Below are 114,021 nucleotides of genomic sequence, written 5' to 3'. Positions count from 1 at the left end.
GTCCAGGCGAAGACCGGGGAGCGGAGCCGGCTCATGCTCGACATCGCGGGCTACCGCAAGGGCCGGCGCAAGGAACTGACCGAGATCGCCGAGCAGGCGATCCGAGAGGTGCGTGCTTCCGGCTCGCGCCAGGCTCTGCCGCCGATGAACCCGTTCGAGCGCAAGGTCGTGCACGACGTCGTCGCGAACGCCGGTCTCGTCAGTGACTCAGAAGGGGTGGAGCCCGAGCGCCGCGTGGTTATCCACCCGGCGTGATGCGATGACGAGTTCCGCGGAGGGCGCTGTCGAGGCGCCGTCGGACGAGGTCCGCAAGCTGTTTGGACTCTCGTGGGCCCCGGTCGAGCATTTTGCGCAGATGCTTGTCGAGGAGGGCGAGCTACGAGGCCTGATCGGCCCGCGTGAGCTACCCCGGCTCTGGACCCGGCACATCGTGAACTCTGCTGCGGTCGCGCCGTTCATCCAGGACGACGCGACGGTGGCGGATGTCGGTTCAGGTGCCGGATTCCCAGGGGTGGTTCTTGCCATCATGCGGCCCGACCTCAACATGCACCTGATCGAGCCGATGGAGCGACGGGTCGACTGGTTGACCGATGTCGTCGAGGAACTCGGCATCGACAACGTGACGATCGTCCAGGCGCGCGCCGACGAGCTGCACGGCAAGGCGTCGTACGACGTGGTCACGGCCCGTGCGGTCGCGGCGCTCGACAAGCTCGCTCGGTGGACCCTCCCGCTGGTGATGCCGGACGGTCGGCTGGTCGCGCTCAAGGGTCAGCGCGCTGGCGAGGAGGTCGAGAAGGCCAAGTACGTCCTGCGGAAGCTCGGGGCGCGCGACACCCGGGTCGAAGAGGTACGGCCCGTTCCCGGAGGGGAAAGCACGATGGTCGTTATTATCGACAAGCGTCGATAAGTAGCGCGGTCATCGGTGGGTAGCTGATCGAACTATTCGGTACTGAAGACGTGGTGGGTCGGTTGGCACGCCATCCAGAGGATGAGCCGCTTCCATGATCGGCGTCCGACCGTCGGCTCTGCTGGGGCATGAACCGGTATCCTGCCCAGGCGTTCCTGAGAATGTTTCTCAGGCTTCCTGCCGTAGCGCTCAACGCTTGGTGCAGTGGAAGTCGTCAAAGCTGCATGAAACGCCAGACGAGTCCATGGGGGCGTCGCAGAAATCCGGACGCGTTCATCGTCGCGCCGAGGCATCGCTTTGGAGGGACGCCATCATTCCGATGGCCAAAACCCGACGCCGGGGGGCGCATCACCCGTATCGCGGGCTGACCTGCGGGAACGTCGGGTTTCACGTGAAACTTCGCAGTGACGAGAAGTGCGTCCACTCTAGCCGGCCGCAAACTGCTGAACCGAACCATGGGTGACGGCGTGCCAAGTTCGGATACCTCTCTCGCGGTGTACGAACGTCAGAGAATCTCGCACGCCGTTGACTAAGGCCTCTCCTGACGGCAGCGCGGAGTTGCGTGGCGTTCCCACAAGCTTCCCCGCCTGTTTGGCGTCCCGTGAAAACTCGTTCTTGGGGAGCAACCACATCGGGAGATCAGTGCGGCCGCCTCCGTCCGTGGTGACGGGCAGCATCCCGCCCGTATAGCTGGAGTGCGCAGGTTCGCCACCTGCCTCGGGGCGATTCCGGTCCGACCGTCTCGGTCCGAGCGATCCCGGGGATTACACAGGGAGGGCGGCCACTGTGGTGGTACGAGGTCGTAAGCAAGCTGGCGTACCGAGAGCAACTCTGCGGTTCGGTCGAGCTCAGGCGGTGTTCGTGCGTCACACCACAGAGGCGAGCGGTCCCACCTGCCGCGGCACGATCTACCTTCAGCCCGTGGTCGGCTGCACGCGAACCGATGGCGAGGACCGTGGGGTCCCCCAGGGCCACCCCCGGTACGGAGAACTGGGTTGGTTTCACGTGGAACGGTGGGAGTACGCGAGGGCGCGTCGGCTTCCTCGAATCGTGCGCCAGCCTCCGCGAAACCGCAGCCGGACCGCTCAGTCCTAGCCCAGCGCCAGCCAGGATGGGAACTGAGTCAGTACGCCGCGGGAAGTGGTCCGAGCGCAGAGCCAGACCGGATCGGAACTGAGTCAGCACGCTACGGGAAGCGGGTCCGAACGCGGCGCCCACGCGGCATTCGGGGCAAGGGCTCTGCATATTGCCCCCCAGGTCCTAAGTCGCGCCAATGCCCAGTCCCGGCGCGAGGCGGAAATGGGGGGTCTTCGCGGTTTCACGTGAAACTCCGCAGCAGCGCCGAGCGCCGAGCGCCGAGCGCCGGGGGCTGCAGGGGCAGTCGGGGGTAGGTATGGCGGCCGTGCGCGTAACAATGGGCGGCTGGAGATGCCGAGACAGCGCTGGTCGAGAACCGCTGATGCCGGCGACCCAGCGAGCTGGCGCCTCGCCCGTCTTTGTTGACGCGGCACCACGGTCTTGGTACCCCAGACCGGCTGCCTTCGCCGTCTATTCGGCCCGGTCGGCGCACGGGGTGGATCGAAGCGAAGACTCAACCGGCGCGGCGTCGGATTCGAGCTGGGTCGGCGACTGTTGCGTTCTCGCATTCTGTTTCACGTGAAACGTGGCGCCGAACAACCTCTCCGAGCGGCCCTGCGAACAGGTGCACACGGGCGTCACAGTCCGAACGGCCATCATCACCTGTGTCCGCTCCTGCTACCTGGCCGGATCGACGGTGACTGCATCCTGACACGACCTGGCGTAACGCCAATCGTATGGGTGCCAGTAGCCGTCTCTCCTTCTCTGCCCGCAGTGCCCGAACCGGTGCTTTCGGTGTTTCACGTGAAACAAGGGCCACACTGCCACGTATTGCGCACGCGCCGCATCAGCAAGGCCGAAGAGGCGGTATCGCGTGCCTTGCTCTTTGCCGCTGCCGGGCTGAGCAACAAGTGGGCCGGTACCGACGGATGCGCCGCGGCGGCTGGGGCGCTCCGCGACTTACACCATTCTCTATGGCCGACAGGGCCAAAGCTGCAACCTTCAGATTCCGGGTCCGTGGCAGCAATCGGAGTTCGCCAGCAGCGGCGGCGGCTGTCCATCGTTTCACGTGAAACGCGGCGTAGAGCCAGAGCGCATCAAAAGCGGCAAGCGCGGAATAGAGTTCGAAACAGGTGTTGTTAGCAACTTCAGTTGAACCTCGTCGGTTCGCGGTCAGCGCTTCGAAGAGTGGCAGCAAGCCTCTTGATTAGGGGATCAGGGACGAACTATGAGGCCAGCAATACGCAGGCGCTGAGAGTCGTGCGCCGGGTTCTTACACTCGGGCGTCTCATCGTGAACGAACGGACCTAAGTTAAAGCGCAACACGCGCGGCCACCGCGGGCGGCAGCCCGAGGGCGGCGACGAACGCGGCCAGCCCGTCCGCGTCCGGCAGCCCCAGCGACGCCACGACGGCGGCCGGGTCGGCGCCGGGGACCGCCGCGGCGAACGCGGCCGCGTCCTCGCCGTCGCCGAGGAGGTCCTCGACCAGCGTGCGGACGGGAGCGGCGACGCCGTCCGGGAGCACGTAGCGGCTGCGCATGGACCAGGAGAAGACCGCCACGCCCTCCCCACCCTCGTCCACGTCGGAACCGGGACCGGGCAGCAGCACGGCCGTGCGGTCCTCCGCGTCCACCTGGAGCCGGAGGACGGGGTAGGCGTCGGCCTCCCAGCCGTGGACCCCGAGCTCGCGGCCGGGTCCGGTGGTCATGACGAGGCGCCGGGGCTCGCCGCCCACCGGCTGCTCGGCCACCGTGACGGACCGGCCCAGCAGCGTGGCGTGCAGCGGCACCTGGTGGACGGGCATCGGGGTGAGCACCACCGTGCGTGCGTCGTGGGCGGTGTCCTCGGCCTCCACGACGCCGGGGACGGCACCGTGCTCGGGCGTCGCCGCAGCCGGGCCCGTCGCGAGGCCGCCCTCGGTGCTCGCCCCGGTCGGCCTCCGTGCCCCGGTGTGGACCCCCGTCCATGAGCACGTCGGCGTCGACGTCGCCTGCAGCTCCTCGACCAGCGCCGCCAGCGCCGGGCCGGCCACGACCTGGCCGCCACCGGCGGTGCCGACCGCTCCGTCGGGGTCGGTCAGGACCGAGAGGGAGAGCAGGTGCTCGGTGCCGGGGTACCACTCGAGCCGGGCGAGGACGCCCGCCGCCGTCAGGTGGGCGGCGACGGCCTCCGGGTCGACCCGGGTGGCCACGAGCACGCCCTCGGCACGGCTCCACGGCCCGGGCACGTCAGCCCTCCCGGCGCCGGCGCGCCACCTCGTACAGCGCGATGCCGGTCGCGACGGCGGCGTTGAGGGACTCGACGGACGCGCCGATCGGGATCGAGGCCACGACGTCGCACGTCTCGCGCACCAGGCGGCTCAGGCCCTTGCCCTCGGAGCCCGTGACCAGCACCAGCGGCTCCGTGGCGATCTCGAGCTCGCTGACGGACACCGGTCCCCCGCCGTCGAGCCCGACGACGAAGCAGCCTGCCTCCTTGAGGTCCTTCAGCGCACGGACGAGGTTCGTCGCCCGTGCCACCGGCACCCGGGCGGCGGCGCCGGCGGAGACCTTCCAGGCCGCCGCGGTCACACCCGCGGAGCGCCGCTCCGGCACGAGGACGCCGTCGGCGCCGAAGGCCCCGGAGCTGCGCAGCACGGCCCCGAGGTTGTGGGGGTCCGTCACGCCGTCGAGGGCGACGATGAGCGGCGGGTGGTTCGCCCGCTCGGCGCGTGCGAGCAGGTCCTCCACGTCGCGGTACGCGTACGGGGGGACCTCGATCGCCACGCCCTGGTGGACGGCCCCGTCCGTGAGGTGGTCGAGGTCGGACCGGGTGACCTCGACGAGCGGGGCGCCCAGGGCCGTGGCCGTGCGCACCACCTCGGCGACGCGGTCGTCGTTCGTCATGCCGCCCGCGAGGAAGACCTTCGCCAGGGGGATGCCGGAGCGCACGGCCTCCGTGACGGGGTTGCGGCCCGCGATCACCTCGTGGTCGCCGCCGACGCCGAGGGCGTCGCGCACCTTCGCCGTCAGCGAGGCGCTGCGGGCGGCCTCGCGCGCCTCACGGCCGCCGTCCCGCCCGGCGACCCGGCCGCCGCCCTGACGGACCTCCTTGCGTTCGGCGGCCGCCTTCTTCTTGGCCGCCGGGTGGTACGGGCGGTCCTCCGCCTTCGGGGTGGGTCCGCGGCCCTCGAGCGCGCGACGGCGCTGCCCGCCCGACCCCGACCGTGCGTTCCTTCTTCGACCCCGGCTTGCGCACGGCGCCGCGGCGCTGGGAGTTGCCTGCCATCAGTTCGTTCCTTTCAGGTGCCAGCGGGCTCCGCCGGCGGAGTCCTCCACGACCACGCCCGCCTCGCCGAGGCGGTCGCGCAGCTCGTCGGCCCGCGGCCAGTCCTTCGCGGCGCGCGCCTCGTCCCGCTCGCCGAGCACCGCGGTGACGAGGGCGTCGAGGGCCGCGTGGTGCGCCGTGTCCTCGGGCTTGCCGCCGCCGCGCCACGGCGCGGCCAGCGGGGTCGAGGCCGAGCACGTCCAGCATGGCCCGCACCTGCAGCTGGGCGGTGCGGGTCGTGACGTCGTCGCGCTCGGCCAGGGCGGTGTTCCCCGCCCGCAGGTGCTCATGCACCACGGCGAGCGCGGCGGAGAGGTTGAGGTCGTCGTCCATCGCCTCGACGAACGCCTCGGGCAGCTGCCCCGGCCCCTGCCGGGCGATCTCCTCGGCGGGCACCTCGCCCACGCGCTCGACCGCGCGGGTGACGAACCCGGTGAAGCGGTCCCAGGTGCCTGCGGCCTCGGCGAGGGTGGCGTCGGAGAACTCCACGGTGGAGCGGTAGTGGACGGTGCCCAGGGCGTAGCGCAGGACGGCGGCGTCGGTGCGGCCGAGCACCTCCGACACCACGAGGGAGTTGCCGAGCGACTTGCTCATCTTCTCCCCGCCGGTGGTGACCCAGGCGTTGTGCACCCAGTGCCGGGCGAAGCCCAGCCCGGCGGCGTGGGACTGCGCCTGCTCGTTCTCGTGGTGGGGGAAGCGCAGGTCGATGCCGCCGCCGTGGATGTCGAAGCTCTCGCCGAGGTACCGGCGCGCCATCGCGGAGCACTCGAGGTGCCAGCCCGGCCGGCCGCGCCCGAAGGGCGTGGGCCACGACGCCGTCACGGGCTCCCCCGGCCTGGGCGCCTTCCACAGGGCGAAGTCGCGCGGGTCGCGCTTGTCGGGCTCGCCGTCGCCGTCGTCGGAGACGGACATGTTCTCCAGGGCCTGCCGGGTCAGCGAGCCGTACTCCGGCAGCGAGCGCACGTCGAAGTAGACGTTGCCCTCCTCGCCCCGGTAGGCGTGCCCGTTCCCGACGATCTGCCCCATGAGCTCGACCATCTCGGTGACGTGGCCGGTGGCCCGCGGCTCGTACGTGGGCCGCGCGACGCCGAGGGCGTCGTAGGCGGCGGTGAACTCCTGCTCGAACCGGTACGCCCACGCCCACCACGGGCAGCCGGCCTCCGCCGACTTCGTGAGGATCTTGTCGTCGATGTCGGTGACGTTGCGGATGAGCGTGACGTCCAGGCCGGAGCGCCGCAGCCACCGCACCAGGACGTCGAAGGCGATCGAGGCGCGCATGTGGCCGACGTGCGGAGACCCCTGAACGGTGGCGCCGCACAGGTAGATGCCGACCTTCCCCGGCTGGAGGGGCTCGAACGGACGCACCGACCGCGTCGCGGAGTCGTACAGTCTCAGGCTCACGCGCCCAGGCTACCGGGGCGGGCCCGTGCGGCCTTTCCGAGAGCCGTCGGCGCCCCTGCCGCACCGCCCGGGTACGGCACCCGTCCGGATCCGTCCGGTTCGTCACGCCGCGGACACCTGCTGGCGCTACGGTTCGCGGTGTGAGCAAGCACGAGTCGTCGATGCCGTCGCCCGCCGGGACGGTGCGCCCCGGCGCCGGCCCGGACGGTGCCGCCGGGACCACCGGCCCGGGCGCCACCGCGCCGGCCCCGCGCCGCACGGTCGCCGCGTGGAGCCTGTGGGACCTGGGGTCCAACGCGTTCAACACGGTGATCCTGTCCTTCGTGTTCTCCGTGTACGTCACCGGCACCGTGGCGGCGGACGCGGAGAACGGCCAGCAGGTGTACTCCAACGCCCAGACCGTGGCCGGGGTGCTCGTGGCCCTCCTCGCGCCGCTGATGGGAGCCTGGGCAGACCGGGTCCGTAACCGGCGCCTGCTGCTGACCGTGTCCACGCTCGCCGTCGTCGCGACGATGGCGGCGATGTGGTTCGTCCGGCCCGAGAACTCCTACCTGCTCGTGGGCGTCGCGCTCATCGCGCTCGCCTCCGTGGTCGCGGAGATCGCCGGGGTGTTCTACAACGGGATGCTGCTGCAGATCTCCACTCCGAGGACGGTCGGCCGGATCTCCGGGACGGCGTGGGCGCTGGGATACGTCGGTGGCGTGCTGGCGCTCGTCATCGCCCTGTTCGGGTTCATCCTGAACGGCGGTCTGCTCGGCATCCCGACGGAGGACGCGCAGAACGCGCGCGCGGTGGCTCTGCTGTGCGCGGCCTGGTTCCTCGTGTTCTCCGTCCCGGTGATGATCTGGGGCCCGCGCGAGGCTCCGGACGTCACGGTCGTGCACCAGCCGTTCCGCCCTCTGCTGGCCTACCGCGACATCCTCGCGCGCGTCGTGCGCATGTGGCGCACGGAGCGCCACATGCTGCACTTCCTCGTCTCGTCCGCGATCTACCGCGACGGCCTCGGAGCCGTGTTCGCGTTCGCCGGGGTCATCGCGGCGGCCTCCTACGGCATGGACACCGTCGACGTCGCGATCTTCGGCATCGCCGCCAACGTCGTCGCGGCGCTGGGCACGTGGGTGCTCGGGAAGGTCGACGACCGTGTCGGTCCCCGGCCGATCATCGTCGGCTCGCTGGGCTCGATGATCGTCTTCGGGCTCGTCATCGTGGCGTTCGACGCCACGATCGTCTTCTGGGTCTTCGGCATGGGGATCGCGTCGCTGGTGGGAGCGGTGCAGTCGGCCTCCCGCACGCTGCTGACACGGATGGTGCCCGCGGACGAGGCGAACGAGACGTTCGGTCTCTACGCGACGGCGGGCCGTGCCGTGAGCTTCATCTCGCCCGCGCTGATCGCGATCTTCACGGCCGTGGCAGGCGCCCGCATGGGAATGCTCGGCATCGTGCTCACGCTGGCGCTCGGGCTCCTCGCGTTCTGGCCGCTGCGTGTCCCGGGGGCGACCTCACCCGCCCCCCGCTGACCCCACCCGCCCCCGTTCGGCCCGCACGACCAGGGCGGTGGCGACGGCGGCCACGCCCTCGCCACGGCCGGTGAACCCGAGCCCGTCGGTGGTGGTCGCCGAGAGGGACACCGGCGCCCCGAGCGCCGCGGACATCGCCTCCTCGGCCTCGCCGCGCCGGCGGCCGATCCGCGGGCGGAGCCCGATCACCTGGACCGCGACGTTGCCGATCTCCCAGCCGGCGTCCGCGAGCCGGCGGGCGGTCTCGGCGAGCATCCTCGTCCCCGAGGCGCCGGACCACTCGGGGTCGGCGGTGCCGTACTGGGTGCCCAGGTCCCCCAGGCCGGCGGCGGAGAACAGCGCGTCGCAGGCGGCGTGGGCGGCGACGTCGGCGTCGGAGTGCCCCTCCAGCCCGCGCTCGCCCGGCCAGTCCAGGCACGCGAGCCTCATCGGGCGGCCGGAGCCCTCGGGGGGCGAACGCGTGGACGTCGGTCCCGATCCCGGTGCGTGGCAGCTGCATGCCGACAGGCTAGCGGCGGCGCCCGGCAGCCTCAGGCCCGGGTCACGGACGCGCCGTCGTGCGTGACGCCGTCGTCGCGGAGCAGCAGCGCCGCGAGCGCCAGGTCGCGCGGCGTGGTGACCTTCATGGCCCGCTCGTCGCCCGGCACCACCCACACGGGCTCCCCGAGGGCCTCGACGAGGCCGGCGTCGTCGGAGACGGCCACCGCCTCGTCACCGGCCCGGTGCGAGCCTGCCGCGTGGGCGGCATCGAGGAGTGAGCGCTCGAAGGCCTGGGGCGTCTGCACGGCACGGAGATCGGCGCGGTCGACCGTCCCCAGCACGGGTGCCGCACCGTCGGGACCGGGGGTCCCCACCCGCTTGACGGTGTCGGTGACCGGCAGGGCGGGGACGACCGCCCGGTGGCCGGCGCGGACTGCGCTCTCCACCGCGCGGACCAGTTCCGGCGGGGCGAGGCACCGCGCGGCGTCGTGGACGAGCACCACATCGACCTCCGGACCGAGCACGGCCAGGCCGGCCGCGACGGAGGCCTGGCGCGTGGGTCCACCGCTGACGACGTGCACCGGCACGCGGGTCCCCGGGACGGTGCGGGCGGGAAAGAGCGCCAGGAACGTGTCACGCTCGGCCGCCGGGACGGTGACGACGACGGCGCTCAGGCAGCCGGCCAGCGCGAGGGACCTGGCGGCGCGGACCACGAGCGGCTCGCCGTCGAGCTCGACGAGCCCCTTGGGCACGGCGTGACCGAGCCGGGTGCCGACCCGGCCGCCGTGAGGACCGCGGCCGAGCTCATGCCCACCCCCGGCAGCCCGCCAGGGAGCGGGCGCCGGACGCAGGAAGGGGGCCCGCGGAAAGCACGACGCGCGTGGCGGCACAGGCCACCACGCGCGTGCGGGTCGGGATCACTCGGGGCTCAGGAGGCGAGGACGTCGTCCAGGATCGCCTCGGCCTTGTCCTCCTCGGTCTTCTCCGCCAGCGCGAGCTCGGAGACGAGGATCTGACGCGCCTTGGCGAGCATGCGCTTCTCGCCGGCGGACAGGCCACGGTCGGTGTCACGACGCGAGAGGTCACGCACGACCTCGGCGACCTTGATGATGTCGCCCGAGGCGATCTTCTCGACGTTCGCCTTGTACCGGCGCGACCAGTTGGTCGGCTCCTCGGTGTAGGGCGCGCGGAGCACGTCGAAGACCTTCTCGAGGCCCTCGGCGCCGACAACGTCACGCACACCGACCAGGTCGACGTTCTCGGCCGGGACCTGGATGGTCAGGTCGCCCTGCGCGACCCGCAGGTGGAGGTACATCTTCTCCTCGCCGCGGATGACGCGGGTGGAGATGTCCTCGATGAGCGCAGCCCCGTGGTGGGGATAGACGACGGTCTCGCCGACAGCGAAGGTCATAGTGTTAAGGCTCCTTCAGTCGCTAAGGGCCCTAGTCTAACACGGAAAAGTGGCGTGATTCCGCGGCTCGTGAGAGACGCGACAGAACCGGGCAGTTGCTCTCGGGTAGCCTCCCCCTGGGAGGGCCCTGCGCGCTGTCCCGACCTGAGACGAAGGAGAACCCTTGGCCCGCACTACCCGCACTCGCCTGGTCGCCACGATCGCCCTGGGCGGCACGCTCACCCTGGCCGGCTGCTCGGTCGCGAGCCCCATCACCACCGCCAAGCCGTACGCGCCCAGCGACGGCATCCGCGTCGCCGTGACCGACGAGGTGTCGGTGGAGAACCTCATGATCCTCACCGACGGCGAGGGCGAGGAGGGCCACCTGCTCGGCGCGGTCGTGAACCGCTCCGGCGAGCGCGTCGAGGTCTCGTTCTCCTTCGAGGGCGGCGGCAGCAGCGTCCCGGTCCGGGTGGGCGCCGGGGAGCACGTCAACTTCACCGAGGCCGGCATCACCGTCCCCGGCGTCGACGCGGCGCCGGGCGCGACCGTCGCCACGACCGTCTCCGAGCCCGCCGCGGGCGGCACCGACGTCCAGGTCCCGGTGCTCGACGGCACCATCCCGCCCTACGACGAGTTCCTCGACGAGGCCTGACCGCCCGGCGGACGCGCGCAGGCTCCTGGCCACGGTCCGCGAGGACCGCACCTCAGGTCCGGCACGACGACGAGCCCCCGTGACGCACCGGCGTCCCGGGGGCTCGCCCGTGTCCGGGTCCCGGTCCGTCCCGGCCGCCTCAGCGCTCCGGCGTGACCAGCTTGTAGCCCAGGCCGCGCACCGTCTGCAGCATGGCCGGCCGCGCGGGGTCGACCTCGATCTTCGCCCGCACACGCTTGACGTGGACGTCGAGCGTCTTGGTGTCGCCCACGTAGTTGGCCCCCCAGATCCGGTCGATCAGCTGACCACGGGTCAGCACCCGGTCGGGGTTGCGCAGGAACAGCTCCAGCAGCTCGAACTCACGCAGCGGCATCGCCACCGGCTCGTCGTCCACCGTGAGCTCGTGGCGGTCGACGTCCATCCGGACCCGGCCGACGCCGAGCACCGACGGCTCCGCGAGGTCGTCCGCGCCGGCGCCCCGCCGCAGCACGGCGTGCACCCGGGCGACGAGCTCCCGGTAGGAGTACGGCTTGGTGACGTAGTCGTCGGCACCGATCTCCAGGCCGACCACCTTGTCGATCTCGCTGTCCTTCGCGGTCAGCATGATGACGGGGACGTTGCCGCGCTGGCGGAGCTGCCGGCACACCTCCGTGCCCGACAGGCCCGGCAGCATGAGGTCGAGAAGGACGAGGTCGACGCCGCCGCGGTCGAACGCGGTGAGCGCGTCGTGGCCGTCCGCGACCGCGACGACCTCGTAGCCGTCACGCTCGAGCTTGAACGTGAGCGGCTCCCGGTAGGACGTCTCGTCCTCCACCAGCAGGATCGTCGTCATCAGTGCGCGTCCTCCATCTCGTCGGTGCCCCGGGCGGCGGTGCGCCGCCGGGGGTTCGTCAGCTGCGTCGCCGTCCGCGTGCGGCGCCTCGTCCGCGTGCGGCGCCTCGTCCGGGGTGCCGGGCCCGTAGGCCTGCGGCAGCACCAGCGTGAACGTCGACCCTTTGCCCTCCGTCGACCACAGCTCCACCCGGCCGCCGTGGTCGTTGGCGATGTGCTTGACGATGCTCAGCCCGAGCCCGGACCCGCCGGTCTCCCGGGAGCGGGCCTCGTCGCCCCGGTAGAACCGCTCGAAGACGCGCTCGCGCTGCTCCGGGGAGATGCCGGCCCCCTGGTCCACGACGGCGATGCGCACGAGGGCGTCGCGGCAGGAGACGCCCACGGAGACCCGGCTCGTGGGGTCCGAGTAGCGGATGGCGTTGTCGAGCAGGTTGCGCACGGCCGTCGTGAGCAGCGCCGCGTCCCCGTAGACCTTCACGCCCTTCGCCCCGCCGAGGACCAGGGCCACCTTGCGCGACATGGCCTCGACGCGGACGCGGTCGACCGCCTCGGCGACCACCTCGTCGAGGTCCACGACCTCGGGGTCGACCAGCGCGTCCGGCTCCTGCAGGCGCGAGAGCTCGATGAGCTCCTGGACGAGGGCGGCGAGGCGCGCCGACTCCTTCTGCATCTGGCCGGCGAAGTGGCGCACCGTGTCCGGCTCGTCGGCCGCGTCGGCGACCGTCTCCGCCAGCAGGCCCAGGGCGCCGACGGGGGGTCTTCAGCTCGTGGGAGACGTTCGCCGTGAAGTCGCGCCGGATCTCCTCCAGCCGGCGCGCGGCCGTGCGGTCCTCCGCGAGCACCAGCACCCGGCCGTGGCGGAGCGCGGCGACGCGGACCTGCATCCGCAGCGTCCCGGCCCCCTCGAGCGGCCCTCGCGCGAGGGTGAGCTCGGCGTCGCGGATGCGCCCGTCGCGGCGTACGCCGGCGACCATCTCGCGCACCTCGTCGTGGGCGAGGGTGTCGTTGCGGACCAGCCCGAAGGCGTACGCGGCGGCGCTGGCTCGCTGCACGTCGTCGTCGGGCTCGAGGACCATCACGGCCTGCGGGAGGACCGCCAGCACGGAGACGACGTCGTCCGGGCCGTCGCCCTCGTCGCGGCGGCGGCCGTGCCGCTCGCGTTCACTCACGAGGAACGCGATGATTCCGGCAGCGACCACGAGCAGAGCCACCAGCACGATGCTGAGGACCTGCGAGAACTCCATGTGCTGAGGGTAGGGTGCGCCCGGCGACTTCACCGAGGCCACCCCCCGGACGACACGCGTCGTTCATCTTGGCGCCACCGGTCGTACACCCGGAGTGGCTTGACTACGGTAGATGGCAGATATCCCGCTCGCGGCGGGGAGCAGAACCTGAAGGAGCCTGCGGTGCGTGAGATCTTCAAGCAAGAGATGGAGCAGCTCGGCGAGGAGCTGCTCACCATGGCGCAGCACATGTCCTCGGCGATCGAGAAGGCGACGCAGGCGCTGGAGACGGCGGACCTCACGCTGGCCGAGGAGGTCATCGACGCCGACCGCCACATCGACGAGATCGAGCGCAGCCTGGACGAGCGGGGCGTCTCGCTCCTCGCCCGCCAGCAGCCGGTGGCCACGGACCTGCGGGTCGTCGTCTCGGCGCTCCGGCTGTCCGCCACGATCGAGCGCATGGGCGACCTCGCCCGTCACGTCGCGTACGTGGCCCGCGGCCGTTACCCGGAGGGCGCCTCGACCGGCCGGATGAGCGAGATCCTGCGGAAGATGGGCGAGCAGGCCGTCAAGGTGGCGCGGCAGGTCGTCGAGCTGCTCGAGACCCGCGACCTGGACCTCGCCGAGAAGATCGAGGCGGACGACGACGTCCTCGACCGGCTCCACCGCGAGTCCTTCCAGGTGGTGCTGGACGACGACGAGCAGCTCACCCGCCAGCAGCTCGTCGACGCCGTGCTGCTCGGCCGCTACCTGGAGCGGTTCGGCGACCACGGCGTCTCGGTGGCCCGCCGCATCTCCTTCCTCGTGACGGGCGACCTCCAGAACGCGGTGGTCAACACCGGGTCGCTGGGGCTGAAGGACGAGGAGACCGGCGGCCGGCAGGCGACCCGCCCGTAACAACCAGCCGTCGTCGGGCGCGCCTGCGCCGCGCCCGACGACGAACGAGTGAGGGAGGGTCCCGCACCGTCGGTGCGGGACCCTCCCTCTTGTCCGCCTGCCCGGCCGGTGCCGGGCCGTGCTGCTACTTCCCCTGGTTCGCCACCGCGGCGATCGCGGCCTCGGCGGCCTTCGGGTCGAGGTACTTGCCGCCCTTGACGGTCGGGTTCAGGTTCTCGTCGAGCTCGTAGACCAGCGGGATGCCGGTGGGCACGTTGAGGCCCGAGATGGTGTCGTCGTCGATGCCGTCGAGGTGCTTGATGATCGCGCGCAGGGAGTTGCCGTGCGCGGCGACCAGCACGGTCCTGCCGGCCTTGAGGTCCGGGACGATCTCGGCGTCCCAGTACGGCAGGGCACGCTCGAGAACGTCCTTGAGGCACTCGCTGCGCGGAATCGGCTCGCCGGCGTAGCGCGACTCGGCGTCCTGGGAGTACTCCGAGCCGAGCTCGATCTCCGGCGGCGGGACGTCGTAGGAGCGGCGCCAGAGCATGAACTGCTCCTCGCCGTACTCGTCGCGGATCTCCTTCTTGTTCTTGCCCTGCAGCGCCCCGTAGTGGCGCTCGTTGAGCCGCCAGCTCCGCTTCACCGGGATCCAGTGCAGGTCCGCGACGTCGAGGGCGTAGTTGGCCGTCGAGATGGCGCGGCGCAGGAGCGAGGTGTGCACCACGTCCGGTGAGACCCCCGCCTCGCGGAGGAGGTCACCACCACGCTTCGCCTCGATGACGCCCTTCTCGGAGAGGGGCACGTCCACCCAGCCGGTGAACAGATTCTTGGCGTTCCAATCGCTCTCGCCGTGACGGAGCAGTACCAGGGTGTAGGTCATGCCCGTCATTGTTCCATCATCGGGGCGGCGTCACCCGGGACGTCTGCCGCGTCCCACGACGACGGCCGGCCACCCCGCGGGGTGACCGGCCGAGGCACGGACGGTGCTGGTCGGCGGATCAGTTGGTCGCCCGCTCGTAGGCCTCGCGGATCTCGGCCGAGATGCGGCCACGCTCGGAGACCTCGTACCCGTTCTCACGGGCCCAGTCGCGGATCTTCCCGGCGTCGGAGGACGCGGGACGGGAGGTTCCGCCACCGCCGCGCTTGGCCGGCGCGCGCCGCCCGCCGGCCCGCCGGGCATGGCCGACCCACTCGGCGAACGACTCGCGCAGAGCCTTGGCGTGCGCGTCGGTCAGGTCGATCTCGTAGGTGATGCCGTCGAGTGCGAAAGTGACGGTCTCGTCGGCCGGAGCACCGTCGATGTCATCGATGAGCTGGACTTGCACCTTCTGCGCCATGGTGAGTTCTTTCTCGTCGTCAATCGTCAAGAAACAGGCATCCCCTGAGGAACGGGCGGACGCGCTGCTGCAGTGATACGAATCGATCACGCGTGTGGTGAGCGTAATTCTCTCGACGAGAATTGTCACGCCAGTGGCGCGAGCATGTGTGGGAAGAAGAAGTAATCAGGCTCCGCGAGTCTCCTGCGACTCTTTACGCAGCGCCTCTTCGTCGAGCTTGCGCAGCGCCTCACGCTCATTACGGTCGGCGTTCACGAAGGCCCGGATCACGAGGTAGAAGAGCAGACCCGTGCCCACGGAGGGGATGAGCGCGACGAGATAATCCACGCCTGGAGTGTACGTCGGACCAGTCACCGGCGGACAGCGGGCGCGAGCGCTCGTCGGCGCCGGGGCGAGACCGCCGGAGTCCCTGCACGGCCGGCCCCGGCCCCCGGAGGCAGGCACGGGGCCCCGGACGCGCTCCCGGACGGCACGACCGACCACCGTGCCCGCGGCCCCCACGGATGAGAAGCAATTCACAGTCGGCGCGCCCGTATTCGTGCCGCCCGGCCGGCGAATCCGGTGACGAAATACCGACGATTCTGGTCGGTGACCTGAAGGCCATACCACCTGCGGCGTTTCCTGTCGCGCCGTCGCGCGGATTCTGTGGATCCCCCGGCAATTGGCCACCTCGCGCAGCCCCGGAGATCCACAAACAATGGCACGGCCGCAGCGTCGGCCGGGCGGGGCGTGATTGGGACGGGCCGGAGGGTCACGGGCCGCGGAATGCGCGGGAGGACGGAACCCTTTCCGAACGCCGGCGGCCCGGTCCGACTGTCCGTCGTGACCGGGCCGCTGGCCTGGAGCCGCCTGTGGGAATCGAACCCACGACCTATTCATTACGAGTGAATCGCTCTGCCGACTGAGCTAAGGCGGCGTGCCCGCCGAGGATCGCCCGGCGCAGCGCAGACCACTGTACCGGGACCGTGTGCGTTGGAACAAAACCGATGCGGCAGGTGTGGGCGGCATCACGCCGCGCCCGGCCGTCGGCCCGCGCGGACACCCGTGGGCGTCAGCAGGTCAGACCGTCCTCAGGGACCACGCCGTCGATGAGGAAGTCGTCGACGGCTCGCACGACGCAGTCGTTGGACCGGCCGTAGGCGGTGTGGCCCTCCCCCTCGTAGGTCACCAGGAACCCGTTCTCGAGCTGGTCGGCGAGGCTGACGCTCCACTCGTACGGCGTGGCGGGGTCGCCGGTGGTGCCCACCACCATGATCGGCGCCGACCCCTCGGCCGTCAGCGGGCCGCGCTCGGCGTCGTCCTTCCCCGGCCAGTCCGCGCACAGCATGTCGCCGAAGCCCATGAGCGGACCGAAGGTGGGGGCGGCCGTCTCCAGCTCCGCCGCCTGCTGCTGCCACAGGGCGGGGTCGCCGGAGCTCGGGAAGTCGAGGCAGTTGACCGCCCAGTTCGCCTCGGTGGAGTTGTCGGGGTACGTGCCGTCGTCCTCCCGGCCGGCCATGAGGTCAGCCAGGAAGAGCAGCTGGGAGCCGTCGTTGGCGTTGATCGCCTGGTCGAGGGCGGAGGTCAGGACGAACCAGCTCGCGCTGTCGTACAGCGGCGTGATGATCCCGGAGAACGCGAGCGACGCCGTGAGCTCACGGTCCGACGAGGTCGGCAGCGGGGTGTCGGCCGCCACGTCGAGGAGCGTCTGCACCTGCCGCACACCGTCGTCGACGGAGCCGGTCAGCGGGCAGTCGGGGCCGCCCTGGCAGTCCTCGACGTAGGCGCGCAGGGCCTCCTCGAACCCGACGGCCTGGGTCAGGGTGGTCTCGTGGCTGCTGAGGGACGGGTCCATCGCCCCGTCCAGGACGAGGTTGCCCGTGTGCTGCGGGAACAGGTCGGCGTAGGTGGCTCCGAGGAAGGTTCCGTAGGAGTAACCGAGGTAGTCGAGCTTCTCCTCGCCCAGCACGGCCCTGAGGATGTCCATGTCGCGGGCGGCCGACTCGGTGTCGACGTGACCGATGAGCTCGCCGGTGTTCTCGGCGCACCCGTCGGCGATCAGCTTCGCGTCGGCGGCGTACGCGGCGACGCCCGCCTGGCTCTCGGTGTCGTACTCCACGCTCCGGAGCCGGTCGAGCTCCGCGTCGCTGACGCAGTCCACGGGCGTGGAGGAGCCGACCCCACGGGGGTCGAAGCCGACGACGTCGTAGGCGGCGCGCAGGTCCTCGCTGAACATCGTGGCCGCCGCGTCGACCAGCTCGATCCCCGGGGTGCCCGGGCCGCCCGGGTTCACCAGCAGCGAGCCGACCCGCGCGTCCGGGGCCGAGCTGGGCAACCGCTTGAGCGCGAGGGTGATGCTCTCGCCGTCGGGCTCGTCGTAGCTGAGGGGCACCGTCGCCTCGGAGCACTCGAAGTCTCCGCAGCTGTCCCAGGTGAGCTGCTGCTCGTAGTACTCCTCCAGGCCGGCGGTCGACGCGGTCGACGGTGCCGTCCCGTCGGCGGTGGCGGAGGGAACGGGCCCGGTGCCGTCGTCGGCGGCGCGCTCGAGCGGCTCGGCGGCGCAGGAGGTCAGCGTCAGGGCGGCGGCGAGCCCGCCGAGGACGGCGGTGCGGAGGGAGCGTGGCACGCCCACACGCTACCTGCCGTCCGGGGGCGCGTACCGTCCGGTGTTCCCACCGGCACAGTGAGTCCCCGGTCACCCCTGGGGACGCAGCGCCACCATCATCGCCTCGACGGCGAGCAGCGGAGCCACGTTCGCCCCGAGCCGCTCCCGGGCCACCCCGACGGCGTCCATGCGCCGCACGGTCTGCTCCGGGGTCGACCCCGCGGCCAGGCGCCGCACCTCGTCGGCCAGGTCGGTGTTGACGAGCTCGACGTCCGCGCCGAGCTGGACGACGAGGACGTCCCGGTAGAGGGAGAGCAGGTCCACCATCGCCCGGTCCAGCACGTCGCGCTGGGCGCGGGTGGCCCGCCGCTTCTGGTCCTCCTCGAGCTGCTTGACCTGCCCCCGCAGGGCGGGGGGCAGCCGGGTCCCGGCCTCGGCGCCCAGGTTGCGCAGCAGCTCCGCCTTCTCCGCCGCGTCGCGCTCCTCGGTGGCGGCCCTGGCGTCCGCCGCCGCGGTGTCGATCAGCTCGGCCGCGGCGAGGACGGCGTCCCCCACCCCCCGGATGCCGGCGGGCACGGCCAGGAGCCGACGACGCCGCTGGCGCGCCTCGGGGTCGCGCGCGAGCCGCCGGGCGAGGCCCACGTGCGACTGGGCGGCACGGGCGGACGCCAGCGCGACGTCGGCGTCGAGCCCGTCGCGCCGCACCAGGAGGTCGGCCACCGCCCGGGGGTCCGGGACACGCAGGTGCACGGCCCGGCAGCGGGAGCGGATGGTGGTGAGCACGTCCTCGGGGCTGGGCGCGCACAGCAGCCACACTGTGCGTGGCGGCGGCTCCTCGACGGCCTTGAGCAGGACGTTGGAGGTGCGCTCGACCATGCGGTCCGCGTCCTCCATGAGCATCACGCGCCACCGGCCCTGGGACGGCGCACGCTGCGCCTGGGAGACCAGCGGACGGATCTCCTCGATGAGGAAGGTCACCTTCTCGGTCGAGACGAGGGTGACGTCGGCGTGCGTCCCGGCCAGTGCGGTGGTGCAGCCGTGGCACCGCCCGCAGCCCGGCTCGTCCGGGTCCGTGCACTGCAGGGCGGCGGCGAACGCGCGGGCGGCCACGGACCGCCCCGAGCCCGGGGGCCCGGTGATGAGCCAGGCGTGCGTCATGGCGCGCGCGGCGTCCTCGCCCTGGCGGGAGGCGAGGACGGCGTCGCGCAGCGTGGCCACGACCTCCTCCTGGCCGACGACCTGGTCCCAGACGCTCATCGCCGCTGCTCCGGCACGGCGGCGGAGCCGCCGACCTCCCGCCGGGCGGGTACCGGCAGCAGCGGGGCGAGGCGCGCGCGCACGGCCGTGTGGATCTCCTCCGGCGAGGCGGTCGCGTCGAGCACGAGAAATCGCCCCCGGCTCGGCCGCGGCGAGGGCGAGGAAGTGCTCACGGACGCGGGTGTGGAACCCCAGCGACTCGCGCTCGAGCCGGTCCGGCGCGTCGGTGCGGCGCCGCGCCCCGACGGCCGGGTCGAGGTCGAGCAGCACCGTGAGGTCCGGCAGGAGACCGCGGGTGGCCCACAGGGACAGGGCACGGATCTCGTCGTCGCCGAGGTCGCGGGCGGCGCCCTGGTAGGCGACGGAGGAGTCGAGGTACCGGTCGGTGACGACGACGGCGCCGCGCTCGAGGGCCGGCCGGACCAGGCGGTGGACGTGGTGGGCGCGGTCGGTGGCGTACAGCAGGGCCTCGGTGCGCGGGTCGACGTCCTCGCCGTGCAGGACCGCGTCGCGCAGCACCTGGCCGAGCGCGGTGCCGCCCGGCTCCCGTGTCAGCACGACGTCGTGCCCCAGCGCGGTGAGCCAGTCGCCGAGCAGGTCCCGCTGCGTGGACTTGCCTGCGCCGTCGCCGCCCTCGAAGGAGACGAAGCACCCGCGGTGGGGGAGGTCGGCGGCGGGCGGGACGGCGACGGGTACCTCGGGGCTCACCGGGCAAGGGTAGCCGCGCGGGCCGACACGCTCCGTCGTCGTCCCCACGTCCGCGACAGAACCCTCGCCAGGCCTCGGCGAGAAGCCGCTCACCGCGGCGGCCAGCCGTGTCGGCCCCGGCGGAGGGTGCCCGGCCGCTCCCCTCGTTGTTCGTGGCCGCCGGGGCGGCCGCCGGCGTCGGCGCCTGGCTCGTCGGGCACCGCCGGTTCTCGCGCGGCACGCGGGTCTCGCGCACGGTCGCCGTAGTGGGCGCGGCCGCGGTGCTCGCCGTCTTCGTGGCCGCGCTCGTGCCGCTGCGCGACCCGTCGGCGACCCCGGAGGTCCCGCCCGGCGCCGGGACGTGGCGGCTCCCGGACGGCGGGACGCTGGCCTACGGCGTCGTCAGGGCCGACGGCGGAGCCGAGGCGACGCCCGTCGTCGTGCTGCACGGCGGGCCGGGGGTCCCCGACACCGCGGGCCTGCTCCGCGCCTTCGGCCCGCTCGCGGCGGACGGGCACGACGTCTGGTCCTACGACCAGCGGGGCACCGGCCGCTCCACGCGGCTGACCGACCCCCGCGGCTACACGACCGCGCTCGGGACGGCGGACCTGGAGCAGGTGCGCCAGCGGATCGGCGCGGAGCGCCTGGTCCTGGCGGGGCACTCCTACGGCGCCTACCTCGCTGCCGCCTACACCGCCGAGCACCCCGGCCGCGTCGAGCGCGTCGTCCTCCTCTCGCCCGGCGCACTGAGCGACCACGGCATGGGCGGCAACCCCCAGGAGCGGCTCACCGGCGAGGAGCGGAGGCGGGTGTACGGGCTCCTGCTCTCGCCGCGCGCCCTGCTCACCTTCGCGCTCGTCCAGGTCGACCCGGTGGCCGCTCACGCCCTCGCCGGCGACCGCGAGGTCGACGCCAGGCAGGACCTGGTCTACGCCGAGACGCTGCCCGGCCTGCACTGCCGGGGCCGCACCGGGCCCGCCCTGCACGGACTGGGCTTCTACGCCGCCACGGTCCCGCAGTCCTGGCGCCGGCCCGCCGAGCCTGACGTCACGGCGCGGCTGGGACGCCCCGAGGTACCGGCGCTCGTGGTCAAGGGCCAGTGCGACTACCTCGACTGGGAGTCCGCCACCGAGTACCTGCGTGCCTTCCCGGACAGCCGCCTGCTGTACCTGCGCCGCGCGGGCCACGACGTCCATGTCGACGAGCCGCGCCGGGTCCGCGACGCGGTCGCGGACTTCGTGGCCGGGCGGCCCGTCGCGGGCACGCTCGACGACCCCACGACGGAGCCCGGCGACTACCAGCCGTGAGGCGCCGCGTTAGCCCCCGTCCGCGGGATGTCCCCGACCCTCGCGCGAGCAGGGCCCGACCCGGCCGTGCTGCCATGCTTGTGGTCATGGCAGCCCCCCAGCCCGCCCTCCTGGCGGTGACGTGGCCCGTCCGCACCGCACGCCTTCTGATCCGCCCGGCCACCCCGGCCGACGCCGAGACCACCTGGCGGCACCGGAGGCTGGAGTCGGTCAACCGCTGGCTGACGAGGGCTCCGGACACGCTGGCGGACTACCGGACGCAGTTCTCGGAACCGGCGGCGCTGGCGAAGACACTGGTGCTGGAGCACGAGGGCGAGGTGATCGGCGACCTCATGGTCGCCGTCGAGGACGCCTGGGCCCAGGCCGAGGTGACCGACCAGGCGCGCGGCGTGCAGGCGGAGCTCGGGTGGGCGCTGCACCCGGACCACGCCGGCCAGGGCTACGCCACGGAAGCCGTGCGCGAGCTGATCCGGCTGTGCTTCGAGGACCTCGGGCTGCGCCGCGTGACGGCGAACTGCTTCGCGGACAACGAGCCGTCGTGGCGGCTCATGGAGCGGGTCGGGATGCGACGCGAGCTCCACACCGTCCGCGAGTCGCTGCACCGGTCGAAGGGGTGGCTCGACGGCATGGGGTACGCGCTGCTCGCGGACGAGTGGACTCAGCGGGACCGCACGCGCCGGGCCAGCCCCTCGTAGTCGAGCACCAGCCCGTGGTCGTCGACGGTCAGCCGGAACGGGCCGTGGTGCGGGTCCCGGTACTCCCACGCCGACCGCCCGAGACGGTGGTAGGTCTGGTCGACCCGGTCGACCGTGAGCGCCGGCACGTCCACCCAGGCGACCGGGACGGTGACGGCCTCACCGACCGGCAGGTCGTGAAGTCGGCGGACCGGGAACGTGTTGGTCAGAGGGGTCGCGGCGACGTCGACGTCGAGGCATCCGTCGAGCTGCGGCGCGCGGACGCCGTCCCGGAACCACCGACGGTCGCCGTCGGCGTGGAGGACCAGCCGTCGTTCGCCGAGGCGGGCGAACGCCAGCACCTCGGCGTTCCTGGTCATCCAGGACTTATCGACCTCGACGCGGACCCAGCACGACGCCGGCCCGGGCCCGGTCAGCACCTCGGCGCCGTGGAACAGCCACCCGTCCGGGGTGGACTCGGCGCGCGCGACGCTCTGCCCGGGCGACTCGTCGGTCCGTTCCCATGCCACCACCCTGACCGTGCGACCCATGCGTCATCCCCCGCCCACGTCGTCGGCGACGGTTCGGAGAACCTCGACCCAGGCCTCCGGGTCGATCCCGTAGCCGGCGCCCAGCCGGACGACCACGACGTCCGTCGCGGGGTCGACGTAGACGAACTGACCGTGGTTGCCGTGGGCGTAGAAGCGGCCCTCCCGCTCGACGTCGACCCACCAGCCGTACTGGTACTGCGGCGCCGGGTCGCTCGTGGTGTCCTTCGCCGTCGCCCGGCGCAGCCACTCCGCCCGGACGACCTGGCGGCCGCCGACCGCACCCTCGTGGGCGACGAGGTAGCCAAAGCGGGCGTAGTCCATGGCGCGGGCGTTGACGCCGCTCTCCATCTTCTCGAAGCCGCTCCCCGCGCTGTCGATGCTCCAGGAGCCGTCCGCCCCGGCACCCATCGGCTGCCAGAGCACCTCGGCCATGTACTGGGCCACGCTGCTCCCCGTGGCACGCTCGAGCACCATCCCGGTCAGCAGCGGGTTGTAGTTGTTGTAGAGGAACCGCTCCCCCCGGCGCCTCATCCACCTCGGCCGACACCGCCACCGCCCGCAGGTCGGGTGCGTAGTAGGTCGTGGCGTCGTCGCTCCAGGGAAGGCCCTGCTCCTCGTACCGCAGGCCGGACGACATCGAGACGAGGTGGCGCAGCGTGATCCCGGAGAACCGATCGTCCCGGTCGGCCAGCTCCGGGACGTAGGTGGTCACCGGATCGTCGAGGCTTCCGACCTCGCCCCGGTCGATCGCGATGCCCACCAGCGTGGAGAGGAAGGACTTCGCCACCGAGAACGACGTCTGGGTCGCGGTTGCCGAGGACCCGTCGAGGTACTCCTCGGCCAGGACGTCGTCGTCGCGCAGGACGACGAACGCCGTCGTCCCGGTCTCCTCCAGCAGCTCCTCGACGCTCCTGCCGCCGACGTCGGAGCCGAGGATCGTCCCGTCCGGCGCGTCCCGCAGCTCCAGTGTGTCGTCGCCCGCCGGCACGGCCCGGGAGTGGAAACGGCGCCAGTCCCCGGTGTCGGCCTCCATCCACACGACGGCACGGGCCACGGCGGAGCGGTCGAGCATGAGCCGCGCCCACAGCTGCACGCCGAGACCGACAAGCAGGAGGACGACGACGGCACCGGCCACGGCGCGAACCCACCGCCGTCGGGTCGCACGGCGCACCACCACCACGCCGGCCCACCCCAGCACGACGACGCCCGCGGCGACGGCCAGCGTCACACCCATATCGACCTCCCGGCGGACGCTAGCACGGTGCTCGCGTCACGCCGGACGGGTCGCCTTCCCGTCGAGCCAGAGCGTGTCCGACTCGTCGCTGTGCGTCGCGCCGGTTCCGACGTGCTTGGTGCTGATCCGCGGGCCGTTCCTGATGACGTGCCACACGGCCATCGCGTGGCCGCGACCGAGGCCGTAGTCCTCCTTGAGCCAGGCGACGACGTCACCGGCCTTGGCGCCCGGCTGGTCGAGACCCTTGCTGCGGGCGATCTCGAGCAGCTCGCGCGGGGTGAGTCCGGTCTTGTCCTCGATCGTGTCGAGGTAGGCCTGGAACGACATGGTGGAGTCCTTTCTACGACCGAGACGTTGCGGGGGGCGGCCGCAGGGTCGCTACGCGCTCGCCTGCGCCGTCGGGACGTCGGAGAGCTCGGCGATCCGGATGTGGTTGCCGAACGGGTCGCGCAGGCCGAAGTCCAGGCCGTACGGGCGACGCTCCGGCTCGTCGGTGATGTCGACGCCGCGCTCGACCAGCTGCTCGTACATCGCCTGTGCGTCGTCGGTGGTGAAGAAGAGGTGGCCGCCGGCGGCGCCCTTGGTCACGAGGTCCCGGACCTGCTCGGCGGTGCGGTCGTCCATCGACGGCGGACCCGGACGCTCCAGCAGGATCTGGTGGCCGTCGGGCGTCCTCACGGTGAGCCACCGCATGAACCCCAGGTCCTGGTCGTCGCCGACCTCGAGACCGAGGGTGCCGACGTAGAAGTCGAGGGCCTGCTGCTGGTCGAGGACGTACACCTGGCTGATGCGAAGCGTGCTGATCATCATCGGTCTCCCGGTTCGGGCCGCCGTCGGTCCGGCGGCTGACAGGGCACGACGCTACTCAGGCCCGCTCGCGCCGGGCTTCTCCGAAACTGCTCGAACCGCCGCACCCGGTACCGACCGGGCTGCCGGCGGACCGTCGTCGTCTCCGACGACCGTCCGGCCGGTGCCTCCGGCCCGTGCCGCGAGCGGTCTACGGAACGGCGCGGGTCGGCCGTACCCTGGAGGTGCCACAGAGCTGTGGCCGGAAGGGAGCATCATGATCCGTCTGCTCGTCCGGGCGCTGATCTTCCTCGTCTCGGCGGCGCTGGGTCTGCTGGCCGCCGCCTGGCTGCTGGAGGACGACTTCGTGCTGTCGGCGTCGGGGTTTATCGTCGCGGTGCTGGTGTTCACCGTCGCGCAGAGCGTGCTCTCGCCGTTCATCGCGAAGACGGCCGCCCGCTTCGCGCCGTCGTTCCTGGGCGGTATCGGGCTGGTCTCGACCCTGGTCGCACTGCTCCTGGCCACGCTCGTCTCGGACGGTCTGAAGATCTCCGGGGCCAAGGGCTGGATCCTGGGGACCGTCGTCGTCTGGTTGGTGACGGCCCTCGGCACGCTCGTGCTGCCGATGGTCTTCCTCAAGGAGAAGGCGTCCGAGCGCGGGCGGACCACAGGCCGCTGAGGGCCCCGCCCCGTCACCAGGAGTCGATCGGCCCCGCTCCGGACGGTGACGTGCCCCGGGGTCCGCTCGCGGCTCCCCCGAGGCTGCTCGGCCGGCTCCACCGCTTGACGAAGCAGGTGGGCACCGGCACGGCCGTCCCGGCGGCGCGGAACTCGCTCGGCGACGTCCCGACGATCTCCCGGAACGTCCGGCTGAACGTGCCCAGGCTGGCGAACCCCACGCTCATGCAGATGTCGGTGACGGAACGGTCGGTCTCGCGCAGGAGGCTCATCGCCCGCTCCACCCGCCGGCGCTGCAGGTAGCGGTGCGGGGTCTCGCCGAAGGCGTCCTTGAAGGTGCGGATGAAGTGCGCGTCCGACACCAGGGCGATGCGGGCCAGCGCCGGAATGTTCAGCGGCTCGGTGTACGCGCGGTCCATCGCGTCGCGGGCGCGCAGCAGCCGGCGGTTGGTCTGCTCCGACTCCCGGCTCACGGCACGATCCTGCTACGGGCGGCCCGGATGCTCCAGCACCTGCGCAGGAACGGGCGCCTCGTCCTCGATCCCGGCCCGGTGGCCCAGCCTCCGCAGCCACCGCACGAGCTGCCGGTGCACGGCGTCGGCCCCCTCGAGCGGCCCGCCACCGTCGAGGTGCCACGCGGCCGGGTGCAGCAGCACGGCCTGGGTCTGCCAGCCGCCGAGGCCGCCGTGGTTGCCGACGAGCTCCTCGTACGCGGCGACCTCCTCGGTGGCCCGGTCGAGCGGGCTGTTGATGACGAGGTCCCCGACGTGCGCGAGGCGGGCGTGCCGGCGCACCTCGCGGGGCGCGCGTTCCCCGAACGGCTCCACGGGGTCGGCTCCCTCCACGCGGTCCTCGTCCAGGTAGCGTGCGCCGCCGCGGCCCAGGGCCACGTGCCCGTGACCCGCGGTGTCGACGACGACGTCGCCGATCCCGGGGTGGGCGACGAGAGCGTCGACGAGCCCGGGGTACGCGGCGTCGATCTCCTCGCGCGTCATCCGTCCGGGGAACCGGGTGAGGTAGACCATCGCGAGGTTCCCCGACGCGATGACCACGGCGTCGGCCTCGGCCGCCTCACGCCCGGGAGCCTGCGCCCCGGCGGCGGGCTCCGGCTCGAGGTGCACCTCCTCCCCCACGGACCGTCCGCGCAGCGTCCGGCGCACCACGGTGCCGGTCGCGCCGCCCTGCTGGCCCACCTGCGAGAGCAGGGTGTTGGCGGGGCCGGCGGTCTCGGTCACGTCCGTGGCGGCGGCGACCGTGCCGCCCTTGACGAGCTCGCGCACGAGCTCCTCGAGGCTCTGGCCGTGACGCTGCCGGAACGTGGCGCCCTGGCTCTGCCCGTGGTCCGAGAGGACGACGAACTCGTACGGCCTCGGCGCCTGCTCCGACGCGCTCTGCAGCACGCCGATCAGGTGGTCGAGCCCCTCCAGCGACGCCATCGACTCCGGACGCGTCGGGCCGGCGTGATGGGCGATCTCGTCGTAGTCGGTGAAGTCGCAGAAGACCGACGGTGCCCCGGCCATCATCTGCTCGACGATGAGCCCGGCGTTGAGGTCGCGCAGCAGCACGTTGGTCACCGCGCGCAGGAGGATGTACGAGCCGTGGCGCTCGATCCGCGGCAGGACGTCGCGCCGGCGCTGCCGGCGGCCCTGGTGACGCTCCTTGAGCATCTCCCCCGCCGACAGCACGAGCGAGCGGGCCAGGCCGTAGGGATTCACGAAGAACGTGGCGTACCCGCGTGACGGGCCCTTCCCGGAGGCCCTGGCCGCGGGCACCTCGCTCATCGTGAGGAAGGCCTTCGGGGCGTCGCCGGTGAAGATGTTCGAGATGCTCACGCCGCCGTCGGCGAGGAGGCCGCGCCCGTCCGACAGGCGCTGCTGGATCACCGCGGCGTCCTGAGGCCGGTTGGCCACCAGCAGCCGGCCAGTCTCCTTCTCGTACCAGCGGAACGCCGGGATCTGGGCGCTGGCGCCGTGCAGGAAGCCAGCCTGGCTGGCCGGGGGTCGTGGACGGCAGCTGCACGTCCCACGGCACGGGGGTGTGGGTGCCGGTCCGCACCCAGCGGCTCATGGTCGGCAGGTTCCCGCTGCGCAACGCCCACCGCAGCAGCGGAGCAGAGAGCCCGTCGACCTGGATGACGACCACCCCGGGCACCGCCGTCGGGTCGGCCTCGGCGCGGGCGTGGCGGGACTGGCGCAGCAGGTGGGTGAGGAACGCCGTGTCGTCCCCGGCCGAGACGAGCCAGTTCACGGCGGTGACGAGCACGGAGAAGACCCAGGACGCCCAGAACGCACTCCAGAAGCCGTCGACGGTGATACCCGGTGAGAGGGCGAGGGCCGCGTAGAACAGCAGCGCCTCGGCGAACACGCCCGCCAGCAGGACCCCCGCCCAACCGACCACCAGCGCCAGCGACGTCATCAGCGGCTGGAACACCGCGGAGAGCACCGAGAGCAGCAGGGCGGCCACGAGAACGTCGAGACTGCCCGTGGCGCTCACCCCCGGCATGAGGGCGATCGTCAGCGAGAGGGCCAGCCAGGCCAGGACCAGCCCGACGGCGAGGCGCCGCAGCTCCGACCACGACCCGAGCCTGCGGCGGCGGAGCAGGCGCCAGCCCAGGCGCGACGCCGACGCCGGTCCGGCGCGGGCGGAGGAGCTGCCGCGGCCCGCCGACGTCGTCGCCCAGCTGCGGACGGCCTACGGGGCGTGACCGACGGCGGCGCCGCGCGCGTGGTGGAGTCCACAGCGCGTCGGCCGCCCTCCGTCCGGGCGTGTCGCGGGAGCGGGTGATAGTTTCTAAGTCCGTGGTCAACCATTCGACCCGGCTCCCCGGGAACCAGGCCAGCATCCCCCGACAGATCTTCGTGACGGGCGGCGTCGCCAGCTCGCTGGGGAAGGGCCTGACGGCCTCCAGCCTCGGCCATCTCCTCCGTGCCCGCGGGCTGCGGGTGGTGATGCAGAAGCTCGACCCCTACATCAACGTCGACCCCGGGACGATGAACCCGTTCCAGCACGGCGAGGTGTTCGTCACCGACGACGGCACCGAGACCGACCTGGACATCGGCCACTACGAGCGCTTCCTCGACGTGGAGCTGTCCGGCAAGGCCAACGCCACCACCGGCCAGGTCTACTCCACCGTCATCGCCAAGGAGCGGCGCGGCGAGTACCTCGGCGACACCGTGCAGGTCATCCCGCACATCACTGACGAGATCAAGGCGCGCATGCGTGCCCAGGCCGAGCCGGCCGACGGCGAGGAGCCGCCGGACGTCATCATCACCGAGATCGGCGGCACGGTCGGCGACATCGAGTCCCTGCCGTTCCTGGAGGCCGCCCGCCAGGTGCGCCAGGACATCGGGCGCGACAACGTGTTCTTCCTGCACGTCTCGCTCGTGCCGTACCTCGCCGCCTCCGGGGAGCTGAAGACCAAGCCCACCCAGCATTCCGTGGCGGAGCTGCGCTCGATCGGTATCCAGCCCGACGCCGTCGTCTGCCGCTCCGACCGGGACCTTCCCGAGGGCGTCAAGGCCAAGATCGCGGCGATGTGCGACGTCGACCGCGAGGCCGTCGTGACGTGCCCGGACGCCCCGAGCATCTACGAGATCCCCGCCGTGCTGCACCGCGAGGGCCTGGACGCGTACGTGGTGCGCCGCCTGGGCATGAGCTTCCGGGACGTCGACTGGACGGTCTGGGACCGGCTCCTCGAGCGGGTGCGACACCCGAAGGACGAGGTGGAGATCGCGCTCGTCGGCAAGTACATCGACCTGCCCGACGCCTACCTCTCCGTCACCGAGGCGCTGCGCGCCGGCGGCTTCCACCACCGGGCACGGGTGAACCTGCGCTGGGTGCCCTCCGACACCTGCGACACCGCGGAGGGGGCCCGGAGGGCGCTCGAGGGCGTCGACGCCGTGCTGGTCCCCGGCGGGTTCGGGGTGCGGGGCATCGAGGGCAAGCTCGGCGCGCTGCGCCACGCCCGTGAGAACCAGATCCCCACGCTCGGCATCTGCCTGGGCCTGCAGTGCATGGTCATCGAGGCCGCCCAGAACCTGCTCGGCCTCACCGGGGCGAGCTCCACCGAGTTCGACCCGGCGACCCCCGACCCCGTCGTCGCCACCATGGAGGAGCAGCTGGCGATCGTGGGCGGCGAGGGCGACCTGGGCGGGACGATGCGCCTGGGCCGCTACGAGGCCGTCCTCGAGCGGGGCTCGCTCGCGGCAGAGGTCTACGGCTCCGAGCGCGTCACCGAGCGCCACCGGCACCGCTACGAGGTCAACAACTCCTACCGCGAGGCGCTCGACGGCGTCGGCCTGAGGATCTCCGGCCGCTCGCCGGACTCCTCCCTGGTGGAGTTCGTCGAGCTCGACCGGTCGCTGCACCCCTACTACATCTCCACCCAGGCGCACCCCGAGTTCAAGTCCCGCCCCACCCGCGCCCACCCGCTGTTCGCGGGACTGGTCGGGGCGGCCCTGGAGCGTCAGCGGTCCACCCGCCTGCTCGAGGTGGACGAGCCGGAGGTGGTCGGCGAGGAGCACGAGCGCGTCGGCGAGGAGGCTCTCGCCGTCGCCGCCGAGCGGGACGAGGCGTGAGCGGCCCCGACGGCGTCACCCCCAGGGCGGGCGACGGGGCGGAGCCGGCCGACGGCGCGGCCCTCGCCGACGTCAAGGACCCGAGTCGCGAGGTCGTCGACCGTACGCGTCTGCACGAGGGCAGGGTCTTCGACCTCGTGGCCGACCACGTCCGGCTGGACCCGGACGACGGCGAGCCCGTCGTGCGCGAGTACCTCGACCACCCCGGGGCGGTGGCCGTCGTCGCGCTGCGCGGCGAGCCCGGCGCGGAGGAGGTCCTGCTCATCCAGCAGTACCGGCACCCGGTGCGGGCGCTGCTGTGGGAGATCCCGGCGGGCCTGCTCGACGTGGAGGGCGAGGACCACGTCGTCGCGGCCGCACGCGAGCTCCACGAGGAGGCCGACCTGAGGGCCGACCGGTGGGACGTGCTGGTGGACTACTTCACCTCACCGGGGGGGCTCCGACGAGTCGCTGCGCGTCTACCTCGCCCGCGGCCTCGCCGAGGTGCACGAGGACGACCGTCACGAGCGCGAGGACGAGGAGCGTGACATGCCGACGCGGTGGGTGCCGCTCGACGAGGCGGTCGCGGCCGTCCATGAGGGCAGGGTGCACAACCCGAGCGCCGTCGTCGGCATCCTCGCGACCGCGAGCGCCCGTGCCCGGGGTTGGGCCCCGCTGCGCGCGGCCGACGTGCCCTGGATGCGCTGAGGACCTCGCGGCCGCCGCCGCAAACCTGAAAGGCGCTGCGACCGCCGCCACCCTCTGGCGGGACGTCAACTCCTCCGCGAGACGTCATGAGTTCATGACGACTCGGGGAGGAGTTGACGTTTCAGGGAGTACTTGACGTCTCAGGGAGAACTTGACGTCTCCGGCGGGAGGGCGCCTCAGGCGACGAGCTCGCGGCGCGCGTACAGCGCGCTGCACGCGAACGTCGTCACCACGACGACGAGCGCGGCGCCGAGCATGTGCAGCCCCACGAGGACCTCCGGCAGCCCGGTGAAGTACTGCGTGTACCCGATGCCCCCCTCGAGCACGGTCACGGCGAGCAGTCCCCACCACGCGCTGCGCGCGCCGTCGAGCTCCGCCCCGGCGCGGCGCCGGACCAGGAACGTCGCGCCGACGACGATGACGGCCACGAAGAGCCACACCGACGCCGAGTGCGCGCGCGTGACCAGCAGGGGGTCGAGGGCGTAGCGGAACGCCTGCTCCTCGTCGCCCGAGTGCGGTCCCGTCCCGGTCACGACCGTGCCGAGGACCACGACCGCCGCCGCGGTCAGCGCGAGGACCCAGGGGAGCGGGCGCCACGGCGAGGGTGTCAGCGCCGTCGCCGGTCCGTCCGCCGACCGCAGCCGCACCAGCAGGTATGCGGACACGGCCACGAGTGCGAGCGAGATGAGCATGTGGGACCCGACGATCGCCGGGTGCAGGTCGTACCAGACGGTGATGCCGCCGACGACGGCCTGCAGCGCGATGCCGGCCAGGGGCACCCAGGCGAGACGCCGGAGCCCGGCAGGGCGGGACGCCGTCGGCCGTCGGCGGTAGACGGCCCACAGCAGCGCCACGGCGATGACGCTCAGCACCCCGGTCAGGGTGCGGTTGCCGAACTCGATGTACGGGTGGATCGACGTCGCCTCGTGGAAGACCGGGGTGAAGGAGCCCGGCTCGCACATCGGCCACGACGAGCAGCCGAGCCCCGAGTCGGTCAGGCGTACCGCGCCGCCCGTGACGATGATGCCGATCTGCGCGACGAGGTTCGCCACCGCCAGACCCCAGGTGAGTCCGTCGACCCGGGCCGTCCGGTCCGCCGTCGGGACGCGGTCGGCCGGTGCGGAGACGTCGCCGGTGCTCCCGGTGCGGCGGGTGGGGTCGGTCGCGGTGCTCACCGGTCCAGGTACGTGGGCGCGGGCCGGGCAACCGGCCTCGGCGGCGTGGTCCCCGCCACGGCCCTCCCGCCTGCCCGGGTGTCGCTCCCGGGGTCACTCCCAGCGGAAGGTCCGCGCGGCCACCCACGTGCACACGGTCGCCCACAGCGCGAGCACGACGGCGGCGCCGACACCTGGACCACGTCGCCGACGCCTACGCGGCCATGGACGAGCGCCGCGCGATCAAGTCCCTGCTCACCGTCAGCCAGCCCTGATCCCGCAGCGGAGACACCCCGAACAGCGCGATGGCCCCGCAGCCGAGGGGTCGCGAACGTCCGCCCCTGGCCTGGGGGGTCATCGCGCTGCGAGACGCACGGCAGCAAGACTGGATCGAACGTCCAACCGACCACCCGACAACGAAGGGAATCAAGTCATGAGCGACGTCGTCGTCATCATCGGGTCCGGCCAGATCGGGCAGGCCATCGGCCGCAGGGTCGCCGCGGGCAAGCACGTGGTGCTCGCCGACCTGCGGCGGGAGAACGCCTGAAGTGGCCGTCCAGACCTTCCTCGAACGCGGGCTTCGAGGCCGAGCCCGCCGGTCGTCGACATCGCCTCACGCGAGTCGGTTCGGCGCTGGTCGCGACCGCGACGGCGCGCGGGCAGGTGACCACCCTCATCCACGCAGCCGGGGTCTCCCCGTCGCAGGCGCCGGTCGTGCCGAGCCGGCGGGCCCGAGGTCGCCGTGGCCGTGGCCGGCGTGCCCGTGCTCCTCGGCGTGCGAGTGCACGTACCCGCCCTGCTCGTCGGCGTGGAAGTGCGGGGCCATCGGGCCGGGATCGACCGGGGTGTGCCGCCCGCCCTGGTGCGCCGCCAGCATCTCGTGCACCCAGCGCACAGGGCGGCCACCGACGCCGGGACCTCGCGGGAGAGCGCGAGCACGGGCCGGCCGTCGCGGGCCGCCTCGCCGTCGGCCACCATGGCCTCGACGTCGACGCCGACGTAGGGGGCGAGGTCGGTCTTGTTGACCACGAGCAGGTCCGCGCGGGCGATGCCCGGGCCGCCCTTGCGGGCCACGTCACCCCCGCCGGCGACGTCGAGGACGAAGATCTGCGCGTCGACCAGCGCCGGGGAGAACGTGGCGGTGAGGTTGTCGCCGCCGGACTCGACGAGGACGACGTCGAGCGGCGCGAAATCCTCCTCGAGGTCCTCCACCGCGAGGAGGTTGGCGGTCACGTCGTCGCGGATGGCGGTGTGCGGGCACGCGCCGGTCTCCACCGCCCGGATCCGCTCCGGGGAGAGCACGCCGGCGGAGCGCAGGAACCGGGCGTCCTCGTCGGTGTAGATGTCGTTCGTGATGACGCCGAGCCGCAGCTCGCCGGACAGCTCGCGGCACAGCAGCGCGATCAGCGAGCTCTTGCCGGTGCCCACCGGGCCGGCAACACCGAGGCGCAACGAGCGGGTGGTCGGGGTGGTGTTCTCAGGCACTGAACAGCCTCTCGGTCGTGGTGGCGTGGATCTCGGCCCACAGCTCGACGAGCGGCGCGCCGCCGGCCGGGATGTCGGACGCGGCGGTCAGGTGGGCCGTGCGGGTGACAAGGTCCTCGACGAGCGCGTGCGCGTCCAGGACCCACCGGGTGGCGGTGACCGGGTCGACCGGGGCGAGCTTGAGGGTGGCCGAGGCGATCGTCTGCGCGTCGTCGTAGCCGACCTGCCGGGCGACGTGCTCGGCGTCGAGCCCGGCGCGGGCGGCGATCATCCCGAGCGCGACGGGGCGCGAGACCTGACGCCGGCGGGCGGACGGCTCGGCGGGGCGCCGACGGTCGCCGTCGTCAGGCCAGAGCCGGTCGAGGAGACGGACGTACCCGCGGCCGAGCATGCGCGAGCTCCTGCGCAGCGCGGCGCTGGGCGTACGGGCCGCCCAGGCGGTCTCGACGGCGGCCAGGTCACCGCCCGTCAGGGCCACGTGCCGGGCGACGACTGCGGTCCCCGCCTCGACGGCGGTCACGGTGCGCAGCCGCGCCGCGATGTACGCCGGCACGTCCGCCGGGTCGAGGCCGGCACGCAGCGCCGGCTCCAGGCCGGCGGACTGGGTGTGCGCGCCGGTGGGCAGGCGTGCGTCCGAGAGCATCGCCAGGAGCAGCGGCTGGGAGGGCGCGGCCATCAGAACAGGGAGTACAGCTGGGCGAGCGGGGAGCCGCTCGGCGGGCGCGGGGGACGATCCGCTCGCCGTCGACGTCGATCTGGAAGGTCTCGGGGTCGATCGTGATGGCGGGCAGGGCGTCGTTGTTCCGCATCTGCGCCTTGCCGACGGCGCGGGTGTCGGCGAGCGGGAGGAGACGACGGCGCAGCCCCAGCCGGCCGGCGAGGCCGTCCTCGATCGCGGCCGGCGAGACGAACGTGGCCGACAGCTCCGGGGCGACGGCGTCGGCCAGGGTGGGCCGCTGCAGGACGGGCTGCGGGGTCGGGATGGAGGCGTTGGGGTCGCCCAGCGCGCCCCGGACGATGGCGCCGCCCTTGAGGACGACGTCGGGGCGGAAGCCGAACAGCTTGGGGTCCCACAGCACCAGGTCGGCCATCTTGCCGACCTCCACCGAGCCGATGTGCCGCTCCACGCCGTGGGCGATCGCCGGGTTGATCGTGTACTTGGCGACGTAGCGGCGGGCGCGCTCGTTGTCCGCCGGCAGGGCGGTGCCGAGCGGGCCGCGCGCCGCCTTCATCACGTGGGCCACCTGCCAGGTGCGGGTGACCACCTCCCCGATGCGCCCCATGGCCTGGGCGTCGGAGGAGGTGATGGACAGGGCGCCGAGGTCGTGCAGCACATCCTCGGCGGCGATGGTGGTGGCCCGGATGCGGGACTCGGCGAACGCGAGGTCCTCGGGCACCTGGGGGTTGAGGTGGTGGCAGACCATGAGCATGTCCAGGTGCTCGGCCACCGTGTTCACGGTGTGCGGCAGCGTCGGGTTGGTGGATCCGGGCAGCACGTACGGCTCCGCCGCCAGGCGCAGGATGTCGGGCGCGTGCCCGCCACCGGCGCCCTCGGTGTGGAACGCGTGGATGGACCGGCCGGCGATGGCGCCGATCGTCGACTCGACGAAGCCGGCCTCGTTGAGGGAGTCCGAGTGCAGGGCCACCTGCAGCCCCCAGTCGGCGGCGGCGCGCAGCGCGGCGTCGATGGCGGCGGGGGTCGATCCCCAGTCCTCGTGCACCTTGTAGCCGCCGGCGCCGGCGAGCGCCTGCTCGGCGAGGCCCTCGGCGCTCACCGTGTTGCCCTTGCCCAGCAGGATGACGTTGACCGGAAGCGGGTCGAGGCTGCGGTGGATCGTCCCCAGGTGCCAGGCGCCGGGCGTGACGGTGGTGGCCTTGGTGCCCTCGGACGGGCCCGTGCCGCCGCCGGCGATGGTCGTGATGCCGGTGGCGAGGGCCTCGTGGACCTGGGACGGCGAGATGAGGTGGACGTGGGAGTCGAAGCCGCCGGCGGTGAGGATCCTGCCCTCGCCGCTGATGACGTCCGTGGAGGGGCCGATGCACAGGCCGGGGTGGACGCCGTCGGCGATGTCGGGGTTGCCCGCGCGGCCCAGGGCCACGATCACGCCGTCGCGGATGCCGACGTCGGCGCGCACGATACCCCACCAGTCGAGGACCACCGCGTTCGTGATGACCGTGTCCGGCGCGCCGTCGGCGCGCGTGGTCGTGCCCTGGGCCATCGACTCCCGGACCGACTTCCCGCCGCCGAAGACGGCCTCCTCGCCTCCGAAGGTGAGGTCCTGCTCGATCTCGATCCACAGGTCGGTGTCGCCGAGGCGGACCTGGTCGCCGACGGTGGGGCCGTACAGGGCGGCGTAACGTTCGCGGGAGATCTCAACCATCGTCGCGCCCTCCCGTTCCGCCGCCGAGGTGCACGGCGGCCGCGCCGTCGTCCCGGGGTGGGCCGTCCAGCCAGCCGCCGTCGTCCTTCGGCCGGACGCCGGGGACGGGTCGTGGCGGCGAAACGGGACTGCAGGCCCGCCGCCGTGCCGGCGCCGGTGCCGAGCATGCCGAGCACCAGCAGCAGGGTGGAACCGGTCTGTGCCGCCGCCACCAGCAGCCCCGTCCCCGCGGCCGCCACCGCCCAGGCGAGGGTCAGCGACCCCACGCGCCCCACCGCGCGGCGAGCGCACCGAGCGGGAACGCCGCCAGCGCCGCGCCCACGGTCGTGGAGGACCGGGCGAGCCCCGCCCACGTCTCCGAGGCGGTCACCTGCTCGGCGAGGAGAACCCCCACCGACGGGGCGGCGCCGATCCCGAGGGTCCCCAGCACCTGGGCCAGGAGCAGGGTGGTCAGCGTGCGCCGCCGCGCGCGGACGACCTCGGGGAGCTCGAGCCAGGTGGTGGGCGGACAAGCGGCGCTCACGCGCGGTCCTCGCCGCGACGGACGCCGGCGAGCAGGAGCTGGGCCACGTCGAGAACCTCGACGTCGTCGCCGTTGGCGGCAGCGCCGTCGGAGAGCATGGTGATGCAGAAGGGGCACCCGGTGGCCACCGCGGACGCCCCCGTCCCCGCCGCCTCACGGGCGCGCTCGACGTTGACGCGGGTGCCGATCTTCTCCTCCATCCACACCCGGGCCCCGCCGCCGCCGCAGCACATGGCGTCGACGCCGGAGCGCGGCATCTCCGTCACCTGCACCCCGTCGAGGGCGCCGAGCAGCTCCCGCGGCGGCGCGTAGACCTGGTTGTGGCGGCCCAGGTAGCACGGGTCGTGGTAGGTCACCGTCCGTGCGCCGTCCTCGTCCGGACCGGGCGGCACCGGGCGCAGCCTGCCCTCGCGCACCAGCCGGTCGAGGAGCTGGGTGTGGTGCAGCACCTCGTAGTGCCCGCCCAGCTGGGGGTACTCGCGGGCGAGGGTGTTGAAGCAGTGCGCGCAGGTGACCACGATCTTCGTCGCGCCCGCCTCGGCGAGGGTCTCGACGTTCTGGGCGGCGAGCATCTGGAACAGCAGCTCGTTGCCCGACCGCCGGGCGGGGTCCCCGGTGCAGGACTCGCCGTCGCCGAGGACGGCGAAGGTGACCCCGGCGGTGTGCAGCAGCTCCGCGACCGCGCGGGTGGTGCGCCGCGCCCGGTCCTCGAAGGCGCCGGCGCACCCGACCCAGAACAGGTAGTCGACCTCGGCGGCGGACTCCACGTCCGCCCCGACCACCGGCACCTCGAAGTCCAGGTCCCTGGCCCAGTCGAGGCGCTTGCGCGGCGCCATGCCCCAGGGGTTGCCCTTGGACTCGAGCTTCCTGAACATCGGCCCCAGCTCCGCCGGGAACGCCGAGGCCATGAGCACCTCGTGCCGGCGCAGGTCGAGGATGTGGTCGACGTGCTCGATGTCCACCGGGCACTGCTGCACGCATGCGCCGCAGGTGGTGCACGCCCACAGCACGTCCGGGTCGACGACGTCCGGGACGAGGGTGTCCGGCACCGCCGCCACGCCGCCCGGGCCGGTGGCCCCGGAGGCGGCGAGCGCCCCGAGCACGTCACCCGTGTGGGGCCGGAACCCGTCCCGCCCCGCCACGGCGGCGGTGACGTCGTCCGCCCGGCCCGCCCCCGCGGCGCCGGGTCCGTCGGCCGCTCTCGCCGCCCGCAGGAACGGGGCGGCCGCCGCGGCGTGGTCGCGCAGCGCGAGGGTGAACAGCTTCGGCGAGAGCGGTTTCCCGGTGTTCCACGCCGGGCACTGCTCCTGGCAGCGGCCGCACTCGGTGCACGTGGAGAAGTCGAGCAGCCCCTTCCAGGTGAAGTCCTCGATGCGCCCGACGCCGAGGGTGGCGTCCTCCGGCAGGTCCTCGAGCGCCTCGACGTCGAGAATCTTCCCGTCGACGGCCACCGGCGGCAGCGGTCCCAGCGCGGGGGCGCCGTCGGGCTCGCGCCGGGCGTAGACGTTGACCAGGGCGAGGAACCGGTGCCAGGCCACACCCATCGTCGGCTGCAGGCCGACGACCACGAGCCACGCCAGCGAGACGAGAATCTTCACCGCGGCGACGGCGGCGATCCCCCCGGCGAGGACGCCCCGGTCAGCGCCGGCGAGCAGCTCGCCGAGCCAGGCGGTGAGGGGGGAAGTGCAGCGGCGTGGCCAGCGCGGCCTGGTCGGCGCTGCCGCCGGAGAGCCACGCGTGCTCGAGGGCGCGCAGCGCGAGCACGCAGAGGAGGACGCCGAGGATCACGCCCTCGACGACGTAGGCCTGCCACCGCGTCGAGCCGAAGAACCGCGAGCGGCGGGCCACGTCGAGGTCCTCGCGGCGGTCCGGCCGGGTGCGCCGGCGGACCAGGATGAGCCACCCGATCCCCGCGAGCCCGAGCCACGCGACCGCCTCCGTCAGCCACTCCCACGGCGCCCAGTGGCCGATCAGGGGCAGTGCGAAGCCCGGGTCGACCAGCTGCCCGTAGCCGGTGACGAGGGTGAGGAAGAGCAGCGGGAACGACGCCATGACCACCCAGTGCGCCAGGCGGACCGCCGGGCGGTGCTGGAACCGCCCGTGGCCGAGGACCTCCTTCAGGAGCGTGAGCGTGCGACGCCCCGCGGGGGCGAGGCGGCCGGCCGGCGCGCGCCCGACACCCACCTGCCGGACGATGGCCACGACGCCGCGGGCGAACACGGCGAGCGCGGCCACGGTCGCGAGCGCGACGGTCACGAGCAGAACGGTCTGCAGCACGGCGATCCTTCCGACCCGGTGCGGTTCGCCACACCGTACCTCCGCCCGCGGACACCGCAGCGGGGCCGCCGGCCCGGGACCGGCGGCACCGACGTGCGCCCGCCCCGGTCCACGCCGCCGCGGGAGCCGTGAAAAGGCGCCACCCGTCCGGTTCCCGGGCGGCGGACGCCGGAGGGCCGGCGCGGGGCCCGGTTGATAAAGTGGCGGCAGATCCCCTGTCCGCGCCTGCTTCGGCGCCTGGGCCCTCTCGTCCGCCGGGTTGTACGGGGCGTACTGACCTGACCGAATATCGAGCTCGCGGAGCCGCCCGTGCTACAGCTGCTGACGATCCATCTGGTGGCGGCCCTGCTCGCGCCCGTGATTGTCGGCCGCTTCGGACGTCGGGCCTTCGTCGGGCTCGCCGCGGTGCCCGCCTCCGCGGCGGTGTGGGCCGCCACGCAGACCTCCGCCGTCCTCGCGGGCGACTACCCGGTCCAGTCCGTCCCGTGGGTCCCGGCGCTGAGCATCGACCTCGTCCTCCGGCTCGACGGCCTGTCCTGGCTGATGGTGCTCGTCGTCGGCGGGATCGGTGCCCTGGTCCTCGTCTACTGCGCCGCCTACTTCTCCGCGACCGCCACCGCCCTGGGCCGTTTCGCCGGCGTCTTCGTCGGGTTCGCGGCGGCGATGCTCGGCCTGGTCGTCACCGACAACTCCCTGATGCTCTACGTCTTCTGGGAGCTGACGACCGTCTTCTCGTACCTGCTGATCGGCCACTACCACGAGCGGCAGTCCTCCCGGCGGGCGGCCATGCAGGCGATCCTCGTGACCACCCTGGGCGGGCTCGCGATGCTCGGCGGGCTGATCGTCCTCGGCGAGGTCGACGGCGGTTCGTACCTGATCAGCGAGCTCGTCGCCTCCGCCGGCGCCGGCCAGCTCGGTGCCGGCGCGCCCCCCCGCGCTGGTCCCGGTCGCCGTCGGCGCCGTCCTTCTCGGTGCGCTGAGCAAGTCCGCCCAGGTCCCGTTCCACTTCTGGCTCCCGGCCGCCATGGCCGCCCCGACGCCGGTCAGCGCGTACCTGCACGCCGCCGCCATGGTCAAGGCGGGCGTGTACCTGGTCGCCCGGTTCGCGCCCGGCATGGCGGAGCTGCAGGTCTGGCGGTGGATGGTGGTCGGCCTCGGCCTGCTCACCCTGCTGGTCGGCGGGTACCGGGCCCTGCGCCAGCACGACCTCAAGCTCGTCCTCGCCTTCGGCACCGTCTCCCAGCTCGGGCTGATCGTCGTCCTGGTCGGGTACGGAGACCGTGCCGTCGCCCTCGCGGGCCTGGCGATGCTGCTCTCCCACGCCCTGTTCAAGGCGTGCCTGTTCCTCCTCGTCGGCGTCATCGACTGGTCGGTCGGCAGCCGTGACCTGCGCCAGCTCTCCGGGCTGGGACGGCGGATGCCGGTGGCGGCGGTCGGGGCCGCCGTCGCCGTCGCCTCGATGGCCGGGGTGCCCCCCACGCTCGGCTACGTGGCCAAGGAGGCGGCGCTGGAGGCCCTGGTGCACCGGGGCACCGGCGCGGACCTCTGGGTGCTGGCGGCGGTGGCCCTCGGCTCGGTCCTGACCATGGCCTACGGGCTGCGCTTCTGGTGGGGCGCGTTCTGGGACAAGCCCGGGGTGACGGAGCCCGAGGCCCAGCGCACCTCCCGCCTCATCATGGCGTCCCCGGTCGTCCTCGCCGTCCTGAGCCTCGCCCTCGGGCTGGTGCCGGGGACCGTCGAACGCTTCCTCGCGCCCTTCGCCGACACCTACCCGGGCGAGGCGGGGGCACCTGACGCTGTGGGGCGGGTTCGGTGTGCCCGTGGCGGTCACCGCCGGCGTGATCGTCCTCGGTGCCGCGATGTTCGCCTGGCGCAGGCCGGTCGAGCGCTTCCAGCGGTCCTTCCGGGACGTCGAGGGCGCCGAGGGCGCCTACCGCCGCACCCTGCGGGCGCTGGACAACGTCTCGGCCGACGTCACCGCCCTGACCCAGCGCGGCTCCCTGCCGGCGTACCTCTCCACCGTCCTCATCACCGTCGTGGTCGTGGTCCTCGGCGCCGCGGCCGTGGGCGGCGTGGCCTGGCCCGAGCGGTTCCACGTCTGGGACAGCCCGGCGCAGCTCGCGACCGCCGCCGTCATCGCCGTGGCCGCCTTCCTCACCGCCCGTGCCCGCCGCCGCCTCAAGGCGGTGCTGCTGCTGGGTGTCGCCGGGTACGGCGTCGCGCTCCTCTACGAGCTGCAGGGCGCCCCGGACCTCGCCCTGACCCAGGTGCTGGTCGAGACCGTCACGCTGGTCGTGTTCGTCCTCGTCCTGCGTCGCCTGCCGGCGTACTTCTCCAACCGGCCCCTCGCCACCTCGCGCTGGTGGCGCGCGATCCTGGGCGCGGCCGTCGGCGTCACGGTGGCGGCCCTCGGCGTCATGGCTGCCGGCGCCCGCGTGCACGAGCCGGTGTCGGTGGCGTACCCGGACGAGGCGTACCAGTACGGCTACGGCAAGAACATCGTCAACGTCACCCTGGTGGACATCCGCGCCTGGGACACCATGGGCGAGATCTCCGTGGTCCTCGTCGCCGCCACCGGCGTCGCCTCCCTCGTCTTCCTCCGCACCCGGATCGGGCACATCGACCGGGCGGCCGACGCGCGCCGGACGCCGCTGTGGGCCCGCGGCAAGGGCGAGAGCCACGGCGGCGCCCGCCTGCGCAGCGGCCTGCTCACGAAGCCGCGGGCCGGCCGGGTCCCGGGCCGCGGCCGGACCTGGCTCACCGCCGGCGCCACCGTGGCCCCGCAGCGCCGCTCCGTCATCTTCGAGGTCGGCACGCGGATGGTGTTCCACACCATGCTCGTGTTCTCGCTGTACCTGCTCTTCGCGGGCCACAACGCCCCCGGCGGCGGGTTCTCCGGCGGGCTGGTGGCCGGCATCGCCCTGACGGTGAGGTACCTGGCCGGCGGGCGCTACGAGCTCGGCGAGGCCGCACCTGTCCACCCGGGGCACCTTCTCGGCACGGGTCTCTTCCTCTCCGCCGGGGCCGGCGCCGTGCCCGTTCTGTTCGGCGGGACGATCCTGCAGTCGACGATCATCGACGTCACGCTGCCCCTCTTCGGCGACGTCCACCTCGCCACGGCGCTGTTCTTCGACATCGGTGTCTACCTCGTGGTCATCGGTCTCGTGCTCGACATCCTGCGCTCGCTCGGCGCCGAGGTGGACCGCCACGGCGAGATCGAGGGCAACCAGGCGCCCGACGTCGCCTTCGACGACCCCGCCCACGTGACCGACGACGCCGTGCCGGCGCCGGACGCCCGGCGCGACGACGAAGCCCTCAGCCGGCGAGGAGGTGCCCGATGAACATCGACATGGCCCCCAACCTGTCCCTGGTCCTCCTCGTCGCCGTGCTCGTCGGCACCGGCGTCTACCTGCTGCTCGAGCGCTCCCTGAGCCGCGTCATCATCGGCATCGCCCTGGTCGGCAACGGCGTCAACGTGCTCATGCTCGTCGCCGGCGGCGACGCCGGCGGTCCTCCGCTGCTCGGCGAGACCGCCCCCGAGGACATGTCCGACCCCCTGCCGCAGGCCATGGTGCTCACCGCCATCGTCATCACCCTCGGCATGACCGCCTTCCTGCTCGCGATGGCGTACCGGTCCTGGCAGCTCAACGGCCACGACGAGGTGCAGGACGACCTCGAGGACCGCCGCATCGCCCGCCGCGCCGCCCGGGACGAGCTCTCCGAGCGTGCCACCGACGACTCCGGGGCCACCCTCGCCGAGGACGCCGCCGACACGAGGGACGAGACCGCCCGCGGCGAGGACGAGCACGCGCGCGCGGGCCACCACCCGGCCGCCATGGGCGCCGACGACGAGGAGGCCAAGCCGTGACCTGGCTCGTCGCCCTTCCCGTGGTCCTGCCGCTCATCGGGGCCGGGCTCGCCCTGGCGCTCGCCCGCCACCCGCGCGTGCAGGGCGTGGTGTCCGTCTCGGTCCTCTCCGTCGTGCTCGGCGTCTCCGTCGCGCTGCTCGTGATGGTCGACTCGGGGCCGATGGTCCTCGACGTCGGCGGCTGGGCCGCACCCGTGGGCATCTCGCTGGTGGTGGACCGGCTCGCCGCGCTCATGCTCGTCGTCTCGGTCACCGTGACGCTGGCCGTCCTCCTGTACTCCCTGGCGCAGGGCGTCGCCGACGGTGACGAGGGCGCCCCGCTCGCGGTGTACCACCCGACGTTCCTGGTCCTGTCCGCCGGTGTCTCCAACACCTTCGTCTCGGGGGACCTGTTCAACCTCTACGTCGGCTTCGAGATCCTGCTGGCGGCGAGCTTCGTGCTCATCACCCTCGGCGGCACCCGCGACCGCATCCGGTCCGGCACGATCTACGTGGTCGTGTCGCTGATCAGCTCGGTCATCTTCCTGGTGGCGATCGCCCTGATCTACGCCGCCACGGGCACGGTGAACATGGCCCAGCTGGCCCTGCGCCTGCCGGAGATCGACCCGGACACCCAGCTGATCCTGCAGCTGATGCTGCTCGTGGCGTTCGGCATCAAGGCGGCCGTCTTCCCGCTCTCCGCCTGGCTGCCCGACTCCTACCCGATCGCCCCCGCGCCGGTCACCGCCGTGTTCGCGGGCCTGCTCACCAAGGTCGGCGTCTACGCGATCATCCGGACGCAGGTCCTCCTCTTCCCGGACGGGCGGGTCGACGACCTGCTCAAGGTAGTCGCCCTCGCCACGATGGTGATCGGCATCCTCGGCGCCGTGGCGCAGGAGGACATCAAGCGTCTGCTGTCCTTCACCCTGGTGAGCCACATCGGGTTCATGGTCTGGGGCGTCTCGCTGTCCTCGGAGGCGGGCCTGTCGGCGGCGATCTTCTACGTCGCCCACCACATCACCGTCCAGACCGCGCTCTTCCTCGTCGCGGGCCTGATCGAACGGCGCGGCGGGACGACGTCGCTCGTCCGGCTCGGGTCGCTCGCGCGCGTCGCGCCGCTCCTGGCGGTGCTGTTCTTCGTCCCGGCCGTGAACCTCGGGGGCATCCCGCCGATGAGCGGCTTCCTCGGCAAGGCCGGCCTGATCGGGGCGGCGGCCCAGGACGGCACAGGCCTGTCCTACGCCCTGATCGCCGGCGGCCTGATGACGTCCCTGCTCACCCTGTACGCGATCGTGAAGACGTGGAACATGGCGTTCTGGCAGGAGGCGCCGGAGCCGCTGCCCGAGACCTCCACGCCGGCCGGGATGGTCGGCCCGGCCGCCGGGCTGGTCGCCTTCTCCCTCCTGCTGGCCGCTCTCGCGGGTCCGCTGTACGGCTACACCGAGCACGCGTCGCGGGACCTGCGGGCGCGCGTGCCCTACATCGTCTCCGTCCTGCCCGAGCAGGGGCGCGGCACCGGCCAGTCGCCCGAGGTCACCGAGCGCGGGCAGCGCGGGGAGCCCGAGAGCGAGCACGGCAGCAGCGACGGAGGGGAGGAGCAGTGAGCGCAACCACGACGGGCGAACCGGTCGCCGACGGCCGACGCCGGCGCTGGCCCCGGACGTCCTGGGGCATGCTCGCCTGGCTGACGGCGGTGTGGGTCCTGCTGTGGGGCGACATCACGCTCGCGAACGTCGTCGCCGGCCTGGGCATCGCCCTCTTCGTCACCACCGTGGCGCCGCTGCCGCGCACCCCGTTCGACGCCCGGTTCCGCCCGTGGGGCCTGGTCCGGCTCGTGGTGAGGTTCGCCTACGACGTCGTCGTCGCGTCCGTCCAGATCGCGTGGATGGCGCTCGCCGGGCGCAAGCCGCAGGGCGCGGTGATCCGAGTGCGCCTGCGCTCGCACTCCGACACCTACCTCACCGCCACCGCCGGGTTCACCTCGCTCGTGCCGGGCTCGATCGTCGTCGAGGCGCACCGCGTCACCGGCACCCTCTACATCCACGTCTTCGACGTCGGCCTGCACGGCGGGCTGGACGCCGCCCACCGCATCGTGCTGGAGCAGGAGGAGCGCATCCTGCGGGCCGTCGCCTCGAAGGAGGAGCTGGTCGACGCCGGGTACGTGCCCGGGTCCTCGCCCCGGGCCGGGCGGATCCCGAGGACGGCGGGGGAGGTGCGGCGATGACCTCGACCATCGTGTTCGCCTACTGCCTCGTGGTCCTCGCCGTCGCGGCGCTGGTGGCCCTGACCCGCATGGAGAAGGGCCCCACCATGCTCGACCGGGTGGTCTCGCTCGACGTCGTCACCGCCGTCGTCCTCGGTGCGGTCGCGCTGGTCAGCGCCCGCACCGCCCGGACCGACCTCGTCCCCGTGCTCGTCGTCCTGTCGATCGTGGGCTTCGTCGGCTCCGTCACCATCGCCCGCTTCGCGGCCGTCGAGGCCCCCGAGGAGGCCCGCATCCTCACCAAGGAGGAGCTCGCCGAGGTGCTCGCGCACCAGCGGGCGCTCACCGACGAGGACGCGCCGGTCCACGACCCGGACGCCGACGACGCCGACGAGGGACGCGAGGGCGAGGACGACGACGCCGCCGACGCGCAGGCGGTGGACGCCCGCCTCGACGCGGAGCCCGAGGGCGGACGCGAGGACAGACCCGCGCCGGCAGGGGAGGACCGATGAGCTGGACCGACGTCGCCGACGTGACCGGCACGATCCTCCTCGCGCTGGGCTCCACGCTCACGCTCGTCGCCGCCGTGGCGATCCTGCGGTTCGACGACCTGCTCTCCCGCATGCACGCCGCCACCAAGCCGCAGGTGCTCGGCCTGGTGCTGATGATGACCGGCGTGGCGCTCATCGTGCGAAACCCGGTGGCCGCCTGGACGCTCGTGCTGGTGGTCGCCTTCCAGCTGATCACCGCCCCGATCTCCGCGCACATGGTGGGCCGCGCCGGGTACCGGACCGGCAAGGTCGACCCCGAGACGCTCGCCGTCGATGAGCTGACGGAGGACCTGCGGGCCTCCGACGAGCTCTCGGACGAGGAGGTGGAGCGCCGGATCGCCGAGCTGAGCAAGGACTTCGAGCGCCCCGACGGCGGGCCGGCACCCGGACGGCGCTGACCCGCCGGTGGACCTGTCATGCAGGTGGCGGCCCGGTCGGGCATGATCGACCTGCACGAGACGAGCCGCCACGGCGCCGCGAGGACGAGGGAGTACGGCATGGACATCGGCTGGAGAGTCGTCAGCACCGGGGCGACGATCGCCGCCACGTTCCTCACCACCAAGGCGGTCACCGCCGGCTGGAAGGCCGTCACCGGGCACGAGCCGCCCGTGGACGAGGACGACCCCGACGTCGAGTGGTGGGAGGTCATCGCCTTCACGGTGGTCTCCGGCGCCCTGCTGGGCCTCGCGCGTCACCTCGCCCTGCGCGGCGCCACCAAGTGGTACGGCGGTCCGGTGGGGAAGCGCATCGACCAGGTGTGACGTCGCGGTGCTAGGGTGCCGGTGAGACGACAGGGGAGCGCCGGACGGCGCTGAGAGTGCGGAGATCCGCAGACCCTCGAACCTGCACCGGTTAGCACCGGCGAAGGAAGTCGGGACACCTCTCCCTGCGGCTGGCGCGCCCGCGCCCGTCGCAGCCCCTCCTGCATCCTGGGAGGACAGAATGAACCGCACCACGCGCCGCCATCTCGCGCGCACCACCACCACCACCGCCGCCACCGCCGTCGCCGCCCTCGCCCTGGCGGGCTGCAGCCTGAGCGGCGGGGACGACGACGGCGGAGCGGCCGCCGACGGCACGGGCACCGGAGGGGAGGGCGGCGGCAAGCTCACCGTCGTCACCCACGACTCCTTCAACCTCAGCCAGGAGCTTCTCGACCAGTTCGAGGCCGACACCGGCTACCAGCTGGAGATGGTCGCCCCCGGCGACGGCGGAGCCCTCGTCAACCAGCTGATCCTCACCGCCGACTCCCCCCCTCGGCGACGTCGTCTACGGCATCGACAACTCCTTCGCCGCCCGCGCGATCGACGCCGGGGTGCTCGAGCCGTACAGCCCCGAGGTACTGCCCGCCTCCGCCGAGCAGTACGCCGCGGACGACTCCGGCTCCCTCACCCCGGTCGACATGGGGGACGTCTGCCTGAACGTCGACCACCAGTGGTTCGCCGAGAAGGGGATCCCGGAGCCCACCACGCTCGAGGACCTCACCGATCCCGCCTACAAGGACCTCCTCGTCGTGACCAACCCCGCGACCTCGTCCCCCCGGTCTGTCCTTCCTGCTCGCCACCGTCGGCGCCTTCGGCGAGGACGGGTGGCAGCAGTACTGGGAGGACCTCGAGGCCAACGGGGCCAAGGTGGTCGAGGGCTGGTCCGACGCGTACTACGTCGACTTCTCCGGCTCGGAGGGCGCCGGGCCGCGCCCGATCGTGCTGTCCTACGCGTCCTCGCCCGCGGCCGAGGTGCCGGAGAACGGCGAACCTCGCACCGGCGCCCTGCTCGACACCTGCTTCCGGCAGGTCGAGTACGCCGGGGTCCTCGCCGGCGCCGAGAACGAGGAGGGGGCGCGCGCGTTCGTCGACTTCCTCCTCTCCCCGGAGGTCCAGGCGGACATCCCCGGCCAGATGTACATGTACCCCGTCGACGACACCGCCCCGCTGCCCGACGCGTGGGCCGAGCACGCTCCCCTCGCCGAGCACCCGTTCGACGTCGACCCCGCGACGATCAGTGCGAACCGTGAGGACTGGATCGCCACCTGGTCGGAGATCGTGACCGGCTGATGGTCCGGCGGCTGGGATGGGCGCTGGCGGGGGCGGTGCCGCTGGTCTTCCTCGGCATCTTCTTCGCCTGGCCCGTCCTCGCCATCGTCGGCGGCGGCTTCTTCGCCGACGGCGCACTCGACCTCAGCGCCTTCGCGGACGTCTTCACCCGCTCGCGGACCTGGCGGATCGTCGGCCTCACCCTCGCCCAGGCCACCATCGGCACGGCCCTCGCGGTGCTGCTCGGCCTGCCCGGCGCGTACGTGCTCTACCGGTGCCGCTTCCGCGGGCGCGCGCTCGTGCGCGCGTTCGTCACGGTGCCGTTCGTGCTGCCGAGCGTCGTCGTCGGCGTCGCGTTCCGCGCGCTGCTCGCCGAGGGCGGTCCGCTCGGGTTCCTCGGCCTCGACGGCACGTTCGCCGCGATCGTCGCCGCCCTCGTGTTCTTCAACTACGCCCTCGTCGTGCGCATCGTCGGCGGGATGTGGCAGCGGCTGGACCCGCGTGCCGAGCAGGCCGCCCGCGCGCTGGGGGCCTCGCCCGCCCGTGCCTTCCGCACCGTGACCCTGCCCGCGCTCGGCCCGGCGATCGCCTCCGCGGCGTCGATGGTGTTCCTGTTCTGCGCCACCGCGTTCGGGGTGGTGCTCGTGCTCGGCGGGATCCGCTTCGGCACCGTCGAGACCGAGATCTGGATCCAGACCACCCAGTTCCTCGACCTGCGCGCCGCCGCGGTCCTCTCCGTGGTCCAGCTCGTGGTCGTCGCCGGCGCCCTGGCCCTGGCCGGGCGCAGCCGCCGCCGGCAGGAGCGGGCCCTGCGGCTGCGCACCGACGCCGACGCCGGGCACAGGCTGACCCTGCTCGCCCGGCGTGCCGGCCGGCTCCGGCCGGGTCCGGACGCGCTGCCCGCCGCGGCGACGGCCGCCGTCGTCGTCGGGCTTCTCGGCCTGCCGCTCGCCGGTCTGGTCATGCGGTCGTTCCGCACGCCCGACGGCGGGTGGGGCCTGGCCAACTACGCCAACCTGGGCACCACGGGCGGGAGCAACGCCCTGACCGTCACGGTGTGGCAGGCGGCGGAGAACTCGCTGCGGATCGCTCTGGACGCGACCGTCATCGCGGTCGTCGTCGGCACCCTGGTGGCACTGGTGGTCTCCCGCCGGCCGCGCCGCCGCGCCGGGCGGCGGGCCGTGAGCCTGCTCGACGCCCTGTTCATGCTGCCGCTCGGGGTGTCGGCCGTGACGGTCGGGTTCGGGTTCCTCATCACTCTCGACCGGCCGCCGCTGGACCTGCGCACGTCCCCGATCCTGGTGCCGATCGCGCAGGCGGTCGTGGCCGTGCCCATGGTGGTGCGCACGGTGCTGCCGGTGCTGCGCGCCATCGACCCGCGCCTGCGCGAGGCCGCCGCGACCCTGCGCGCCTCGCCCGGCCGGGGTGCTCGCCACCGTCGACGGGCCGTTCCTCGTGCGCGCGCTCGGGCTGGCGATCGGCTTCGCGTTCGCCGTCTCCCTCGGGGAGTTCGGGGCGACGTCGTTCCTCGCCCGGCCCGACCGGCCCACCCTTCCGGTGGTCATCTTCCGGCTCATCGGGCGGCCGGGTGCGGAGAACTACGGCATGGCGATGGCGGCGGCCGTGGTGCTGGCCGTCCTGACGGCGACCGTGATGGGCGTGGCCGAACGGCTGCGCACGAAGGAGGCGTCCGAGTGGTGAGCGTGAGCGAGGGGCTCGCCGTGCGCGACCTGGTCGTGCGGTACGAGGGCCCGGGCAAGGAGTCCACGACGGCGGTGGCCGGGGTCGACCTCCACGTCGCGGTCGGCGAGGTTCTCGCCCTGCTGGGTCCCTCGGGGTCCGGGAAGTCCTCCCTCCTGCGTGCCGTCGCCGGACTGGAGCCGGTGGCCGCGGGGTCGGTGAGCTGGGACGGCCGGGAGGTCACCGACGTGCCCGTGCACCGCCGCGGGTTCGGCCTGATGTTCCAGGACGGCCAGCTCTTCCCGCACCGGTCCGTGGCCGGCAACGTCGCGTACGGCCTCGCCATGGCCGGGGTCCCGCGTGCCGAGCGCACGCGGCGCGTGACGGACCTGCTCGAGCTCGTCGGCCTCGGCGGCTACGGGCCCCGCGCCGTCAGCACGCTCTCCGGCGGCCAGGCGCAACGGGTGGCGCTGGCCCGCTCCCTCGCCCCCGAGCCGCGGCTGCTCCTGCTCGACGAGCCGCTCTCGGCGCTGGACCGCGGCCTGCGCGAGCGCCTGACCGCCGAGCTCCACGACATCCTGCGCCGCACGGGCACCACCGCCCTGTACGTCACGCACGACCACGACGAGGCCTTCACCGTCGCCGACCGGGTGGCCGTCATGATCGACGGGCACCTGGCCCAGGTGGACGCGCCCGCCCGGCTGTGGCGCAGTCCGGCCGACCGCCGGGTGGCCGCGTTCCTGGGCTACGGTCCGTTCCTGCCCGCCGAGGTGCGCGGCGACGTCGCCGTGACGGCGCTGGGGGAGGTGCCCCTGCGTGCTGCGGACGCGTCGGCCGAGAGCGGCGACGTCGTCGTGGGACTTGGACCCGGCGCCCTGCACGTGGTGGTCGGCGAGGGGTGGGCCGGTGGTCACGACGCCGAGGTGCCGGCCGGTGCGAGCCGGTTCGTCCGGGGGCGCACGGAGGTCGACGTCGTGCTGCCCGACGGCACCGCGGCGACCGCCGTCGCGCCCGGCGCCGTGGACCTGGCCCCGCAAATCCAGGTCCGGCTCGACCCGGACGCGGCAGTCGTCGTCCCGGCGAGGCAGTCCGCCGGCGGGCGAGCGCCGGCCGGTCCCCGCTCCGGGGCCGGAGCCGCCGGTCAGCCCGCCTGGGCGTAGTTCTCCACCACGGCGACGTCGAGGGCGAACTCGACGGGGAAGTCCCCGAAGAGCAGGCGGCCCGCCCGGGCGGCGGAGTCCCGCACGGCGGCGGCGACGTCGTCGGCGAGCTCGGCCGGGGTGTGGACGATGACCTCGTCGTGGAGGAAGAAGACGAGGTGCGGCCCGGTCGCCGTCCCGTCCGGCGCGCAGGTCCGGCCGCGAGCGGCGCCCGTCGCCCGCAGCCGCAGCCGGAGCTCCGCCATCCAGCACAGCGCCCACTCCGCGGCGGTGCCCTGCACGACGAAGTTGCGGGTGAAGCGGCCCCAGTCACGCGCGAGCTGCCGGGCGCGGCGGGTCTCCTCGCCGGTGGCGTCGGCGTCCGCCGCGCGGCGGCGGGCCTCCCACCATGCCGCCGGCGGCGGCGGTGAGCTGCGACCGAGCCACGTGCTCACCACGCCGCCGCGCTCGCCGGTGCGGGCGGCCTCCTCGCGGCGTGGGAGTGCCGGGGCAGCTCGACCCCGACGAGCCCGGTGTAGCCGGTCCGGGCGAGCAGGCCGAGCAGCGGCGGCAGGTCCACCTCGCCGGTGCCGAGCTCGAGGTGCTCGTGGACGCCGCGTCGCATGTCGTCGACCTGCACGTGGACGACGTCGGCGCGGTGGCGGCGCAGCACGCCGACCGGGTCGTCCTCGTTGCACGTGAGGTGGCCGAGGTCCAGCGTCATGCGCAGGCGCTCGGGGCGGCCGAGCCGGTCGAGGAGCTCGTCGACGCGTGCGGCCCGGTCGAGGAACATGCCCGGCTCCGGCTCGACCGCGAGCGTGATCCCGGCGCGTTCCGCCGTCGTCAGGACGGTCTCGACGCCGGCCAGGACGCGGTCCCAGCCGCTCTCCTCGCTTACGCCGTCGGGCAGGATCCCGGACCACAGGTGGACCACCCCGGCGCCGAGGTCGGCCGCGACCGCGACCGCGCGGTTCAGCAGGTCGACGCGGCGCTCCCGGCCGACGTCGGAGACGAGCGTCGGCTCGTGCTTGCGGAACGGGTCCAGGAGGTACCGGGCGCCCGTCTCGACGGCGACGGCGAGGCCGTGCCGCTCCAGCAGGCGGGCGACGTCCCGGGGTGCGGGCCGGCAGGTCCGGCGCGAAGGGTCGGGTCGCGCGGCCCCGGTCAGGCGACCGGCGAGGGCCACGCCGCGCGCCTGGAGGCTGGCGAGGTCGAGCTCGCGCGGCTGCGTCCGGCCGACCAGCTGCATCGACGGCTCGTGCGGCGGGTTCGCCGGGTCGGGCAGCGACGTCCGGGGCCGGTCCATGGCGCCGGCGCGGACCAGCCAGTCGATGACGTCGCGCCCGCGGTAGCGCCGCGGCACCCGGGTGTGCCGGCCGACGGCGAGGACCACCTCGCGCCCGGCGGCGTTCAGCTCGTCGGCGATCTGGACGCCGCTGGCGGAGGCGCCGACGACGAGGACGCCGCCGGCGGGGAGGTCCCCGGGGTTGCGGTACTCGTCCGACGCGACCTGGAGGACGTCGTCGCCCAGCCGGCCTGCGACGTCCGGCACGTGCGGCAGCGCGCTGTGCCCGGTGGCCACGACGACGTCGTCGGCCTGCCAGCACCCGGCCGTGGTGGCGACCCGGAAACGCCCGAGGTCCTGGCGGACGCTGAGCACCTCGCTGCGCTCGGCGACGGGAGCGGCGAAGGAGAGGGCGAAGTCCTCGAGATACCCGACCACCTCGTGGCGGCTCATGTAGCCGTGCGGGTCGGGCCCGGTCCACCGCCAGTGCGGCAGGCGGCTGAACCACCGCGGGGTCAGGAGCGTGAGGCTGTCCCAGCCGCGGGTGCGCCACCGGTGTGCGAGCGTGCCCTGCTCCAGCACCACGTGGTCGACGGCGAGCTCGGTGAGCAGGCGGCTGACGGCCAGCCCCGCCTGCCCGCCGCCGATGACGACGACGGTGGTCGTCAGCACGACTTCTCCCTGACGTCCACGACGACGTCGGTGCCGTGGGTGAGCACGTCGTAGACCGCGGACCGCTCCTGCGAGCGCCGCACGACGGCCGCGAGCTGCTCCGCCGTGGCGTCGCCCTCGACCTCGAGGTGGACGCGGATCTGCCGGTAGCCGTTGCGGACCCCGGTGTCGATCCCGATCATCCCGAGGAGGCTGATGTCGCCCTCGACGGTCGAGGACACCCGGTGCAGGACGATGCCGCGGGCGGCGGCGACGTTGGCGATGCCGTGGGTCAGGCAGGCCGCGATCGCGTGGAGCAGGAACTCCAGGGGCGTGGGCCCGCGGTCCTGTCCCAGCAGCACGGCGGGGGTGTCGGCGTCGACGACGAACGGTCCGTCCCTGGTGAAGTCCTCCTGGCCCGCGCCGTAGAAGCCCTCGATCGTGGAGCGGTTGTGCGTGCCGTCGACCCACTCGTTGTGGGCGCGGAACTGGAACTCGGCGAGCTCCGGCTGCTCCCGGACGAGGTCGACGGTCGCGTACAGGACGGGGACGTCCACCCCGTTGAGGGCGGTGCGGTCCTGGCTGGTCGTCGTCACGTCGTACTCCTTCGTCGTCCTTCACATGACGACGACGAAGCTACGAACGCGACCTTCCCCGGACCTTCCCCGTGGCCGGCGCCGGCGGTGCGTGGCGGAGGACGGCGGAAGGGCGGCGGGCACCCGGGACGTCCAGGCGTGCGGCAGCAACGTCCAGGTGCGGGAGGTGACCGGGCCGTCGACCTCGCCGTCCGCGTTGACCCGGAAGGCCTTGCCGTCGACCGCCTCGACCGTGACCGTGCGGCCGCGGACGGCGCGCACGTCGCGGCGCCGCAGATGCCTGCCGTCGCGCAGCTGCAGCGGCGTCGGGACGGCCGCGGCCGTGCACCGCTGGGTCTCGTGCTCGCGGTGCTCGCCGTCGTCCTTGCCGGCCTCGCCGGCTGGGCGCTGACGCTCGGCCAGGCCGACATCTCGACGGTGCAGGTGTGGGCGTCCGCGTGGCACCACCTGTGCGCGGGCGTCCTGGGTCCGGGTGAGGGGTGGTGCCCGGCGAACCCGCTCACCGAGATCCAGAACGCCATCGTCTGGTCGGGGCGCGCCCCCAGGGTCGTCGCGGCCGCCGCCGTCGGCGCCGGCCTCGCCCTGTGCGGGGGCGTGATGCAGGCCCTCACCCGCAACCCGTTGGCGGACCCGTACCTGCTGGGGGTGTCGTCCGGAGCGTCCGTCGGGGCCGTTCTCGTGCTCGTGGTGGGTCTCTCGGCGGCACTGCCGGTGGCCGCGTTCCTCGGCGCCGTGGGCGCCTGGTGCTCACGCTGGCGCTCGCCACCGGCCGCGGCGGCGGGCTCTCTCCCGTCCGGACCGTGCTGGCCGGCGTGGCCGTGGCCCAGGCCGGCTCCGCCGTCGTCAGCTTCGTGATCTTCTGGTCCTCGACGGGCGACTCCTACCGCGAGATCCTGACGTGGCTCATGGGCTCGCTCGGCGGCGCGACGTGGCCGGAGGCGCTGACGGCGCTCGGGGCGACCGCCGTCGTCGGCACGTATCTGGCCGGTCAGGCGCGGACGCTGGACGCCTTCACGTTCGGTGACGTCTCCGCGGCCTCGCTCGGTGTCGCGGTCACGCGTACCCGCTGGGTGCTCCTCGGGACGACGGCGCTCCTGACAGGTCTGCTGGTGTCGGTCGCCGGTGCGATCGGGTTCGTCGGACTGGTGGTGCCCCACGCCGTGCGCCTGCTCGTGGGCGAGCGTCACCATCGGCTGCTGCCCGTGGCAGCGCTCGCCGGTGCGACCTTCCTGCTGCTGACGGACACGGCCTCCCGCAGTCTCTTCGAGCCGCGCGAGCTGCCGGTGGGAATCCTGACAGCGGTGGTCGGGGCACCTGTCTTCGCCGTTCTGCTGCGTCGGCGGGCCACCTCGTGAACGGCCTGGCGATCGCCGGCGTCCGGGTGACCGCCGACGGAACCACCATCCTCGACGGGGTGGACGCCCAGGTCCCTGCGCGCGCCGTGACCGCCGTCGTGGGACCGAACGGCGCCGGGAAGTCCACGCTGCTCCGCGCTCTCGTGGGGGGCGCTGCCTGCGGGTGGGGCCGTGATGCTCGACGGCACCGACCTCGGCCGGCTCACCAGGCGGGAGCGTGCGCGGCGGATCGCGCTCGTCGAGCAGGACTCCTCCGTGCCGGTGTCGCGGGAGGTGATGGACGTCGTCCTGCTGGGGCGCACACCGCACCGGCCGAGGTGGGCAGCGGACTCCGGCTCCGACCTGGAGATCGCGACGGCGGCGCTCGCACGCGCCGGGGCGTCCGAACTCTCCGACCGGGACTTCTCGACGCTGTCCGGCGGGGAGCGCCAGCGCGTGCACCTGGCGCGGGCCCTGGCGCAGCTGCCCGCGGTACTCCTCCTGGACGAGCCGACCAACCATCTCGACGTCGCAGCACAGCTCGACGTGCTGGCGCTGTCCCGGGACCTTGCGGGAGAGGGGGTGGCGGTGCTCGCGGCGCTGCACGACCTGAACCACGCCCTGCGGCACGCCGACCAGGTGATCGTCATGTCACGCGGCCGGGTGGTTGCTGCCGGTCCGCCGACGGAGGTGCTCACCGGTGAGCTGGTGAGCGAGGTGTACGGGGTCGCCGCCGAGCGGGTCCGTGCGGCCGGCCACGATCTCCTGGTGCTGGACCGAGCTGTGCCGCAGACGGGTCGGCGGGGTGAGCCGCAGGAGACCGGAACCGCCTCTGTCGTCGCGTAGCGCCGTACGGCGTCCGGAAGGACTCGTCCGACATGCCGCGTCCGACGACCGTGTCCGGTCCCTCGTGCAGCGCACGCTGTCCTTCTCGGTGGCCTCGCGTGAAGGTGAAGCAAACGGGGGCGTGGTCCCTCAGTCACGCGGGATGCTGCGACGCCGCAGGTGAATCGCCGCAGGTCACGAGCACGCAGGCGCCGATGTCAGTGGTCGAACATACGATCGATGCATGACGGAGGGCGGGGTTCGTGGTGGTGGCGGGTGGTGCTGCCCGCAGGACGGGTGGCGCGGGCCGTGCGCGCACCTGCGGGCGCTGGCCGGCCGCGCTCGCGCGGAGGAGCGGCTGGCGCGGGCCCGGGGAGCTCTCCGCGGTGGGGCTGACCGGGCTGGGGGTCCTCCTTCCGCTGACCGGGCGTCGCGTGGAGCCCGGCGGACCCCGTGCGCCGGCGCGTCCTCAGTCCGCCGACCGCCGGGCCCGCTGTGCCGCACGGTAGACCGCCCAGCCGTCCGCGACCGGGCCCAGGTGCCCGAGCTTGTCCGGGTTGAGCACGGCGCGGATCGCCGTGATCTGGCCGTCGAGCACGTCCAGCGTGATCGTGCTGACCACGTTGCCGTCCCGGTCGCGGAAGATCGCGCCCGGCTGCCCGTTGAGGTTGAGCGCCTCCACCACGCCACCGATCCGGGCGAACCAGGGCATCGTGGCGGCCAGCACGCGGGCGACGTTGCCGGCGCCGAGGACGCCGGCACCCCACTGCGGGGCCTTGCCGCCGCTGTCGCCCACCATCTGCACGTCCGCGGCGAGCAGCTCGCGCAGGCTCTCGACGTCGCCCTCGCGGAGGGCGTCGAAGAACCGTGCCGCCAGCTCCTCGCGGGCCTGGCGGTCGGCCTCGAACCGGGGCCGACCGGCGTCCATGTGACGCCGCGCGCGCACGGCGAGCTGACGGCACGCTGGCTCCGAGCGGCCCACGGCGGCGGCCACCTCGGGAAAGCTGAACGCGAACACCTCCCGGAGCACGAACACCGCGCGCTCCAGCGGGCTCAGGCGTTCGAGCAGCAGCAGCGCGGCCATCGACACCGAGTCGGCCAGCTCGGCCGACCGGGCGGGGTCCTGGTAAGGGTCGGTGACCAGCGGCTCGGGGAACCACTGCCCGACGTACCGCTCCCGCCGACTGCGCGCAGAGCGAAGGACGTCGATCGAGATCCGGGTGACCACCGCGGAGAGGAACGCCTTGGTCGACACCGGCGTCGTCGAGGACGACTCGTAGCGCAGCCAGGTCTCCTGCACCGCGTCCTCAGCCTCGCCGACACTGCCCAGGATGCGGTAGGCGATCGCGAAGAGGAGCGGTCGCAGCTGCTCGAACTCCTCGGCCCTCGCCACGCGCACCACCCCTCCCTGACCCGCTGGCGGCACGAGGGTAGCTCGGCTCACGAGGGCACCTCGTCACGCTGCCGGAACGCACTCGCCTGCGTCAGCTCCAGTCTGAAGCCTTCGCGCCAGGTGGGGTGGCGGAGCTGCCAGCCGAGCTCCCGCTTGGCCTTGGCGTTGGAGAAGGCGCGCCCCTCGGTCATCATCAGGACGGCCTGGTCGCCCGCCAGCAGCCGGGCGAGCCAGACGGGGACGCGGCGGGGGCGCTTCGCGCCCGCGCACGCGGCGAGGTGGGGCAACCACTCGCTGGCGGGCGCCGGTTCGTCGTCGACGACGTTGAACACGCCCGTCGCGTGCTGCTCCATCGCGAGGACGGTGGCGCTGGCGGCGTCGTCGAGGTGCACCCACGAGCTGTAGCCGGTCCCTCGTCCGACGAGCGGGAACTGGCGACGGCGTACCAGCTCGACCTGGTCGTCGATCGCCCCGGGGCCGTAGAGCGCGCCGTAGCGCGTCACCGCGCCGCCGGCGGCGAGGACGACCTCCTCGATGTGGGCCATCGCTGCCATCCCCGGTGCAGCGGCAGTTCCGGTCATCGGGTTGAGCGGCTCCTCCTCCGTCTGGACCCACCCGCCCTGGGGGTCTCCGTTCCAGCTCGCGTACCCCTGAGCCACGAACGTGGACGCGCCGGCGGCCTGCGCCGCGGCCAGCAGGTGGTCGGTGCCCTCGGTGCGCAGCCGGTTCGTCAGCGCGAACCACCTGTCGGGGTGCTTGATGTCCGGCTTCCCCGCGTGGGTCGGCGAGATGGCGGTCATCTGGTGGATGACCGCGTCAGGCCGGGCGGCAGCCACCGCCTGGCCGACCGACGCGGCGTCGAGGCCGTCCATGACGACACCCTCGGCGCCCATCCGGGCGACCTGGTCCAGCTTGCCCGGATCCGTCGTGGTCGCGGTCACCAGATGGCCGCGGGACACGAGCTGGGGGACCAGCCGCCTCCCGACCACACCTGTACCACCCGCTACGAACACCCGCATGGTCCTCACCTTCTCGTCGGTCGGTCGTGCTCTCTCGGACGAGACAGCGCCCGGAGGTGTGACACGGACGAGGGTCGGGACGGGCCTCCCGGATGTCGCCGAGGCGATCGGGGGGGGCGCGCCTAACCGGTCTGCGTCATGCGGCGCCCGTCGCGCTCCGGGCGGAGTCGGCCGGCTCGGGCGGAGTCGGTCAGCGGGGCCGTGCCGTGTTGAGCCGTGCGGCCTGCCGGGTGAGATGGTCGCGTTCCGCCAGGTTCGACGCCGACCGCGCCGCCTCGGCGTAGAGCCGCGCCGCCGTGGGGAGGTCGCCGTCCCGCTCATGCAGGTAGGCCGCGACGGCGGTGTAGCGTGGCAGCGACGGGGCGAGCGGTGCGAGTGCCGCCAGTCCGGCTCGCGGTCCGTCCGCCTCCCCGACGGCGACGGCGCGGTTGAGCCGCGCCACGGGACTGCCGGTGAGCCGCACCAGCTCGTCGTACCACTCGACGATCTGCACCCAGTCGGTCTCCTCGGCCGTCCGTGCGTCGGCGTGGAGCGCGGCGATGGCCGCCTGGGCCTGGTACTCGCCGAGACGGTCGTGGGCGAGCGCGCGCTGGAGGACGTCGACCCCCTCGGCGATCATGCTGGTGTCCCACAGGCTCCGGTCCTGCTCCGCGAGCGGCACGAGGGTCCCGTCAGGGCGGGTCCTGGCAGGGCGGCGCGCCTGGTGCAGCAACATGAGGGCGAGCAGGCCGGCCACCTCCTCGTGCTCGATCCGCGCGGAGAGCTGGCGGGCGAGCCGGATGGCCTCGGCGGCAAGGTCGACGTCGCCGGAGTAGCCCTCGTTGAAGACGAGGTAGAGCACGCGCAGCACGGTGGCGACGTCGCCCGGCTGGTCGAGGTGGACGCCGGACACCGTTCTCTTGGCACGGCTGATCCGCTGCGCCATGGTCGCCTCCGGGACCAGGTAGGCCCGCGCGATCTGGCGCGTGGTGAGGCCGGCCACCGCACGCAGCGTGAGGGCGACCGCGGACCCGGCCGTGAGCGACGGGTGGGCGCACAGGAAGTAGATCTCGAGGGTGTCGTCCACCGCGGCGCCCGGTCCGGGCGCCGGTTCGGCGTCGACGCGTACCTCGCGCCGTCGCCGCGCGGTGTCCGCGCGGGTGGCGTCGAGGAACTTGCGCCACGCGACGGTGACGAGCCAACCCTTGGGTTCGCTGGGCGGGTGGTCGGGCCAGGTGCGCAGGGCCTCGACCAGTGCCTCCTGGACGGCGTCCTCGGCGGCGGCGAAGTCAGCTCCGCGACGGACGAGGACGCCGATCGAGGCGGGGATGAGGCTCCGCAGCAGAGCCTCGTCCATGGGCGCGGTCACTCCGTCACGGTCGGGGCGGCGGTCAGGAACGGCCGCACCTCGAGCCACTCGTGGATCGGCTTGCCGCCGGCGCCCGGAGCGGCGGAGAGTTCCGCGGCGAGCTCGACGGCGCGCGCGTAGCTCTCGACGTCGATCACCATCCATCCGGCGATCAGATCCTTCGTCTCGGCGAACGGCCCGTCGCTGACCGGGGGCCGCCCCTCGCCGTCGTAGCGGACGAAAGCGCCGTCGGGGGGAGAGCGCCTGGGCGTCGACGTACTCGCCCGTCCGCACCAGCCGGGCGGCGAGGTCGTCCATGTACCGCATGTGGGCCGACACCTCCTCGGGCGTCCATCGGTCCATCGGCACGTCGTTGACGGCTGTCGGCGCGCCACGGTAGTGCTTGAGCAGCAGGTACCTGGTCATCGTTCTCGCTCCTCGGTGGTACGGCCCATTGTGTCCGTGCTCACCCCCAGGACGGGGCCGGGTCGCGATCCTCGACATCGCGCACGAGTGTGCTGCGCGTCAAAGACCTGCCACGAGTCTGATCCACTCCGGCGTCGTCCGGCCGTCACCGGCGTCCGCGTCCACTCGTCGCCCAGCCGCGCGCACCTCGGCGGCCGAGACCTCGACCACGTCGCCGTACGCCGCCCCGGCGATGCGCCGTGCGAGGGGGGAGCGCGGGGCCGGCGGGTTGCTCGACGCGCACCAGCCAGATCTCCATCGGCCGGCCGGACGTGACGAACCGCAGCACGGCGGTCGCAGGCCGCCGTGCGTCCATAGTCGTATCCGTTCTCACTGCGTCAACTCCTCGCCTCCGAGTCTGCTTCGGCCTGGGGCGCTGCGCCACCGGGTGGTCCGCTGTCGTCCGAAAAGGGGGCTGCTGCGGACAGCGCGTCGCGCAGACCGTGCGCGGGTCCCTGCGTTGGTGAGGCACTGACAGCCAGGGGCCGGGGAGCAGCCGTGGCGGAGCTCCGCGGCAGGACACGGCCCCGCTGGCGTTCGTCGTCCCTGCGGACTGTGCCGCGCGTGGCGGCCGACTGGCTACGCCGCTTGCGGAGCCGTGGACCTGCCGCGCACCGCGGCGACGATCGCGAGAACCAGCAGCACGAGCAGGAGGACGACGGCGACCACGGGGGCCAGCAGGACGACCAGCAGCGCGATCGCGACGACCGCGATCCGCCACGGGACGCTCAGGCCGTGCCAGGCACCCTTGACGGCACCCCAGAGCGGGTTCTTGCCCTCCACCGTGGCGGCGACGCCCTCGATCACGGCACCCTCGACCGGTGTCTCGGGTTCGTCCACCCGGCGGCGGAACCGCGTCGTGATGCCGCGCACCGCGGATGTGACCTTGCGGGCGGCCTTCCGCAGCCCGCGCCCGAGCCTGCGGAACAGACCCGTTCGGACCTCGGGCACGGCGGTGGACTGTGCAGTCATCGGCGACCTCCTGCGCTCCACGGTACGCCTGCACCGGTGTGGCGCCACAGCGAACCGCGGTCGGAGCACGGCGACTCGTGACGAGGCTGTGCCGAGACGCAGGGGAGAGCCGATGCGGCGGTGTAGCCCGAGCAGCGTCGAAACGGCATGTGCGTCTGCGGCGGACGTGGGAATCTCTGCCCGTGTCCTTCGATGTCTACTTTCAACGGTTCCGCGACGGTGAGGCGGAGCCCGGTGGCGGCGAGCAGATGCGCCAGGTGCTCGAGCCCTTCATCGTGCGTGAGGAGCCAGAACTCGACTTCGCCCGGCTCGAGTACGGCGACGGCTCCGCCGACGTCTATCTCGGAGGCGACGGCATGATGGCCAACCGCGTCGCGGGCGACCTCCCCTGGGAGCTGCTCGTTCAGGGCGCGCGGGCGTCGGGCTGGGTGATCATGCCCGTCGGTCGCCCTGTGTGCCTTACTGGAGGGACAGCGCGCGCACCTGCCGGTGGGCCTCGACCAGGGTGCGGTCCAGGTCCGGACGGGCGAGGAGCTGCTTCAGGTGATCCGCGCCTCCTGACGAGCCCGGCGGGCGACGTTGGTCTCGTCCGAACCGACGTACGGCTCGCGTGGCAGGTCCGCGTGAGCCACGCCGCCGACTCCGTCGCGAGTGCGCACGGTCTCACAATGTCGGCACGGGCCACCATGTCGACACGGCGCAGGCGACGTCGGACTGTGAGGGGAACGCCGGTCGGCGAGGGGAGCGGCACCTGACCGGGTCGTCATGCATCCGACGAGATACGCAGAGGATGAAATGACATAATGTGCATTATCGGATCGGGACTGCCGGAAGGCGCAACAGACGGGAGTCAGCGCCTCCGTGGCAGCACGAGGACCACCAGGGCGGCAGCGAGCAGACCCAGACCGGCGATGGTGCTGGCCCGGGCAGGCTCGTCCAGGAGGAGCAGGCCGAGCAGAGCGGCAGCACCGGGCTCGGCAAGCGCCAACGTGGCTGCCGTCGCGACGGGGACGCTTCTGAGGCCGAACCCGTAGAGCGTGTACGCCACCGCCGTCGTCACCACGGCCAGATGGACAGCGACAACGGCGCCCGCCGGCTCGAGCAGCCATCCCGGGCCCGTGGTCAGCAGCACGGGCAGAAGGAGCACGCCCGCGCCGCCGAACAGTCCGCCCATCACTCCCGTGGAGGACGCACCACGGGTGATGAGAGTGGCCGCGATCACCGCATAGGACGCGTACGCGGCCCCGGCGGCCAGCGCCAGGAGGACGCCCGTGGCGACGACGCCGGTGCTCGCCCCGCCCAGGACCAGGACGGTGCAGCCGAGGACGGCGGCCAGCGTGGCGAGCAGCCACCGTGACGAGAGCGGCGTGCCGTGGACGAGACGGGACAGGAGCCCCGCCAGGACCGGGCCCGTGCCGATCGCCACGACGGTGCCCACCGCCACGCCCGTGATGTCGACCGCCGCGAAGAAGCACAGCTGGTAGGCGGCGACGGCGACCGACCCGGCCGCCAGCAGCCGCCACCGGCCACCGCCGAGCAGTCCCGTCAGCTGGCCGCGCGCGGCCGCCCAGGCCACGAGCAGGGCGCCGCCGAGGACGATGCGGGCGGCCCCGACCGAGACGGGGCCGGCGTCAGCCGGGCTGTAGTGGCTGGCGGTGCCGGTGGTTCCCCACAGCACGGCGGCGGCGACGACTGCGGCGAGCCCGGCCCAGCGCGGCACGGTCGTGGTGCCGCTACCGGTGGTGAGCGCGGTCGGTCGTTCGCTGCGGGTGGGCACGCCGTAGATTCTCACGACCACCGGCCCGATCTGAAGCCACGGGGCCGCCCTCCACCGCGCACGCACCCGGCGCTGCCCAGGACAACGCCACGGGACGAACACCAGGAGGACGGATCCGGTCCACGGTGGAAGAACTGCCGCGGTCACCCCACGTAGGCGGCGAGGTGCTCCCCGGTGAGGGTGGACCGGGCCGCGACGAGGTCGGCGGGCGTGCCCTCGAAGACGACCCGCCCGCCGTCGTGCCCGGCGCCCGGCCCGAGGTCGACGATCCAGTCGGCGTGCGCCATGACCGCCTGGTGGTGCTCGATCACGATGACGGACTTGCCCGAGTCGACGAGCCGGTCGAGCAGACCGAGCAGCTGCTCGACGTCGGCGAGGTGCAGGCCGGTCGTCGGTTCGTCGAGGATGTAGATTCCGCCCTTCTCCCCCCATGTGCGTCGCCAGCTTCAGCCGCTGCCGTTCCCCGCCGGAGAGCGTCGTCAGCGGCTGGCCGATGGTGAGGTACCCGAGACCCACGTCCGCGAGCCGGTCGAGGATCTTGTGCGCGGCCGGCGTGCGGGCGTCACCGGCGCCGAAGAACTGCTCGGCCTCGCTGACCGGCATCGCGAGCACGTCGGCGATGTTCCTGCCGCCGAACGTGTACTCCAGCACGGCGGCCTGGAACCCCTTGCCCTCGCAGTCCTCGCACGTGGACTCGACCGTGGCCATCACCCCGAGGTCGGTGTAGACGACGCCGGCACCGTTGCAGGTGGGGCACGCTCCCTCCGAGTTGGCGCTGAACAGCGCCGGCTTGACGCCGTTGGCCTTCGCGAACGCCTTGCGCACCGGGTCGAGCAGCCCGGTGTAGGTGGCGGGGTTGCTGCGCCGGGAGCCGCGGATCGCACCCTGGTCGATCATCACCACGCCGTCGCGGCGGGCGACCGAGCCGTCGATCAGCGAGCTCTTGCCCGATCCCGCGACGCCCGTGATCACGCACAGGACGCCGAGCGGGATGTCGACGTCGACGTCCTTGAGGTTGTGGGCCTTCGCGCCGCGGATCTCCAGCGTGTCTCTCCGTGCCCGGACCTTCTCCTTCAGGTGCGCACGGTCGTCGAGGTGGCGGCCGGTCAGCGTCCCGCTGGCGCGCAGATCCTCCACGGTGCCCTCGAAGACCACCTCTCCCCCGGCGCCCCCGGCGCCCGGTCCGAGGTCGACGACGTGGTCGGCGATCGTGATCGTCTCCGGCTTGTGCTCCACCACGAGAACGGTGTTGCCCTTGTCGCGCAGCTGGAGCAGGAGCCGGTTCATCCGGGCGATGTCGTGCGGGTGCAGGCCGATCGAGGGCTCGTCGAAGACGTACGTGACGTCCGTCAGCGAGGATCCGAGGTGCCGGATCATCTTGGTGCGCTGCGCCTCTCCCCCGGACAGCGTCCCCGCCGGGCGTTCGAGGGACAGGTAGCCGAGGCCGATCTCGGTGAACGAGTCGAGCAGGTGACGCAGCCCCTTGAGCAGCGGCGCGACAGACGGCTCGTCGAGGTCCCGGACCCACTCGGCGAGGTCGCTGATCTGCATCGCGCACAGGTCGGCGATGTTCTTGCCCCTGATTCTCGACGAGCGCGCTTCCGGGCCGAGCCGCGTGCCGTCGCACTCCGGGCAGGTGCTGAACGTGATCGCGCGGTCCACGAAGGCGCGGACGTGCGGCTGCATCGCCTCACGGTCCTTGGAGAGCATGGACTTCTGGATCTTGGGGATCAGGCCCTCATGGGTGAGGTTGATGCCCTCGACCTTGATCTTGGTCGGCTCGGCGTAGAGCAGCGTGTGCAGCTCCTTCTTGGTGAACGCCGAGATCGGCTTGTCCATGGGGATGCCCGCACCGGCGAAGATACGGCCGTACCAGCCGTCCATGCTGTAGCCGGGGACGGTGAGCGCCCCCTCGCTGAGCGACCTCGAGGCGTCGTACAGGGCGGTGAGGTCGAAGTCGTTGACCGCGCCCATGCCCTCGCAGCGAGGGCACATCCCGCCGAGGCGGCTGAACGTCGCTTTCTCGGCCTTCGTCTTCTCGCCCCGCTCCACGGTGATCGCGCCGCTGGCCCGAACCGTCGGGATGTTGAAGGAGTACGCGTTGGGCGAGCCGATGTGCGGCTCGCCCAGCCGGCTGAACAGGATGCGCAGCAGGGCGTTGGCGTCGGTGGCCGTGCCGACGGTGGAGCGGGGGTTGGCCCCCATCCGCTCCTGGTCGACGATGATCGCCGTCGTCAGCCCGTCGAGCAGGTCGACGTCCGGGCGCGGCAGGTTGGGCATGAAGCCCTGGACGAACGCGCTGTAGGTCTCGTTGATCAGCCGCTGCGACTCGGCGGCGATCGTGTCGAAGACCAGCGAGCTCTTACCCGAGCCGGAGACGCCGGTGAAGACCGTCAGGCGACGCTTGGGGATGCCGACGGTGACGTCCTTGAGGTTGTTCTCCCGGGCACCCTCCACGCGGATGAGGTCGTGGCTGTCCGCGACGTGCGCCGTGGCCGCGTGGGTGTCCGAAGTGGTGGCGGTGCTCATGGTCTCGTCCTCTCGCGGCTGTGCGCCTGGTCCGTCGCCACGTTCAGCGCGTCTCCTGGATGCGGACCAGGTTGCCGGCGGGGTCCCGGAACGCACAGTCGCGCACGCCGTAGGGCTGGTCGGTGGGTTCCTGGACGACGTCGGCGCCGCTCGCCTGCAGCCGGTCGAACGTGTCGTCGAGGTCGGGAGTGGCCAGGTTGATGCCGCCGTAGGTGCCCTTGGCCATCATCTCGACGATCATCCGGCGCTCGTCGTCGGTGATGCCCGGGTCGACCGCGGGCGGGTGCAGGACGATCGCGGTGTCCGGCTGACCGACCGGCCCTACGGTGATCCACCGCATGCCTTCGTAACCGACGTCGAGACGAACCTCGAACCCGAGGGCGTCCCGGTAGAAGGCGAGGGCGGCATCGGGGTCGTTGTGCGGAAGGAAGCTCGAGCGAATCGTGACGTCCATGGCGCTCACGCTAGCTGCGGCTCCGCCGGCCGGGCTTCTCGATTTCTGATCGGTCTGGTGACCTGCCTGGCGACGCACGGCACCATCCCGGCCGTCGCCCCGGCGGACTCCCGGCGGTAGGTGCTCGGCGGGACGCCGACGAGCTCGGTGAAGCGGGTGCTGAACGTGCCGAGCGACGAGCAGCCGACGGCGAAGCAGACCTCCGTGACGCTGAGGTCGCCCTTGCGCATCAGCGCCATCGCCCGCTCGATGCGTCGCGTCATGAGATAGGAGTACGGAGACTCGCCGAAGGCCTGCCGGAACTGGCGGCTGAGGTGACCGGCGGACATGCTGACGCCCCTGGCCAGCGCCTCGACGTCGAGCGGCTGGGCGTACTCGCGGTCGATCCGGTCACGGACCCGGCGCAGCAGAGCAAGGTCGCGCAGGCGCTGCGCCTGTGCGGATCCGCCGGCCATGTGCGCGATCGTGCCACGGGACGCCGCTCTTGCCCAGCGCCGCCGCAGGACCACCTCTGCTCCCCCGGCCCGGCACAGTCCGGCCCGTCCGAGGTCACTGCCGCGAACACTTGCCGGGACTATCGCAAAACGATAGATTAATGCCGTTACTCGATCAGAGGAGTCCCCGTGGGAAACCTGGCCCTGCACGCGCTCCGCATCGTGCTCGTCGTCTGTCTCGCCGGCACCGTGTTCGTCCAGGTGGTGATGGTGCCCCTGCTCGCAGTCGACCTGCGGGCGGACGAGGGCGTCGTCCTCGGGGACCTGCGCCTCCCCGCCCTGGCCGTCGTCTTCCTGTGTCTGGTCCTCCTGAGTGTCGTGACGATCCAGGTGACCCTGATCTGCGTGTGGCGGCTGCTGACGATGGTCCGTCGCGGCACGGTCTTCTCCCATGCGGCCTTCCGCTACGTCGACATCGTGATCGGCGCGATCAGCGCAGCCTCGGTGCTGATCTTCGGGATCGCCGCCACCCTGGCTCCCGGCGAGCTTGCCCCGGGGATCGTGCTGCTGATCTGCGGCGCGGCGCTGCTGACCGCGGGCGTGGCGCTGATCGTGCTCGTGATGCGCATGCTGCTCGGCCAGGCGGTCGCCCGCGACGCCGAGGCGACGCACCTCCGTGCCGAGCTCGACGAGGTGATCTGATGCCGATCGTCGTCGACATCGACGTGATGCTCGCCCGCCGGAAGATGGCTGTGGGCACCCTCGCTGACCGGATCGGGATCACGCCCGCCAACCTCGCGGTGCTCAAGAACGGGCGCGCCAAGGCCGTCCGGTTCACGACGCTCGAGGCGCTGTGCGAGGTGCTGGACTGCCAGCCCGGCGATCTGCTGCGGTTCGAGGCTGGGACGGAGGTCGGCGACGCGGCGGCCGGCGGGCAGGTCCCGGAGACGGAGGCCGGCGACGCGCCCGGCCGCCACTCGTCGGCGGCGCGCGGCAGCGGGAAGCGTCCCGCCCGCTGACCTACGGGAGGCGGGAGGGACGCCGCCACACCGCGACCCCGGCGCGACCCGGATCGAGCGGAACCGGGCTGTGCAGCACGGCCGGGCCCCGGTGGAGCTGGCCGTCGGAGAGCACCCGGCACCGCACTCCCCCACGCCCCCGCATGGCGGCGTGCGCGCCGGGCGCCAGCACGCGGTCCATCCAGGCGCACGGGTTGGCGGGCCGGCCGACCCGGAGCCGCACGGCGTCGCCCCGCGACTCCAGGACGATCTCCTCACCCAGCAGGGGCGGCAGCTCGGCGCCGCGGAGCACCACGTTGCGACGGGCCAGGAGGGGGTCGAAGGCATCGGTGCCGAGCTCCGCGGCCATGGCTTCGAGCCCTTCGACCGCGAGCAGCGTGACGGCGGCGTCCATGTGGGCGGCCCTTCCGAAGAACCTGTCGCCGACGACGCCCTTGCCCGCGACCAGCTGCACGTCGTCCGCGTCGGTGGTCGGGACGACGGCGGCGCCGTCGCGTGCGCGTCCGAAGTAGGCGTGCTGCGGAGAGACGAGCAGGTGGAGGATCTCCACCTCGTACCGGTACGTCCCGCTCACCGTGCCGAGTCTTCCACGCTCACGCCTCCGCGTCCCTGCCGTCGGGTCGGGCCGGTCGCCCATCTGCAACCGGCTGAGCCCACCGGCGACGGCGACCGCGAGGACGGCGCTGATCCTCCAGGCTCGGGGCACGACGTCCACGCTAGGCGCGCACGCCCCGGGACGGGGCGACGTTCCGGGGCAGGCCGTGCCGGAAACCGGTCACCCGCCGGGACGCAGCAGGATCCAGGTGGCGCTCGCCCGCCCGAGCTCGCGCCCGTCCTCCCCGTACGCGGTGGTCGCCGTGAGGTACTTGCGGCCCTCGTGGCCGAGCAACCGCCCCATGACGACGACCTCCTCGCCGGCCGCGGGAGTCGCGGACACGGACGCCGTCATCCGCCCGAGGACCATGGGGCGCCCCTCGATCGGAGCCGCCCACCCGCCGGGGCAGTCGAGCGCCGCCCAGACGATCTCGGTCCGTCCCGCGAGGTCCGCGGTGACCGACCACACGCAGGCGGTGCGACCGTCGTCGAGGCGGCCCGGCTGCAGGCGCATGCCGTCGCCCGGCTCGCGGGCGGTGCCGCAGACGAAGCAGTGCGGGAACGGGTGCCGGTGACGACCCCCGTAACGTGCCGCGGTCGTCCGGGCACGGGCCACCGGCACCGGTTCGACGACGGGCAGACTGTCCCCGGCCTTCCGGGCCTCGGCGATGACGGCGTCGCCCGAGGTGAGCCGAACGCCGTCGCCGGAGGGGGCGAGCGTCAGCGGCTGCTCGAGCGGGGGCGGGACCCGCAGCGTCACGGTCACGGGACCGGGGCCGAGCGCGGCCGCGACCCGGCCGGAGACGTAGCCGCCGTTGCCCGACTCGTCGGGGCCGCGGAAGCGAGGGGCAACCGTGATCGTCACGCCGAGCACCGTATCGCCCCGCCGGCGGACGCGTCGGTGCGCACGGGGACGGTCCGGGCCCGGCCCGCCGACCGCCCGGTCAGCCCCGGCCGGCGGGCTGGATGACGTCCCAGCGGTTGCCGTACAGGTCCTCGACGATGACGACGCGGCCGTGCGGCTCCTCGCGGACGTCCTCCGTGGGCACGGCGCCGTGGGCGACGGCGGACGCCAGCGTGGCGTCGAGGTCGTCCACGTGGAGGAAGAAGCCGACGCTGTCGCCGTTCTGGCGTCCGACGAGGTCGGCCTGCGCCGGTTTCGCGACCGCGAGGCGCAGCCCGGCTCCGCCGTCGGGAGAGCCGACGACGACCCAGCGCTTTCCTCCGCCCTGCGGGCTGTCCTCGAGCAGGTCGAGTCCGAAGGCCCTGGTGTAGAAGGCGATCGCCTCGTCGTAGTCGCGGACGAGAACGTTCACCAGCGCGACGCGTGCCATGTCACTCCTTGGATGGATGCGGCGGAAGCCCGGTGGACGGGCGCGGGCGGCGAGTCAGGAGCCCGCGGGTGCGGTGGCTCGGTCGGCAAGGGGCAGCCAGCCGAGCACGTCCTGGATGGTGGCGTCCCAGAACGCCCAGTCGTGCGCGCCGGGCCGCAGGACGCTCGTCAGCTCTGCCCCGACCCGGTGCGCCGCCGCGACGAAACGCTCCTGGTGCGCGACCAGCGGATCCTCCGTGCCGCACACGGCGTAGAGACTCGGCAGCCGCGACACGTCGGCGCGTCCCAGCAGCCGGAGCAGGTCGTGGCCGCTCCCGCGCACGGGAGCGTCGCCGAAGATCCGCTCGGTGAGCTTGCGCCGGTCCCCCTCCTCCTGGAGGGACGCGACGTCGAGCGCGCCGGAGAGGGACGCCGCGGCGGCGAACCGCTCCGGCCGGGTCAGCGCCCAGCGCATCGCGCCGTACCCGCCCATCGACAGCCCGGCGACGAAGGTGTCCTCGCGGCGCCGCGAGACGCGGAAGAACTGACCGACCACGTGGGGCAGCTCCTCCGTCAGGAACGTGCCGTACCGGTTCCCGTGCCTCTCGTCGACGTAGAAGCTGCGGTCCACCTGCGGCATCACGACGGCGAGGCCCCGGTCGGCGACGTACCGCTCGATCGAGGTACGCCGGGTCCAGACCGTCGCGTCGTCGCTCAGGCCGTGCAGCAGGTAGAGCACCGGCGGCGGACCGGCCGGGGCGGCCCCGGCCATGCCGATCTGCGTCGTCGTGGCCTGGGGCAGGATGACCGTCATCGACGTGCCGACCCCGAGCACGTCGGAGAAGAAGTCGCAGCGCAGCAGGGCCATGGGGCTCCTCGCGGGACGGCGGACGGTCAGCGGCGCGAGCCGGTGCGGCCGCGCTCGCCGATCAGCGCCCACGCGCCCGGCAGCACCAGGGCTGCCGCGACGGCCTTGACGACGTCGCCCACGACGAAGGGGGCGACACCGAGGGCCAGGGCCTCGGTCAGGCCCACGCCGAGGAAGGTCGCCAGCCAGAGCACGCCCGGGACGTAGACGAGCGCCGAGGCTCCGACCGCGGCGAGCACCGTGCGCCACGGCGACCGGTCCCCGCCCCGGCGGGCGAGGTGGCCGAGGAGGGCGGCCGCCGGCAGGTAGCCCAGGATGTAACCGAAGGACGCCATGGCCCAGCCGCTTGCGCCGTCGGCGAAGACGGGCGCGCCGACGAGGCCGAGCGCCATGTACAGCAGCACGCTCGTCGCGCCCCGTGCCGGCCCCAGCGACGCTCCCACGAGAAGAACGGCGAACGTGCCCAGCGTGACCGGCACCGGTGTGAACGGCAGCGGGACGGCGAGCTGTCCGATCCCCGCGATCAGACCGGCACCGGAGATCACCAGCACGGCGTCGCGCACGCGGGCGCCGGGCAGGACGTCGGCGAGGACGAGCGATCGCGGACTGGTGAGGGCGGGGACGGCGGCTGACATGCGTTCTCCTTCGCTGGCTGAGAGCTGATCCGTGCCCCAGCATGCCGCAAGCTCGGCCCGGCCACCGACCTCGTCCGGGGATCGACCGGGGTCGCACGAAACCACCGGGATCCAGGCCCGGCCGGCCACGTTCCGGCCCTCCGCGGCCCGACGCCGGAGTTAGACCCACGTCACAGAACTCGACGAGCAGAACTGGAACACCTGGAGGACCCTTGTCGTTGGACATGGTGGAACACAGCGGGTGGTGGGCCCGGGTCGGCCCCCACTATCCGGACGGCGCGCACCTGCCTCCGGACCACTCACGAGCGAGGGAGATGCCATGGCAGAACGCTCACTACGCGGCATGAAGATCGGCGCCAACAGCCTCGAGTCCGAGGACGGCGTCGAGCTGGCACCCCGGATGATGGCGGAGTTCACCTGCCCCGACGGCCACGTGTTCACGCTGCCGTTCTCGGTGGACGCGGAGCTGCCGCCGGTGTGGGAGTGCAAGGTCTGCGGCAAGGAGGCTCTCCTTCGCGACGCGGCCAAGCCCGAGCCCAAGAAGGCCGTCAAGCCGCCGCGCACGCACTGGGACATGCTGCTCGAGCGCCGCAGCGTCGAGGAGCTCGAGGTGCTCCTCGAGGAGCGGCTGGCGCTCCTGCGCAGCGGTGAGCTCCGCCGCCGCAGCGCCTGACGACAGCAACCCGCACGGCCCGCCCGGTCCACCAGGACCCGGCGGGCGTCGTGCGTGCGGGGTAGGTGCCGGAGCGCGGCTCCGGCCGCCGGCCAGGCCCCGCTCCGCCGACGGCCAGCGCGGCCCCGGCCGCGATGAACGCCAGCGTGCGTCGGCGCGGCCTGTGGCCGTCCGTCGGTGGCGGCGGGGGTGGAGGCGGCGGGGGTGGCGGGTACTCCGCGGTCATCGTCTGCGTCCTCGCGTGATGCTGAACCAGGCCGGGTTCTTGGTCGCCAGCGCCCGCACGAGTGGGTGCGCGGCGATGGCGGCCTGGTTGTCGATGAGGTCCCGGTACATCGCCTCCTTATGGAACGTGAATGTGGAGAGGACGACCGTTGGCTTGATCTCCCAGCCGCTCCGTCCCCCCACCGCCCCGGTGACCGCGCCGAACAGCCCGTCCAGCGACTCGTCCTCGAGGTCGTCGAACGTCGGGATGGTGACCCCGAACTCCTGCATCCGCAGCACGAGGGCCGGGTTGATGACGGCGTCTTCGTCGGCGCTGCGGAGGTGCGGAATGGATCGGGGGCCGTCGGACTCGAGCGTGACGGGCAGGAGGAGGACCGGGCTCTGCATCGGGGTGCCGTCCAGTTCCGCCCAGTGCAGCATGCCCACGGCGAGGTAGAGCACGTGCAGGCCGCGGTCGAGGTACTCGGTGTCCGCCTTCCGCATGAGGTTGCGCAGGACCGGCCCGAGTTCCTTGTGTGGGCGAGCCACCTCGAGGACGCGGCCGCTAACCTGCGTCGGCACCTCAGTGTCTTCGTCGCCTTCCTCTGGCGAGCCCCGGAAGGACCAGACGGTGTTGCCACGGACGCCGGAGTACACCGCGTCAGCCGCGGGCGCCTGGACGACGACGGCACCGGTCTTCGTCGGACGGAACTTGATCAACCGACTCATGCCGGTCAACTGCACGAGGCCGTCGCGCCACACCTTCAGGGCGGCGGTGATCTCGGCGTTGTCCATCCAGTGCCTCCAGTGCACATGCGACGCCGCACGCAACGACGCTCACTACCGACGTATACCGGCTAAATCTACGGCGAGGACGGTAGCCCTGGTGGCGAGTTAAGCAGTTTCGGGCTGGGGCGCCAGTATTCGAACACCGCGCTGGGTGCCGTCGCCGGTACTTGTGGTGCGGTGGCGCGCTCTTGACGCGGTGAGCGCCTCCCTGGTCCGCGTGTCATTTGCCGACTGCGAAAGCCCACCGTTCGACCTCGTCCGGGGCAACAACGCGCTCTTCTGTTGAGAGCCGCTCCGCCCACGTCGAGAGCACCCTCATCGCCACCTCGTAGGTCTTGGGGCCGAACGCCTTCCGCGGGTTGGCGAACCAGGGCCACTTTAGTTCCCGGTACAGCGTGGTCATCACCCGTGCGTCGACGATCAAGCACGGATGTGCAGGGCGGCCCGCACCGGCGAAGTACAGGTACTTGGTGACGTACGACGGTCCCAGCCAAGCGATTGCCGGTCGCTTGGGGATGAGGGTCTTGAAGGCATCCTGCGGACTCCCAGAAGCCGAGCGCGCAGCATCCCGAAGGAGCGCGCCGGCAGATTGCGGGTCGGCACCAACGGAGGCAATGCGCTGCTTGTTGTTCCTGCGTGACTCGCCAGATCCCCACCAGAGCGAGTACCACAGGAGCCGCAACGCAGCGTTCCCCGACTCGTCCTCCGTGGCCGCCGGCGCCAACGCGAAGACGTCGCTCCGATCGACCCGGCCCGCCCCGGCAGTGTCCCCTTCCTTACTTGTCAGCGGAGTTCCGGGCAGTCCGGCCAGGTGGTTGTTCCACCAGTCGAGCGAAAGTTGGAAGCCGTGCGCGAGCACCGAGTCAGCACGATTTCGGGCTGCCAGCCACTCCTTGAGGGCTTGGGGCGGGTCGGGCACTGCGAGGTCCTGCGCCATAAGGGACACCGTAGTTGAGTTGTGGACAATTGTTGCTCGAAATCGCAGCACCGTTTGCGCTCGCTCTGCCATCCTGGTCAACGGCTCCTTGCCGCCTAAGTGCTCGCCGGGCCGCCAGGTTCGAAAGACCGAAGCAGACCCTTCATCGCAGATAAAGGCAGCAGTGGCGACGCTTGCGCGTGGTCCCGCCCCGGGCCCCGGATCAGGCAGCGGGACGCCGGATGGTTGGCATGGGGTTAATGCAACGCTTCTCCGGAGTTTCCGGATATGTCGATGTCGGTCCGCTTAGTCGCGGGGCGAGCGGACCGGAATGTCGGTGCGCACCGTTAGCGTCAACGGCGGTCGGGATCGGGTCAGAAACAGGGGGTGCCGTGAGCGAGATCGCCGGAGAACTCGCGCGCGTCCGGGAGGCGTTCGACCGGCCTACGCTGCGCCTGCTCGACCGTAAGTGGGCGCCGTTCGCGCTCGCGGTCTTCCGCTGCTCCTTCGGCCGAGACCGGCGGGCTGTGCCGGCCGACCGGTTGCATACGCAGGTCGAGGCGTACATCGGCGAGGTCCGCGCGGAGGGGCGCGAGGTGAAGTACCCGGCGGGCAGGGTGGCGTGCCTGGAATGGATGAAGGAGGGCTGGCTGGATCGGACCCTCGGCGACGACGACGAGGAGCAGTACTCCCTGACTTCCCACGCCCTGGAGGCGCTGAAACTCATCGACTCCCTCGCGCAGGAGCGCGCGTCGATGATCAGCGAGTCGCGGTTATCGATGATCCTGGACGAGGCACGCTCATGGGCAACCGAAGCGAACCCGGATCGGGAGGAACGGCTGCGGCGGCTGGACGCTGACATCGAGCGGCTCACCGTCGAGCGGGACCGGATCGCCAACGGTGGTGAACTCAGGCCCGCGAACGATGACCGCATGCTCGAGGGCTACCTGAACCTCGCGGACCTGATCGGGCGCCTACCTTCCGACTTCAAACGCGTCGAGGAATCCGTCGCCAGCATGCACAAGGAGATCATCGCGGACTTCCGCGAGGAGGAACGCCCCATCGGTGAAGTCCTGGACGAGTACCTTGCCAAGTCCGACCATCTGATGTCCGCGACCGCCGCCGGCCGTGCGTTCCAGGGGGCCGTCGACCTGCTCCGCGACGACGCTCTCCTGACGGACCTGCGCCGGGACCTCGGCACGATCATGACCCATCCGTTCTCGGAGGCGCTCAACGGGACCGAGCGGCGCGAGTTTCTCGGCACGGTGGCCATCATCCGTAAGGGCCTCAACGACGTGCTGTCCCAGCGGTCGCGGCTGTCGAGCACGCTGCGTGAGCACATCGAGTCCCACGACGCGGTGCAGGACCGCGAACTGGATGCGCTGCTGCGCCATATCAGCAAGGAACTGGTCACGTGGATGCGCACGGCGGGCCCGCGCGCGACCGTGCCGATCTCGATGCTGCCAGGGCGGTTGAGCCTGGATCACCTTCGCGAACGGTTCTACGACACCCGTGAGGACGTCATCCCTGCCCCGCTCGCGGACGTCGCGGACGAGGCGCCCGCCGCGCCGAGCCTCGCCGAGATCCGCCAGCGCGGCGGCCCACTCCTCGCGGAGACGAGAGAGGCGCTTCTCGCGGCGGCCGGACTAGGCGGCACAAGCGTCGGCGAGGCGTTCAACACCCTCGACGCCGAACTGCGGCGCCCGATCGAGGTTATTGGCCTGCTGCACATGGTCACCCAGATCGGCGCACTGGATGACGCCGCCGGCGCGGAGGTCTTCGACACCATCCGCCCGGACGGGACCACCCGCACGTTCCAGGCGCCGAGGGTCGACCTGGACACCGGCCGGCTCGCCGCGCTGGCGACACTGAACGACGAGGGAGTCTCAGATGAGTAAGAGCGTCGACGACGGCTTCATCGACCCGGCCGACGACCCGGACCTGGACGAGACGAACCCGGCCATGTTCGAGGGCGACGTGGGCACCCTGGCGCCCACCCAGCGGAGGGCCCTGCACGCGATCCTCAAGAAGCGGTACATCTCCGCCGCCGAGGACCCGGAGGAGTGGGCCACCCTGATGGCCACCGAGCACCTCATCCGGTCCCGCCTGAACGACCAGTTCCTCCACCTGGTGGTGGACGAGCGATACGGGATCGCGTACAAGCGGCAGGCCGTTCCCGAGGGCGGCGGCCGCTTCCCGACCCTGCTGCACGACATGGCCCACACCCGCGAGGAGACCATCCTGCTGGTCATCCTGCGGCAGAAGTTCCGCAACGACCGATCGCACGGGCAGACCGCGGTCCTGGTCGACCGGGAGGACCTGCTCGCCACCGCGGCCACGTTCCGACCCGAGACGGCGACCGACCACTCCGGTGACGCCAAGCGCGTGTCCAAAGCGGTGGACCTGCTCGTGAAGGCCCGCGTCCTGCTACGCACGTCAGACCCCGACCGGTTCCGCATCTCCCCTGTCATCGAGGTGCTCTTGCCCGTCGAACGGCTGCGCGACCTGCTGGCCTGGCTCACCGCCCGCAACGCTGCCCCGCTGCACGCAATGACCGGCCCCTCCCCGATCAGCGCCGCCACCGCGGCGAGCCCCGAGAGCGTCGACGACCTGGAGGTCTTCGCATGAGCGCCCAGCCGATCTTTCACCTGCCCGGCGCGACCGAGGGCACGACCCAGTGGAAGGCCGAGACGCTCCAGGTCGCCAACTGGGGCGGGTTCCACGGCCACCGGGAGATCACGTTCTCCCCGGACTCCACTCTGATCTCGGGCGCGTCCGGGTCCGGGAAGAGCACCCTGCTCGACGCCTACACGGCGCTCATGATGCCGGCGGACACCCCGTTCAATGGCGCGTCTAACGATGCAACGACCGGTCGCGCCCGCGGGGCGGAGCAACGGTCCCTCGTGACGTACCTGCGCGGGAAGACCGATTCCAACGCCGAGGACGGCGAGATGCGCGATGCAGTCCTGCGCGGAGACGGCGAACCCACCTGGGGTGCGGTCGCGATGACGTTCATCGACGACAACGGCCGACGGCTGACCGCGCTACGCGCGTACTTCGTGCCCGCCGGCGCGCAGGGAGTGAAGGACCTGACGATGCGGATGGCCGCGCGCGAGGGCCGGCTCGACCTTCGCGCGCTCGGACCAGTCGCCGCCGACAAGTTCGAGACCCGCGCCCTGCGCATCGCGTTCCCGGACCTTCGCCTGTTCGATACCTACAACCAGTTCGCCGACTACCTCTCCGCTCGGCTGGGGATCGGCGGGAGCGACGGGGACGGGACCAAGGCGCTGCGCCTCCTCGCCCGCATCCAGGCCGGCCACCAGATCAAGACCGTCGACGGCCTGTACAAAGCGATGGTCCTCGAGACGCCGGGGACCTTCAAGGCCGCCGACGAAGCGATCGCCCATTTCACCAACCTGGAGCGGGCCTATGAGGCGATGGAGACGGAGGCGCACAAGGAACAGGTCCTCGCTCACATCCCGGACCACCACAGGAACCTGGTCGAGGCCCGGAACCGCGCCGACCGGCTCGACACCCTCGGCGTCCTGCGCCCCGGCGACACCCCGTTCCGGCTGTGGCGCCTGCACACCGAGAAGGGCCTGCTCGACGGTGCCGCCGACGACAACCGGGCCGCGTACCGCAACCAGCAAGGCGTCTTCGAGGACGCCCGCGCCCGCGAGCGCGACCTGGCCGACCAGATCGGGGAGGTCCAGCAGCAACGGCGCGACAACGGCGGCGACGCCCTGGAGAGCCTGGGCCGCCAGATCGAGAAACTGACCGAGGAGCGCGACACGGCCGTCGCGAACCGGGAGCGGTTCGACGAGCGGACCGCGGCGCTGGATCTGACGGTGACCACGGCGGCTGACCTCGCCGCGGCGCAGGACGCGGCCCGCCGCTTCCTCGACGGACAGGCGTCGGCCGAGCAGGAGTTGGAGAACCGGCTTGAGGCGCTGAACAAGGGGGCCTGGCCGTTGGAGGAGGAGCACCGGATCCTCCGCGAGGAACGAGACTTCCTCACCGACCGCACCGGCCTGGTCCCGCAGCGCCTGCACGAGGCCCGCACGACCCTCGCCGCGGCCGCCGGCCTCACGGTCGAGGACCTGCCGTTCGTCGCCGAACTCATCGACCTGGCCCCGGGGCAGGAGGAGTGGCGCCGGGCCGCCGAGGTGACCCTGTCCTCGGTCGCCCGAGTCATGCTGGTCGACGCCGACCGCCTCGAGGCGTTCTCCCGGGCTATCGATAAGGTCCCGATGCGCACCCGCATCCGGTTCGAGGGCGTGCCGCTGCACCTCCCGGCGATCCCGGGCGACCCGGCTCGTATCTCCGGCAAACTCGTCCACGCCGACTCTCCGTTCACCGGCTGGGTCCAGGCCCGGCTGCGCCGCGACGGCGACGACGCGTTGTGCGTGGCGACCGCGGCGGACCTGAGCGGCGGCGGCCTGCGCGTGACCCCGGCCGGACAGACCCGCAAGGGCCGGTCCGGCGCGCACGGGTGGGACGCCGGACAGAAACCGATCATCGGGTTCTCCAACGAGGCCCGCCTTGCCGAGATCGCCGCCGACCTGGCGGCCCTGAACTCACGGCTGGGCAACCTCGGACGTGAGGCGACAGCGGTGCGGCAGCGGCTGCGTGCCGTGCAGGCTGCCGGAAAGGCGCACCAGTTCGTCCTCGACACCCGATGGGCGACGATCGACGTCGCCGGCGCGGAGACCGCCCTCGCCGCCCGGCAGGCGGAACGCGACCGGATCCTTGCCGACAGCGACGTGCTCGCCGCGCTAGAGGCGCAGGAGACCCGGTTGACGAAGGCCCTGGACGACGCGGCCGGGGAACGCCACCGCGCCAAGGGGGTACTCGACGCGCTCGAACAGGCCTACGAGACGCTGTGCCGGCGGCAGGACACGGTGGGGGACGAACTGGAGCGGTTCGAGCATGCCCGACCCGTGCTGCTGCCCGCCGAGCACGCCGGATTCCTCACCGAGCAGTTCCACACGCTCGAAGGCGAGACCGACGTGGACCGGTTCGACGCGGCGGTGGACCGGCTCCGTAAGCACCTGCGTGCATCGTTCGACGCCGACCAGACCGCGGCTACCCGCGCCGAGGCGGCGCTGACCGACACCTTCCGTACCTACCTGAACAACTGGCCGGACCCGAATCTCGGGACGTCGCTGGCGTCGTACCCGCAGTTCCTCGAGATCCTCACCGACATCGTCACCACCGGCCTGCACCACCGCCGCCAGGAGTGGAAGCGGCGGCTGGCCGCGTGGTCCGGGGAAGATCTCGTCGCTCTCAACGGCGCGTTTGAGACGGCGCACGCCGAGATCGACGACCGACTCGACCCGATCAACACGATTCTGCGGACCCTGTCGTTCGGGCCCGACAACGACCGGCTCCAGATCGATTCGCGACGCCTCGTCCGTGACGACGTCGTCCAGTTCCGCCGCACCCTGCGCCGCCTGTCCTCCGGGTCCACTGTGGACGCGACGGACGAGGAGACCGAGACCCGCTTCCGCCAGTTGCGCGCCTTCATGGAGGTGCTGCGCGCCACGCCCGGCCGTCCCACCACGCAGCGGGACGCGTTGCTGGACGTGCGGCGGCACGTCGAGATCACCGCGATCCGGCAGACCCAGAGCGGGGTCCAGGTCGCCACGTACGCCTCCCTGGGCGGGAAGTCCGGCGGGGAGAGCCAGGAACTCGTCGCATTCATTGTCGGCGCCGCCCTGCAATACCAACTCGGGGACGAGACCCGCACGCGACCCCGGTTCGCCCCCGTCTTCCTCGACGAGGGGTTCGTGAAGTCCGACGGCCAGTTCGCCAGCCGCGCCGTAAGCGCATGGAAAGGCTTGGGCTTCCAACTGATCGTCGGCGCCCCCGAGGACAAGGTCACCGCCCTGGAGCCGCACATGGACCTGCTCGTCTCGGTCACCAAGAACACCCACACCGGCGTGTCCTACATCTCGCCGTTGCGTACCGAGGTCCCGGCATGAAGACCCTCGCACAAGTCCATCACGCGATCACCGTGCGCCTGACCCAGTCGTGGCACCACGACCTGACCGAACCGTCCGGGGCATGGCCGCACACGGTCGCACTCGGTGGGCCATCGAAGGCGGACCTCCAGGCCGACTTCCCCGCCCACCGCCGCGCCGCCGTCGCGTGGATCGAACAAGCCATACGGTGGGGAGTGCCCGCTCGCCTGACGGACCGGCGCGTCCACGGCACCGTCCAGCCGTTCCCGACCCACGTCACGATCCCCGACGTCGACACCGCCGCCCGGATCGCCGGGGACGGCTGGTCCGCCCGTCTGACCCGCGGCCGCGCCCGCCTGGCCACGCTCCGCACGGAGTTCCCGGACGCGGCCGACCTGCCCCGCGTCGTGCGCGCCGTCGTGGACTACACCGACACAGACTTCACCCTGCTGCGCACAGCCGCCAAGTGGTTCCGCGAACACACCGCCAGCGGCCTGACCCCGCGACAGGTGCCCATCGAGGGCCTGCACGCAAAGTGGCTCAACACCCACCGCCCGCAAATTCTCGCCCTGACCGGCCAGAGCGACCTCGGCCTGCTCGCCGACCGACTTCTCAAGGTCGACTTCACGTACCTCGACCCCGACCACCGCGCCGCCGGCGGACGCCGGCACGACTCGGTCACCGTCGGGGACACCATGACCCCGGCATACCACCCGGAGATCGTGCTGATCTCGGAGAACAAAGACACCGCCGTGCACTTCCCGCCCCTCCCCGGCACGGTCGCCGTGCAGGGCGGCGGGTTCGCGAGCGCGGCCGCGGTCGCCGCCATCGACTGGCTCCGCGACGCCCCGCACGTGCTCTACTGGGGCGACATCGACGCGGCCGGGTTCGAGATCGTCAACCAGTACCGGCAGTCCGGGGTACCCGTGCGCACCATCTTGATGGACCTGACCACGTACGAGACCTACGAACGGTTCGGCGCCACCACCGACGCCAAGGGCAACCCGCTGCCCGTACCGGCCGCGAAGATGCTCGACACGCTCACCGCCCACGAGCAGGACGTGTACGACCGGCTCACCGACCCCGGCTGGGACCAGGTGCGCCGCGTCGAGCAGGAACGCATCCCGCTCGCCATCGCAGCGGCCGCGCTCGCCCGGCACGTTCTCGCCAGCACCGGAGTGAGATAAGAGTCGGACAGACTCTTATACCGGGTACCGCCACCTGAAGTTCAGCATGCAGAACGCCGGTGCTCTCGGTCGGCCGTACCGACTGCCTCAACATTTGGCGCAGGCCACGGCCGCCGGGCGGTAGGACGACGAGCAGGCGGGCCGTCAGTCAGGCGCTGACGGCCAGGGCAGTTAAGACGCAGCCCAGACCGGCCACTATGAGCACCGCGAAGCCCCAGGCCGCTCGACCACAAGCCGTGAATTTGCGGTCGGCCAGTCGAGCCAGATCCACCACCTGCTGCCAGGCGTCATCACTGACTTTCACCCGTCCCACGTGCTCGACGACCTGCGCGGTGCTCGCTTGGAGGAGTGAAGGCCACGCGAAGCGGTTGAGTCGCGAGTAGTTGACGGACTTCTGAGGACCGATCGCCCGCATGAGCCAGAAGAGGGTCCAGAGGAAGGTGACAAGTACGACGAGGGCAAGTCCTCCTACAATCAGCGCCGACCGGCATCCCTGAGCGAGAACGGTCACCACCAGGTCGACCTTCGCCATGAGCATGGTGAGCACCACCCCGAGGCCAGCCGTCAGTATCGTCGCCTTGGTCTCGGCGAATCGAACCCAGTTCGCCATCTGGTCGAGCGACTGGAACGCCCCATCAGACTGCCCGGACGGCGGCGTGACTTCACTTGCCACAATTGCCTCTGCGCGACGTCCGAACCTACGCGCCAACGGCCTGGACCCCGTCTACCGGCCACCGCCGGCTCATCCGCCACTCCGTGTATGCAGCAAGCCAGTGCGCCGCCCAAGCGGTGACTGTGGCAGCGGTGTGCTCATCGGGATTCCAATCGCCTTGGTCAGCGACACACAAGTTGCCGCTGTCATACAGGTGAGGCGCGCGCTCCCACCGACGACCGGCGGGCGCGCCCAAACGGCGCTGCCCACGAACGGCCACGTAAGGGAGCCCACGGTCGCGACGCAAGAAGACGCCGATCGGGAACGTCCCACGTCCGGTGACGATGTCGCCCATCCAGCACGGAGCGAAGTCGTCCTCGGCCGGCAAGTAGGTGAACCCGGGAAATGCACGTTCCATGGCCTCGATGTGGCGAGTCACCTGATCCGCATCCACATCCCACCACGCCGCATCTCCACCCGGTGTGTCATCGGGCTCGTCTGCCCCCCCCATGGAACGTGTGAGGTGCAACCGGTGTCACGTCACCGAAGGTAGCGTGCGCGTATCCGCCGGTAGGGGGTTGACGTGACGTTGTCGAACACGACACGTCCGTTCATCGTGACGTATCGGGGGGACATTGATGCCGAAGTGGCTCAGCAGAGCAATGGCGGTCATATCGGCTCCTCAGTGGCTCAAGATCTTCGTGGTGGGTGTGCCATCAAGTTGTCGAACGAGGTCGGGCAGCAAGTGCAGGATGTTCCGCCACCGGAAGTCGTAGAAGTGATACGCCCGTTCGTTGTAGTCACGCTGATATCTCTTAGGTGACTTCTCGTGGCGGGAGAAGTCACCCTTGAAGGGCATGAGGTCATAGAGCCCCTCACCCACCACGACCTCCCAAGACTTGGCGCGCTTCTCGCACTTCGCTGCAAAGTTCGCTGCGAAGCCCAGCGGGTTGATCTCACTGCGATCACGGCTCCCACTGCGCACGAACGTGATGTCTCCAAAGTCAAGGCCGGCTCGTGCCTGCACCGGTTCGATACCCCGCATCTTGAGCCACGGGTTCACCTCCTGCTGGATGCCGTCCAGCGCGAACGCACAGGCGGCAAGCGCAAAGACACCCGTGATGGCGGAGTCGCCCGGACTGAATCCCGCGAAGAGTCCATCTCCGCGGAGTCCCAACGGATGGCCACCGAAACGGGTGACCACCTCGACGAACCCCGAAAGCACCGCGTGGGCAAGGTCCACTACTTCGTCCTCGTCGTCCCAGAACGTGCGTCCGGTGAAGTCGGTGAGGTCGAGAAAGACGGCGACCATCGGAGCAGTGCGACGCTGTCCGATGTCGAGGTCCTCGAAATCCGGATGTCCAAGTGCCCGGGCTTCCAGGGCGGTGGTTGCGCTGGCAGTGAGTGAGTTCTCGAGGATCGTGCTTCTGCGGCGGAGCCGGTCGAAGTCTGTGCGGACCGTGGTGCCGAACGCTGTGCGGTCATAGATGTTCATGACGGTGCCTCCCGGCCCGGTGCGGTAACAGGTTGTCACTGAGAAGGACCGTAGGTGACACCACTGACATCCCCCGCTCGGCGGCGGCGAAGCCTGGTGCCGACCCGATCTCACTGCCGCCGAGCGCAACGCTGATCTCCGCATGCAACGGACGGACCTGCCCAGCGGTCACCGGTCGGGCACGTGGCCAGCGCTCGTTCGAGCCGGCGGCTTCGTCAGCATTGACCAGGGTTCGTCGCCGTCGGCTTGAACTGCGAATCCGATTGTCGTGGCGGGTGTCGGGCGAGCGAGGCAGCCCCACCTGGAGGCTGGGGCTGCCTCATTCCTCCTGGCTCCGAGTGACGCTACCTGCCCTTGCCGGCGCCGTTACGGCTCGGGTCGGTGTAGACGAACTTCTGGCCTGCCCGCGGGGTCGGAGGGAGCGGTCTACCCTGAATGGCCGTTCTCTCCTGGCCCGTGCGTCCACCGCGCGGCCCCACTATCTCGTACTGACCGGAACCAGGGGCCGGAGTCCCCGGCTTGAGGGTCTTCCCCATGAGGGGTACCTCCATTCCGCGCCAGCCCTCCGCATGAGACACGCGCCGCGACCCTTGTGCCGCTCGCAATGCCCACTCGGAGTAGGGTGTCAGCGTTCTCCCCAGAACATCTGACCCCGGATGGCTGTTGACCGTACGGTTGACGCTCTGCCAGCCGGGGTCGTTTTTTGCGCGCTCCCATGGTGCACCCAGGGGTTCACCCACCCGCGGACCTCACTCGGCGTGTCGTCCACATATTGCGGTTGATCGCCAGGACGCCCCCTACATATTGTGGTCGCGCCTGATGCCCTGCTCGGCCACCGGTGCTGACAAACCACTCCTACTGATGTCCACGTTCTGTGTCATGCACCCGGCGAGTGGCCAACTTGGCTGTCACCATCAGTGGCCACCAGTGTCAAACACCGAGGTCACGAACCCATCCAGTGGCCAAGCAATCTGTCAGGTCACAGCGGCAGGTCGACACTCCCACGATCTCGGCGGTGGATGTGGCCGCCGGATCCGTTCCCGGGAGGATGAGCGCGTGTGGACCGACACGGTGAGGATCGTCGAGGACGTCTCCCCCGCGGACTGGCTGGCGATCCGCGTGACCGGGCGGCCGGGCACCGTCGTCGGCACGGTGCCGTCCGGGTACGAGGCGTACGCCCGCCTTCTCCACCCTGTGGAGTTCCACGACGGACGGCGAGAGCCGACGACGTGGGCACGGGTGGCCGAGATCACCGGCCGGCACGTGCACCCGACGGTGCAGTGGCACTCGCTGATCGGCACGACCGACCCCTGGGGCCGCAGCGCACCCGGGTGGCCGGACGGTCAGCCCGAGCAGGGCAACCTTGCTCTCGCGCCGCTGCAGACCCTCTGCGACGCGCTGGCTCCCCACACCACCACACCGGAGGACTGCTACTTCGCGCTGTGGTCCGGCTGGGGCCAGCTCACCGGTGGTCGCGCCTGGGTGCGGATGACCCCGGACGGCAGCGGTGACGGCGTGGAGCCCCCGCCGCTGCTGACCGCCAGGGAGAGAGCGGCCCCTCAGGTGCACCTGCCCGGCCGCGACTACCACCTGTTCCACGGCCCGCTCTCCGCAGCGGCCGCGCTCGCTCGGTACGGCGGTCCGGACCAGGTGTGGCCGACGCAGTCCCCCAACCTGATCTGGCCGGCCGACCACGCCTGGTGCGTCGGCACGGAGATCGACCTCGACTCGACCCTCGTCGGCGGTACCACCGGAATGATCGAAGCGGTCCTCGCCTCGCCCTGGCTGGAGGCACGGAGCATCGACGGCGGCGCCTCGCTGCAGGCCGACGCCGACCGCGTCAACATCTAGGCGACGAGCGAGCGGACCGCCCCCGCGGGCGGGTCACCGGCCGTCACGGTCGTCGCCGGGCCGCGGCTCGCGGTCGGGCAGAGCCGTCAGAACAGCACGGTGGCGTAGGTGCCGACGCGGCGGAAGCCCACCCGGTCGTACGTGGCGAGCGCGGGGGCGTTGTAGCTGTTGACGTAGAGCGAGACCGTCGGCGCCAGCCGTGCCCGGACGTCCTCCACGACGGCTGCCATGCCGGCGCTCGCCAGCCCCTGGCCACGCCGCTCCGGGTGGACCCAGACGCCCTGGATCTGAGCGACGCCGAGGGCGAGCGCCCCGACGTCCGCCTTGAAGACGACCTCGGGACCGTGCTCACCGTCCTCGACGCGCACGTAGGTGCGCTCCGTGGCCACGAGCTCGGCGACGCGGACCGCGTACGCGCCGCCGACCGCCGTCGGGTCGTAGCCGACCTCCTCGGTGAACATGGCGACGCTCGCGGGCACGACCAGGTCGACCTCGTCGGTGGTCGCGAGCCGGACGTGCGGGTCAGCCGCGACCGCAGCGTCGTGGTCGATCACCAGGGAGGGCTGGTCGGGACGCACCTCCCGCGGGCGCGACCACACGGGGGCGAGCCGGTCCCACAGCGGCAGCACCTCCTCGGCCGGGCCGACGACCGAGGAGCAGCGGCGTCCGCGCCGCCGCAGGTGCTCGACCAGGTCGTCCAGGAGCGGCTCTCCCACCTGGACGGGCACGAGGTTGGCGCCCGCCCAGCACAGCGCCTCGGGAGTGTCCGGGTCGCCGTCGAAGATCCCGAGCATCTCGGTCCCGGGCGGTCCCGGCTCACCCAGCCGCTCGGCCTGCACGGCTGCGAGCACGGACGCGACAGGGTCGCGCCGGCACACCTCGAGTGCCGCGCTGCGATCACGCCCGTCCAGCGACCTGACCGCCGCCGTCGACCGGCGCCACCGCGGCACGCGTACGCCCCCTGGTCAGCTGACGGTGACGACGGGCGCGCCGGCGGCGGCTGCGCCGTCGGCAGGCTCGCCCATCTCGGCGGCGATGCGGTTCGCCTCGGCGATGAGGGTCTCGACGATCTGGTCCTCGGGGACCGTCTTGATGACCTCGCCCTTGACGAAGATCTGCCCCTTGCCGTTGCCCGAGGCGACGCCGAGGTCGGCCTCGCGGGCCTCGCCCGGTCCGTTGACGACGCACCCCATGACGGCGACGCGGAGCGGGACGGTCATGCCCTCCAGCCCGGCGGTGACGGAGTCGGCCAGCTCGTACACGTCGACCTGGGCGCGCCCGCAGGAGGGGCAGGAGACGATCTCGAGCCTGCGCGGCCGCAGGTTCAGCGACTCCAGGATCTGGGTGCCGACCTTGACCTCCTCCACCGGGGGCGCGGAGAGGGAGACGCGGATGGTGTCGCCGATGCCCTGGCTGAGCAGCGCGCCGAACGCGGTGGCGGACTTGATGGTGCCCTGGAACGCGGGCCCCGCCTCGGTCACGCCGAGGTGCAGCGGCCAGTCGCCCTGCTCCGCGAGAAGCTCGTAGGCGCGCACCATCACGACCGGGTCGTTGTGCTTGACGGAGATCTTGAAGTCGTGGAAGTCGTGCTCCTCGAAGAGCGACGCCTCCCAGACCGCGGACTCCACGAGCGCCTCGGGCGTGGCCTTGCCGTACTTCTGCAGCAGCCGCCTGTCGAGCGAGCCGGCGTTGACACCGATGCGCAGGGAGACGCCCGCGTCCTTCGCCGCCCTCGAGATCTCCTTGACCTGGTCGTCGAACTTGCGGATGTTGCCCGGGTTGACGCGCACGGCGCCGCAGCCGGCCTCGATCGCCGCGAAGACGTACTTGGGCTGGAAGTGGATGTCGGCGATGACCGGGATCTGGGACTTCTTGGCGATGATCGGCAGCGCCTCGGCGTCCTTGTCCGTCGGGCACGCCACGCGCACGATGTCGCAGCCGGACGCGGTCAGCTCGGCGATCTGCTGGAGCGTGGCGTTGATGTCGTGCGTCTTGGTGGTGGTCATCGACTGCACCGAGACGGGCGCGTCACCGCCGACCTCGACCGAGCCCACCCGGATCTTCCGCGTCTTCCGGCGCGGAGAGAGCACAGGAGGCGCTTCCTTGACGGTCGGCATTCCGAGGGAGATGGGGCTGCTCACCGCCCCAGTATCGCATCCGGCCCCGTCCGGCACCGCCCCGCACGGCGTGAGGACCGCCATGCCGACCGGTGGGGCCGGGCGCGCGGGCTCAGCCCGCCAGGCTGACCGGGCGCACGATGTCGGCGTACGCCAGCAGCACGCTCATCCCGAGCATCAGGGCGACGACGGCGTAGGTGGCCGGGAGCAGACGGGCCGTGTCGACGGGGCCGGGGTCGGGGGCGTCGCGCCAGCGCGCGATCCGCCGTCGGGCACCCTCCCACAGCGCGCCGGCGATGTGTCCGCCGTCGAGCGGGAGCAGCGGGATGAGGTTGAAGACGAAGAGCGCCATGTTGAGGGAGACCAGCAGCGACATCATGTCGGCGCTGCGCTCGGCGACGCCGTACCCGTGGCCGTCGAGCGAGGCGATCTCCCCGGCGAAGCGGCCGACGCCGATGAGCCCGACCACACCCGGGTCACGCTCCTGCGTGCCGAACGCCGCCTCCGCGACGTCCACGAGGCGCTGCGGGAGCGTGACGACCACCTCGACCGTGCCCGTGAAGACGTTCCACACCATGCCGGGCACCTCGGTCACCGGCTGGCGCACCAGCTCGAAGGTGGGGCCGATACCCACGTAGGGCCGCTGCTCGGTCACCTCCTGGCCCTCCGCGTCCACCGCGACGCTGCCGTCCTCGGCGAGGACGGGCCGCTCACGCAGCACCGGTGTCACCGCGACGGTGGTGTCCTCGCCGTCGCGCACGACCTCGACGTCGGCCGGGCCGGTGCCGCCGGCGGCGATCGCGGCGGTGACCTCCTCCCAGCTCCTCACCGGGGTACCCGCCCAGGCCACGATCTCGTCTCCCGGCTGCAGCCCCGCCTGCGCACCCGGGGCGACGGGGTCGCCCGCCGCGCACTCCGTGGCGTCGGGGTCCGCCGGCAGGCACTGCTGGACGCTGCTGACCGTGGTCGTGTACTGGCCGACGCCCAGCCCGACCGCGAGCACCCCGAGCAGCACCGCGGAGATCAGGAAGTTCATGAGGGGCCCGCCGAGCATCACGACGAGCTTCTTCGGCACGCTGAGCCGGTAGAAGGCGCGGTGCTCCTCGCCGGGCCGGATCTCCTCGAGCGCCGCGGCGCGGGCCTCCTCGACCATGGAGGCCCGGCCGTTCCGCCGCCTGCGCGGCGTGCCCGCCCGGGCCGGCGGGTACATGCCGACCATGCGGACGTAGCCGCCCAGCGGCAGCGCCTTGACGCCGTACTCCGTGCCGTTGACGGTCCGCGACCACAGCGTCCGGCCGAACCCGACCATGTACTGGGGCGTCTTCACGCCGAACTTCTTGGCCGGCACGAGATGCCCGATCTCGTGCAGCGCGATCGACAGCAGCAGCCCCACGACCACGATGAGGACACCGACGACGAAGTCCACGGTCGCTCCTCCTCGCTCCCCGGTCGGGGCTGTGTCGTGCGTGTCCGCCCGGTCGTCCGGTGCTCCTGACGCCGGCGGGGCGGTCCCCGCGGGCACCCCGGGAGGTCGCCCGCCCGTCCATCATGCCCCGCGGAGGTGACAACGCGGGACGGACGGACGTGGTTCCCGCCAACGTCACACCCGTCGGGCCGGGGCGCGCAGGCCGGAGCGCGTCAGGCGCGGGCGGCCACGAGGGCGTCGGCGCGGGCGCGCGCCCAGGACTCGGCGGCGAGCACGTCCTCGAGCGACGGCTCGCTCACGCCGCCGTGCCCCTCGAGAACCTCGCCGACCACCTCGACGATGCCGAGGTACGGCAGTCGGTGGTCGAGGAAGGCGGCCACGCACTGCTCGTTGGCGGCGTTGAGCACGGCCGGGTGCGTCGGCGAGGCCGCGGCCGCGGACCTGGCCAGCGACACCGCCGGGAACACCTCCTCGTCCAGGGGCTCGAACGTCCAGGCCGTCGGCGTGTCCCAGCGGCACGGCCGGGCGACGTCGACGGCCCTGTCGGGCCAGGTCAGGCCGAGCGCGATCGGCAGGCGCATGTCCGGCGGGCTCGCCTGCGCGAGGGTGGAGCCGTCGTGGAACTCCACCATCGAGTGGACGACCGACTGGGGGTGCACCACCACCACGACGTCCTCGGCGGGCACGTCGAAGAGCAGGTGCGCCTCGATGAGCTCGAGGCCCTTGTTCACCATCGTCGAGGAGTTGACCGTCACCACCGGCCCCATGGCCCAGGTCGGGTGGGCGAGCGCCTGCTCGGGGGTGACGTCCGCGAGGCTGGCCCGGCCCCTGCCGCGGAACGGCCCGCCCGAGGCGGTCAGGACGAGTCGGCGGACCTCGCTGCGGCCGGTGACGACCTCGCTGGTCATCCCCTTCTCGTGGCGCCCGCCGCGCAGGGCCTGGGCGATGGCCGAGTGCTCGGAGTCCACGGGCACGACCTGCCCGGTGCGGCGCTGCGCGGCGCGCACCAGCGCGCCGCCGACCACCAGGGACTCCTTGTTCGCCAGCGCCAGCGTCGCGCCGGACCGCAGCGCGGCGAGCGTCGGCGCGAGCCCGACGGAACCGGTGATGCCGTTGAGGACGACGGCGCCGCGGGCCTCTCCCGTGCCGTCGGCGCCCGGCCGCTCGCCGCCCGGCCCTGCCAGCATGCCGGCCACCTGGGTGGCCGCGTCGGGGCCGGCGAGCACCTCGGGCAGGCGTCCACCGCTGCCGGCGCGTGCCGCCCCCGCGGCGAGGAGGTCCCGCAGGCGGCGGAGGTCGGCACCGTCGTCGGTGGCGACGGCGACCGCCTCCACGTCGTGGGCGACCGCCTGCTCGGCGAGCAGCTCGAGGTTCGCCCCGCCCGCGGACAGCGCCCGCACCCGGAACGCACCGGGCCCGGCGGCCCCGATCACCTCGAGGGCCTGGGTGCCGATCGAGCCGGTGGAGCCGAGGAGGACGACGTCGGTGGGGCTGGACACGCTCACTCGACCGCGACGAGCACCTCGACGGCGCGGTCGAGGTAGGCGTCGACGGTGCCCTCGTGGTACGCCCGGGAGGCGCGCGCGCTGGGGAACGTCGTCGAGCGCACCTCCCCCGAGGTGAGCTCTCCGCCGTCGTCGAAGTAGGCGACCAGCCGTTCGAGCAGGGCGTCCACGGCGTCCCGGTCGTAGCCGCGCCCGCTCTCCGCGCCCGGAACCGCTCCCCGGCCGGGCGCAGCAGACGCGGGTAGAGGGTCGTGGCCAGGTCCGCGATGCGGTCCATCCACGCGGCCTCGCCCTGGTCGGCGACGAACCGGCTGCGGCGACGCTGCACGAACGCGGCCTCGAGCCGGTCGAGCGCGGCGTCGACGGCGGCGGTGGCGTAGCCGTCGCGCACGAGGTCGAACGCGGCCGTACGGACGTCGTTCTCGTCGAGGGAGTCGGTCGGGGTGCCCTTCTCGCCGCTCTCGTAGGCGGCGCGGGCGCGGGTGAAGAACTCCTCCACCTGGGCGCGGTCGTACCCGGTGCGCCAGCGCCCCGCCGGCGGGAACATCGTCGTCATTCCTGCTCCTGCTCCTTGGTCCCGGCGCGCGGCGGGTCCAGCACCTCCGCGGCGAGCTGGCCGCACGCGCCGTCGATGTCGCTGCCGCGAGTATCCCGCACCGTCGTCGGGATCCCGGCACGTCGCAGCGTGTCGACGAACTCGGCCTCGACCTCTCGCTCGCTCGCCGTCCACACGGAGCCCGGCGTCGGGTTGAGGGGGATGGGGTTGACGTGGACCCAGCCGCGCCCGCGGGCGTTGAGCTCATCGGCGAGGAGCTGGGCGCGCCAGGCGTGGTCGTTCATGTCCTTGATGAGCGCGTACTCGATGCTCACCCGCCGGCCCGTGGCCTCGAAGTAGCGGCGTGCCGCGTCCAGGAGCTCGCCGACCTTCCACCGCGAGTTGATGGGGATGAGCTCGTCGCGGAGTCCGTCGTCGGGGGCGTGCAGCGAGACCGCGAGGGTCACCGGGATGCCCTCCTTGGCGAGCTTGTCGATAGCCGGGACCAGGCCGACGGTGGACACCGTGACGTGCCGGGCGGACAGGCCCAGACCTGCGGGCGCGGGCTCGACCATCCGCCGCACGGCGCCGATCACGGCCTTGTAGTTGGCCATCGGCTCGCCCATGCCCATGAACACGACGTTGCGCAGGTGGGTGGGGCCGCCCGCGAGGTCGCCGTCCCGGGAGGCCTTGGCCGCCAGCCTCACCTGCTCGACGATCTCGGCGGTCGAGAGGTTGCGGGTCAGGCCCTGCTGCCCTGTGGCGCAGAACGGGCAGGCCATGCCGCAGCCGGCCTGGGAGGAGACGCACAGCGTGGTGCGGTCGGCGTAGCGCATGAGCACCGACTCGACCATCGCGCCGTCGAACAGGCGCCACAGGGACTTCACCGTCGCCCCCCTGTCCGCCTGGAGGTCGCGGACCTTGGTGACGAGCTCGGGCAGCAGGGTGCCGGCGATCTGGTCCCGCGCGGCCGCGGGCAGGTCCGTCATCTCCTGCGGGTCGCGGGTGAGGTGGTCGAAGTAGTGGCGGGACACCTGGTCGGCCCGGAAGGCGGGCAGTCCCAGCTCGACGGCCGCGGCCGCCCGCTCCGCCGTCGTCAGGTCGGCGAGGTGGCGCGGCGGCTTGCCGCGGCGGCGGGCGGTGAAGGTCAGGGTGGGGCGCTCGCCCGGTCCTTCGTGGGTGGGCCGGACCTGGGGCTGTGCGGGGGGGTGGCTGCGTCATGACGTCGTCCATCCTCTCATCCGCGGCTCACCCGCCGAGCACCAGCCGCAGGACGAGGTAGCACACGGGGGCGGTGACGAGGAGCGAGTCCAGCCGGTCCATGATGCCGCCGTGCCCGGGCAGGAGCGACCCCATGTCCTTCAGCCCGAGGTCACGCTTGAGCAGGGACTCGGCGAGGTCGCCGGTGGTGGCGGACGCGACGACGACGGCTCCCACAAGGACCCCGCCCCACCACGGGCCGTCCAGCGCGAGGGTGACGAGGACGACGGCGACCGCGACGGAGAGGACGAGCGAGCCGCCGAGCCCCTCCCAGGACTTCTTGGGGCTGATCGACGGCGCCATGGGCGTCCTGCCGAGAAGCACGCCGGCGATGTACCCGCCGGTGTCGTTGGCGATGGTCGCCAGGAGGAACGTGACGACGAGCCACGGGCCGTCGGGTTCGCGCAGCAGGAGGAGGGCGAACCCGGCGAGGTAGGGCACGTACGCGGCGGCGAAGATGCCCGCCGAGGCGTCCCGGACGGCGTCCATCCCGCCGCCGTCGAGCACCCGCCAGACAAAGACGCCGCCGGCGGTGAGCGTGAAGGCCATGAGCATCGCCTCCGCCCCCGCCACCCAGGCGGACAGGAGGATGCCCACGGCGCCCACCCACAGCGGCAGGACCGGGATCCGGATGTGCCGCTGCCCCACGGCGGCCGCCAGCTCCCACAGGGCGCCGAGGACCGCGAGGACCACGAGCACGACGAACGCCTCACGGCGCACGAACAGGCTCAGCGCCACGACCGCGAGCAGACCGACGCCCACCCCGATGGCCGCGGGCAGGTTGCGCCCGGCCCGTCCCGTGGGCGGGAGCGGTTTCGGCGGTCGCGGCGGCGCCGGCTCCACCAGCGCCGTGCGCGCACGCTGGCGGGCCTCCCGCAGGCGGCGTACGGCGCTGGAGAAGGCGTCCGGGGAGGACTGCTCGTTCATGACGACAGGGGGCCTCAGACCTCGAGGAGCTCCCGCTCCTTGCCCTCCAGCACGGCGTCGACGAGCTCGACGTGCTTCTTGGTCAGGACCTCGAGCTCCTTCTCTGCGCGGTCGACCTCGTCCTCCCCCGCCTCGCCGTCCTTCTTGATGCGGTCGAGCTCCTCCTTGGCCTTGCGGCGGACCGCGCGGATGGAGATGCGGGCGTCCTCGCCCTTGGTCTTTGCGAGCTTGACGTAGTCGCGGCGGCGCTCCTCGGTGAGGGCGGGCAGCACGACGCGGATGACGTTGCCGTCGTCGGTGGGGTTCACACCCAGGTCGGACTCGCGCAGGGCCTTGACGATGGCGCTGGAGGCGGACCGGTCGTACGGGGAGATCAGCACCGTGCGCGCCTCGGGGATCGTGAGCGACCCCAGCTGCTGCAGCGGCGTCGGCGCGCCGTAGTAGTCGACGAGAATGCTGTTGAACATGCCGGCGTTGGCGCGGCCGCTGCGGATGTGGCTGAGCTCCTCGCGGGCCACGTCCACCGCCTTGTCCATCTTCTCCTCGGCCTCGAGCAGGGCGTCGTCGATCACGGCGTCACTCCTTGGTGTTGTAGGTTCGCGGTCACGAGCGTTCCGATCTTCTCACCACGCAGGGCGCGGGTGACGTTGCCGGGCCCGCCCATGCCGAAGACGCGCATCGTCAGGTTGTTCTCCATGCAGAGGCTGAAGGCCGCGGCGTCCACGACGCGCAGGCCCTCCCGGATCGCGTCCTCGTAGGTGAGGTGGTCGAGCTTCTGCGCCGACGGGTCCGTGCGCGGGTCCGCGGTGTAGACACCGTCGACACCGTTCTTCCCCACGAGCACCTCGTCGCAGTGGGTCTCCAGCGCGCGCTGCGCGGCCACGGTGTCGGTCGAGAAGAACGGCATGCCGGCCCCGGCGCCGAACACGACCACCCGTCCCTTCTCGAGGTGGCGGATGGCGCGCAGCGGGATGTACGGCTCGGCCACCTGGCCCATGGTGATGGCGGTCTGCACGCGCGTGCGGACCCCGGCCTGCTCGAGGAAGTCCTGCAGGGCGAGGGCGTTCATGACCGTGCCCAGCATGCCCATGTAGTCCGCGCGCGAGCGGTCGATCCCTCGCTGGGAGAGCTCCGCGCCGCGGAAGAAGTTCCCGCCGCCGACGACGACGGCGACCTGGACCCCGTCGGCGACCGCGACGGCGATCTGGCGGGCGACGCCGGAGACGACGTCGGGGTCGAGCCCTACGCTCCCGCCGCCGAACACCTCTCCGGAGAGCTTCAGGAGCACCCGTCGTGGGTGCGTGGTCGCGTCCTGGGTCATGTCAACCTCCTGCGGTGACGGTACTGGCCGTGCGTGGCGCGCCGCTCGCCGGACGCGCCCCTGGTTGCACGGTGGCCCGGTCCGCAGGACGGACCGGGGCCACCGTGGTGCGTCAGTTGCCGACGCGGAAGCGGACGAAGCCGGTGATCGTGCCACCGGCCTCCTCGACGACCTTGCCGACCGTCTTCTTCGGGTCCTTGGCGAACGCCTGGTCGAGCAGGACGTTCTCCTTGAAGTACCCGTTCATCCGGCCCTCGACGATCTTGGTGAGCGCCGCCTCCGGCTTGCCCTCGTTGCGGGCGGTCTCCTCGGCGATGCGGCGCTCGTTCTCCACCGTCTCGGAGGGAACCTCGTCGCGGGTCAGGTACGCCGGGGAGTACGCGGCGATGTGCATCGCCACGTCGCGCGCCACGGCCGCACCGGCCTCGTCGGAGGCGACGAGGACGCCCACCGACGGCGGGAGGTCCTTGGCGGTGCGGTGCAGGTAGACGGAGACCTTGTCGCCGCTGACGCGGGCGACGCGCCGCACGACGATCTTCTCGCCGATGGTCGCGGCGATGCCGTCGACCTTGTCCGACACCGACGCGCCGTCGAGCTGCGCGGCCAGCAGCGTGTCGACGTCGGCCGCGCCGGAGGAGACGGCGGCCTTCAGGACGTCGTTCGCGAAGTCGATGAAGGACTGGTTCTTGGCGACGAAGTCGGTCTCGGAGTTGACCTCGACGATGACGCCGGTCTCCCCGGCGGCCTCGGCGACGACCTCGGCCGCGACCAGGCCCTCGGCCACGGTGCGGCCCTCACGCTTGGCGACGCCCTTCAGACCCTTGACGCGGATGATCTCCAGCGCCTTCTCCTGGTCGCCGTCGGACTCGTCGAGAGCCTTCTTGACGTCCAGCATGCCCGCGCCAGTCTTCTCGCGCAGAGCCTTGATGTCAGCGGCGGTGTAGTTCGCCATGGACGATCCTCTCCAGATCGGTGGTGGTGGTCAGGCCTGCTCGGACTCGGCGGCCGCGGCGTCCTGCGCGGCCACGGAGTTGTCCGCGACGTGCGTGGTGTCCGGGCCGGCGACGTCGACGCCGGGAGCCGGGGTGCCACCCTCCTCGGCCGCCTCGGCGACCTGCTGGGCGTCGTGGGTGCTGCCGGCGGTCTGCTGCGCCGCGCTGACCTCCGCGTCACCGGCGTCGGCCGCGACGACGGACGTCTTGGTGCTCTGCTGGGCCTCGTGGGCCTCGAGGAGCTCGCGCTCCCACTCGGCCAGCGGCTCCTCGGCGGTGCCGGTCTCCGCGGAGCCACCGCCGTGGCGGGTGACCAGGCCCTCGGCGGCCGCGTCGGCGATCACGCGGGTGAGCAGCGAGACGGCGCGGATGGCGTCGTCGTTGCCCGGGATGCGGTAGTCGACCTCGTCGGGGTCGCAGTTGGTGTCCAGGATGGCGACGACCGGGATGTTGAGCTTGCGGGCCTCGGCGACGGCGAGGTGCTCCTTCTTGGTGTCCACGATCCACACGGCCGAGGGGATCTTGGCCATGTCGCGGATGCCGCCGAGGGTGCGCTCGAGCTTCTCCTTCTCCCGGCGCTGCATCAGCAGCTCCTTCTTGGTGAAGGCGGAGGAGGCGACGTCGTCGAAGTCGACCTGCTCGAGCTCCTTGAGGCGCTGCAGGCGCTTGTGGACGGTGCCGAAGTTGGTCAGCATGCCGCCGAGCCAGCGCTGGTTGACGTAGGGCATGCCCACACGCTGCGCCTGCTCGGCGATGGCCTCCTGGGCCTGCTTCTTCGTGCCGACGAAGAGGATGTTCCCGCCGTGGGCGACGGTCTCCTTGACGAACTCGTAGGCCCGGTCGATGTCCTTCAGCGACTGCTGGAGGTCGATGATGTAGATGCCGTTGCGCTCCGTGAAGATGAACCGCTTCATCTTCGGGTTCCAACGGCGGGTCTGGTGCCCGAAGTGCACGCCGCTCTCGAGCAGCTGGCGCATGGTGACGACGGCCATGCCACGTCCTTTCCTGGCGCAGGCCGTGTCGGGCCTGCGCGCGTCTGGGCCGAGTCCGCCAGTCGCGCCGGCGTCCCGTGGCCCGTGTTTCCGGTTGTCGCTCGCGACCGGGTGGCCGCGGAGCCCTGGTGCCTGCGACGAGCGGGCGACCCGCTGGGCGGGACCGCTGCACCTCTCGCCTCGTCGACCTCGGTCCCGCCTGGCGGCGGGCTGGTGCGACGACGTGCGGGCACGCGATGTCAACCGACGGTGCCGGTTGCGGGGACCATGCTAGCCGATCACCGGCGGCTTCCCGTTCGGGCGGGGGTGCGGCGGTGGTCACTGTGGCTCGGCGGCGGGTCTCCACAGCTCCGCGGAGTGCCTGCTCGTCCACAGGCGGCGCGACCGTCCCCGCGCCGCAGGCGCACACCGGGCCACCGTCTCCCTCATGACTCCTGAGTCCGCGTCAGGCCCCGCCCGTGCCCCGCACACCACCTCCTCGGCCTCCGGCCGCAGGATCGGTAGGCGGGCCGGGGGCGCCGTCGTCCTCCTCGGCCTGCTCGCCGTGCTCGGACTGTCGTCCACCGCGGTGCACGCCGCCCCGGCGCCGGCGACGGCCCTCGTTCCCAGCCTGGACGGGGGCCACCGCTCCGGAGCGCCGGGCGAGCGGGTCACGCCGCCCGGCGGGGTGGGCGCCGGCCGCTCCCCCCCACGGCACCGAAGGCGGCCGCGGCGCCAGCCGCCGAGCAGGACCTGCTCGGTCTCGAGGCACCCGAGCGTCCGACGAGGCTCAGCTACTCGGCCTCGGCCCTCGACGGGAACCCGACCAGCGGTCCCGCCGCGGTCGCGGCCGAGCAGGACGGCGCCGAGCCCGCGGGCCAGAACCGCGAGGCGCGCCGGGCGGCCGCCAAGGCGGCCCGCAAGCAGAGCTGACCCGGTGACCGGAAGGCGGGGGCCGTTCCTGCGGATGCAGGACGGGCCCCCGCCGTCTGCCGTCCGTCACGTCACGGCCGAGCAGATGTGGAATAGAGACCAACGTCCCGCTGTTGGCACCGGCGTACATGCATTTGCATCGATCTCGAGGGGCTCATCATGCAGTTCGGAATCTTCACGGTCAGCGACGTCACGACCGATCCGACGACGGGGAGGACGCCGGACGACACCGAGCGGGTGCGGGCGATGCTGAAGATCGCCCAGCACGCCGACCAGGCGGGGCTCGACGTCTTCGCCACGGGGGAGCACCACAACCCTCCGTTCGTGGCGTCGTCCCCGACGACGATGCTGGGCTACCTGGCCGCGACGACGAAGAACATCGTGCTGTCGACGTCCACGACGCTGATCACGACCAACGACCCGGTGAAGATCGCCGAGGACTACGCAATGCTCCAGGTGATCTCGGACGGCCGGATGGACCTGATGATGGGCCGCGGCAACACCGGGCCGGTGTACCCGTGGTTCGGCAAGGACATCCGGCAGGGGATCAACCTCGCGATCGAGAACTACGCGCTGCTGCGACGCCTGTGGGAGGAGGAGGTCGTCAACTGGCAGGGCAAGTTCCGCACGCCGCTGCAGGGTTTCACCGCGACCCCCCGCCCGCTGGACGGCGTGCCGCCGTTCGTGTGGCACGGCTCGATCCGCTCCCCGGAGATCGCCGAGCAGGCCGCCTACTACGGTGACGGCTTCTTCCACAACAACATCTTCTGGCCGATCTCGCACACCACCCGGATGGTGAACTACTACCGGCAGCGCTTCGAGCACTACGGGCACGGTGCGGCGGACCAGGCGATCGTCGGCCTCGGTGGGCAGTTCTTCGCGCGGAAGAACTCCCAGGACGCCAAGCGTGAGTTCCGGCCGTACTTCGACAACGCCCCCCGTCTACGGTCACGGCCCCTCCATGGAGGAGTTCACGGCGGAGACGCCGCTGACGGTGGGCTCGCCGCAGGAGGTCATCGACCGCTACTCCGCGATGCGCGAGCACGTCGGCGACTACCAGCGCCAGCTGTTCCTCATCGACCACGCCGGGCTGCCGCTGAAGACGGTGCTCGAGCAGATCGACATCCTGGCTGAGGACATCGTGCCGGCGCTGCGGAGGGAGAACGAGTCCAAGCGACCGGCGCACGTGCCGTCCAGCGCGCCGAGCCACGCCGAGCGCGTCGCCGCCGCCCGGGAGAAGGGCCGGGCCGCAGGCGGTCACGTCCCCGGCGAGGACAGGTGGACCGGCAGCACCGCGGAGGACGACGCGACCGCCGCCGACGCCACCGGAGCGAAGGGTGCGGCGTTCGGGGCCTGAGGCGGAGCCCGACATGCACGCTACGGACGTCGGCGCGAGCCGAGGAACTGAGGAGAACACATGAGTGAACGCACCGTCGTGGCGGTCTCGGCGGGACTGGGGCAGCCCTCGTCGACCCGGCTGCTCGCCGATCGCCTGTCCGAGGCGGCAGTCGCCGAGCTCCGGGCGAGAGGTGTCGGCGCCACGGTCGTCAACGTCGAGCTCCGCGACGTGGCCCACGAGATCGTCAACGCCATGCTGACCGGATTCCCCACCGGTGCGCTGCGGGAGGTGCTGGAGAAGGTGACCGGCGCGGACGGCCTCGTGCTCGTGACGCCGCTGTTCACCACGACCTACTCGGGCCTGTTCAAGTCCTTCGTGGACGTCCTGGACAAGGACTCCCTGACGGACATGCCCGTCCTGCTCGGTGCGACGGGCGGCACGCCGCGTCACTCCCTGGCGCTGGAGTACTCGATGCGGCCGCTGCTGACGTACCTGCGCGCCGACGTCGTGACGACGTCGGTGTTCGCGGCCACGGACGACTGGGCCGGCGAGGCCGACACCGTCAACCCGCTGCCGTCGCGCATCCGCCGCGCGGGCCGCGAGCTCGCCGAGAAGGTCGCCGCGCGGGAGAACGCCGGACCGGCGGACCTGTACGAGGACGTCCCCACGTTCGACCAGATGTTCAGGGGGCTCTGAGCTGGGCGAGGCTCCGCTGCCGACCGGGTGCTGACCGGTCCGGGCGCCAGCATGCTGCGGTTCGCCGCGGGCCACATCTCTCCCGGAGGTATGGCCCGTGGCGTGCCCGGCGCCTGCCGGAGCCGACGGGTCAGCCGATCTCCAGGGCGGTGGCGCGCCAGCGGCCCCGATGGACCTCGAGCCGGACCGCCGCCGCACGCAGGTGGTTCCCGTCGTGCACGACGACGGAGGCCTCGACCACTCCCGGCACGACCCGGCAGACGTGCACCCGCCTCACCGTCGCACGGCGGGCGACGGCGGGACGGCCGAGGATCCGCACGGCTAGGCAGGCGCGACGCGCCAGCGAGTCGTAGAGCTCGGCCGACAGCCAGCGGGCGAGCTGAGCCGTGGGCCGGATCCCGCACAGCGCCTCGACAGCCGACCGCACCAGGGCACCCGCCCACTGCTCGGGGTCCGGAAGCGTCTCGTCGTCGACCTCGGTGTCGAGGCTCTCGTGGTCGCCGGCTCTGGGCTTCGTCGCCGGCCCCGCGAACCGCACACGGTCCCACGGGCTCGTGAGTGACGTGCGGGGGCACGGTGGTGGTTCCGGGCCCCGGGGCCCGTCCGGCGCCGGCACGAGCTTTGCCCGGAACGGTGGGCCGGGGCAGTGTGGTGACGCTCATGATGCCTCCTCGTCGGGAACCTGCAGCAGCTGGCCGGGATGGATGAGATGGGGGTCCGGCCCCAGGTCGGCGCGGTTCGCGGCGTGCCACGCCGGCCAGGCCCGCGAGACGTCCGCGCCCGTCGCGGCCGGGCCGAGGTGTGCCTCCGCGATCGTCCACAGGGAGTCCCCGGGCCGTACGAGGTAGGTCGACCGAGCCGTGTCCGGGGCGGGAGCCGCGGCGGTCGAGGTGGCCGCCTTCTTCATCGCCGTCGCGGCCGTCCGTGCCGGTGCCTGTGCCGGCGCCGTAGCGGTCGTCGTCGCCGTCGTGGCCTCGCCGGTGGTCGCGGTCCCCGGCGCGATCGCGGCTGCTCCGGGGGAACGACCTGAGGTTGGGTTACCGGGGGGTTCGCCGGTCGTACCGATCGCCGGCCCCGCCGGGAACTCGTCCGTCGCGGCCGCTGTGGAGGTCTGGCCGACCCCGGACCGTGCGGCGGTCCCACCGGTGCTCCCGGGGATCGTCGGCGCGGCGGTGGGGGAGCGGTCCGAGCCGTGGCCGGCCGCGGCCCTCGCCGCCGGCGCGATCGCCTCACCGACTCGCGCGCCTACCGGTGGCTCGACAGCGACGGTGCTCGCTCCCCAGCCGGAGGTCGCGGCGGTACGGCATCCTCCACGGGGGGTGCGCGGAGTCCGGCCGGATCCCGCTCGCACCGGGCTCCTCGACGAGCAGGCGGTAGGCGTCCGCCGCGGCGAGGATCCGGCTCTCGACCGTCAGGTCGGGCGCACGGAGCCCCCGGTGGTAGCCGCTGCCGTCGCAGCGCTCGTGGTGCCCGCCCGCGATCGCCGCGACGTCCGCGAGCTCGGGCGTCCGCGCCAGGATCCGCTCGGTGTAGTACGGGTGGAGGCGGGCCTGGTCGCGCTCGGTGCGTGTGAGCGGGCCCGTCTTCTCCCAGATGCGGGTGGGTACTCCGATGCGGCCGACGTCGTGGAGGTGGCCGGCGAGCCGCAGACGCCCGGGGTCGGCGGGCCGCAGCCGCGCGGCGGCGTCCGCCGCGAGCCCGGCCACCGCGGCGGAATGGCCGTGGAGTCGTGGGCTCTTGAGATCGACGAGGTCGCCGAAGGTGCGGGCGACCTCGTGCAGCTGGCCGTCGCCGACGAGACGGACCGGGTCCGGCTCCAGGTCCAGCACCACGTCGAGAGGGTCCGGCGTCGCGCCGAGCACGCCGTCGATCAGTTCCGGGGTGCAGGCCTCGACGAGACGCGGATCGAGCTGGGTCCCAGCACGACGGCGCAGCTCGGCGTGGGCGGCGGCCGCGTCAGCCCCAAGTGCGACCAGGACCGCCGTCCCCGCGACGTGCGCGATCCGCGTCGCGAGCGGGATGCCCTCCCCGCCGACCGTGGGATACCCCTTGCCGTTCCAGGCGGCGGTGACGTGCGCGAGAGCACGTTCGACGTCCTCGCCGAGGCCGAGCCGGCGGGCGGCGTCGCTGGCGACCTCGCACGTCGCCCGCGGTGGTCCCGGGTCACCCGCGGCGCGCAGGGCCGCCACCAGGGTCCGCACCCTCCCACGGCCCGACGCGGCGGCCACACCCGGCACGAAGGCGCGCAGCAGGTCCGACGACCTGGTCGGGTCCGCGGCGAAGCTGTGGCGGACCACCGAGATGTCGTCGCCGAAGACTCGCGTCGCCTCGTGCGACGCGGCGGTGCAGCCCAGGTGCTCCAGCAGCGAGACGTGCAGGGCCGTCCGGACCTCCTGGTCCGCGCAGCCGACCGCGCCGGCCAGCCGGGCCGCCAGCACGCAGCGGAGCAGGGACTCGTCCAGCGGTGCGCCGGTCCCCAGGTCCATCGCGCCGGAGAGTCCGCCGAGGATCGCCAGCAGGCGGATCACCCGGTCACGATGACAGCGTCGGGGCTTGCGCCGCAACGGCCCCGGGGAGGGCATCGGAAATGCCACGACGTGAGGACCGAGGGTCCTCACGTCGTGCAGGGAGTCAGCGACCGACGTGGCCCGGCACGTCAGCCCGACGTTACGTGTCCCGTCGGCCCGAGTGACGTGGCCCGTCAGCGACCGACGTGACGTGGCCCGTCAGCGGCCGACCTGGCCCTCGACGTAGTCGGCGTCGCGGGTCTCGGTCCAGGCGAACAGCTTGCGCAGCTCGCGGCCGGTGGCCTCGATGGGGTGGTTCTCGCCCCTGGAGCGCAGCTCCTTGAACTCCGGACCGCCGGCGTCCTGGTCGTTGATGAAGCGCTCGGCGAAGGCGCCGGACCGGACGTCGTCGAGCACCTTCTTCATGTTCTCCTTCACGTCGGGCGTGATGACGCGCGGGCCGGAGACGTAGTCGCCGTACTCGGCGGTGTCCGAGACGGACCAGCGCTGCTTGGAGATGCCGCCCTCCCAGATGAGGTCGACGATCAGCTTCATCTCGTGCAGCACCTCGAAGTACGCGATCTCCGGCTGGTAGCCGGCCTCGGTCAGCACCTCGAAGCCGTTCTGGATGAGCGCCGAGACGCCGCCGCACAGGACGGCCTGCTCGCCGAAGAGGTCGGTCTCGGTCTCCTCGGTGAACGTGGTCTTGATCCCGGCGGCGCGCAGGCCGCCGATCGCCTTGGCGTAGCTGAGCGCGACGTCCCAGGCGTTGCCGGAGGCGTCCTGCTCGACGGCGACGATCACCGGCACGCCGCGGCCGGCCTCGTACTCGCGGCGGACCGTGTGGCCCGGCCCCTTGGGGGCGACCATGGCGACGTCGTGCCCGGCGGAGGGCTTGATGTACCCGAAGCGGATGTTGAAGCCGTGCGCGAAGAAGATCGCGGCGTCGTCCTTGAGGTTGGGCTCGATCTCCTCGGCGTACAGGCGGCGCTGGACCTGGTCTGGGGCGAGGATCATGACGACGTCGGCCGACCGGACGGCGTCCGCGACGGTGGCCACGTTCAGGCCCTGCTCCTCCGCCTTGGCGCGCGAGGAGGACCCCTCACGCAGGCCCACGACGACGTCGACGCCGGAGTCGCGCAGGTTCAGCGCGTGCGCGTGCCCCTGGCTTCCGTAGCCGATGATGGCGACCTTCTTGGACTGGATGACGGACAGGTCGGCGTCGTCGTCGTAGAAAAGCTCGGCCACGGTGGTTCTCCTTTGTGTCTGGACTTGCTGTCGTGCGTCGGGGCTGCGGGTCCGGCGGGCCCGCGGACGTTGCGCCGGGTCGGGGGCGCTGCCGGACCTGCCGGCGGCGCCCGTCTGGGTCAGGCTGGCCGTACGGAGCGCTCGATCGCCCGGTCGGTCATCGAGCGCGAGCCGCGCGCGATGGCGACGGCGCCGGACTGGACGATCTCGCGAACGCCGTGCGGCTCGAGGGCGGTCAGCAGGGCACGGATCTTGTTCTCCGACCCGGTCGCCTCGATGGTCACCGCGTCCGGGGCGACGTCGACGACGTGCGCGCGGAAGAGCTCGACGACCTGGAGGACCGCCGTGCGGGAGGCGTCGTCCGCCCGGACCTTGACGAGCAGCAGCTCACGCTGGACGGAGGTGTCGGGCTCGAGCTCGACGATCTTGATGACGTTGACGAGCTTGTTGAGCTGCTTGGTCACCTGCTCCAGGGGCAGCTCGGCAGCGTCGACGACCACCGTGATCCGGGAGATCTCCGGGTGCTCCGTGGGCCCCACCGCCAGGGAGTGGATGTTGAAGGCCCGCCGGGCGAAGAGGGCGGCCACGCGCGTGAGGACGCCGGGCTTGTTCTCCACCAGCACGGACAGGGTGTGCCTGGTGCTCATCTGCTGCTCCTCACTCGTCGCGGTCCCACGCCGGGGTGATGCCGCGTGCGTACTGGATGTCGTCGTTGCTCACGCCCGCCGCCACCATGGGCCAGACCATCGCGTCGCGGCTGACCACGAAGTCGACGACGACGGGCTGGTCGTCGATCTCCATGGCCCGCTTGATGGTGGCGTCGACGTCGGCGGTCGACGTGCACCGCAGCCCCACGCAGCCGTAGGCCTCGGCGAGCTTGACGAAGTCCGGGATGTGCTTGGTCTCGTGGCCGGTGTGCAGGTCGGTGTGGGAGTAGCGGCCCTCGTAGAAGAGGGTCTGCCACTGCCGGACCATGCCGAGGGAGGAGTTGTTGATCAGGGCCACCTTCACCGGGATCTCCTCCAGGGCGCACGTGGCGAGCTCCTGGTTGGTCATCTGGAAGCAGCCGTCGCCGTCGATGGCCCACACGGTGGCGTCCGGCCTGCCGACCTTGGCGCCCATGGCGGCCGGGACCGCGTACCCCATGGTGCCCAGTCCGCCCGAGTTCAGCCACGTGCGCGGGTGCTCGTAGCTGATGAACTGCGCGGCCCACATCTGGTGCTGGCCCACACCGGAGACGTAGATGCTCTCCGGTCCCGAGATCTCCCCCAGCCGGGAGATGACGTGCTGCGGCGCCATGAGCCCGTCCTCGGTGGGCGCCCAGCCGAGCGGGTAGGTGTGGCGCAGTTCGTCGAGCTGCTTCCACCAGTTCTCCAGGTCCGGCCGTCCGTGCTGGGCGTGGGCGGCCCTGAGCTCGACCGTCAGGTCGGCGACGACCTCCTTCAGGTCGCCCACGATCGGCACGTCCGCGGTGCGGTTCTTCGAGATCTCCGCGGGATCGATGTCCGCGTGGACGATCGTCGCCCTGGGCGCGAAGCTGTCGAGCTGCCCTGTGACGCGGTCGTCGAAGCGGGCGCCGAGCGCGACGATGAGGTCGGCCTTCTGCAGTGCTGCCACCGCGGGCACCGTGCCGTGCATGCCGGGCATGCCCAGGTTCTGCGGGTGGGAGTCGGGCACGACACCGCGGGCCATGAGCGTGGTGACGACGGCGGCGCCCGAGAGGTTCACCAGGTCCGCCAGCTCGCGGGCCGCGTCCGCGCGGATCGCACCACCGCCGACGTACAGGACGGGCCGGCGCGCCGTGGCGAGCAGGCGGGCGGCCTCCCGCACCTGGCGGGCGTGCGGCTTGGTCACCGGGTGGTACCCGGGCAGGTCCATCTGCGGCGGCCAGACGAACTCGGAGGTCGCCTGCTGGGCGGACTTGGCGATGTCCACGAGCACCGGGCCGGGCCGGCCGGTGGAGGCGATGTGGAAGGCCTCGGCGATCCGGGCCGGGATCTCCGCGGGGTCGGTGACGAGGAAGGAGTGCTTCGTCAGCGGCATGGTGGCGCCGACGATGTCCGCCTCCTGGAAGGCGTCGGTGCCGATCATCGACGCACCGACCTGACCGGTGATGGCGACGAGGGGGACCGAGTCCATGTGCGCGTCGGCCAGCGGGGTGATGAGGTTCGTCGCGCCGGGGCCCGAGGTGGCCATGCACACGCCCACCCGCCCGGTGGCGGCGGCGTACCCGGTGGCGGCGTGGCCGGCGCCCTGCTCGTGCCGGACCAGGATGTGGCGCAGCCTCGTGGAGTCGTAGAGGGGGTCGTAGGTAGGAAGGATCGCCCCGCCCGGCATGCCGAAGATCGTGTCGACGCCCTGCTCCTCCAGGGCGCGGACGATGTTGCGGGCGCCCGAGGACGGCTCCGTGATCTTCGCGCGGGGGGGCTACCGCGGGCGCCACCCGGACGGGAGAGGCCGCCGGTGCGGCGGGGCGAGGTGGCGCCGGGTGCGGTGCCTTGGCCATCGTGTGCCTCCTGGGGTCGGGCGGTGGTGCGGACGTGGTGCGGTGCCGGGCATGAAAAACCCCTCGTCCCGGCAGGGAGGTCGAGGGGTGCGCGCAGCGTTTCCCGGCTCAGCGGGCTGCTGCGCGCGAGGTAAGTACTACGGTCCGGAACTGCATGGTCCTCACCATAGACCCGAGGTGCGGCACGCGTCACCTCCGGACCTAGGCGTCTCACAATGTGGAGAATGGATCCGCACTGTGGACCGCGCCGACCTCACCGCCCGTCCTCGGCCGACGACGTTCTCAGTCCCGTCCCTGCCACGTGCAGACGCACGCCTCGTTGCCCTCGGCGTCGGCGAGCACCCACCACGCCGGTGCGTAGACGTCCGTCACGAGGTGCCCCCCCGGCCGACAGGGCCGCTCGCACGCGGGCCTCGGCCTCGTCGTGCGGCACGTGCACGTCGACGTGGAGGCGGCCACGCCCGGGCCGGGGCGCGTCCATCTGCTGGAACCACACGCCCGGTGCGCGGGCGTCCGGGTCCTCGAGATCGACCGAGGCGGCCTCGTCGCCGTCCGCGCCGAGCTTCGTCCGGTAGCCGAGGACCGCCTTCCAGAACGGCATCACGGCCGGGATGTCGAGCGCGTCGACGGCGATCTCCACCGCCCGCGGCCGGCCTGGCTCGGCCGGCATGCCGAGCTGGGCCGCCGCCTCGCTGATGCGGGCGGCGAGGGCGACGTCGCGCTCGGTGAGCCCGTGGGCCGCGTGCGTGGTGAGGGTGACGTGCACGCGGTAGTAGCGCAGATCCACGTCGGGGTGGTGGTCCATCTCCTCGGCCACCTCGCCGATACGCCGGACGAGGTCGATGCCGCGCGCCATCGACCCGGAACGGAACGTGCCGTGGAGCCGGCCGGCCAGCACCCGCCAGTCCTCCAGGCCCACGCGCGACTGGACGTCGTCGTCCCTGAGCATCTTCACGTGTCCAGCCTGGCACGCAGCCGTGGGGCCGTCGAGAGGGTGCGGGGACACGCGGCGAGGAGTTCCGCACCGCCCCCTCACGACGTCCGGCCACGTCAGGACCGAGCTCGTCGGAGCAGCGCGGTGACGCGGCCGACACCGCGCCAGTGACCTCCGGACCGGCCGGGCAGGACGAACCACCCGATACCGTCGGACCGAACCCGGCACACGGTGCCGTGCAGACCGCACACCATGCCCGAGGGACTTCGCCATGCTCGAGACGCTCGCCGAACAACCGCTCGTCCTGCTCTTCCTCGTCGTCGGCGTGGGAGCACTGGTCGGCCGCTTCAGCGTGCGGGGAGTCTCGCTCGGCGCCGCGGCGGTGCTGTTCACCGCCATCGGTCTCGCCGCCTGGGGCGCTAGCAACGGTGTCGCCCTGACCATCCCCGCGGTCGTCGGGCAACTCGGGCTGGCCCTCTTCGCCTTCGTCACCGGCATCTCCTCCGGACCGAACTTCTTCCACGCGGTGCGCACCGCCTGGCCGCTGATGCTCGCCGTCGCCCTGATCCTGGTGGCCGGGGCAGGGACGGCCGCCGGGCTCGGTACCGTCCTGGGACTCGGACGAGAGACCGTGGCGGGCACCTTCGCAGGCGCCCTGACCAACACGCCGGCCCTGGCGGCCGCCGGTGGCACCCCGGAGGCGACGGTCGGGTACTCCGTCGCCTACCTCTTCGGCGTGCTCGGCATGCTCGTCGTCTGTTCGCTCGCGCTGCGCCGGCGCGGGCAGGACACGGACGCCCCCTCCCCCGTCGTGGACCGCACCGTGCGGGTGGACCGCGACGACCGCCCGACGGTGGCGGACATCCAGCACAGCCACGGTGACGAGCTGCGCTTCTCCCGCATCCGGCACACCGAGGAGGGACCGGCCGAGCCGGTCACCGGCGACGACGTCCTCGCGCGTGGTGACGTCGTCACGGTGGTCGGGCCGGAGCCGGTGGTCGCGGCCGCCGTCGCCGAGCTCGGGCACCTCTCCTCCCACGACCTCGTCGCCGACCGCAGCCGCCTCGACAACCGGCGGATCACGATCTCGACCCTGGCGCACGCCGGGCGCACGGTCGCGCAGCTCGGCCTGGAGGAGCGGTTCCAGGCGACCGTGGTGCGGGTCCGGCGCGGGGACGTCGACCAGGTCGCCGTCCCCGGACTAGCGCTCCAGCTGGGCGACCGCGTCCGGGTCGTCGCGCCGCGGGACCGGATCGCGGAGGTGACGGCATATCTGGGCGACTCGGCCCGTGGGCTGTCGGACATCAATCCCGCGGCTCTGGGTCTCGGCCTCGTCGTCGGCCTGCTGCTCGGCGAGCTCCCGGTCCCGGTGCCCGGTGGCGGTTCCTTCACGATCGGCGCGGCCGCTGGCACGCTGCTGGTCGGCCTGGTCCTGGGCCGGGTCGGTCGGGTGGGGCCGGTCGTGACCTCGCTCCCGCAGACGGCGACCGCGGTGCTCTCGGAGCTCGGGCTGCTCGTCTTCCTCGCCTACGCGGGCGCGAACGCCGGCGGCCAGATTCTCGGCGCCTTCGCCTCCGGCGACGTCGTCACGATCCTGCTGCTCGGCGCGGCCGTCACCGTGGTGGTCGGGGCCGGTCTGTTCGTCGCTATGCGGTGGGGCTTCCGCACCGGCGGGACCCGCCTCTCCGGAATCGTCGCCGGGGCGCAGACCCAGCCCGCGCTGCTCGCCTTCGCCAACGGCCGCACCGGTCACGACCCCCGGGTCGCACTGGGGTACGCCCTCGTCTACCCGACGGCGATGGTCGTCAAGATCCTGCTGGCCCAGGTGCTCGGCGGGGCGTGAGGCGGCCCCTGCGCCGCCGCACCCGGGCGGTCATGCGCCCCCTGTGCGCGTGACCGCCCGAGCACGCCTCTCAGCCCGCCGGCCGCTCGAAGGTCACGAGGAGCCCCTCCACCGAACCCGGGCCCACACGGCCCTTGACGTCGGTGGACGTGATGGCCTTGAGCTGCCAGCCCTGGCGCGCGTGGTCGTTGAGCACGCTCTCGAGCTTGTCGGCCGAGACCTTGCCGCCGATCATGCCCTCGCGAAGCTGGACGACCTTGTACACGTAGCTCATGCGTGCTCCTTCCGCCGCTCTCCCCAGGTGGAACGAACGGCGGGTCCGGAGGTTCCCGCCCTCGCCAGCACGACGGGCCGGGCACCAGGGGGCACGCCGTCGAGGTCCCACACGGTCGGGGTTCCCGGCAGGGCGTCCGGCGCGTCGCTCGCCGCGACGACGACACCCGGGTACTGCTGCCAGAGCCGGTCGACGACCTCGCGCCCGCCCTCGCCGAGCCTGGTGTCCACGCGGTCCAGGACCACCAGCGGCGGTTCGCCGTGGACGGCGCGGGCCACCAGCAGGCGCATGCGCTCGCTCGCGGTCAGCGGCTCGCCGCCGCGCCGCAGCACGGTCCGGTCGCCCCGTTCGAGCACGGCCACCCTGGCCGTCAGCCCGACCGCCGGCGGCGACGCGGGCCAGCAGCACCGGCGGCGGCCGCGGCGGCACGGGGTCGTGTCACCGGCGCCCGCGGGTGTCCGTGGCCGCTTGTGGACATGGCCGTTACTTTCCAGCCCCGACTCTCCCATTTGGCTTAATGCTTCGCCACGATCGGGTCATCACCTGATCAGGTGAGCACCATGTGCCCGGCGGGCATGTGGTGGACGCTCAAACTAGAGGGAACCAGCATGCACTTGAGCAAACGGTCCGCTGCCGTCTGCGGCTCCGCGGCACTTGCCGTCGCCCTGCCGCTCGTCGCGCTCGCGCCGGCGGCGGCAGAGCCGCACCGGAACGCGGGCGACCCGGCGTCGGGCACCTGCAGGACCCAGGACGACCCGCAGGCCTCCGGCTGGAGCAGCTACGAGGAGGTCGCCGCGGAGCTCGCCCGCCTCGAGGCCACGAGCGACGGACGCGTGGAGGTCGACGTCATCGGCCAGAGCGCCGAGGGGCGCGACATCCACGCTGCCCGGGTGGGGACCGGAGACCGCGTCCTGATCGTACAGAGCGCGGTCCACGGCAACGAGCGGACCGGCACGGAGGCGCTGCTCGGACTGCTGAACGACCTGGCCACCGGCAACGACCCGGACACCCTCCGGGCGCTCGAGGGGCTCACCCTCGTCGCCCTGCCGATCGCCAACCCCGACGGGCTCGAGCTCAACCGCCGCACCAGCGTGCTGAGCTGGGAGGACGTCGTCGAGCAGTACCCGCAGCTCGAGGGTGCGCCGACGGCGTGGTACCACCGCGCGAGCAACCTCGGGATCGACCTGCCCGGGTTCGACCTCAACCGGGACTTCAACCCGGACCTCGACTACGTCCCCAGCCCCGAGGACCTGCCGGGGGTGGGCACGGACGCCGGCTTCTTCCTCGCTCCCGAGTCCCGGGCGGTCCGCGACCTCTACCTCGACCTGCGCGACGAGTTCGGGACCGTGGACGCGTTCGTCGACCTCCACCACATGGGACCGTGCAACGCCCTGACGGGTGGTCCGCAGGACGGCAGGCAGATCTCCGTCGCGCTCGACTACCCGCCGCTCGGGGTGGACGACGGCGCCGCGTACCTCGCCGAGTGGCCGCTCCTGGACCAGGACGCCTCCCGCCGGCACGCGCTGGCGGTCGCCCAGGGCATCCAGGAGGCGTACGGCGAGCAGTCGCCGCTGGCGGCGGTGGGGCGCTACCTCCACCCGGACGAGCGTGAGTTCGCGGGCCAGGGCCGCTCGGCCTTCGCGCTGAACGGGACGGCGACCGTGCTGTTCGAGGTGCGCGGGCAGTCGCACAGCTTCGGCCAGAAGATGGGCGGGATGCTCACCCAGTCCGTGCAGACCGGCCTGGAGTCGCTGGTCGACTCGATGGCGACCGGAGCCGTCGACACCCTCGACGGTGACGACTTCTTCGACATGCCCGACTACGGCTGGGACACCACGGCCGACTGACCTCCGCTCAACAGCGCCGAGACCGGCGGGGGCCGGGACCACCGACGAGGTGGTCCCGGCCCCCGCACGTTTCGTGGCCCGCGCCGCCCGCCGGCGCGCACGAACCCCGGCCCGGCCGCCGCCCCGGGCCGCCCACCCGCTCCGCCGCGCGCAGCCCTCCCGGACCAGGACGTGTCCAACGGCACACGTGACCCGTCCTTCGTCCCGCGCCGGGCGGGGAGCGCGTCCCTACCATGGGAGTCACGGGCGACACCGGCCGCGGACCTTCCCCGCGCCGGTCCGGCCCGGTCGAGGCCTCCTGAAGCCGTCGACCCGGACGCCGATCCCGTCACCGATCAGGACCGGGACGCAGCCGCGCCCGAGATCACGGACGAGCGACCCCGCCCAGGGGTCTGGAGGCAGAAGATGACCCCGAAGCACCTGACCGAGGCCGCCGCACGCACCCTGGAGGCGCCGGTGACGACGGTGTCCGTCGCCAGCGTCGTCGACCACACCCTGCTCAGGCCGGAGGCCACGGCCGACGACGTCGCCGCCCTGGTCGCGGAGGCCGGGCGCCTCGGCGCGTACTCGGTGTGCGTCTCCCCGAGCATGCTGCCGCTGGGAGACACCGGCGACGTCAAGGTCGCCACCGTCTGCGGCTTCCCCTCCGGCGCCCACCACGCCGACGTCAAGGCCGCCGAGGCCGCCCGCTCCGCGGCCGACGCGCCGACGAGATCGACATGGTCATCAACCTCGCGCTGGCCACCACCGGCCGCTACGACGAGGTACAGGCCGAGATCTCCGCCGTGCGTGCCGCCGCCCCCGCGCCGGTGGTCCTGAAGGTCATCATCGAGTCCGCCGCCCTGACGGACGAGCAGATCGTCGCCGTCTGCCGGGCCGCCGAGGCCGCCGGCGCCGACTTCGTCAAGACCTCCACCGGCTTCCACCCGGCCGGCGGCGCCTCCGTGCACGCCGTGGAGCTGATGGCCCGCACCGTGGGCGGTCGCCTCGGCGTCAAGGCCTCGGGCGGGATCCGCACCACCGAGGCGGCGCTCGAGATGATCGCCGCCGGCGCCACCCGCCTGGGCCTGTCGGGCACCGCGAAGGTCCTCGACGGCCTGAGCTGACCCTTTCACTACCGCCGCAGGGTGGGCCGCCGGAGTTCCGGCGGCCCACCCTGCTTGTGTCCGCGCACGTGGCATCGGGGCCTTCGTGGGGATGATCCTCCTCCTCGCGGCCGGACGGGGCGTCGCTCGCGCAGCGCGGACCGGTTGCCGCTCAGCTGCCGGCGGGGCGGCGCGGCGCCGTAGGTCCCGCACTGCCGGCCGCTTCCGGCGGATCTGCGCGCCCGACCGTGCGCAGGTCGAGCACCCAGGCGTTGCACCGCAGCATGGCGCCGCGGAACTCCGCCTCGTCGGTGCCGCGGAGGGCGAACCCCGTGCGCGCGCACAGCGCGTTGGACGCGGCGTTCTCCACGCTGGGGAACGCCGTCAGCAGCGGGTGGGTGCCGTGGGCGCGCACGTCCGCGACCACCAGGGCGACGGCCGCCGCGGCGATGCCCCGGCCCTGGAGCTCCGGCAGGACGAACCAGCCCGTCTCGTGCACCGGTTCGTCGAGCCACCGCGTCGACCACCAGCCGATCCCGCCCGCGTCCTGGCCGTCGGCGACGATGCGGAACATCCGGGCCTCGCCCGTCTCCCAGTGACGCAGGTACTTGGCGTGCCGGTTCTCGAGCTCGTCGTCGGTCTCCGAGGCGACGAGGTACCGCGTCATCTCGGCGGAGTTGGCGCGCCGCAGCAGCCACAGGTCGTCGGGGCCCCAGCGCTCGATGCGGACGTCGCTCACGTCGCCGACGGTAGGCCCCGCCGGCCGCGCGCCGCCAGGCTTCAGAGGGAGGCGTGCACGTCGAGGACGTGGGCGGACCAGCCGGCGGTGCGCCCGCACAGGTACAGCGCGCACATCAGCGGCGCGGTCACGCCGAGGTGATCGAGCAGGATCGCGCCCCAGAACATCGTGTTGGCCGCCGACTCCTCCACCGTCCGGCCCCGCTCGAGCAGCATCTCGTGCGCCGCCTCGGCGATGGCGTCGCCCGCCTCCAGGTGACGGGCGCCCACCTCGACGCACGCGTCGCGCAGCAGCCGCGCCCGCAGGTCCCGCGGCAGCGCGTCGGTGAAGCCGTGCAGGGAGCCGCCGTGCGCGTCGGCGTAGGCCTCGACGACGCGCCGGGCGTCGCCGGTGCGCTCGACCTCCTCCACCACGGAGAGCCCCCCGCGCCACCGAGCCGCCGAGGAAGGGACCACCGCCCACGGCGACCGCGGCCGCCAGGCAGGATGCGGCGTCGGCCCCGACCTCCGCCGCGAGGCGGGCGGTGCGGGTGGACGGCGTCACGCCGTTCTCGGCGACGGCGAGCCAGAAGATGTCCAGCGCCCGCACCGCGGTGGGATCGGCCTCGCCGCGCCAGCGGACGAGGAAGCGCTGCGTCGCCGTGTCGACCAGGTCCACCTCCCGCTGGGGGACGGCCGGGATGTCGTGCCCGCGGGCGGACTGGGCCACGAAGCTCATCATCATCGCCGAGGCCCGGGCGAGGTTCTCCCGCGCGAGCGCGTGGTCGATCTCGGGCAGCGGCCGGTAGGACCACGCCGGGGTGAGCTGGGCGAGGGCCGACAGCACGTCGGCGCGGGTGTCGCCCGTGCGCACGGGCAGATTGAACGGCTCGGCGCGGGGCAGCCGCTCGCCGTCGGCCACGAGCATGCCCCACACGCGGTCGAACGACGTGCCCACCAGCTCGGCGACGCGGTGCCCGCGGTACGCCGGGGCGCCGTCGTCGTCGAGGGCGAAGATCGGCGGGCGGGCGCCGCTGGGGTCGTCTGGTGTGGTGGCCGTCACGGCCGCAGGATAGGCACCGGCGCGGACAGGGAAGAAATCGCCGACGGCGCAGCACCGGCGGGCGGACCCTCGTCCGGGCTGCCGGGCTGCCGGGCTGGCGGCGGCTTCGGTGGCGGCGGGGGCCGCTTCTGACGGCCGCCCCGACGACGGCGCCCGTACGCGCACGCCGCCCTGCCGGGCGGCCGAGCCCCGCCGGTAGCAAGCACCTTCCGCCAACCACGCCACGAGACTCAGAATCGTGAACGAGACCCCAACCAAGAAGGGCACCACCATGGCAGAGAAGCAGAGCATCCTGGGCCGCATCGCCCAGCTGACCCGCGCGAACATCAACGCCCTCCTCGACCGCGCCGAGGACCCGCAGAAGATGCTCGACCAGCTGGTGCGCGACTACACCTCCTCGATCGCCGAGGCCGAGGACGCCGTCGCCGTGACCATCGGCAACCTCCGCCTGGCGGAGCAGGACCACGCGGCCGACCTCGCCGAGGCACGCGACTGGGGGCAGAAGGCGCTCGCCGCCGCGAACAAGGCCGAGGAGCTCCGCGGCGTCGGCAACGCCGGTGAGGCCGCCCGCTTCGACGACCTGGCCAAGATCGCCATCGGCAAGCAGATCACCGCCGAGAACGAGGCCAAGGCCGCCGAGCCGATGATCGACTCGCAGAACGAGGTCGTCGAGAAGCTCAAGGTCGGCCTGACCCAGATGCGCGTGAAGCTCGACGAGCTCAAGAGCAAGCGCGACCAGCTCGTCGCCCGCGCCAAGACCGCCGAGGCCCAGGCCACCGTGCAGGGCGCCATCTCGTCCATCAACATCATGGACCCGACCAGCGAGATCGCCCGCTACGAGGAGCAGGTGCGCCGCGAGGAGGCCCGCGTGGCCGGCCACGCGGAGCTGCAGGGCTCGACGCTGGAGTCCCAGTTCGCCGAGCTCGAGGACTACGGACGCAACGCCGAGATCGAGGCCCGGCTGGCTGCGCTCAAGGGCGGGGGCACGTCCGCGGCGCCGCAGCTGGCCGCGGGCAACGCGACCGACGAGGGCTCCGCCGTCCCGGCGCCCGAGGAGGACCGCACCACCTACTGAGCGGACGTGCGCAGCCGCCGAGGCCCCCGACCCCCCAGGGTCCGGGGGCCTCGGCCGGTCGCGAGGACGCCGGGGCCGTCCCGCGTCGTCCTCTGCCGCGACGACGCCGAACCCGACCCTGCGTCGTCGTCCGCCGCGCCCCCCTGCCGGTCGGGCCCCGGATGGCGCGACTTCCGGGCGGGCGGGACACTCGCCTCCATGAGGTGGACGAAGGCGTTCCTGCCCCTCGCCGGCCTGGCCGGCGTCGCCGCGCACGACCTCCTGCAGCGGCGCCACACCCTCCTGCGCAACTTCCCCGTCGTCGGCCACGCACGGTTCGCGATCGAGCGGATCGGCCCCGAGCTGCGGCAGTACGTCGTCGCGGGCAACGACGAGGAGCGGCCGTTCACCCGGGACCAGCGGCGGTGGATCTACGCCTCGGCCAAGGGCGAGAACAACTACTTCGGCTTCGGCACCGACAACGACGTCGAGAGCACCGACGGCTACCCGATCATCAAGCACCGCACCTTCTCCGCCGTCACCCCGCCGTCGCACCCACGAGCCGGCGAGGAGATCAGGCTCCCGTGCGCCAAGGTGATGGGCGCCGCGCGGGGCCGCGCCCGGGCGTTCCGCCCCGAGTCGGTCGTCAACGTGTCCGCCATGAGTTTCGGCTCCCTCTCCGGCAACGCCGTCCGGGCGATCAACGAGGGCTGCGCCATGACGGGCGCCCTCCACAACACCGGCGAGGGCGGCCTCTCCCCGCACCACCGCCACGGCGGCGACCTCATGTTCCAGATCGGCACCGCCTACTTCGGCTGCCGCGACCTCGACGGCGCGTTCGACCTCGAGCGGCTCAAGGACCTCGTCGCCTCCGCGCCGGTACGGGCGCTGGAGATCAAGCTCAGCCAGGGCGCCAAACCTGGCCTCGGCGGGGTGCTGCCCGCCGCGAAGGTTTCCGCCGAGATCGCGGAGATCCGCGGCGTCCGGGCGGGCGAGGACTGCATCAGCCCGTCCCGGCACGCCGAGTTCAGCGACGTCGACAGCCTCCTGGACTGGGTCGAGCTGCTCGCCGCCGAGACCGGGCTGCCGGTGGGCATCAAGTCCGCCGTCGGCGACCTCGAGGTGTGGCGGGACCTGGCCGCGGCCATGGCGGACGGGGAGCGCGGGGTCGACTTCATCACCGTCGACGGCGGTGAGGGCGGGACCGGCGCCGCACCGCTGACCTTCAGCGACTCCGTCGCGCTGCCGTTCCGCGTGGGCTTCCCCCGGGTGTACGGGATCTTCGCCGAGGCCGGGCTGACGGACGACATCGTGTTCGTCGGCTCCGGCAAGCTGGGCCTCGCCGACAACGCGATCGTCGCCCTCGCGCTGGGGTGCGACCTGCTGGGGGTCGCCCGCGAGGCCATGCTGTCCATCGGGTGCATCCAGGCGCAGAAGTGCCACACCGACACCTGCCCGGTCGGCGTCGCCACCCAGAACGCCTGGCTGGCCCGCGGGCTGGACCCGGCCCTGAAGTCGGTCCGGCTCGCCGGCTACATCCGCACGCTGCGACGCGATCTGCTCAAGGTCGCCGAGTCGTGCGGCGTGCTGCACCCCGGCCTCATCGACGTCGACGACGTCGAGATCCTGGCGGGCAACCAGGAGGGTAGGCCGCTGCGTGAGGTTGTGCGGTACCGGCCGGGCTGGGGCATGCCCTCGGCCGCGCAGCAGGCGGAGCTGACCGCGCTGATGACGGCCGAGGCGCCGACGGGCGGCACCGCGCCGGAGTCCCGCACCGCACAGGGTTGAGCACGCCCGGCGGGCCGGGTCCCCGTCGGCGAGGCACCGGAAAGGCGTGCCCCGTGCCCGTCAGCGCCGCCCGGGCAGGTACATCCGCGACGCGCCGATCGCGGTGATCCGTTCCTCGGCGAGGTGGTCCGCGGCACGCGCCGGGCTGATGCCCTGCTCCTCGGCGCGCTCCAGCACGGCCTTCGTCGCGTCGAACAGCTTCTCCACCCGGTGCTTCGCGCGCTCGAAGTCGAACCCCTCCAGCTCGTCCGACACCTGGATCACGCCGCCGGAGTTCACCAGGTAGTCCGGGGCGTAGGTGATCCCCCGCGCGAGGAGGCGCTCGGGGATGCCGCCCTCGCCGTCGTCGGCAAGCTGGTTGTTGGCCGACCCGCACACCACGCGGGCCTGCAGGGCCTCCACCGTGGGGGTGTCCAGCGCACCGCCGAGGGCGCAGGGGGCGTAGACGTCGAGGGCGGCACGGATGAGCGCGTCGGTGTCCGGGACCACGGCGACCTCGGGATGGGCGCTGCGGACGGCGTCGACCGCCCGGTCGCTGACGTCGGTGACCACGACCGAGGCCCCGGCCTCGAGCAGGTGGTTCACGAGGAGGTGGCCGACCTTCCCGACGCCCGCCACG

Annotated in this window: 100 protein-coding genes, 1 tRNA gene, 22 pseudogenes and 1 riboswitch (2 of these 124 running past the window's edge); of the genes and pseudogenes, 45 read left to right on the top strand and 78 right to left on the bottom strand. The window is 72.6% G+C overall.

Features of this window, described 5'->3' with window-relative positions:
• Together DA06_RS09075 and rsmG are read left to right on the top strand one after the other, a co-directional pair.
• Positions 1-255, top strand: partial view of a protein jag gene (locus DA06_RS09075; protein WP_043499273.1) — the final stretch only. The gene continues 273 nt to the left of window position 1, outside the view; only the last 255 of its 528 coding nucleotides appear in the window; its start codon lies off the left edge, out of view; it ends in the stop codon at positions 253-255.
• 4 nt (positions 256-259) lie between these two features.
• Positions 260-907 (top strand): 16S rRNA (guanine(527)-N(7))-methyltransferase RsmG, encoded by a 648-nt coding sequence (gene rsmG / locus DA06_RS09070; protein ID WP_043499272.1) that lies wholly within the window; start codon positions 260-262, stop codon positions 905-907.
• Positions 908-3,296: 2,389 nt separating this feature from the next.
• Here the strand turns inward: rsmG and DA06_RS09065 are convergent.
• The 3 genes and pseudogenes from DA06_RS09065 to cysS all read right to left on the bottom strand — a co-directional run bounded on the left by DA06_RS09065 (position 3,297) and on the right by cysS (position 6,691).
• Positions 3,297-4,211 (bottom strand): hypothetical protein, encoded by a 915-nt coding sequence (locus DA06_RS09065; protein WP_418607473.1) that lies wholly within the window; start codon positions 4,209-4,211, stop codon positions 3,297-3,299.
• Between the two features lies 1 nt (position 4,212).
• Positions 4,213-4,983 (bottom strand): 23S rRNA (guanosine(2251)-2'-O)-methyltransferase RlmB, encoded by a 771-nt coding sequence (gene rlmB, locus DA06_RS09060; RefSeq protein WP_418607471.1) that lies wholly within the window; start codon positions 4,981-4,983, stop codon positions 4,213-4,215.
• 267 nt (positions 4,984-5,250) lie between these two features.
• Positions 5,251-6,691 (bottom strand): annotated as a pseudogene (gene cysS, locus DA06_RS09055) (cysteine--tRNA ligase).
• Positions 6,692-6,831: 140 nt separating this feature from the next.
• Between cysS and DA06_RS09050 the strand changes: the two are divergent.
• Complete coding sequence (locus tag DA06_RS09050) at positions 6,832-8,208, top strand: MFS transporter (RefSeq protein ID WP_418607469.1); 1,377 nt, start codon at positions 6,832-6,834, stop codon at positions 8,206-8,208.
• On the opposite strand, the pseudogene ispF reads toward DA06_RS09050, so the two are convergent.
• The 3 genes and pseudogenes from ispF to DA06_RS09035 all read right to left on the bottom strand — a co-directional run bounded on the left by ispF (position 8,191) and on the right by DA06_RS09035 (position 10,099).
• Positions 8,191-8,707 (bottom strand): annotated as a pseudogene (gene ispF / locus DA06_RS09045) (2-C-methyl-D-erythritol 2,4-cyclodiphosphate synthase). The gene DA06_RS09050 and the pseudogene ispF overlap by 18 nt on opposite strands.
• Positions 8,708-8,738: 31 nt before the next feature.
• Positions 8,739-9,440: an IspD/TarI family cytidylyltransferase gene (locus tag DA06_RS09040; RefSeq protein ID WP_052436557.1), complete on the bottom strand. Its 702-nt coding sequence runs from the start codon at positions 9,438-9,440 to the stop codon at positions 8,739-8,741.
• A 176-nt stretch (positions 9,441-9,616) separates the two neighbouring features.
• Complete coding sequence (locus DA06_RS09035) at positions 9,617-10,099, bottom strand: CarD family transcriptional regulator (RefSeq protein WP_043499258.1); 483 nt, start codon at positions 10,097-10,099, stop codon at positions 9,617-9,619.
• A 163-nt stretch (positions 10,100-10,262) separates the two neighbouring features.
• Between DA06_RS09035 and DA06_RS09030 the strand changes: the two genes are divergently transcribed.
• Complete coding sequence (locus DA06_RS09030) at positions 10,263-10,733, top strand: hypothetical protein (RefSeq protein ID WP_043499256.1); 471 nt, start codon at positions 10,263-10,265, stop codon at positions 10,731-10,733.
• 139 nt (positions 10,734-10,872) lie between these two features.
• Here DA06_RS09030 and DA06_RS09025 read toward each other — a convergent pair whose 3' ends face one another.
• Both DA06_RS09025 and DA06_RS09020 read right to left on the bottom strand, forming a co-directional pair.
• Entirely contained in the window at positions 10,873-11,565 is a 693-nt protein-coding gene (locus DA06_RS09025; RefSeq protein ID WP_043499263.1) for a response regulator transcription factor, read from the bottom strand.
• 192 nt (positions 11,566-11,757) lie between these two features.
• Positions 11,758-12,084: pseudogene (locus DA06_RS09020) on the bottom strand (sensor histidine kinase); the annotation flags it as partial.
• Between the two features lie 172 nt (positions 12,085-12,256).
• Here DA06_RS09020 and phoU point away from each other — a divergent pair.
• Positions 12,257-13,684 (top strand): phosphate signaling complex protein PhoU, encoded by a 1,428-nt coding sequence (gene phoU, locus DA06_RS09015; RefSeq protein WP_418607467.1) that lies wholly within the window; start codon positions 12,257-12,259, stop codon positions 13,682-13,684.
• A 124-nt stretch (positions 13,685-13,808) separates the two neighbouring features.
• Here phoU and DA06_RS09010 read toward each other — a convergent pair whose 3' ends face one another.
• The 7 genes and pseudogenes from DA06_RS09010 to tmk all read right to left on the bottom strand — a co-directional run.
• Positions 13,809-14,546, bottom strand: coding sequence for a phosphoglyceromutase (locus DA06_RS09010; RefSeq protein WP_043499254.1), 738 nt, complete (start codon positions 14,544-14,546; stop codon positions 13,809-13,811).
• Between the two features lie 118 nt (positions 14,547-14,664).
• Positions 14,665-15,132, bottom strand: a complete 468-nt coding sequence (locus DA06_RS09005) for a histone-like nucleoid-structuring protein Lsr2 (protein ID WP_418607465.1) — start codon at positions 15,130-15,132, stop codon at positions 14,665-14,667.
• A 36-nt stretch (positions 15,133-15,168) separates the two neighbouring features.
• On the bottom strand, positions 15,169-15,330 hold the full coding sequence (locus tag DA06_RS09000) for a hypothetical protein (protein WP_418606338.1): 162 nt from the start codon (positions 15,328-15,330) through the stop codon (positions 15,169-15,171).
• Positions 15,331-15,843: 513 nt separating this feature from the next.
• Positions 15,844-15,919, bottom strand: a tRNA-Thr gene (locus DA06_RS08995).
• Between the two features lie 135 nt (positions 15,920-16,054).
• The gene (locus DA06_RS08990; RefSeq protein WP_418607463.1) at positions 16,055-17,608 is read right to left on the bottom strand and encodes an alpha/beta hydrolase; all 1,554 of its coding nucleotides are present in this window, start codon (positions 17,606-17,608) and stop codon (positions 16,055-16,057) included.
• Positions 17,609-17,677: 69 nt separating this feature from the next.
• Positions 17,678-18,844, bottom strand: a complete 1,167-nt coding sequence (locus DA06_RS08985) for a DNA polymerase III subunit delta' (protein ID WP_043499248.1) — start codon at positions 18,842-18,844, stop codon at positions 17,678-17,680.
• Between the two features lie 150 nt (positions 18,845-18,994).
• Positions 18,995-19,552, bottom strand: a pseudogene (tmk, locus tag DA06_RS08980) (dTMP kinase); the annotation flags it as partial.
• A 107-nt stretch (positions 19,553-19,659) separates the two neighbouring features.
• Between tmk and DA06_RS08975 the strand changes: the two are divergent.
• Together DA06_RS08975 and DA06_RS08970 are read left to right on the top strand one after the other, a co-directional pair.
• The gene (locus DA06_RS08975; RefSeq protein WP_418607461.1) at positions 19,660-20,838 is read left to right on the top strand and encodes an alpha/beta fold hydrolase; all 1,179 of its coding nucleotides are present in this window, start codon (positions 19,660-19,662) and stop codon (positions 20,836-20,838) included.
• A gap of 86 nt (positions 20,839-20,924) precedes the next feature.
• Positions 20,925-21,533, top strand: a complete 609-nt coding sequence (locus DA06_RS08970) for a GNAT family N-acetyltransferase (protein WP_043499245.1) — start codon at positions 20,925-20,927, stop codon at positions 21,531-21,533.
• Here DA06_RS08970 and DA06_RS08965 read toward each other — a convergent pair.
• The 5 genes and pseudogenes from DA06_RS08965 to DA06_RS08945 all read right to left on the bottom strand — a co-directional run bounded on the left by DA06_RS08965 (position 21,497) and on the right by DA06_RS08945 (position 24,107).
• Entirely contained in the window at positions 21,497-22,042 is a 546-nt protein-coding gene (locus DA06_RS08965; RefSeq protein ID WP_052436556.1) for a putative glycolipid-binding domain-containing protein, read from the bottom strand. The genes DA06_RS08970 and DA06_RS08965 overlap by 37 nt on opposite strands.
• A 24-nt stretch (positions 22,043-22,066) precedes the next feature.
• Positions 22,067-22,594 carry a serine hydrolase domain-containing protein gene (locus DA06_RS08960; RefSeq protein WP_043499235.1) on the bottom strand — a complete coding sequence of 176 codons (528 nt, stop codon included), beginning with the start codon at positions 22,592-22,594 and terminating at the stop codon, positions 22,067-22,069.
• A gap of 52 nt (positions 22,595-22,646) precedes the next feature.
• A pseudogene (locus DA06_RS08955) lies at positions 22,647-23,096 on the bottom strand (serine hydrolase); the annotation flags it as partial.
• 237 nt (positions 23,097-23,333) lie between these two features.
• The gene (locus DA06_RS08950; protein WP_043499233.1) at positions 23,334-23,624 is read right to left on the bottom strand and encodes a DUF4287 domain-containing protein; all 291 of its coding nucleotides are present in this window, start codon (positions 23,622-23,624) and stop codon (positions 23,334-23,336) included.
• A gap of 51 nt (positions 23,625-23,675) precedes the next feature.
• Complete coding sequence (locus DA06_RS08945) at positions 23,676-24,107, bottom strand: VOC family protein (RefSeq protein ID WP_418607458.1); 432 nt, start codon at positions 24,105-24,107, stop codon at positions 23,676-23,678.
• 253 nt (positions 24,108-24,360) lie between these two features.
• Here DA06_RS08945 and DA06_RS08940 point away from each other — a divergent pair, with 253 nt between their 5' ends.
• On the top strand, positions 24,361-24,762 hold the full coding sequence (locus DA06_RS08940; RefSeq protein WP_043499231.1) for a phage holin family protein: 402 nt from the start codon (positions 24,361-24,363) through the stop codon (positions 24,760-24,762).
• 13 nt (positions 24,763-24,775) lie between these two features.
• Here the strand turns inward: DA06_RS08940 and DA06_RS08935 are convergent, their stop codons facing one another.
• Complete coding sequence (locus DA06_RS08935) at positions 24,776-25,234, bottom strand: helix-turn-helix transcriptional regulator (RefSeq protein ID WP_052436554.1); 459 nt, start codon at positions 25,232-25,234, stop codon at positions 24,776-24,778.
• Positions 25,235-25,246: 12 nt separating this feature from the next.
• Positions 25,247-26,671 carry an alkaline phosphatase family protein gene (locus tag DA06_RS08930; RefSeq protein WP_052436553.1) on the bottom strand — a complete coding sequence of 475 codons (1,425 nt, stop codon included), beginning with the start codon at positions 26,669-26,671 and terminating at the stop codon, positions 25,247-25,249.
• Positions 26,672-26,763: 92 nt separating this feature from the next.
• Between DA06_RS08930 and DA06_RS08925 the strand changes: the two genes are divergently transcribed.
• Positions 26,764-27,102 (top strand): hypothetical protein, encoded by a 339-nt coding sequence (locus tag DA06_RS08925; RefSeq protein WP_052436552.1) that lies wholly within the window; start codon positions 26,764-26,766, stop codon positions 27,100-27,102.
• Here DA06_RS08925 and DA06_RS08920 read toward each other — a convergent pair.
• Positions 27,078-27,263, bottom strand: a pseudogene (locus DA06_RS08920) (hypothetical protein); the annotation flags it as partial. The gene DA06_RS08925 and the pseudogene DA06_RS08920 overlap by 25 nt on opposite strands.
• Between DA06_RS08920 and DA06_RS08915 the strand changes: the two are divergent.
• The 3 genes and pseudogenes from DA06_RS08915 (at position 27,244) to DA06_RS08905 (ending at position 30,025) form a co-directional block, all read left to right on the top strand.
• Positions 27,244-27,465 carry a hypothetical protein gene (locus DA06_RS08915; RefSeq protein WP_418607456.1) on the top strand — a complete coding sequence of 74 codons (222 nt, stop codon included), beginning with the start codon at positions 27,244-27,246 and terminating at the stop codon, positions 27,463-27,465. The pseudogene DA06_RS08920 and the gene DA06_RS08915 sit on opposite strands and share 20 nt — an antisense overlap.
• 94 nt (positions 27,466-27,559) lie before the next feature.
• Positions 27,560-29,338, top strand: a complete 1,779-nt coding sequence (locus DA06_RS08910; RefSeq protein ID WP_052436551.1) for a CTP synthase — start codon at positions 27,560-27,562, stop codon at positions 29,336-29,338.
• Positions 29,335-30,025 (top strand): annotated as a pseudogene (locus DA06_RS08905) (NUDIX domain-containing protein). The gene DA06_RS08910 and the pseudogene DA06_RS08905 overlap by 4 nt, the downstream one beginning before the upstream one ends.
• 176 nt (positions 30,026-30,201) lie before the next feature.
• On the opposite strand, the gene DA06_RS08900 reads toward DA06_RS08905, so the two are convergent.
• From DA06_RS08900 to DA06_RS08870, 7 genes and pseudogenes are all read right to left on the bottom strand, one after another.
• Positions 30,202-31,200, bottom strand: coding sequence for a COX15/CtaA family protein (locus DA06_RS08900; protein WP_052436550.1), 999 nt, complete (start codon positions 31,198-31,200; stop codon positions 30,202-30,204).
• A gap of 652 nt (positions 31,201-31,852) precedes the next feature.
• Positions 31,853-32,664: pseudogene (ureG, locus tag DA06_RS08895) on the bottom strand (urease accessory protein UreG).
• Positions 32,657-33,184 (bottom strand): urease accessory protein UreF, encoded by a 528-nt coding sequence (locus DA06_RS08890; RefSeq protein WP_418607943.1) that lies wholly within the window; start codon positions 33,182-33,184, stop codon positions 32,657-32,659. The pseudogene ureG and the gene DA06_RS08890 overlap by 8 nt, the downstream one beginning before the upstream one ends.
• A 155-nt stretch (positions 33,185-33,339) precedes the next feature.
• Positions 33,340-35,045: pseudogene (locus tag DA06_RS08885) on the bottom strand (urease subunit alpha).
• 253 nt (positions 35,046-35,298) lie between these two features.
• Entirely contained in the window at positions 35,299-35,568 is a 270-nt protein-coding gene (locus tag DA06_RS08880) for a hypothetical protein (protein WP_043499206.1), read from the bottom strand.
• The gene (locus DA06_RS08875; RefSeq protein ID WP_418607454.1) at positions 35,565-37,166 is read right to left on the bottom strand and encodes a (Fe-S)-binding protein; all 1,602 of its coding nucleotides are present in this window, start codon (positions 37,164-37,166) and stop codon (positions 35,565-35,567) included. The genes DA06_RS08880 and DA06_RS08875 overlap by 4 nt, the downstream gene beginning before the upstream one ends.
• A gap of 40 nt (positions 37,167-37,206) precedes the next feature.
• Entirely contained in the window at positions 37,207-37,845 is a 639-nt protein-coding gene (locus DA06_RS08870) for a hypothetical protein (protein ID WP_418607452.1), read from the bottom strand.
• A gap of 543 nt (positions 37,846-38,388) precedes the next feature.
• Between DA06_RS08870 and DA06_RS08865 the strand changes: the two are divergent.
• From DA06_RS08865 to DA06_RS08805, 13 genes and pseudogenes are all read left to right on the top strand, one after another.
• Positions 38,389-38,673 (top strand): annotated as a pseudogene (locus DA06_RS08865) (proton-conducting transporter membrane subunit); the annotation flags it as partial.
• 88 nt (positions 38,674-38,761) lie between these two features.
• Positions 38,762-39,367 (top strand): annotated as a pseudogene (locus tag DA06_RS08860) (proton-conducting transporter membrane subunit); the annotation flags it as partial.
• Positions 39,368-39,665: 298 nt separating this feature from the next.
• A complete protein-coding gene (mbhE, locus tag DA06_RS08855) occupies positions 39,666-41,186 on the top strand; it encodes a hydrogen gas-evolving membrane-bound hydrogenase subunit E (protein ID WP_418607451.1) in 1,521 nt (506 codons plus the stop codon).
• Positions 41,183-41,713 carry a Na(+)/H(+) antiporter subunit C gene (locus DA06_RS08850; RefSeq protein ID WP_052436549.1) on the top strand — a complete coding sequence of 177 codons (531 nt, stop codon included), beginning with the start codon at positions 41,183-41,185 and terminating at the stop codon, positions 41,711-41,713. Before mbhE ends, DA06_RS08850 begins: the two co-directional genes overlap by 4 nt.
• Complete coding sequence (locus DA06_RS08845; protein WP_052436548.1) at positions 41,710-43,296, top strand: Na+/H+ antiporter subunit D; 1,587 nt, start codon at positions 41,710-41,712, stop codon at positions 43,294-43,296. Before DA06_RS08850 ends, DA06_RS08845 begins: the two co-directional genes overlap by 4 nt.
• Positions 43,293-43,916 (top strand): Na+/H+ antiporter subunit E, encoded by a 624-nt coding sequence (locus DA06_RS08840; RefSeq protein ID WP_043499203.1) that lies wholly within the window; start codon positions 43,293-43,295, stop codon positions 43,914-43,916. Before DA06_RS08845 ends, DA06_RS08840 begins: the two co-directional genes overlap by 4 nt.
• Positions 43,913-44,407: a monovalent cation/H+ antiporter complex subunit F gene (locus DA06_RS08835; protein ID WP_418607449.1), complete on the top strand. Its 495-nt coding sequence runs from the start codon at positions 43,913-43,915 to the stop codon at positions 44,405-44,407. The genes DA06_RS08840 and DA06_RS08835 overlap by 4 nt, the downstream gene beginning before the upstream one ends.
• Positions 44,404-44,844: a monovalent cation/H(+) antiporter subunit G gene (gene mnhG / locus DA06_RS08830; protein WP_418607448.1), complete on the top strand. Its 441-nt coding sequence runs from the start codon at positions 44,404-44,406 to the stop codon at positions 44,842-44,844. The genes DA06_RS08835 and mnhG overlap by 4 nt, the downstream gene beginning before the upstream one ends.
• Positions 44,845-44,862: 18 nt before the next feature.
• Complete coding sequence (locus DA06_RS08825) at positions 44,863-45,207, top strand: DUF4235 domain-containing protein (RefSeq protein WP_052436547.1); 345 nt, start codon at positions 44,863-44,865, stop codon at positions 45,205-45,207.
• A gap of 21 nt (positions 45,208-45,228) precedes the next feature.
• Positions 45,229-45,333, top strand: a riboswitch (TPP riboswitch).
• Between the two features lie 425 nt (positions 45,334-45,758).
• Positions 45,759-45,935: pseudogene (locus DA06_RS08820) on the top strand (ABC transporter substrate-binding protein); the annotation flags it as partial.
• A 52-nt stretch (positions 45,936-45,987) separates the two neighbouring features.
• Positions 45,988-46,497, top strand: a complete 510-nt coding sequence (locus DA06_RS08815; RefSeq protein ID WP_418607942.1) for a thiamine ABC transporter substrate-binding protein — start codon at positions 45,988-45,990, stop codon at positions 46,495-46,497.
• A pseudogene (locus DA06_RS08810) lies at positions 46,497-48,177 on the top strand (ABC transporter permease). Before DA06_RS08815 ends, DA06_RS08810 begins: the two are co-directional and overlap by 1 nt.
• On the top strand, positions 48,171-49,316 hold the full coding sequence (locus tag DA06_RS08805) for an ABC transporter ATP-binding protein (protein ID WP_043499201.1): 1,146 nt from the start codon (positions 48,171-48,173) through the stop codon (positions 49,314-49,316). Before DA06_RS08810 ends, DA06_RS08805 begins: the two are co-directional and overlap by 7 nt.
• Here DA06_RS08805 and DA06_RS08800 read toward each other — a convergent pair.
• Genes DA06_RS08800 through DA06_RS08785 form a run of 4 tightly spaced genes read right to left on the bottom strand, consistent with a single transcriptional unit; the run spans position 49,298 to position 52,088 of the window.
• Entirely contained in the window at positions 49,298-49,750 is a 453-nt protein-coding gene (locus tag DA06_RS08800; RefSeq protein WP_418607446.1) for a hypothetical protein, read from the bottom strand. The genes DA06_RS08805 and DA06_RS08800 overlap by 19 nt on opposite strands.
• Positions 49,747-51,252, bottom strand: a complete 1,506-nt coding sequence (locus tag DA06_RS08795; RefSeq protein WP_418607445.1) for a TIM barrel protein — start codon at positions 51,250-51,252, stop codon at positions 49,747-49,749. The genes DA06_RS08800 and DA06_RS08795 overlap by 4 nt, the downstream gene beginning before the upstream one ends.
• Positions 51,246-51,827, bottom strand: coding sequence for an OsmC family protein (locus DA06_RS08790; protein ID WP_043499192.1), 582 nt, complete (start codon positions 51,825-51,827; stop codon positions 51,246-51,248). Before DA06_RS08790 ends, DA06_RS08795 begins: the two co-directional genes overlap by 7 nt.
• Before the next feature lie 21 nt (positions 51,828-51,848).
• On the bottom strand, positions 51,849-52,088 hold the full coding sequence (locus tag DA06_RS08785) for a hypothetical protein (protein ID WP_418607443.1): 240 nt from the start codon (positions 52,086-52,088) through the stop codon (positions 51,849-51,851).
• A 15-nt stretch (positions 52,089-52,103) separates the two neighbouring features.
• On the opposite strand from DA06_RS08785, the gene DA06_RS08780 reads away from it, so the two are divergent.
• The 3 genes and pseudogenes from DA06_RS08780 to DA06_RS08770 all read left to right on the top strand — a co-directional run bounded on the left by DA06_RS08780 (position 52,104) and on the right by DA06_RS08770 (position 54,007).
• On the top strand, positions 52,104-52,682 hold the full coding sequence (locus DA06_RS08780) for an iron chelate uptake ABC transporter family permease subunit (RefSeq protein ID WP_418607438.1): 579 nt from the start codon (positions 52,104-52,106) through the stop codon (positions 52,680-52,682).
• Positions 52,571-53,182 (top strand): iron chelate uptake ABC transporter family permease subunit, encoded by a 612-nt coding sequence (locus DA06_RS08775; RefSeq protein ID WP_418607437.1) that lies wholly within the window; start codon positions 52,571-52,573, stop codon positions 53,180-53,182. The genes DA06_RS08780 and DA06_RS08775 overlap by 112 nt, the downstream gene beginning before the upstream one ends.
• A pseudogene (locus DA06_RS08770) lies at positions 53,179-54,007 on the top strand (ABC transporter ATP-binding protein). Before DA06_RS08775 ends, DA06_RS08770 begins: the two are co-directional and overlap by 4 nt.
• Before the next feature lie 448 nt (positions 54,008-54,455).
• On the opposite strand, the gene DA06_RS08765 reads toward DA06_RS08770, so the two are convergent.
• The 5 genes and pseudogenes from DA06_RS08765 to DA06_RS08745 all read right to left on the bottom strand — a co-directional run bounded on the left by DA06_RS08765 (position 54,456) and on the right by DA06_RS08745 (position 59,162).
• Complete coding sequence (locus DA06_RS08765) at positions 54,456-55,430, bottom strand: RNA polymerase sigma-70 factor (protein WP_418607435.1); 975 nt, start codon at positions 55,428-55,430, stop codon at positions 54,456-54,458.
• A complete protein-coding gene (locus tag DA06_RS08760) occupies positions 55,427-56,398 on the bottom strand; it encodes an NAD-dependent epimerase/dehydratase family protein (RefSeq protein WP_052436545.1) in 972 nt (323 codons plus the stop codon). The genes DA06_RS08765 and DA06_RS08760 overlap by 4 nt, the downstream gene beginning before the upstream one ends.
• A 190-nt stretch (positions 56,399-56,588) precedes the next feature.
• Positions 56,589-57,734 (bottom strand): RNA polymerase sigma factor, encoded by a 1,146-nt coding sequence (locus tag DA06_RS08755; RefSeq protein ID WP_043499170.1) that lies wholly within the window; start codon positions 57,732-57,734, stop codon positions 56,589-56,591.
• An 8-nt stretch (positions 57,735-57,742) separates the two neighbouring features.
• Positions 57,743-58,151, bottom strand: a pseudogene (locus tag DA06_RS08750) (YciI family protein).
• 618 nt (positions 58,152-58,769) lie between these two features.
• Positions 58,770-59,162 carry a hypothetical protein gene (locus tag DA06_RS08745; RefSeq protein WP_052436544.1) on the bottom strand — a complete coding sequence of 131 codons (393 nt, stop codon included), beginning with the start codon at positions 59,160-59,162 and terminating at the stop codon, positions 58,770-58,772.
• A gap of 182 nt (positions 59,163-59,344) precedes the next feature.
• Between DA06_RS08745 and DA06_RS08740 the strand changes: the two genes are divergently transcribed.
• Positions 59,345-59,917 (top strand): hypothetical protein, encoded by a 573-nt coding sequence (locus DA06_RS08740; RefSeq protein WP_418607433.1) that lies wholly within the window; start codon positions 59,345-59,347, stop codon positions 59,915-59,917.
• Between the two features lie 95 nt (positions 59,918-60,012).
• Here the strand turns inward: DA06_RS08740 and DA06_RS08735 are convergent, their stop codons facing one another.
• The 4 genes and pseudogenes from DA06_RS08735 to DA06_RS08720 all read right to left on the bottom strand — a co-directional run bounded on the left by DA06_RS08735 (position 60,013) and on the right by DA06_RS08720 (position 64,377).
• On the bottom strand, positions 60,013-60,882 hold the full coding sequence (locus tag DA06_RS08735) for an EamA family transporter (RefSeq protein WP_418607941.1): 870 nt from the start codon (positions 60,880-60,882) through the stop codon (positions 60,013-60,015).
• A 200-nt stretch (positions 60,883-61,082) separates the two neighbouring features.
• Positions 61,083-63,468, bottom strand: a pseudogene (locus DA06_RS08730) (ATP-binding cassette domain-containing protein).
• 43 nt (positions 63,469-63,511) lie between these two features.
• Positions 63,512-63,922, bottom strand: a complete 411-nt coding sequence (locus tag DA06_RS08725) for a VOC family protein (RefSeq protein ID WP_043499178.1) — start codon at positions 63,920-63,922, stop codon at positions 63,512-63,514.
• Between the two features lie 5 nt (positions 63,923-63,927).
• The gene (locus tag DA06_RS08720; protein ID WP_043499167.1) at positions 63,928-64,377 is read right to left on the bottom strand and encodes a helix-turn-helix transcriptional regulator; all 450 of its coding nucleotides are present in this window, start codon (positions 64,375-64,377) and stop codon (positions 63,928-63,930) included.
• Positions 64,378-64,545: 168 nt separating this feature from the next.
• On the opposite strand from DA06_RS08720, the gene DA06_RS08715 reads away from it, so the two are divergent.
• Positions 64,546-65,058: a DUF2975 domain-containing protein gene (locus tag DA06_RS08715; RefSeq protein WP_043499165.1), complete on the top strand. Its 513-nt coding sequence runs from the start codon at positions 64,546-64,548 to the stop codon at positions 65,056-65,058.
• The gene (locus tag DA06_RS08710; RefSeq protein WP_418607431.1) at positions 65,058-65,375 is read left to right on the top strand and encodes a helix-turn-helix domain-containing protein; all 318 of its coding nucleotides are present in this window, start codon (positions 65,058-65,060) and stop codon (positions 65,373-65,375) included. The genes DA06_RS08715 and DA06_RS08710 overlap by 1 nt, the downstream gene beginning before the upstream one ends.
• A gap of 1 nt (position 65,376) precedes the next feature.
• Here the strand turns inward: DA06_RS08710 and DA06_RS08705 are convergent, their stop codons facing one another.
• The 5 genes from DA06_RS08705 to DA06_RS08685 form a co-directional block, all read right to left on the bottom strand.
• On the bottom strand, positions 65,377-65,949 hold the full coding sequence (locus DA06_RS08705) for an MOSC domain-containing protein (protein WP_043499174.1): 573 nt from the start codon (positions 65,947-65,949) through the stop codon (positions 65,377-65,379).
• A 201-nt stretch (positions 65,950-66,150) separates the two neighbouring features.
• On the bottom strand, positions 66,151-66,834 hold the full coding sequence (locus DA06_RS08700) for a hypothetical protein (protein ID WP_418607429.1): 684 nt from the start codon (positions 66,832-66,834) through the stop codon (positions 66,151-66,153).
• Positions 66,835-66,913: 79 nt separating this feature from the next.
• On the bottom strand, positions 66,914-67,303 hold the full coding sequence (locus DA06_RS08695; protein ID WP_043499164.1) for a VOC family protein: 390 nt from the start codon (positions 67,301-67,303) through the stop codon (positions 66,914-66,916).
• A gap of 54 nt (positions 67,304-67,357) precedes the next feature.
• A complete protein-coding gene (locus tag DA06_RS08690) occupies positions 67,358-68,149 on the bottom strand; it encodes an alpha/beta hydrolase (protein WP_043499162.1) in 792 nt (263 codons plus the stop codon).
• A gap of 26 nt (positions 68,150-68,175) precedes the next feature.
• Positions 68,176-68,784, bottom strand: coding sequence for a biotin transporter BioY (locus tag DA06_RS08685; RefSeq protein ID WP_043499159.1), 609 nt, complete (start codon positions 68,782-68,784; stop codon positions 68,176-68,178).
• Between the two features lie 319 nt (positions 68,785-69,103).
• On the opposite strand from DA06_RS08685, the gene DA06_RS08680 reads away from it, so the two are divergent.
• A complete protein-coding gene (locus tag DA06_RS08680) occupies positions 69,104-69,457 on the top strand; it encodes an RNA polymerase-binding protein RbpA (protein ID WP_043499158.1) in 354 nt (117 codons plus the stop codon).
• A 222-nt stretch (positions 69,458-69,679) separates the two neighbouring features.
• Here the strand turns inward: DA06_RS08680 and DA06_RS08675 are convergent, their stop codons facing one another.
• Together DA06_RS08675 and DA06_RS08670 are read right to left on the bottom strand one after the other, a co-directional pair.
• Positions 69,680-70,456 (bottom strand): DUF4011 domain-containing protein, encoded by a 777-nt coding sequence (locus DA06_RS08675; protein ID WP_043499140.1) that lies wholly within the window; start codon positions 70,454-70,456, stop codon positions 69,680-69,682.
• 214 nt (positions 70,457-70,670) lie between these two features.
• A complete protein-coding gene (locus tag DA06_RS08670) occupies positions 70,671-71,387 on the bottom strand; it encodes a hypothetical protein (protein ID WP_052436542.1) in 717 nt (238 codons plus the stop codon).
• Between the two features lie 371 nt (positions 71,388-71,758).
• Between DA06_RS08670 and DA06_RS08665 the strand changes: the two genes are divergently transcribed.
• The 4 genes from DA06_RS08665 to DA06_RS08650 are packed head-to-tail and all read left to right on the top strand — an operon-like array spanning position 71,759 to position 78,516.
• Entirely contained in the window at positions 71,759-73,264 is a 1,506-nt protein-coding gene (locus DA06_RS08665) for a DUF3375 domain-containing protein (protein WP_052436541.1), read from the top strand.
• Complete coding sequence (locus DA06_RS08660; protein ID WP_052436540.1) at positions 73,257-73,994, top strand: DUF4194 domain-containing protein; 738 nt, start codon at positions 73,257-73,259, stop codon at positions 73,992-73,994. The genes DA06_RS08665 and DA06_RS08660 overlap by 8 nt, the downstream gene beginning before the upstream one ends.
• The gene (locus DA06_RS08655; RefSeq protein WP_043499138.1) at positions 73,991-77,350 is read left to right on the top strand and encodes an SbcC/MukB-like Walker B domain-containing protein; all 3,360 of its coding nucleotides are present in this window, start codon (positions 73,991-73,993) and stop codon (positions 77,348-77,350) included. Before DA06_RS08660 ends, DA06_RS08655 begins: the two co-directional genes overlap by 4 nt.
• Entirely contained in the window at positions 77,347-78,516 is a 1,170-nt protein-coding gene (locus tag DA06_RS08650; RefSeq protein ID WP_052436539.1) for a Wadjet anti-phage system protein JetD domain-containing protein, read from the top strand. The genes DA06_RS08655 and DA06_RS08650 overlap by 4 nt, the downstream gene beginning before the upstream one ends.
• A 148-nt stretch (positions 78,517-78,664) precedes the next feature.
• On the opposite strand, the gene DA06_RS08645 is transcribed toward DA06_RS08650, so the two are convergent.
• Together DA06_RS08645 and DA06_RS08640 are read right to left on the bottom strand one after the other, a co-directional pair.
• Complete coding sequence (locus DA06_RS08645) at positions 78,665-79,189, bottom strand: hypothetical protein (protein ID WP_043499136.1); 525 nt, start codon at positions 79,187-79,189, stop codon at positions 78,665-78,667.
• 661 nt (positions 79,190-79,850) lie between these two features.
• Positions 79,851-80,663, bottom strand: coding sequence for an adenylate/guanylate cyclase domain-containing protein (locus DA06_RS08640; protein ID WP_043499134.1), 813 nt, complete (start codon positions 80,661-80,663; stop codon positions 79,851-79,853).
• Positions 80,664-81,719: 1,056 nt separating this feature from the next.
• Between DA06_RS08640 and DA06_RS08635 the strand changes: the two genes are divergently transcribed.
• Positions 81,720-82,514, top strand: coding sequence for a hypothetical protein (locus DA06_RS08635; protein WP_052436538.1), 795 nt, complete (start codon positions 81,720-81,722; stop codon positions 82,512-82,514).
• Between the two features lie 86 nt (positions 82,515-82,600).
• On the opposite strand, the gene DA06_RS08630 is transcribed toward DA06_RS08635, so the two are convergent.
• The 6 genes and pseudogenes from DA06_RS08630 to rlmN all read right to left on the bottom strand — a co-directional run bounded on the left by DA06_RS08630 (position 82,601) and on the right by rlmN (position 89,197).
• Positions 82,601-83,365 carry a GNAT family N-acetyltransferase gene (locus DA06_RS08630; RefSeq protein WP_418607424.1) on the bottom strand — a complete coding sequence of 255 codons (765 nt, stop codon included), beginning with the start codon at positions 83,363-83,365 and terminating at the stop codon, positions 82,601-82,603.
• Between the two features lie 114 nt (positions 83,366-83,479).
• Positions 83,480-84,631: a flavodoxin-dependent (E)-4-hydroxy-3-methylbut-2-enyl-diphosphate synthase gene (gene ispG / locus DA06_RS08625; RefSeq protein ID WP_043499130.1), complete on the bottom strand. Its 1,152-nt coding sequence runs from the start codon at positions 84,629-84,631 to the stop codon at positions 83,480-83,482.
• A 112-nt stretch (positions 84,632-84,743) separates the two neighbouring features.
• On the bottom strand, positions 84,744-86,057 hold the full coding sequence (locus DA06_RS08620; protein WP_043499128.1) for a M50 family metallopeptidase: 1,314 nt from the start codon (positions 86,055-86,057) through the stop codon (positions 84,744-84,746).
• Between the two features lie 212 nt (positions 86,058-86,269).
• Positions 86,270-87,562 carry a 1-deoxy-D-xylulose-5-phosphate reductoisomerase gene (gene dxr, locus DA06_RS08615; RefSeq protein ID WP_043499126.1) on the bottom strand — a complete coding sequence of 431 codons (1,293 nt, stop codon included), beginning with the start codon at positions 87,560-87,562 and terminating at the stop codon, positions 86,270-86,272.
• Positions 87,559-88,118 (bottom strand): annotated as a pseudogene (locus DA06_RS08610) (DivIVA domain-containing protein). Before DA06_RS08610 ends, dxr begins: the two are co-directional and overlap by 4 nt.
• Positions 88,115-89,197: a 23S rRNA (adenine(2503)-C(2))-methyltransferase RlmN gene (gene rlmN / locus DA06_RS08605; RefSeq protein ID WP_418607940.1), complete on the bottom strand. Its 1,083-nt coding sequence runs from the start codon at positions 89,195-89,197 to the stop codon at positions 88,115-88,117. The pseudogene DA06_RS08610 and the gene rlmN overlap by 4 nt, the downstream one beginning before the upstream one ends.
• On the opposite strand from rlmN, the gene DA06_RS08600 reads away from it, so the two are divergent.
• Positions 89,120-89,320, top strand: coding sequence for a hypothetical protein (locus DA06_RS08600; protein WP_418607421.1), 201 nt, complete (start codon positions 89,120-89,122; stop codon positions 89,318-89,320). The two genes, rlmN and DA06_RS08600, sit on opposite strands and share 78 nt — an antisense overlap.
• Before the next feature lie 25 nt (positions 89,321-89,345).
• Here the strand turns inward: DA06_RS08600 and DA06_RS08595 are convergent, their stop codons facing one another.
• From DA06_RS08595 to DA06_RS08570, 6 genes are all read right to left on the bottom strand, one after another.
• Positions 89,346-90,284: a phosphatidate cytidylyltransferase gene (locus tag DA06_RS08595; protein WP_418607419.1), complete on the bottom strand. Its 939-nt coding sequence runs from the start codon at positions 90,282-90,284 to the stop codon at positions 89,346-89,348.
• 14 nt (positions 90,285-90,298) lie between these two features.
• On the bottom strand, positions 90,299-90,856 hold the full coding sequence (gene frr / locus DA06_RS08590; protein WP_043499124.1) for a ribosome recycling factor: 558 nt from the start codon (positions 90,854-90,856) through the stop codon (positions 90,299-90,301).
• Positions 90,853-91,605 carry a UMP kinase gene (gene pyrH, locus DA06_RS08585; protein ID WP_043499122.1) on the bottom strand — a complete coding sequence of 251 codons (753 nt, stop codon included), beginning with the start codon at positions 91,603-91,605 and terminating at the stop codon, positions 90,853-90,855. The genes frr and pyrH overlap by 4 nt, the downstream gene beginning before the upstream one ends.
• Positions 91,606-91,717: 112 nt before the next feature.
• The gene (gene tsf, locus DA06_RS08580) at positions 91,718-92,557 is read right to left on the bottom strand and encodes a translation elongation factor Ts (protein WP_043499119.1); all 840 of its coding nucleotides are present in this window, start codon (positions 92,555-92,557) and stop codon (positions 91,718-91,720) included.
• Between the two features lie 30 nt (positions 92,558-92,587).
• Positions 92,588-93,589 carry a 30S ribosomal protein S2 gene (gene rpsB / locus DA06_RS08575; RefSeq protein WP_043499116.1) on the bottom strand — a complete coding sequence of 334 codons (1,002 nt, stop codon included), beginning with the start codon at positions 93,587-93,589 and terminating at the stop codon, positions 92,588-92,590.
• A 445-nt stretch (positions 93,590-94,034) separates the two neighbouring features.
• Positions 94,035-94,286, bottom strand: coding sequence for a hypothetical protein (locus DA06_RS08570; RefSeq protein WP_418607416.1), 252 nt, complete (start codon positions 94,284-94,286; stop codon positions 94,035-94,037).
• Between the two features lie 374 nt (positions 94,287-94,660).
• Here DA06_RS08570 and DA06_RS08565 point away from each other — a divergent pair.
• A pseudogene (locus DA06_RS08565) lies at positions 94,661-95,858 on the top strand (LLM class flavin-dependent oxidoreductase).
• A 60-nt stretch (positions 95,859-95,918) separates the two neighbouring features.
• The gene (locus DA06_RS08560) at positions 95,919-96,536 is read left to right on the top strand and encodes an FMN reductase (protein WP_043499105.1); all 618 of its coding nucleotides are present in this window, start codon (positions 95,919-95,921) and stop codon (positions 96,534-96,536) included.
• A 130-nt stretch (positions 96,537-96,666) separates the two neighbouring features.
• Here DA06_RS08560 and DA06_RS08555 read toward each other — a convergent pair whose 3' ends face one another.
• The 8 genes and pseudogenes from DA06_RS08555 to DA06_RS08520 all read right to left on the bottom strand — a co-directional run.
• Complete coding sequence (locus DA06_RS08555) at positions 96,667-97,074, bottom strand: Rv3235 family protein (protein WP_052436536.1); 408 nt, start codon at positions 97,072-97,074, stop codon at positions 96,667-96,669.
• Between the two features lie 120 nt (positions 97,075-97,194).
• Complete coding sequence (locus DA06_RS08550) at positions 97,195-97,443, bottom strand: LysM peptidoglycan-binding domain-containing protein (RefSeq protein WP_052436535.1); 249 nt, start codon at positions 97,441-97,443, stop codon at positions 97,195-97,197.
• Positions 97,444-97,765: 322 nt separating this feature from the next.
• The gene (locus tag DA06_RS08545) at positions 97,766-99,064 is read right to left on the bottom strand and encodes an HD-GYP domain-containing protein (RefSeq protein ID WP_418607414.1); all 1,299 of its coding nucleotides are present in this window, start codon (positions 99,062-99,064) and stop codon (positions 97,766-97,768) included.
• A 198-nt stretch (positions 99,065-99,262) separates the two neighbouring features.
• Positions 99,263-100,291 (bottom strand): ketol-acid reductoisomerase, encoded by a 1,029-nt coding sequence (gene ilvC, locus DA06_RS08540; protein WP_043499098.1) that lies wholly within the window; start codon positions 100,289-100,291, stop codon positions 99,263-99,265.
• A gap of 119 nt (positions 100,292-100,410) precedes the next feature.
• Positions 100,411-100,938: an acetolactate synthase small subunit gene (gene ilvN, locus DA06_RS08535; RefSeq protein ID WP_043499096.1), complete on the bottom strand. Its 528-nt coding sequence runs from the start codon at positions 100,936-100,938 to the stop codon at positions 100,411-100,413.
• A 10-nt stretch (positions 100,939-100,948) separates the two neighbouring features.
• Positions 100,949-102,797 (bottom strand): annotated as a pseudogene (locus tag DA06_RS08530) (acetolactate synthase large subunit).
• A gap of 282 nt (positions 102,798-103,079) precedes the next feature.
• Positions 103,080-103,169: a hypothetical protein gene (locus DA06_RS08525; RefSeq protein WP_418607938.1), complete on the bottom strand. Its 90-nt coding sequence runs from the start codon at positions 103,167-103,169 to the stop codon at positions 103,080-103,082.
• 115 nt (positions 103,170-103,284) lie between these two features.
• Positions 103,285-103,746: pseudogene (locus DA06_RS08520) on the bottom strand (4a-hydroxytetrahydrobiopterin dehydratase); the annotation flags it as partial.
• A 256-nt stretch (positions 103,747-104,002) separates the two neighbouring features.
• On the opposite strand from DA06_RS08520, the gene DA06_RS08515 reads away from it, so the two are divergent.
• Positions 104,003-105,574, top strand: coding sequence for an aspartate:alanine exchanger family transporter (locus DA06_RS08515; RefSeq protein ID WP_043499093.1), 1,572 nt, complete (start codon positions 104,003-104,005; stop codon positions 105,572-105,574).
• Between the two features lie 70 nt (positions 105,575-105,644).
• Here DA06_RS08515 and DA06_RS08510 read toward each other — a convergent pair whose 3' ends face one another.
• Together DA06_RS08510 and DA06_RS08505 are read right to left on the bottom strand one after the other, a co-directional pair.
• Positions 105,645-105,848, bottom strand: coding sequence for a DUF4177 domain-containing protein (locus tag DA06_RS08510; RefSeq protein WP_043499091.1), 204 nt, complete (start codon positions 105,846-105,848; stop codon positions 105,645-105,647).
• On the bottom strand, positions 105,845-106,204 hold the full coding sequence (locus DA06_RS08505) for a hypothetical protein (RefSeq protein WP_418607411.1): 360 nt from the start codon (positions 106,202-106,204) through the stop codon (positions 105,845-105,847). The genes DA06_RS08510 and DA06_RS08505 overlap by 4 nt, the downstream gene beginning before the upstream one ends.
• 258 nt (positions 106,205-106,462) lie before the next feature.
• On the opposite strand from DA06_RS08505, the gene DA06_RS08500 reads away from it, so the two are divergent.
• Positions 106,463-107,695, top strand: coding sequence for a M14 family zinc carboxypeptidase (locus tag DA06_RS08500; protein ID WP_052436533.1), 1,233 nt, complete (start codon positions 106,463-106,465; stop codon positions 107,693-107,695).
• A gap of 405 nt (positions 107,696-108,100) precedes the next feature.
• Positions 108,101-108,801 (top strand): annotated as a pseudogene (gene deoC / locus DA06_RS08495) (deoxyribose-phosphate aldolase).
• A 151-nt stretch (positions 108,802-108,952) separates the two neighbouring features.
• Here the strand turns inward: deoC and DA06_RS08490 are convergent.
• The 3 genes and pseudogenes from DA06_RS08490 to DA06_RS08480 form a co-directional block, all read right to left on the bottom strand.
• Positions 108,953-109,519: a GNAT family N-acetyltransferase gene (locus tag DA06_RS08490; protein WP_052436532.1), complete on the bottom strand. Its 567-nt coding sequence runs from the start codon at positions 109,517-109,519 to the stop codon at positions 108,953-108,955.
• Positions 109,520-109,560: 41 nt separating this feature from the next.
• Entirely contained in the window at positions 109,561-109,929 is a 369-nt protein-coding gene (locus tag DA06_RS08485; RefSeq protein ID WP_418607409.1) for a citrate/2-methylcitrate synthase, read from the bottom strand.
• Between the two features lie 85 nt (positions 109,930-110,014).
• Positions 110,015-110,833: pseudogene (locus DA06_RS08480) on the bottom strand (citrate/2-methylcitrate synthase); the annotation flags it as partial.
• Between DA06_RS08480 and DA06_RS08475 the strand changes: the two are divergent.
• Positions 110,832-111,635 (top strand): PspA/IM30 family protein, encoded by an 804-nt coding sequence (locus DA06_RS08475; RefSeq protein ID WP_052436529.1) that lies wholly within the window; start codon positions 110,832-110,834, stop codon positions 111,633-111,635. The pseudogene DA06_RS08480 and the gene DA06_RS08475 overlap by 2 nt on opposite strands.
• Positions 111,636-111,833: 198 nt before the next feature.
• Complete coding sequence (locus DA06_RS08470) at positions 111,834-113,402, top strand: FMN-binding glutamate synthase family protein (protein ID WP_043499074.1); 1,569 nt, start codon at positions 111,834-111,836, stop codon at positions 113,400-113,402.
• A gap of 60 nt (positions 113,403-113,462) precedes the next feature.
• On the opposite strand, the gene DA06_RS08465 is transcribed toward DA06_RS08470, so the two are convergent.
• Positions 113,463-114,021, bottom strand: the final stretch of a protein-coding gene (locus DA06_RS08465; protein ID WP_418607406.1) for a Glu/Leu/Phe/Val family dehydrogenase. It continues 584 nt past the right edge of the window; the window shows 559 of its 1,143 coding nt (coding positions 585-1,143); its start codon lies beyond the right edge, outside the window — the gene reads right to left on this strand; its stop codon occupies positions 113,463-113,465.

The organism is Georgenia sp. SUBG003 (assembly GCF_000715355.2).
Taxonomy (GTDB): Bacteria; Actinomycetota; Actinomycetes; order Actinomycetales; family Actinomycetaceae; genus Georgenia.
This window is presented reverse-complemented; position numbering and strand designations above follow the sequence as displayed.

Excerpts from the sequence above, each read along its gene's own strand:
- DA06_RS08760 (WP_052436545.1), bottom strand. The coding sequence starts at position 56,398 with ATGCGGGTGTTCGTAGCGGGTGGTACAGGTGTGGTCGGGAGGCGGCTG.
- DA06_RS08470 (WP_043499074.1), top strand. The coding sequence starts at position 111,834 with ATGAGGTGGACGAAGGCGTTCCTGCCCCTCGCCGGCCTGGCCGGCGTC.
- DA06_RS08720 (WP_043499167.1), bottom strand. The coding sequence starts at position 64,377 with ATGGCCGGCGGATCCGCACAGGCGCAGCGCCTGCGCGACCTTGCTCTG.
- DA06_RS08660 (WP_052436540.1), top strand. The coding sequence starts at position 73,257 with ATGAGTAAGAGCGTCGACGACGGCTTCATCGACCCGGCCGACGACCCG.
- DA06_RS08835 (WP_418607449.1), top strand. The coding sequence starts at position 43,913 with ATGACCTCGACCATCGTGTTCGCCTACTGCCTCGTGGTCCTCGCCGTC.
- DA06_RS08680 (WP_043499158.1), top strand. The coding sequence starts at position 69,104 with ATGGCAGAACGCTCACTACGCGGCATGAAGATCGGCGCCAACAGCCTC.
- DA06_RS09010 (WP_043499254.1), bottom strand. The coding sequence starts at position 14,546 with ATGACCTACACCCTGGTACTGCTCCGTCACGGCGAGAGCGATTGGAAC.
- DA06_RS08945 (WP_418607458.1), bottom strand. The coding sequence starts at position 24,107 with ATGATGATCAGCACGCTTCGCATCAGCCAGGTGTACGTCCTCGACCAG.
- DA06_RS08850 (WP_052436549.1), top strand. The coding sequence starts at position 41,183 with ATGAACATCGACATGGCCCCCAACCTGTCCCTGGTCCTCCTCGTCGCC.
- mnhG (WP_418607448.1), top strand. The coding sequence starts at position 44,404 with ATGAGCTGGACCGACGTCGCCGACGTGACCGGCACGATCCTCCTCGCG.
- ilvN (WP_043499096.1), bottom strand. The coding sequence starts at position 100,938 with ATGAGCACCAGGCACACCCTGTCCGTGCTGGTGGAGAACAAGCCCGGC.
- DA06_RS08595 (WP_418607419.1), bottom strand. The coding sequence starts at position 90,284 with ATGAACGAGCAGTCCTCCCCGGACGCCTTCTCCAGCGCCGTACGCCGC.
- DA06_RS08475 (WP_052436529.1), top strand. The coding sequence starts at position 110,832 with ATGGCAGAGAAGCAGAGCATCCTGGGCCGCATCGCCCAGCTGACCCGC.
- tsf (WP_043499119.1), bottom strand. The coding sequence starts at position 92,557 with ATGGCGAACTACACCGCCGCTGACATCAAGGCTCTGCGCGAGAAGACT.
- DA06_RS08650 (WP_052436539.1), top strand. The coding sequence starts at position 77,347 with ATGAAGACCCTCGCACAAGTCCATCACGCGATCACCGTGCGCCTGACC.
- DA06_RS08985 (WP_043499248.1), bottom strand. The coding sequence starts at position 18,844 with ATGAGCGTCTGGGACCAGGTCGTCGGCCAGGAGGAGGTCGTGGCCACG.
- DA06_RS08560 (WP_043499105.1), top strand. The coding sequence starts at position 95,919 with ATGAGTGAACGCACCGTCGTGGCGGTCTCGGCGGGACTGGGGCAGCCC.
- DA06_RS08515 (WP_043499093.1), top strand. The coding sequence starts at position 104,003 with ATGCTCGAGACGCTCGCCGAACAACCGCTCGTCCTGCTCTTCCTCGTC.
- ispG (WP_043499130.1), bottom strand. The coding sequence starts at position 84,631 with ATGCCGACCGTCAAGGAAGCGCCTCCTGTGCTCTCTCCGCGCCGGAAG.
- DA06_RS08950 (WP_043499233.1), bottom strand. The coding sequence starts at position 23,624 with ATGTCGTTCCAGGCCTACCTCGACACGATCGAGGACAAGACCGGACTC.
- DA06_RS09025 (WP_043499263.1), bottom strand. The coding sequence starts at position 11,565 with ATGACGACGATCCTGCTGGTGGAGGACGAGACGTCCTACCGGGAGCCG.
- DA06_RS08640 (WP_043499134.1), bottom strand. The coding sequence starts at position 80,663 with ATGAACATCTATGACCGCACAGCGTTCGGCACCACGGTCCGCACAGAC.
- DA06_RS08780 (WP_418607438.1), top strand. The coding sequence starts at position 52,104 with ATGCCTGCCGTCGCGCAGCTGCAGCGGCGTCGGGACGGCCGCGGCCGT.
- DA06_RS09035 (WP_043499258.1), bottom strand. The coding sequence starts at position 10,099 with ATGACCTTCGCTGTCGGCGAGACCGTCGTCTATCCCCACCACGGGGCT.
- DA06_RS08960 (WP_043499235.1), bottom strand. The coding sequence starts at position 22,594 with ATGAGGCGCCGGGGGGAGCGGTTCCTCTACAACAACTACAACCCGCTG.
- DA06_RS08725 (WP_043499178.1), bottom strand. The coding sequence starts at position 63,922 with ATGGACGTCACGATTCGCTCGAGCTTCCTTCCGCACAACGACCCCGAT.
- DA06_RS08745 (WP_052436544.1), bottom strand. The coding sequence starts at position 59,162 with ATGACTGCACAGTCCACCGCCGTGCCCGAGGTCCGAACGGGTCTGTTC.
- DA06_RS08755 (WP_043499170.1), bottom strand. The coding sequence starts at position 57,734 with ATGGACGAGGCTCTGCTGCGGAGCCTCATCCCCGCCTCGATCGGCGTC.
- DA06_RS08550 (WP_052436535.1), bottom strand. The coding sequence starts at position 97,443 with ATGAAGAAGGCGGCCACCTCGACCGCCGCGGCTCCCGCCCCGGACACG.
- DA06_RS08710 (WP_418607431.1), top strand. The coding sequence starts at position 65,058 with ATGCCGATCGTCGTCGACATCGACGTGATGCTCGCCCGCCGGAAGATG.
- pyrH (WP_043499122.1), bottom strand. The coding sequence starts at position 91,605 with ATGACCCAGGACGCGACCACGCACCCACGACGGGTGCTCCTGAAGCTC.
- rpsB (WP_043499116.1), bottom strand. The coding sequence starts at position 93,589 with ATGGCCGTCGTCACCATGCGCCAGCTGCTCGAGAGCGGCGTGCACTTC.
- DA06_RS08970 (WP_043499245.1), top strand. The coding sequence starts at position 20,925 with ATGGCAGCCCCCCAGCCCGCCCTCCTGGCGGTGACGTGGCCCGTCCGC.
- DA06_RS08685 (WP_043499159.1), bottom strand. The coding sequence starts at position 68,784 with ATGTCAGCCGCCGTCCCCGCCCTCACCAGTCCGCGATCGCTCGTCCTC.
- DA06_RS08940 (WP_043499231.1), top strand. The coding sequence starts at position 24,361 with ATGATCCGTCTGCTCGTCCGGGCGCTGATCTTCCTCGTCTCGGCGGCG.
- DA06_RS08695 (WP_043499164.1), bottom strand. The coding sequence starts at position 67,303 with ATGGCACGCGTCGCGCTGGTGAACGTTCTCGTCCGCGACTACGACGAG.
- DA06_RS08825 (WP_052436547.1), top strand. The coding sequence starts at position 44,863 with ATGCAGGTGGCGGCCCGGTCGGGCATGATCGACCTGCACGAGACGAGC.
- DA06_RS08690 (WP_043499162.1), bottom strand. The coding sequence starts at position 68,149 with ATGGCCCTGCTGCGCTGCGACTTCTTCTCCGACGTGCTCGGGGTCGGC.
- rsmG (WP_043499272.1), top strand. The coding sequence starts at position 260 with ATGACGAGTTCCGCGGAGGGCGCTGTCGAGGCGCCGTCGGACGAGGTC.
- DA06_RS08655 (WP_043499138.1), top strand. The coding sequence starts at position 73,991 with ATGAGCGCCCAGCCGATCTTTCACCTGCCCGGCGCGACCGAGGGCACG.
- DA06_RS08675 (WP_043499140.1), bottom strand. The coding sequence starts at position 70,456 with ATGGACAACGCCGAGATCACCGCCGCCCTGAAGGTGTGGCGCGACGGC.
- DA06_RS08670 (WP_052436542.1), bottom strand. The coding sequence starts at position 71,387 with ATGGCGCAGGACCTCGCAGTGCCCGACCCGCCCCAAGCCCTCAAGGAG.
- DA06_RS08510 (WP_043499091.1), bottom strand. The coding sequence starts at position 105,848 with ATGAGCTACGTGTACAAGGTCGTCCAGCTTCGCGAGGGCATGATCGGC.